Genomic DNA, 111,912 nt, shown 5'->3' with positions numbered 1-111,912 from the left:
ACGCTGAGGCCCCGCTGGGGACCGACCCGCAGCGATCGGGGCACGAGCACGTGCACGTCGTCGGTGAAGCTCGCGGCGTGGTGGACGCCGTGCAGGTAGGCGGCCGACGGGCCGCCGACCACCACTGCCTGCGGTAGACGGAGGAGGGCGGCCCGACACGCCAGGGCGTGGTCCCGGTCCAGCCGTGCGTCGGCGTAGATGTCGTGGCGCAACCGCACCCAGGCGGAGCTGCGCAGCTGATGTTCGGTGAGCAGGCCGTCCCGGACAGCGTCGGAGCCGCGGAAGACCTGCCAGGTCAGGGCATCGGGGCGATGCGGACGTGGTGGCATACCGAGCAGACTGCCGACCACCGAGCGGCCATCGAAACCCCTGTGGACAACCCGGCCTGCACCCGCCGCCGGACCTGTGGACAACGGCGGCTCCGCCCGCCGATCGTGCTATGGCAACCGGCCATATCCACCGATAGAGGAGGCACCGACTATCCACCGACCGAGGAGGCACCGGCCGGATTTCACCGACCGATGAGGCACCCGGGCCGCTGGCGGGCGATGATCCACTCGCGTTCCTGAAAGTCGGGCGGTAGCTGGCTCTGGGATACCGCGACTTCCGTGAACCCGAGTCGATCACGCCCGAGGCCGGGCGACCCTGGCCGGCGACCCTGGCCGGGTGATCCTGGCCGGGTAGAGCCGGGGTCAGCTGAGGGCGGTGGTGATGGCTCGGGCGGCGGCCAGCACCTGAGGGCCGATCGTGTCGACGTCCAGTGGGGCGAGCGCGACCACGCCGACGCTGGCCTCCAGCCCGGGTACGTCGAGCACCGGTGCGGCCACCCCGTACGCCCCGGCCTGCAACTCTCCGCTGCTGCTGACCGCCTCTGTCATCCCGGCTCGCCCGGCCAGGATCGCCCGGCCCGCCGCCCCCCGGTCCAGTGGATGCCGCGCCCCAGCCCGGTACGCGACGTGGAACGACGTCCAGCTCGGCTCCACCACGGCCAGGGCGACGCCCTCTCCACCCTCGACGACGGTCAGGTGCGCGGTGGCGCCGGCCTGCTCGGCGAGGCGACGCAGTGCGGGCAGCGCACCCTCGGCGAGCAGCGGCTGGGCCCTGCGGGCCAGGTGCAACAACCCGGCTCCCAGGCGCAGCCGGCCCTCATCGTCGCGGCGCAGCATGCCGTGCCCGGTCAACGCACTGACCAGCCGGTAGACGGCTGCCCGGCCGATGCCGAGCCGATTCGCGGCCTCGGTGACGGTCAGACCGCCGGGAGCGTCGGCGACCAGGTGCAGCAGGCGCAACCCCCGGTCCAGCGTCTGCGACGTCTCCCCGCCCCGCCCGGCAACCCCGTCGGCCCGCCCCAGGCCCGCGCCGGACGGCGGGGCAACCGCATCGGCCCGTCCCGCGCCCGTGCCCGCGTCGGCTCGTCCCGCGCCGGCAGGAGGCGGCCCCCCGACCGCGTCTGCCCGCCTTGCGCCCGCGTCGGCCTGCTTTGCGCCGGTGGGGGGTGGCCCCCCGACCGCGTCTGCCCGCCTTGCGCCCGCGTCGGCCTGCTTTGCGCCGGTGGGGGGTGGCCCCGCGGCCGCGTCTGCCCGCCTTGCGCCCGCGTCGGCCTGCTTTGCGCCGGTGGGGGGTGGCCCCGCGGCCGCGTCGGGCCGCCTCGCGTCGGCGTCAGCCGAATCGGGGGCGGGGGTGGTGGGGTCGGCTGGCGGGTCACCGGAGCCACCGGAGCGTGCGGTCGCATCCACGCCTGGCAGCGTACGACCCGGCACCGGCCGACTCGGACAGGCGCGGACAGCTACCCTTGTACGGTGACGCTACGCCTGTATGACACTGCCACCCGATCGGTGCGGGACTTCGTCCCGCGGGAAGCCGGCAAGGTGGGGGTTTACCTGTGTGGTCTCACGCTTCAGGCTCCGCCGCACATCGGTCACCTTCGTTCCGGTGTCAACTATGACGTGCTGCGTCGTTGGTTGATGGCCGCCGGCTACGAGGTCACCTTCATTCGCAATCTGACCGACATCGACGACAAGATCCTGGTCAAGGCAGGCGAGCAGGGGCGTCCGTTCTGGTCGATCGCGTACGCCAACGAGTTGCTGCTCGCCCAGTCGTACCGGTCGTTGAACGTGCTGGCGCCCACCTATGAGCCGCGTGCCACCGGGCACATCCCCGAGATGCACGAGCTGATCAGGAAGTTGATCGCCGACGGGCATGCGTACCCGGCGAGTGACGGCTCGGGCGACGTCTACTTCGACGTGGCGTCCTGGCCGGCGTACGGGTCGCTGTCGGGTCAGTCTCCGGACGCCATGCAGTCCGCGGGCGACGCCCCGGACCGGGGCAAGCGGGATCCGCGCGACTTCGCGCTGTGGAAGGGCGCAAAACCGGACGAGCCGGCGGACGCCTACTGGCCGTCGCCGTGGGGGCTGGGCCGTCCGGGTTGGCACATCGAGTGCTCGGCGATGTGCTGGCGCTATCTTGGCCCGGAGTTCGACATTCACGGCGGTGGCCTGGATCTGACGTTCCCGCACCACGAGAACGAGATCGCCCAGTCCAAGGCGGCCGGCTTGCCGTTCGCCCGCTACTGGGTGCACCACGGGCTGTTGAGCATCGGCGGGGCCAAGATGGGCAAGTCCGCCGGCAACGCGCTGGGCCTGGCGTACGTGGACTCGCTCGGGGTGCGGCCGGTGGAGCTGCGCTACTACTACGCCGCCGCGCACTACCGTTCGGTGATCGACTACTCGGAGGATTCGCTGCGGGACGCGGCCACCGCGTACCGACGGATCGAGGGTTTCGTGCAGCGGGCCGCCGAGCGGGTCGGTGCCGGGCAGCTCGGTGAGCTGCCGGCGGGCTTCGTCGCGGCGATGAACGACGACCTCAACACGTCCGCCGCGCTGGCCGTGCTGCAACAGCACATTCGGGACGGCAACACCGCGCTGAGCGCCGGCGACGATGTGACCGTCCGCACCACGCTGGCCGTGGTGCGGGCAATGCTGGATATCCTCGGGATCGACCCTCTCGACCCGGCCTGGACCGGCGGCGGCCCATCGGACGATCTTCGTGCGGTGGTGGACTCCCTGATCGCGCTGGCCCTGGAGCAGCGTGCGCAGGCGCGGGGCCGCAAGGACTGGGCCGCCGCGGACGCGGTGCGTGACCAGCTCAAGCTGGCCGGCGTGGTGGTCGAGGACACCCCCCAGGGCCCCCGTTGGACTATTGGAGAGCAGGACTGATGGCCGGCAACTCGCAGCGCCGTGGCCGGCGACTGACGTCGAAGGCGAGCGCCCCCAAGGGCTCCGGTGGCAAGAACAAGGACTCGTTGGCCGGGCGGGGTCGCACCCTGCCCGCAGACGAGCGGCCGTGGCACAAGGGCTACTCGGGCACCGAGAAGTTGCCGCAGCGCACCGCCTGGAAGCAGGACAAGGAGCGCCGCGCGGCGGCCGAGGAGGGGCGCGCCCCGAAGATCGGCCAGCCCGGCTCCAAGGACACCACCTGGGGCAGGGGCGGCGGTCGGGGCGTACCCGTCGGTCGGGGTGCCACCGGCGGACGGGGCGGCAAGCCCACCGGGCGGTCCGGCCCGCGGGTCGCGCCGGGGCGCAAGTCGAACCCGTCGAAGGACTCCCCGGAGCTGCTGGTCGGGCGTAACCCGGTGCTGGAGGCGTTGCGCGCCAACGTGCCGGCGACGGCGCTCTACACCGCCCAGGGCATCGACATGGACGACCGGGTCAACGAGATCATCCGGACCGCCGCCGACCGGGGCATCGCCAACCTGGAAATCAGCCGCGCCGAGTTGGACCGGATGACCGGCGGGGTGCTGCACCAGGGCGTCGGCCTGCAGGTGCCGCCCTTCGCGTACCAGCCGTTCGAGGACATGGTGGCCGCCGCCCTTGAGCAGCAGGCTCCGCTGCTGGTCGCGCTGGACGGTGTCACCGACCCGCGCAACCTGGGCGCCGTGATCCGGTCGGCTGCCGCGTTCGGCGCGCAGGGTGTCTTCGTACCCGAGCGTCGTGCCGCCGGGATCACCGCGACCGCCTGGCGGACCAGTGCCGGCGCGGCCGCGCGGGTGCCCGTGGCGCAGGTGACCAACCTGACCCGGTCGCTGAAGGCGTGCCGCGACGCCGGCTTCATGGTCGTCGGCCTGGACGCCGACGGCGACACCGACCTCTACAACCTGGAGGCTGCTGTCGGCCCGCTGGTGGTGGTTGTCGGTTCCGAGGGGCGCGGCCTGTCCCGCCTGGTCGGGGAGACCTGTGACCTGACCGTCAGCATCCCGATGATCTCCGAGGTCGAGTCGCTCAACGCCAGCGTGGCGGCGGCGGTCGCCCTGGCCGAGGTCGCCCGTCGGCGCTCCGTCGAGCTGTAGCACCAGCTCTAGCCCCTCCCCGTGCGGGAGGGGCTAGATCTGATGGGTCCACGCGACGAACAGCGCCGCCCCGGCAACCGCCATCAGCAGCACCGTCGGGAGCAACCAGAGCGGGCCTCGCTCGCCGTCCAGGTGTCGGGTCAGCCGCTGGTGCACGGCGGCGATGCCGATCAGGGCGGCCAGCACGGCGGCGGGCAACGGCAGGCCGACCAGGAAGTGCGCCAACCAGGCGCCGGCCCGGGTCGGACCACCCCAGGAATCGTCGTACGGCCCCGGGTCCACCACGCCGTACAGCACACCCCGCAGCACCAAGAGCAACTGCACGCCGAGCGGCAGCAGAGCCACCGCACCCACCAGCAGGCTGAGCAGCGCGTGGCCGAACACCGCGACGGTGCCGGGCCGCCGGCCGGCCACGGCCGTCGGTGGCATCCCGAGCAGTCCGGTACGCAGGGATCGCCAGCGTGCGACGGCGGCGCCGGCTCCGCCCAGCGGGGCGGTCACCAACGTGAGGACGGCGACCGGGACCAGCGTCGCGCAGTAGGCGAGGCTCCGGCCGCCATCGCCGGTACGACGAAAGGGGCGGCCCGCCGAAGCGGACCGCCCCTTCCGGTACGGCGTTACGTCAGATCCGGCTGCCGGTGGCGGCGTGGAAGACGTGGCTGCGACCGGCGACCGGCTTGACGAACACGGTGTCACCCATGTTCGGCATGTTGCGCCGGTCGGTGCGGACGACGAAGCGCTCCGAGTTGCCACCCAGAGCGGCGTGGCCGTAGACGTTGGCGTCCGAACCGAGGTCCTCGACCAACTCGACCACGACCGGCATGCCGCCCTCGGTCGGGCTGACCAGCTCGCAGTCCTCCGGGCGGAAGCCCACGGTGACCTTGCCGTCGCCACCCTCGGCGCGGGCCGCCTCAACCTGCTCCCGGGTCAGCGGGATGTTCAGCTCGGCGAACTCGGCGCCCCGCTCGTTCAGCGGAACGGTCTTGATGTTCATGGCGGGAGAGCCCATGAAGCCGGCGACGAACACGTTGGCCGGGGTGTCGTAGAGCGCCCGCGGGGTGTCCACCTGCTGCAGGACACCATCGAGCAGCACCGCGACCCGGTGACCCATGGTCATGGCCTCGACCTGGTCGTGCGTGACGTAGACGGTGGTGACGCCCAGCTTGGCCTGCAGGGACGCGATCTGGGTACGGGTCTGCACCCGGAGCTTGGCGTCGAGGTTCGACAGCGGCTCGTCCATGAGGAAGACCTGCGGCTCGCGGACGATCGCCCGGCCCATCGCGACACGCTGACGCTGACCACCGGAGAGCGCCTTCGGCTTACGGCTGAGGTACTCCTCCAGCTGGAGCAGCCCGGCCGCCTCCTTGACCCGCCGGTCGATCTCGGACTTGGAGGTCTTGCGCAGCTTCAGCGCGAACGCCATGTTCTCGTACACCGTCATGTGCGGGTAGAGGGCGTAGTTCTGGAAGACCATCGCGATGTCGCGGGCCTTCGGGGGAAGGTGGGTGACGTCACGCTGGTCGATGTAGATCGAACCGGCGTCCACGTCCTCCAGGCCGGCGAGCATCCGCAGGCTGGTGGACTTACCGCAACCGGAGGGACCGACCAGGACGAGGAACTCCCCGTCGCCGATCTCGAGGTCCAGCTCGTTGACGGCGGGACGCTCTTGGCCCGGGTAGATCCGGGACGCCTTGGAATAGGTGACCGTAGCCATGGTGAAGCGCTTCCTTTCACCGGCAGGAACGTGCCGGACGATCCGAGTGAAGGAGCAACCGGCACGTGTCCGTGCCGGTCAACGGACGGCGGCCCGGTCGCGGGGGCGCCCGGTCGTCGTCCGTGTGAGTGAACCGTAAACGCGTTTACCCGTGCTGCCAAGGTGGGGGGCCGCCGAGCCCACCAGGCGGGCTACGCATTCCGGTCACTCGGGCACGGTCAGACATCAATCGACGCGACGTCGAACGGGTGTGCGTCGGGTTGTTGACGATTCCCGTGGTCGGGAGGCCTCGCGATCGGGATATCCGGACGTCACTCGCTATGCTGACCTCGACGCACGCGCCCCTGTAGCTCAGCTGGCCAGAGCACTCGCCTTGTAAGCGAGATGTCGCCGGTTCGATCCCGGCCGGGGGCTCCAATTCCATCAGGCTTTCCCCGACGGGCAAAGCCGTGAGCCGACCCGAAGTCAGCACAGACACGCTTGAACGTCCGCCCGGTGCGCTAGCTCCTGGAGCCGCGGGATCGGGTGACGACGCCAGGCTCGCGGATCAGGTCCGCGTCGACTCCGGGGCGGCGGGGGACCAGCCACCAGCCCTGCGAGGTTTCCGGCTCGTAGTGGACGACCGCATCCTGCTCGGCCAGGTTGTCCAGCCAGCTCCGGAGCTTTCTCAGCCGGTCGGGCGCGACCTGCTGACCGCCGCGGTGGCGAGCCTCGGTGCGCAGCATCTGCAGCATGTAGTGGTAACGGTGCTCGGGCTTCACCGCCCACGGGATCAACCTGCTGTCGCGTATGGCGCGCTTCTCGATCCCGAGCTGGTGGCGCCAGTTGGAGATGGTTCCGCTGCCGATCTGCAGGCCGTACTTGCGCCGGTACTCGTCCATGATCCAGGAGTAGGTCTTCCCCTCCCCGTACCAGCGAATAAACTCGTCCGGGTCCACGAGCTTGCTTGCGGTCATGCCCACCTCTCAGCACCGAGCAGTGGGAGATGCTAGGAACAGATCAGACAGGGTTGCAAGTGCGGATCGAGATCAACGTATGCGACGTCTGCCGGAACCCTTCACTTCCCGTGCGGACCTACACCATCAGCGTCGGCGACCGCAGCGGCATCACCGACCGCTGCGCCGCGCACTCGGAGGAGTTCGAGGCGATCCTGACCCGGAACGTCCCCTACTCCGATGAATTGGAGGCGCTCCTGTCGCCCGACGAGCGCCCGTACACGCGTCGTCGGGGTAGGCGGAGTATGCAGGTGGTGGACATGGACGAGGTCGAGAAGGCCAAGGGACATCACTGACGGGCGGGGGCCGATGAGTCGCGCGGTGGAGCAGTCGAACCGGGCGATGCTGCGCGCCCGGGACGCGATGGACCGGGCGTACGCCGAACCTCTGGACATTCCCGCGTTGGCCCGGATCGCGCTCGTCTCCGAGGCGCACTTCATCCGTACCTTCCGGGCCACCTTCGGTGAGACCCCGCACCGCTACCTGCAACGCCGCCGGGTGGAGCGGGCGATGGCGTTGTTGGTGGAGACCGACCGGGACGTGACGGACATTTGTTACGCCGTCGGCTTCGGCAGCCTGGGCACGTTCAGCCGGACGTTCCGGCAGATCGTCGGCGAGTCGCCCTCGGATTTCCGGCGTCGGCGCGTCGCGCCGGCCAACGTGCCGTCGTGCTTCACCAAAGCCTGGACCCGACCCAGCAGTTTTGGATAAGCCGCAGGTCACGGCCGACCTCTAACGTCATGGGCATGACGATGAACGCGATCAGCCGCTCCCAGATCTACGTCCTCGACCAGGACGCCGCGCTTGACTTCTACGTCAACAAGCTCGGCATGGAGGTCAACACCGACCAGGACCTCGGTTTCATGCGGTGGTTGACGGTCAACCTGCCCGGCGACCCGGAGCGGGAGATCCTGTTGGAGAAGCCCGGCCCGCCCGCGCTGGACCCGGCCACCGCCGAGCAGGTCCGCGAGTTGCTCACCAAGGGTGCCCTCGGTGGATACCTCTTCATGACCACCGACGATGCCCGCAAGACGCACGAGGATCTGGTGGCGAAGGGCGTCGAGATCACCGACGAGCCGACCGAGCGCCCGTACGGGATCGACTTCGGCATCCGGGACCCGTTCGGAAACAAGATCCGCATCGGCCAGATGTTCCCGCGGGCGTAGGGGGCCGACGATGGGTCAGGTCGCGTCTCTTCCACTGGTCCGGCCGGCGGCTGTCGGCCGGGACCGGGCACTGCTGATCGGCGGGGTGCTCGCCGGCCCGATCTTCGCCGGCTCGGCGATCGCGCAGGCGTCGACCCGGGAGGGCTTCGATTTTCGCCGGCACCCGGTCAGCGTGTTGAGCACCGGCGAGCTGGGCTGGATCCAGATCGTCACGTTCCTGGTCAGCGGAGTGCTCTGCGTGCTGGCCGCCGGGGCGCTGCGCCGCGGTGCCGGCGACGGTGACGGGTCGGTCTGGCTGCCGCGACTGCTCGCGCTGTACGGCCTGGGCCTGGTCGGGGCGGCGATCTTCAGCGCCGATCCGGCCGACGGGTTCCCGGTCGGCACGCCCCGGGGCGCCGGTGAGATCAGTTGGCACGGGGGCCTGCACTTCCTGGTGGCGGCGGTCGCCTTCGGGTCGCTGATCGCGGCGACGGTGCTGACGGCCCGTCGGGCCGCGCGGCAGGGGGCGCGCGGTCGGGCCACGTACAGCCTGGTGACCGGGGTGTTCTTCGCGGTGGCCTGGGTGACGCTGATCGTCCGGCCGGCACCGGCCGTGATGGTGGCGTTCGGCCTGGCGGTGTCGGCCGGCTGGCTGTGGGTGTCGGTCACCTTCGCACGAGCGGCATCCGGCCGGCCCGACTGAGCCGACGTGTGCGGGGCCGGGAGGCACGGGGTCGCGACCGTGCCTCCCGGTGTGTTGAGGTGTCTGCCATGGTGACCCGCCTGCTGTACCTGACCAGACACGCTGAGCAGGACCTGTCCGGGCTGAACGGCTCAACCGCCGAGGAGCCCGACACCGGCCTGTCCGAGCGCGGCCGGCAGCAGGCCACCCTGCTCGGTGAACGCCTGCGCGGCCGCCGGTTCGCCGCCGTCCACCACGGGCCGCTGCGCCGGGCCGCGCAGACCGCCGAGCTGATCGCCAAGTCGCTGCCCGATGTTCCGGTGTACGAGACGGAGCTGGCCGGCGACCACCTTCCACACGACACGGACCCGACCGGCCTGCCGCCCGCGTACGCGACGTTCCTGGCCCAGTTCTCGGCGGCCCAGCGGGTCGACGGGCCGCAGGTGACGGCGGCGGCCGTGCGGCGGTTCGCCGGTCCGGCCACCGAGGCGACCGCCGGTGACGAGCCGGTCCGCGAGCTGGTAGTGACGCACACCTTCCTGATCGGCTGGCTGGTACGGCACGCCCTCGACGCGCCGGAGCAGCGGTGGCTGGGCTTGAACTTGCACAACGCGGGGCTGACCGTGATCCGGTACAGCCCCTCCGGCCCGCCGAATTTGATCGCCGTCAACGACGTCGCCCACCTTCCGGCGGAGTTGCGGGCGACCGGCCTGCCCCCGGACTACCTGGTGTAGGTGCCGGTGGCCCGCAGCAGCAGCTTGACCAGGGCCTGCGTAGCCGGCGGCGGGGGCCCCTCGGCCGGGCAGTCGGCGTACCCGGTTTCAGTGCTGCCCACGGTGAGGCGGTAGTGCATCACGTCCGCGCAGTTGGTAGCGGTGGTCGGTTGCCCCGCTTCGGCGGCGAGCCGGGGGTCGGCGGCCAGAATCGTCAGGCTGCCCAGGTCGGCGGGGCTGAGCCGACCGGTACGCCGGCTGCCGGCCCGGTCCACAGCGGTCCACCGACCGTCCGGCTCGACGGTCAGGACGTCGCCACGGCCCGCGAAGCCGCCCGAACTCCGCAACGTCACCTGGGCGGCGGCACCGACAGTCGGGGCGACCGTGGGGGTGACGTCGGGCGTTGGGATGCCGATGGCCGGGACGCTGGCCGTCGGGGCGGGGGTGTCCGGAGGAGGATCGCCGGCGGTGCCGGCCCGGTCGGTGCTGGTGCACCCGGCCAGCAGGGCGACCAGTAGCGCGACGGTGACGCCGGTTGTCGAGGTGGCTCTCATCTTCGTGGGACGCGCGGCCCGCAGCGTCGGTTCCCCGTCAAGGGCCTCCTCCAGAGAGCCGTCATCGATCCCGTGTCCCGCTCGGTTATGGCAATCTTGGACAGTTTCCGTTAGCGCGTAACGGAAACTGTCCAAGATTGCCAAGCACAACGCCTGCGGCGGGCCTGGCCGGTCGGTCACGGGCCGGCCCGGTTATGGTCGCCGGGCCCGGCGCGCGGCGTCGCGGCGCGGGTCGGGAGCGTCGCGGGTCGGTCGGCGTCGCGGGTCGGTCGGCGTCGTCGCGCACTGTCGCTCGGATGAGGAGGTGGGCGTGTCGGATGCGGAGTTGACAGTCGAGGTGACCGGACCGGTCGCGACTGTGGTGATCCACAACCCGGCTCGGCGTAACGCGATGACCGCCGCCATGTGGCGTCAGCTTCCCGAACTGCTCGACCGGTTGGAGCCCGACCCCGACGTACGGGCGTTGGTGCTCACCGGTGCCGGCGACGCCTTCTGCGCCGGTGCCGACCTCGGTGACCTGGCCGAACTGTTGGACGCCGGTGACACCAGCATCGCGGTGGCCGCCGAGGAACGGCTCGCCCGGTTCGCCAAGCCGACGGTCGCGGCCGTCCGGGGCGCCTGCGTCGGGGGTGGGGCTCAGCTCGCGGTCGCCTGCGACCTGCGGATCGCCGCCGACGACGCCCGTTTCGGCGTACCGCCGGCCCGGCTCGGGCTGGTCTATCCGGCGCCGACGACGCGCCGGCTGGCCCGCCTGATCGGTCCGTCCGCCGCCAAGCATCTGCTGTTCACCGCCGAGCTGATCGACGCCGAGCGGGCGCTGCGGATCGGCCTGGTCGACGAGATGCTGCCGGCCGGCCGACTCGCCGCGCGGGTGGACGAACTGACCGCGACCATCGCCCAACGCTCACCGGTGAGCATCGCCGCCGCCAAGGAGATCATCGACGATCGGGCCGAGCCCGCGCGGATCGCCTGGTGGCACCGGAAGGTGGTGACCACGGGCGAGGCCAGGGAGGGTGTCGCAGCTATCGCCGAACGCCGTACGCCCCGCTTCGCCTGGCAGCCACCGACCGCCGACTGACCGCGTTTGAGCTGTCGCCGTCGATGGGTAGTCCCGGTTCCACACGGGGATCGGAGGGCCATGGTGGACGCAGCGGAGACAACGCCGGACCAGGGCGATCGACGGCATCGCCGGGGCAGGCTGATCCTCGCCCTGGCACTGCCTATCGCCGTGGTCGTTGCGCTCGCGGTCGGTGTCGCGACGGGTGGCCAGAATTCCGGCATCTTCGACGGTGACCCACCGGCCTGGGCCAGCAACCTGGGACGAATCCTGATCCTCCTCGGAGTCGTCGTCGAGGTCGCAGCGGTCGTCTGGGCCGTGCGGACCGGGCGCCACCGGGCCTCTCGCCGGTCCCCGTTACTGACAATGAGCTGGTCGCATCGTCGACGGCTGCAGCGCCAGGTCCGACGCGGCACACCCGAGCTCGACGAGGATCCGACCCTCCTGGTGGAGACTGCTCGGCAGGCCGTCGGCCAGCGTTGGCTCGCGGTGCTGATCGCCGGATTGGCAGTGGTCAGCGTCGGTCAGGTGTTTCTCGGATTCGCGTCGTTCCACGCCGTGGTCGGTGTGGTGCTGGTGGTGGTCTGGGTCGTACTGATCGTGCTGGTCCTTCGGGGTGCCAGGCAGGGTGAGGCGTTCCTGCGGGCCAACCCGGATCTCGGCGGGCGGTAGTCACAGCCCGCTTCCAATCATCGCGATACCTCGATCCCGGGTGGCCCCTCGGACGGTCGGTACGGCAGGCTGTCCGTCGTGCAGCGTGATCAGTTGCTTGCGGGCCGCTACCGGCTCCTGGAGCGCCTCGGCAGTGGCGGCATGTCGGCGGTGCACCGGGCGTACGACGAGGTGCTCGAACGGGACGTGGCGGTGAAGGTGCTGGTCGCCTCGGACGGCAACGCCGGGCAGCGGATCCGGGGCGAGGCCAAGGCGGCGGCCCGGCTGTCGCATCCGCATGTCACCAGCGTCTACGACTACGGCGAGTCGACGCTGGACGGTGTCGAGGTCCCGTTCGTGGTGATGGAGTTGCTCGGTGGTCACACCCTCGAACACCGGTTGGTGGTCGGTCCGTTGCCGCCGCGCGCCGGGTTGCGGGTGTGCGCCGAGGTGGGCTCGGCGCTCGCCGCCGCGCATGAGCAGGGGTTGGTGCACCGCGACATCAAGCCGAGCAACGTGATGCTCACGCCGACCGGGGCGAAGGTCCTCGACTTCGGCATCGCGGCAGCCGCCGGCGCGCCTGAGATCGACTTCGAGGGGCGGCTGCTGGGCACACCGGCGTACCTGGCACCGGAGCGGTTGCTGGCCGGCGAGGTGCTGCCGGCCAGCGACGTCTACGCCCTCGGCCTGCTGCTGCACCGGGTGCTCACCGGCCGGCTGCCCTGGCCCGCCGACGCGCAGACCGGGATGCTGCGCGCGCACACCCACGTCGAGCCGGACCCGCTGCCCCCGATCGACGGCGTGCCGCCCGAGGTGCACCGGCTCTACCGCTGGTGCCTGGCCCGCGACCCCGCCGACCGGCCGTCGGCAGCCGACGCGGCCCGCATCCTGCTCGCCGCCGCCAGCCCGGCTGCACCCGCGGTGGCCACCGCCGAACCAACGGCGCCCAGCGCCGGTCCGCCCAGCGCCGGTCCGCCCGGCGCCGGGCCGGCGACCGCGACGTCGAGCAACGCCGGGAGGGCCAGCGCCGGGACGGGCAGCGTCAAGCCGAGTAGCGCCGGGCCGAGCAGCGATTCGGCGGTGCCGGTGCGGCGTCCTGCGTGGCGTCGGGGCCGCGCCGTCCTGACCGTCGGCGGGGCCGTGATCGCCGCGGTGGCGCTGGCCGGGTCGCTCGGCGACTCCAGCAACCGTCGGCCCGGACAGGGCGCCGCGCCGGCCGGCAGCGGCCCGGGAACCACCACGGTGGGGATGCCCAGCACCGAGGAGCCGACCGACCCGGTCGACATCGGGCCGTCCGCCGTACCGCGAACCAAAAGCACCGCCACCGCTACCCGGACCGGCCCCCCGACCGGTCCGGGCGGAACAGTGGCCCCAGGCCCGACCGCCACCACCGGAGGCCCGACCCCGACCCCGGTCGCGCCGACTCCCACGCCCGGCGCTGGCGCATCCGTCGCCGGACGCGGCGGGACGGTCACCGTCCGTTGCGTGGGAAAGACGGTCGAGGTGCTCGCTGTGACGCTCGCGCCGGACTTCCGGGCCGAGGCGTACGACCCGGGGCCGGCGAAGCAGATCGTTGTCGGGTTGACCTCCACCGAGCACCGCAGCGAGATCCGGGTGCATTGCCCCGGTGGCCACCTGAAGTCGTCGGTCAAGGAACGCGACGTCTGATCGGGGGCCGGCGGGTGCCGCGCCCGGGGCGTACCCGGGACGCGGCCCCCCGTTCCCGCCGGCCGGTCCGTCACCGCCCGGCCAGCACCCCCCAGCCCGGGTTCACGGGCTCCCGGCGCAGCGGCATGCCCGCCTCCGCTGGCGTCCGGTCACCCTTGCGCTGGTTGCAGGCGTAGCAGGCGGCGGTGGTGTTCCGCCAGGTGTTCCGGCCGCCGCGTGAGCGGGGCAGGACGTGGTCGATGGTGGAGGCCGGGCCACCGCAGTACGCGCAGCACCGGTCGTCGCGGCGCAGCACACCGGCGCGGGACCAGGCCGGCCCGGAGTTGAACCTCCACCGGGTGACCACGTAGCGGACCAGCCGCACCACCCGGGGCATCGGGAAGACCCCGATCACCCGGTCCGGCTCGGCCTCGTGGATCTCGGCCACCCGACGGCAGAGCATTCGGACGGCGTGTTGGACGGTGACCCGGTGCAGCGGGCCGAGGTCGGCGTTGATGACGAGGACGGCGTCCACCGGGACTCCTTTCCGGTTGGTGGGGGACAGCAAGAAGCCGCCCGGTCCAGTGGTCGGACGGGGCGGCTCGGCGCGTACGGGTACGCGTCAGTCGGGCCGGCCCGCCCGGGGGCCTTCCGCTCGGCAACCGTCACCGGGCAGCGTCGACGGCACGGTGGTGACGTGCGACATCGTCATGTGCTGCTCCCGCGGTGGTGGTTGACAGTGCGCGCTCACGGTAGGTCGGCGCGGGACACCCGGGCAACGTATTTCGATCGGCCGGTGTCGTCGGGCCGTCGCTGGCGGCGGGTGCGGGGTGCCGCTCTCACAGCGGCCCGGGCGGTGGTCAGCGGGCGGTTCAACCGCAGGGCCATCCGGGTGGTGAGTTCGCTGTCCAGTAGCGGCCGGTTGACCTCACCGGCGACGGCCAGGGCGGGCCCGGAGACCGAGCGCCAGATCGCGGCCAGCCCGGCGCCGAGGCCCACCAGGGCGACGGTGGCCCGGGTGGTCGGTGAGCCGGCGGCCGCGGCGGCGCTCACCCCGACGACCGCGAAGAGCACCAGCAGCAGGGGTACGAGCACCGGCCAGAAGATGCCCCGGGCGGCCTGCGCCACCAGCCGCCGGTCCCGGATGATCAGGTTCCTGGCGATCACCGCGTAGTCCTCCTCGTCGAGCAGGTCGCGCGGGTGCAGGCCGCCGGTGAGCACGTCCCGCCAGAGGTCACCCTGGCCGCGTAGGGCCCGGCTCAGCGCGGCCGGCGTCGGCTCGGTCGGGTCGTCGTGGCCGGCGCGGTCGACGGCGCTCGCCCATTCGGTCAGCGACCGGCGCACCACCGCGGCCGAGTACGGCGGCAGCACGCTGGCCAGTTCGTCCAGCCACCGGCTGATCTGGACCTGCCGGCCGCCGAACTGTCGCAGCAGCTGCGCGACGTCGCCGGCCCGGACGGTGTCGGCCACTGAGCGGCCCAACCGGTAGGCCAGCCCGACCCGGTGGTTGGCGGCCATCGCCCAGCGCAACACCTCCACGTTGAGGTCGTCGAGGGCGAGCAGCAGCGGCACCGGGTCGGCGGGGTCCGGCTGGCCCGGGTCGGGTAGCAGGGTCCGGGCGGCCGAGGTGTCGGGCACCGGCCCGGTGTGCCGGGTGAGTTCGGCGATCTGGGCCACTGCGACGTCCACCCCGTCGAGGTACATCCGCATCCGCCGGCGCGTGGACATCTCGGTGAGGTTGGAGAGCTTGGCCGGCGGTACGGCGGGGCGGGTCTCGGCGAAGGCGCGGGGCTGTGCCTGCTGCCCGTGGTGGTAGGCGTCCGCCATCCACCAACCGAGCCGCAGCGCGGTGACGATGCAGGCGCGCTCGTCGCGGATCAGCGGGTACGTGTCGTCGTGGCCGATCTCGTCGATCGACGAGCCGTGGTCCGCGCCCGCGCGGTGCAGTGGTGACATCTCCCGCTGCCCTCCCGCCCGGCCGATCGACGGTTGATCATTCGAGCGTACGGCAGCGTACCGGGGCTTATGTGGTGTTTTGTCGATTCAGTCTGCCGGCCAGCAACCCACGTGGCCGGATCGAGCGCACCGGCTCCGCCGCGGCACCCACCGCCCGCAGGATGTGGTTCGCGGCGATGATCCCGGTCGCGGCCGAGCGTTCCATCAACGCGCTCGGGAAGTCCGTGGCGATGCCGTCCCCGGCCAGGTAGACGCCGGTCGCGTCGGTGCGTACCCCCGGCCGCCAGGAGTGGCTGCCCGGCGTGAACGCCGGTGCCTGCGCCTCCACCCGCGCCCGCAGCTCGCGGACCCGCAGGTCGCCAGCCTCCGGCCAGAGCGCGACCAGCTCGCGGCGCATCCGCTCGGCCAACTCCTCGGCCGGCACGCCGGGTTCGCAGGCGTACGCGTGCAGCTCGATGACCGACCCGCCGGTCTGCCGCGCCCAGCGGCGCGACTCGTTCTCCAACCGGTGGTAGAGCGTCACCGAGTCCAGAGTGGGCTGGCGGGACACCCCGTTGAACACCGCGCGCTCGGCGGCGACGTCCCCGTCACACCAGTACCGGGCCACCGCGTACGGCGGGCCCGGGGTGCCGAAGGCGGGCATCCGTGCCGCCAGCTCGGGTGCCCGCTCGGCCAGGTCCGGTGAGGCCGCTACCAGTGCGGCGAGCGCCGGTGGGTCGACGGCGAGCACCACGTGGTCGGTCGGGTGGCTGCCGCCGTCGCTGGTGGTCACCCGCCAGCCCTCGCCGTCGTGGTGCACCCCGGTGGCGGCGCAGTCGGTGAGGATCCGACCACCGTGCTTCTCCACGTACCGGGTCAGCGGCTGCCAGATAGCAGTGGCGTAGTCCTCGTCAGGGCAGTCGAAGGCCAACCCCTCCGGGTTGCCGAGCAGGTAGAAGTGGAACTGGGCGACCATCTCGGCGGCCGACATCTCCGCCTCGTGGTTGAAGAACGAGTGCGAGAAGACCTCGAACAGCATCGCCCGCGCCCGGTCCGGCAGTCGCAGCGACGCCAGCAGCTCGTCGGCGGTGGTGTCGTCCAGGTCGGCGTAGGTGCGCACCGGGTCGTAGCTGAGCAGCGGCAGCGCGGCGTCCCGATCCATCACCCGCAGGTCGGCCAGGCGCAGGCTGGGGCTGCGCAACAGCAACGCGAGCAGGTTCGCCGGTGGTGCGGGCGGCAACTTGCCGAACTCCTCGGTCGGCCACTGCTCGCTGAGAATCGGGTAGCCCGGAATGGCCTTGAGGAAGCCCAGGTCACCGTCGACCCGGCGGAGGATGGACCGCCAGTTGTAGTACTGCCGGAAGAACGCGTGGAAGCCGTGCTCGTTCTGCTGGCTGCCGTCAGCGAGCGCCTCCGGCCAGGCACCCAGTCGACCGCCCAGCGTGGGCGCCGCCTCCAGCACGGTGACCGCCACACCCCGTTCGGCGAGCACCACCGCCGCTGACATGCCGGCGATGCCGCCACCCACCACCAGCGCCGTGGTGGGTCGCGCCACCCGGTCGGCGCCACCGCCGCCCGGGTCCACCACATGCTGCCGTACGCCGATCAGCCGACCCACCACTTGCGACAGCGCCATGGGCCCAGTCTGCCCCACCTGCGGCTCAACGGCCTGTTCAGAGCCCTAGTCGGTCGGCAGGCACCGTCGGGGGCGGTCGGAGGCGGGCCAGACGTACTCCAGATCCGCCGGCACGTCGTCGCCGAACAGCGGGCGGTAGTGCGCCGGATCCTTGCGCAGCAGCGACGAACGGTGACTCAGGTGCAGGTCGTCGCGGCCCAGCCAGGGTGGCAGCTCACCGGCCTCGGCCAACTCGTCCTGGGTCCGGATGACACCGGCCCCGCAGGCGGCCGCGAGGTCGACGGTCATTGTGGTGGCACAGGTGTCGGACCGCCCCGGCTCGGTCCAGACCGCGCACATGTCCAGCCCGTAGCGGACGAGCGCCTCCTCGTACCCGGCCCACATCTTCACGGCCGGGTGGTTGCGCCAGCCGTACCCGGGTCGGGTGAGCCCGCGCAGCACCTGGATGGCCTCCACCCGCTGCTTGCCCAGCCGCTTCTGGTCCAGCGTGCGGGCGCTGGCCAGAAAGCCCGGGTACGGGAGGAACGTCTGCATGTCGCTGCTCTACCCGTCGCCGGGGCGGACATACCTGGTCACGGGATGATCCGGACGGGGTCGCCCACCGTGGCCGTGCTGATTACGATCCGGGCATGGCGGAGCCGTGGCGGGACCGGGCGCGACGGGCGGTCGAGTGGAACTGGCGGCTGCGGTCCGTCGGTGATCCGCGCCCGCACTACGTGATCTGCGGGAAGGACGCCCTCGCCTACTACGTGGCCCGGGCGATGCTCGAATCCGACCTGCCGGTGGGCGGGGCCCGGGTGACGGTCGTGGTGCCGGAGCGTTACCGCAGCAACGGGCCGGACGTGGCCGGGCTGCGTGGGGTCCGGGTGGTCCGTTCGGACCGGCTGGACGTGGACACCTTCGAGGCCGCCGGTCTGGCCGGGGCCACCGGGTTGGCCCTGCTGAACCAGGACGACGTGGGCAACCTGCACGCCGCGCTCTGCGCCCAGGCTGTCGACCAGCGGGTCCGCCAGGTGCTGCGGATGTTCAACGGCACCCTTGCCGACGGCGTACGCAAGCTGCTCAAGGCCCCGGTCGAGGTGCTCTCCGACGCCGAGATGGCCGCACCCGCCTTCGTGGCCGCCGCGCTCAACGAGGTCGACCCCAGTTCCTTCCAACATCGGGACAAGACGCTGCGGGTGGCGCGGCGGGCCGACGTCCGACCGCAGGACGTGGTCTGCGCGTTGGCGCACTTCACCGAGGCGCAGGGGGTGGAGCTGCTGCCGGCCGAGCAGGCCGGCGCGGACCTGGTGCTCGCCGAGGCGACCGGCCAGCCACCGGGCACCGAGGTCGCCGCCCGTCGGTTGGTCCGCGCGCGACGGCGGCGTCGTCCGGTCGCCGTGGTGGTGGGAGCGGTCCGCGGCTTCGCCACCCGCAAGATCGGCATCGCGGTGATGGCGGTGCTCGCGCTGATGGCGGTGCTGGGGGCGCTGATCTCCCGGGCCGAGGACGTCTCCCCGTTGGAGGCGCTGTACCTGACGCTGGTCACCACCCTCAGCGGCGCCGACCCGGACACCACCAAGGCGCCGGACGCGCAGATCATGCAGGTGGTGCTCAACCTGGCCGGGTTGGCGCTGATCCCGCTGATCACCGCCGTCGTGGTGGACGGGATCGTCAACGCCCGGCTGGCCCTGCACACCGGCCGGCTGCAACCGGCGCGGGTCGGGCACGTGGTGGTGATCGGCCTGGGCAACGTCGGCACCCGGGTGATGGCGCAGCTGCGCGAGTACGACGTCGAGGTGGTGGCGATCGACAAGGCCCCTGAGCCGCGCGGTGCGGCACTGGCCCGCCAACTGGAGGTGCCGCTCATCGTCGGCGACGCCGCGCTGCCGGAGACGCTGGTGGCCGCCTCGGTGGCGGACTGTCAGGCGCTGGTGGTGGCGTCCACCGACGACGTGGCGAACCTGGAGGCGGCGCTCGCCGCCCGCGACCTCCGCGCCGATCTGCGCGTGGTGCTCCGGTTCTTCGACGGTGACTTCGCCGAACGGGTGGAGGAGACCTTCGCGCTCGGGGTGTCCCGGTCGGTCTCCTACCTGGCCGCCCCCGCCTTCATCGGGGCACTCACCGAACGCGCCGTGATCACCACCATCCCGGTCGACCGGCACGCGCTGCCGGTCGCCGAGGTGCCGGTCGCCCCCGGCTCCGAACTGGACGGTCGGCCGCTGGACGTGGTCAACCGGGACGGACAGGTCCGGTTGATCGCACGCACCCCGGCGGGCGGTGCCAAGACGATCTGGTGGAAGGACCTCGACCCCCGGCAGGTGATCTTCGCGGGTGACCGGCTGACCGTTGTCGCCCGGCGGCGCGGGTTGGACTGGCTGACCCGGCAGTGCGCCCCACCCGCCCCCGGCAGGACGCCGACGCCATCCGGTCACGTCGGATCGGTGCCCCGGCCCGTGCCGGCCGCACCCGGCGCCCCCCGATCCGCCGCGCCGGACTCCGTCCCTGCCGAGCACGTCTCGTCGGCCGGGCCGACCGATCAGGAGGTCGCGGCCTCGGCCCCGGGCGCGGCCCACCCGGTGGCACCGTCCCGCTTGCCGGTCGTCGGGGCTGTGCCGCCAGCTCAGAATGCAGGCGACCCCGTGTGGCCCGGCCAGCCGACCGAAGGTGGCCGCATCAGGGACGAGCCCGATTCCCGTACGACTCGATCGGGCTGACGTTCTGAAGTAGGCGTCGCATGGTGGCGTACGTTGTGCGTACAATCGGTCGGTGAGTGCTAAGGCTGAGCGACTGCATCTGCGGATAGATGAGCAGCAGAAGGCGTTGTTGGAGGCGGCGAGTGAAGCCGCCGGAGACAGCGTGTCGACGTTCGTTTTGAAGGCTGCGACCGAGGCTGCGGCTGACGTTTTGGCCGACCGGCGGGCGTTCCTGCTGGACGAAGAGGCATGGCAGGTCTTCGACGAGGCCCTGCAAGGGCCGGCGCAGGACGTCGCCGGGCTGCGGGAGTTGTTGACCGGCCCAACGGTGCTCGACCCGCCGATCGATGGCCAGTCCCAGTGAGTTCCCGCTTCTCGGCTGTCGAGCCGCTGTCGGCTGGGTTCGCGGTGAACGGGTTCGACTGCGGGTCACGCGCACAGTCGGTGTGGCTGGTCGAGCATGCCCTGCAAGCTCATCGGGCGGGCCTGTCGCGGGTGTACGTGGTACGCGACGACGAGCACCCGGATCAGCGAGTGGTCGGCTACTACGCCCTGGCCGCCGGTAGCGTCGCCCCGGCAGATGCCTCACCGCGGCTACAGCAGGGAGCTGGGCGCTACCACCAGCCGGTGGTGATCCTGACCCGGCTCGGGGTCGACCGCAGCGCCCAGCGCATCGGTCTCGGTCGGGCGCTGGTGGTCGACGCCCTGCGGCGAATCGCGGCCGCCGCCGAGGTCATCGGCGTGCGCGCGGTGCTCATCCACTGCGAGACGGACGCCGCCCGCGACTTCTACCAGCGGCTGGCGAAGTTCGAAGCCAGCCCCACCGACCCGATGCACCTGCTGTTGTTGATGAAGGATCTCCGCCACGCGCTCAGCGGCTGATGCGTTGCACCGCCGAATGCTGATGGCAGCGGTCGGCCGATCGAGGTCGCTGAGCGACAATCCATGCATGCGTTTCCGCATCCTGGGGCCGACCCAGGTGCTGCTGGCCGACGGGCGCGAGGTTCCCGTTGGCGGCCCTCGGCTGCGCGCGCTGCTGGCGCTCCTTCTGCTCGACGCGGGACGCGTCGTCTCCGCCGAGCGGCTGATCGACGGCCTGTACGGCGAGCAACCGCCCCGGGGCGCGGCGAACGCGCTGCAGTCCCAGGTGTCGCGCCTGCGGCAGGCTCTGCCCGTCGGGCACGACCCGGTCGAGTTCCACCCGGCCGGCTACCGCCTCGCCGTGGATCCCGACGACGTCGACGCGTACCGGTTCGAACGGCTCGCCGAGGCCGGGCGGCGCGCGCTCGTCGGTGGTGACTGGCCCCGAGCGGCGACCGTGTTGCGCGAGGCGCTGGAGCTGTGGCGTGGCCCCGCACTGGCCGATGTGCCGGGCGCACCCGCACAGGCCGCCCGGTTGGACGAGCTGCGGTTGGCCGCCATCGAGGACCGGGTCGAGGCGGACCTGGCGTTGGGCACGGACGGCGCGCTGATCGCGGAGCTACGGGAGTTTGTGGTCGCGCATCCGCTGCGGGAGCGGGCGCGCGGTCAGCTCATGCGGGCCCTGGCAGCCCTGGGTCGGCCGGCGGAGGCGCTGGCCGAGTTCGAGGACGCCCGGCAGACCCTGGCCGAGCAGCTCGGCGTCGACCCGTCGGCGGAGCTGGCCGCGATCCACCTGGCGGTGCTGCGCGGTGCGGAACGCGGATCCGTCCAACCGGTGCTACCAGGTCAACTCACCACCTTCGTCGGGCGGGAGGAGGAGCTCAAGCGCGTCGGCGAACTGCTCGGTGAGCGCCGGCTCGTCACTCTCACCGGCCCCGGAGGCGCGGGTAAGACGCGCCTGGCGATCGAGGCCGCCGGCCACGTCAACGGGGAGGTCCGTTTCGTCGAACTGGCCGGGCTGGCCGACGGTGCGGACGTGCCGCAGGCGGTGCTGAGCGCGCTCGGCCTGCGCGACGCGGGTCTGCGCGCCTCCGCCGAGCCGGGCCGGCACCCCACCGACCGGCTGGTCGAGGCGCTCGCCGAGCGGCGGCTGCTGCTGGTGCTCGACAACTGCGAGCACGTCATCGCCGACGCCGCCCGGCTGGTCGCCCGGTTGCTGGGCGCCTGCCCGACGTTGCGGGTGCTGGCCACCAGTCGTGAACCGCTCGGGCTGGCCGGGGAGGCGTTGTGCCCGATCTCCGGGCTCACCGTGCCACCGCCGGGCGCGTCCGCGCTGGACGCCGACGAGTACGCCGCCGTCCGCCTTTTCGCTCAGCGGGCCACCGACGTCGCACCCGACTTCACCGTCACGGCTGCCAATGTCGACACGGTGCTGCGGATCTGCCGCACCCTCGACGGCCTGCCGTTGGCGATCGAGCTGGCCGCCGCCCGGCTGCGCGCGCTGCCCGTCGCCGAGGTGGCCGCCCGCCTCGACGACCGGTTCCGGCTGCTGTCGATGGGCAGCCGGGCGGCGTCGCCCCGACACCGCACGCTGCGGGCCGTGGTCGAGTGGAGCTGGGACCTGCTCGGCGATTCCGAACGCCGACTGGCCCGCCGGCTGACCGTCTTCGCCGGCGGCGCGACGCTGGAAGCGGCCGAACGGGTCTGCGGCCTGCCCGGCGGGGAGTTCGTCGACGCGTTGACCGGCCTGGTCGACAAGTCCTTCGTGGAGATGTCCGGTGGTCGGTACCGGATGCTGGAGACGGTGCGGGCCTTCTGCGCCGAGCGTCTCGCCGAGGCCGGCGAGGCCGACGACCTGCGCCGGGCGCACACCGCGTACTTCCTGGAGTTCGCCTGGACCGCCAGCGACCACCTGCGGCGTGCCGAACAGCTGCACTGGTTGCGACTGCTCGACGCCGAACGGGACAACCTGCACGCGGCGTTGCGCCGGGCCACGGCCGCCGGTGACGCGTCCGATGCGGCCGGGATGGTCGCCGCCCTGTCGTTCTACTGGTGGCTGCGCGGCATGCGCGGGGAAGGGGCCCGGCTGGCGGCCGACGTCCTCGGTGTGCTCGGCCCCGAAGCGCCCGCGGGGCTGCGCGAGGAGCACACGCTCTGCGTCTACAACGCCTCGCTCGGTGGATCCGGGCCTCTGGACTCGCTGACGACGCAGCGTTCCGTCATCAGCAGTCTCGACCGGCCGCCCCGGCAACCCTTCCTGCTGTATCTGTCGGGGATCTCGGCCGGACCGCCGTCCGGTGGGTCCGAGCACGTCAACGAAATGATGCGGGAGCTGCGGCGACTGGTCGGCTCAGACGTGTGGATCAACGCGTTGGGCGCGATGGGCAGTGGCTCGGCGCAGATGTGGAGTGGCCGGTGGGACCAGGCCGCGACGGCACTGGACACCGCGCTCGACGGCTTCCGGCAGGCCGGGGACCGCTGGGGGTCCATGATCACGCTGGGCGTGCTCGGCGAACTCGCCGCCTGGCGCGACGATCCGGAAGCGGCGGGCGCCCACATGGACCAGGCCATGAGACTGGCCGAGGAACTCGAATCGACAGTCGACCAGGCCGACATGCTGCGTACCCGGGGCGAGATCAGGTTGCGCGCCGGTGACCTCGGTGCGGCGCGCGACGACTTCGCCGCCGCCCTGCTCCTCGCGCAGCGCAGCGGCGCACCGGAGTTCGTCTCCGGCGCCCGGCTCGGCCTCGCCCAGGTGGCCCGCCTGCGCGGTGACCTGGTCGAGGCGAGGCGGTTCTGCGAAGCGGCGCTGACCGGCGGACTCACCGGCTGGTACGTCGGCGACGCCACCCGTACGGAGATCATGTTCGTTCTCGGTCAGATCACCGAGGCGGAGAAGACCGGCCCTGGTGCGCCGCCGTCAGCGGAGCGTGCGTGACCCGTCAGCGAGCCACCGCACGGTGGGGGCATGACGACATTCGACGTGGTGGCCGAAGGGCTGGGTAAGCGCTACGGCCCCACCCGCGCGCTGGACACCTTCCACCTGGCCGTGCCGGCCGGCACCGTGTACGGGCTGCTCGGTCCCAACGGCGCGGGCAAGACGACGGCGGTACGGATCCTCACCACGCTGCTGCGCTTCGACACCGGCACCGCCAGCGTGGCCGGGTACGACGTGCTGCGCCAGCCCGACGAGGTGCGCGCCCGGATCGGCCTGACCGGGCAGTACGCCGCGGTCGACGAGACCCTCAGTGGTCGGCAGAACCTGGAACTGTTCGGCCGGTTGTTCCGGCTCGGCCGACGGGCAGCCAGCCGACGCGCCGACGAACTGCTGGATCGGTTCGGGCTGAGCGGGGCGGCGAATCGGTCCGCGGGCGAGTTCTCGGGCGGGATGCGCCGACGGCTGGACCTGGCCGCCAGCCTGATCCGTACCCCCCGGGTGCTCTTCCTCGACGAGCCGACGACCGGGCTGGACCCGCGCAGCCGCAACCAGGTGTGGGACCTGGTTCGCGGCCTGGTCACGGACGGGACCACGGTGCTGCTCACCACGCAGTACCTGGAGGAGGCCGACCAGCTCGCCAACCGGATCTCGGTCATCGACGCCGGGCGGGTGGTCGCCGAGGGGACGCCGGACGAGCTGAAGTCGATGACCGGCGGCGACCGGATCGAGGTGGTGGTCCGCGACCCCGCCGCCCTGACCCGGGCCGCCGGTGTCGTCGCGCCGATCTGCGGTGTCGAGCCCGCTGTCGATCCGGAGATCCGGCGGCTCAGCGTCCCGGTGGCCGACCGGGTCGCCGGGCTGGTCGACGTGGTGCGGGCGTTGGACGACGCCGGGATCGCTGTCGAGGACATCGGTCTGCGGCGCGCCACGCTGGACGAGGCGTTCCTGTACCTGACCGGGCACCGGCCCGACGAGACCGGCGAGCCGCTCAGCGCTGGACGAAAGGCGGGAGTGGCATGACCACGGCGATCACCGACGGTTGGACGATGACCCGGCGGAACATGCTCCACGTGGTCCGCGCGCCGGAGGAGCTGATCCTCTACTTCTCCCTGCCGATCATGTTCGTACTGGTCTTCGGGTACGTGTTCGGCAGCGGCATGCAGGTGGCCGGCGGTGGCAACTACCGCGAGTTCCTGCTGCCCGGCGTCTTCGTGATGACGATGCTGTACGGACTCGGCGCCACCGCGACGGGCGTGGCGCTGGACCTCAGCCGGGGCGTCGTGGACCGGTTCCGGTCGATGCCGATGGCCCGGTCCGCCCTGATGACCGGTCGCAGCGCGGCCGACCTGCTGCGCGCGTTGCTGGAGATGTCCACTCTGCTGGTCTGTGGCCTGCTCGTCGGATGGCAGTGGCGACTCGGGGTGGGCAAGGCGTTGCTCGCCGTCGGGCTGCTCCTGCTGCTCCGGGTCGCGATCACCTGGGTCGGGATCTACCTGGCGTTGCTGGTCCGCAACCCGGACACGGTCGGCGTGATCGTCTTCCCGGCCGCGTTTCCACTCACCGCGGTATCGAACGTCTTCGTGTCGCCCGAGCTGATGCCGTCGGTCATCGGTGCGATCTCGGAGTGGAACCCGCTGTCGGCCACCGTCGCGGCGATCCGCGAACTGTTCGGCAACCCGGGCCTGGGCGGCGACTCCTGGCCGGCGGAGCACGCCATGCTGTTGGCGGTGCTGTGGCCGTTGCTGCTGATCGCGATCTTCGCCCCGCTGGCGGTGCGCCGCTACCGGCGGTTGAGTCGCTGACCAGGCCGCCAGTGGCCCGTCCGTAGCGCGTACCAGGCGGCACCGACGGCGAGCACACCGAATCCGGCGAGGACGCTGCTGAGCGGCAGGTTGACAGCGAGCAGCAGGCAGCCGACCAGACCCAGAGCGGCGAGGACCTGGACCGGCAGCCGCCGGTCCGGGTCCCGGCCGAGGGTGAGCGCCGCCGCGTTGGTGATCGCGTAGTAGACCAGCACCGTGCAGCTGGAGAAGCCGATCGCGCCGCGTACGTCGCCGAGCAGCACCACCACGATCACCACGGCGGCGACCGCCAGCTCGGCCCGGCGCGGCACCTGGTGCACCCGGTGCACGGCGGCCAGCGCACCGGGCAGGTCGTGCCGGCGGGCCATCGCGAGGGTGGTTCGGCCGACCCCGGCGACCAGGGACAGCAGCACCCCGACGACGGCGATGGTCGCACCGGCGCGGACCACCCACGCCAGGCCGGGCAGCCCGGCGGCGGTCACCACGTCGACCAGGGGCGCGGCGGAAGCGGCCAACCGGTCGGCGCCGAGCACGCCCAGCGCCACCACGGCCAGCACCAGGTAGATCGCGAGCACCACCCCGAGCGCCAGCGGCACCGCACGTGGGATGGTCCTTTGCGGGTCGCGGACCTCCTCGCCGAGCGTGGCGATCCGGGCGTACCCGGCGAAGGCGAAGAACAGCAACCCGGCGGCGGTGAGCACACCCCGCGCCGACCCGCCGCTCTCACCGAGCCGGTCCAGGTGCACCGGCCCGCCCAGCAGGCCGACGACGGTGACGAGGGCCAGCACCGCAAGCACCAGCGCGACCAACGCCCTGGTCACGGCGGCGGTCTTGCCGATGCCGCGCAGGTTCACCGCGGTCACCGCGAGCACCGCGGCGGCGGCTACCAGCCGGGCCTGGCCCGGCCACAGGTACGCCCCGATGGTCAACGCCATCGCCGCGCAGCTCGCCGTCTTGCCGACCACGAAGCCCCAGCCGGCCAGGAACCCGGCGAACGGCCCGAGGCGTTCCCGACCGTAGACGTAGGTGCCGCCGGACTCGGGGTACCGGGCCGCCAGCCGCGCCGAACTGGTCGCGTTGCAGAAGGCGACGAAGCCGGCCAGCACCAGCGCCGGCAGCAGGCCGACGCCGCCGGCCGCCGCCGCGGCCGGGCCGAAGACCACGAAGACGCCCGCGCCGAGCATCGAGCCCAACCCGATGACAACCGCATCGGGTACGCCCAGTCGCCGCGCCAGTTGATCCACAGGCCAAACCTAGGGGTACGAGGTGAACGGTCGGTCCCATTCGCGTAGCCGGCCGGGGAGCGGCAGTTCGTCCCAGGGCACCCGGTGCAGCAGCCGGTCCAGGAAGAGCCCCAGCAGCAGCCCGGCCACCGAGTCGGTCAGCCAGTGCCAGCCCAGGTAGGTGGTGGTGGTCAGGACGACCAGTGGCGGCACGATGCGGATCACGGTGACCAGCCGGCTGGGGAGTTGCCGGCCGAAGCTGCGAACCAGCGGAGCGAGCAGCAGCGCGATCACGCCGTACCAGACGATGGCGTTGGCGACGTGCCCCGACGGGTAGGACTGGGCGAATCGCACCGGCAGGTCGTCGTGGAACAGCGGCAGGGTCTGCTCGGGCGACAGGAAGGGCTCCTTGACGCTGGCGCTCGGCGCCGCCCGCGCGGTCCAGACCTTGAGCGGACCGATCGTGAAGGTGGTGATCACGAATCCGACGACCGGCAGCAGGATGGGCCGCACCGACCGCAGCCGAACGGCCAGCAGCACTCCCAGCCCGACGCCTATCAGGGTCAGCGGGGTGCCCTGGCCGAGGAAGTTCAGCACCCGGGCGACCCAGTACGCGGCGGCCGGCCGGTGCCCGTCGGCCCAGTCGGCGACCGCCCGGTCCAACCCGAAGAGTTGGTCGGCGGCGAGCGCCACCGTCAACCCGACCAGACCGACGAGCAGGAGCGCGTCGAACCACCAGCCGGCCGGGCGGACGGGCCGTAGCCGCAGGTCACGTCGTACCGCTGTGGGTTTGAGCACGCGACCACGCTACCGGCCCGGTGCGAGGCCGGGATGCGCGGCGCTGTGGGCCCAACCACGATCAGGAGCGGATACCGGGGGTGAGGCGTCATGCTTGTGGCCGTGCGGATCACGTCTGCCCTCGTGGACCCGGCGCTGCTCGACCTGCCCTGGTCGACGCCGCTGGAGGAGTGGCCTGACCAACACCTGGTCGCGCTGCCGCAGGGTATCTCCCGGCACATCGTCCGGTTTGTCCGGTTGGGCGATTATGTGTACGCGTTCAAGGAGACCCGCGAGCGGATCGCCGAGCGGGAGTACGACCTGCTCCGGGCCCTGGAGCGGATCGACTTTCCGTCGGTCGAGGCGGTGGCGGTCGTCGCCGACCGGCAGACCGAGGACGGGGAGCCGCTCGAATCGGTGCTGATCACTCGGCACCTGCAGTTCTCGCTGCCGTACCGGGCGCTGTTCTCGCACACCCTTCGGCCGGAGACGATGAGCCGGCTGCTCGACGCGCTCGCCGCCCTGATCGTGCGGATGCACCTGACCGGCTTCTTCTGGGGTGACTGCTCGCTGTCGAACACGCTGTTCCGGCGGGACGCTGGCGCTTTCGCCGCCTACCTGGTGGACGCGGAGACGGGCGCCCTGCACAACTCGCTCTCCAACGGGCAGCGCGGTGAGGACCTGGAGATCGCCCGGGTGAACATCTTCGGTGAGGCGCTGGACCTGCAGGCCGCCGGCCTGCTGCACGAGTCCATCGACCCGGAGGTGGTCTGCGAGGAGGTCGTGCAGCGCTACGAGCGGCTCTGGCACGAGATCACCTACGAGCAGGCGATCGAGCGGGAGGCCCGGCACGACATCGAGGGTCGGATCCGCCGCCTCAACGAGCTGGGCTTCGACGTCGCCGAGGTGGCCATGTCGTCCATCGACGGTGGGCGTTTCCTGGTCCGGCCGAAGGTCGTCGACGCCGGCTACCACACCCGGCGGCTGCTGCGGCTGACCGGGCTGGACGCCGAGGAGAACCAGGCCCGCAAGCTGCTCAACGACCTGGACGCCTACCGCGCGGAGAGCGACCTGGTCGACGAACAGCAGGCCGCGCACCGCTGGCTCACCGAGGTCTTCGAGCCGGTGGTACGGGCCGTCCCCACGCACCTGCGCCGCAAGCTGGAGCCGCAGGAGCTGTTCGCCCAGATCATCGAGCACAAGTGGCTGCTCTCCGAGCAGGCCGGCCGTGATGTCGGGATGCGCCACGCGGTCCAGTCATACCTGTCCGACGTGCTGGTGCACCGCCCCGACGAGCAGGCCGTCCTCGGCGTGGAAGTCGCCAGCCTGAACTGATGCCCGGCCCTGTTGTCGGGGCCTGGTGGTCCGGGGCTTGTTGTCCGGGGCATGGGGTTCCGGCTTGCTCATACGGTCGGCGCGGCGACGGGACTTGTCCGGGGCGCTGCCTTTGGAGCTGATGTCGCAGACGATTCAGCTCCAAAGGCTCTTCAGGTGCACTGTCGTCTGCCCCGGCGGGCAGGGCGCGACCATGCGCCGACGCCGGTCAGGCTGTGGCCACGTGCTGACACCGGTCAGGCTGCGGACCATGTGCCGACGCCGAGCGTGCGGAGTGCGCCCGGGCAGCTCGACAGCCGCGCAACAGGCAGGGCCGGTCACTCCACCCAGGAGCCGCCGCGCAGTACCCGCACCACGTTGAGGTCGTCGTCCAGCACCACCAGGTCGGCGCGCAGGCCCACCTGAAGGGCGCCCACCCGGTCGCCCAGACCGATGGCCCGCGCCGGGGTGGTGGCCACCATCCGGGCGGCGTCGGCGATCGGGATTCCGGCGTTCACCGCGTGCCGCAGTGCGGCGTCCATGGTCAGGGTGCTGCCGGCGATCGCGCCGTCGCGGGCGAGTCGGGCCACCCCGTCGGCGACGGTGACAGCCTGGCCGCCCAACTCGTACTCACCGTCGGACATGCCGGCGGCGGCCATCGCGTCGGTGATCAGCGCGGTGCGATCCGGCCCGGCAGTCGCGGTGACGAAGGTCAGCATGCCGTCGTGCAGGTGCACCCCGTCGGCGACCAGTTCGCAGATCACTGTGGGCGCGTCGAGCAACGCCACCACCGGCCCTGGCTCGCGGTGGTGCACCGGCCGCATCCCGTTGAACAGGTGGGTGCCGACACTGGCGCCGGCGGCGACCGCGGCGCGGGTCTGCTCGTACGTGGCGTCGGTGTGGCCCACCGCGGCCACCACCCGCTGCGCGGTGAGCAGCTTGATCGCCTCCAGCGCGCCGTCGCGCTCCGGGGCGAGGGTGACCATCCGGACCGCGCCCCGGCCCAGCTCGATCAGCTCGGACAGCTCGTCGGTCGACGGGTCGCGCAGGTACTCGGGGTTCTGCGCGCCGCAGCGGGCGGCCGACAGGTACGGCCCCTCGAAGTGGACGCCCGCCAACACGCCCTCCTCGACCAACGGGGCGAACGCCTCGGTGGCCGAACGCATCAGCGCAAAGGGTGCGCTGACCAGGCTGGCCAGCAGGGTGGTGGTGCCGTGGCTCAGGTGGAAGCCGGCCGCCGCGCGGGCCTCGTCGGCGTCCCCGGTGGTGAAGGTGTGGCCGCCCCCGCCGTGCGTGTGCATGTCGACGAAGCCGGGCAGGATCCAGTGCCCGTCGCGCACCGACGGATACTCGGCCACCGCCGTGATCCGATCCCCGTCCCACTCGACGCAGCCCTGTCGGATGACTCCGGTCGGGGTCACCACTCGGCCGTTCACCCGTACGGTCATCGCTTCTCCTGATGGTCACGGACACCCACGGCGTCCAGGGCGAGCAGAGCGGCACCGAGGCAACCGGCCTCGTCGCCGAGGGCTGCCGCGACCAGTTGCGGCTCCCGGTGGAAGGTCATTCGGTCCCGCATGGCCGCCCGCAGCGGGGTGAGCAGCCGATCCCCGGCCTGGGCCAGGCCGCCGCCCAGCACGATCGTCGCCACGTCGAACAGCGCCTGCCCGCTGGCGAGACCGTCGGCGAGCGCATCGATCGCCTCCTGCCAGACCTGGCCGGCGAGCGGTTCGCCGGTCGCGGCCCGTTGGGCCACCTCGGCCGCCGTTACCGGCGGTTCAGCCACCTCCGCCGCCGTCACCGAAGCGTCGGCGGCCTGCCCGGCGAGTTCGGCGTAGCGGCGGCCGATCGCGGCGGCCGACGCGACCGCCTCCAGGCAGCCGGGACGACCGCAGCCGCAGCGCGGACCGTCGGGCCGGACCAGGATGTGGCCGATCTCCCCGGCGGCGCCGTGGGCACCGACGGCGGCCATGCCGTCGACGACGTGCGCGGCGGCGATACCAGTGCCGATCGCCACGAACAACACGTGCCCGCTGCCGCGCCCGGCGCCGAGCCGGGCCTCGGCGAGACCACCGGCCCGCACGTCGTGGCCGAGCGCCGTCGGCAGGCCGAGCCGCGTCACCGCCAGGTCCCGCACTGGTACGTCCCGGAAGCCCACGTTCGCCGACCAGACCGCGACGCCGCGCGCCTCGTCCACCACCCCGGGCACGGCGATGCCCACGGCGATCGGGGTGAGTCCATCGGCGCGGGCCTTGTCGGCCAGCCCTTCGGCCACGTCGAGGATGGTGCCGACCACGGCGGCCGGGCCGCGAGCGGCGTCGGTGGGATGCCGCTCGGCGCGTACCACGACGCCGTCCGGTCGGACCACTGCGCATTTCATGCCGGTGCCGCCGACGTCCAGCGCAACGACCACGCGGTCATCGGTCATGGCGCGAGAACCACTGACCGGGTCAGGTGGCGGGGCGCGTCCGGGTCGAGGCCCCGGCTGGTCGCCAGCGCGACCGCGAAGCGTTGGGCGAGGATCAGGTCGGCCATCGGGTCGACCGGGGTGCGGCCGGCGGACCAGCTGCCCAGCACCGTGCGCCACCCGTGCGTGCGGCTGTGCACGAAGGCCGCGCCGGTGGCGGCCACATCCTCGGGCAGCCCGTCGGGTAGCTCACCGAACGCCCACACCAGCCGGCCCGGCGCGGCGACCGAGATGGGCCCGTGCCGGTAGTCCATCGCCGGGTACGCCTCGGCCCAGAAGGTGGCCGCCTCGCGGCACTTCAGCGCCGCCTCCTGCGCGAGCCCGATCGTCCAACCCCGACCGAGGAAGGTGGCCTGCTCGATGGTGGCCGGGTCGATCGGCAACGGGGATCGCACCGCCACCTCGGCGTCGGCGGCGAGCGCGGTCACCGGGTCGCCGAGCTGGGCCCGCAGCAGGGCCAACGCGGTGGTGGCGAAGCGGGTCTGCACCACCGACCGCTCGTCGGCGAAGGGCATGGTCACGGTGGCGGTGGCCAGGTCGACCGCCGGGGAGGCCGGGTCACCGACGATGACGGTGGTGGGTGTGTGCCCGCGCAGCGCGGCGAGCAGGTCCAGCACTTCGGTGGTGGTGCCGGAGCGGGTGATCGCGATCAACCGGTCGTAGTGGCGGCCGGCGGGGAACTCGGACGCCTGGAACGCGTCGGTCTCACCCTGTCCGGCCTGCTCGCGGCGGGCCGCGTACGCCATCGCCATGAACCACGACGTGCCGCAACCGACGACGGCGACCCGCTCACCGGGGCGCGGCAGGTCACCGCGTACGACCTCGGCCAGCCGGGCCGCCTCCCGCCAGCAGTCGGGTTGGCTCGCGATCTCCGCGTCCACGTACGCCATGGGAAACTCCTCGCAGGGCCGATCGGTGCGCAATACGGCTCGTTACACCCGCATTTCGCGCGTTATTCTGCGCGAACGCAGGTGACCATGGCAACCGACCAGTCGATCGCGCAGGTCAGTCTTTTGCGCCAGCCTAGTTTCGCGCACTAGTGTGCACGCAATCAATCACCGTCCGTGCAGTTGCTGGGAGGGCCCCCGCGGTGGACCGGTACGCCAGATGGAACGCCCTGCTCGAAATGCTGACCGACAACGGCCGGGTCAGCGTCGAGGCGGCGGCCGAGCGGCTTGACGTCTCCCAGGCCACCATCCGGCGTGACTTCGACCAGCTCGCGCAACAGCAGATGATCACGCGGACCCGGGGCGGCGCGGTCGCCAACGGCGTGTCGTACGACCTGCCGCTGCGGTACAAGACGGCCAAGCACTCGGCCGAGAAGCAGCGGATCGGGGCGGCTGCCGCGGCGCTCGTCACGCCGGGCACCGTGGTCGGCCTGAACGGCGGCACCACCAGCACCGAGGTGGCGCGGGCGCTCGCCGTGCGCCCGGATCTGAACACCAGCGCCGAGGGTGCCCAGCTCACCGTGGTGACCAACGCGCTGAACATCGCCAACGAGCTGCTGGTCCGCTCCCGGATGAAGGTGGTGGTGGCCGGCGGCGTGGTGCGTCCGAAGTCGTTCGAGCTGGTCGGCCCACTGGGTGGGGCGTTGCTGCGCGAGGTCACCCTGGACGTCGCCCTGCTCGGTGTGGACGCGATCGACCCGCAGCTCGGCGCCGCCGCCCACCACGAGGGGGAGGCGGCGATGAACAACCTGATGGTGGCCCGCGCCAAGCGGGTGGTGATCATCGCGGACTCGTCCAAGCTGGGGGGTCACGCCTTCGCTCGGATCTGCCCGGTCGAGCGGGTGGAGACGCTGGTGACCGACTCCGGTGCCGCCCCGGAGGTCGTGGACGCGTTCCGCACTGCCGGAGTGCAGGTCATCTGCGCCTGAGTGGTCACGCTCCGTCGATGAATTGACCTGATCGGCGCGTCGATACATACCGCGTATTGCGCGGCCCTGCATACCGCGTATGGTGTCGGCTGTCACGCCCACCCATCGGGGGAGGTGCAGCTTGCAGGCTGTCCTGGAGATCGAAGGTCTACGTAAGACGTACAAGAGTCGTCGACGCGGCACCCGCAACGCGCTCGACGGCTTCGACATGCGGGTCGACGCGGGGCAGGTGCACGGCTTCCTGGGTCCCAACGGGTCCGGCAAGACCACCACGCTGCGTACCCTGCTCGGCCTGATCCGACCCGACGGCGGCCGGATGGTGCTGCTCGGGCACGAGGTCCCCGACGCGCTGCCCACCGTCGCCGGCCAGGTCGGCGCGATCGTGGAGAGCCCGCAGTTCTTCCCGCACTTCAGCGCACGGGACACGCTGTCCCTGCTGGCCGGTGCCGGCGAAGTGCCCGCGACCCGCGTCGACGAGGTGCTGGAGCTCGTCGGGCTGCGCGACCGGGCCGGCGAGCGGGTCAAGACGTACTCGCTGGGCATGAAGCAGCGGCTCGCGGTGGCCTCGGCCCTGTTGAAGAACCCGAAGCTGCTCATCCTCGACGAGCCGGCCAACGGCCTCGACCCGGGGGGCATCCGGGAGATGCGCACGCTGATGCGCAACCTCGCCGAATCCGGAATGACAGTGGTGCTGTCCAGCCACATCCTCGGCGAGATCCAGCTGATCTGTGACTCGGTCACCATCATCTCGCTGGGCCGACGGGTCGCGTTCGGCCCGGTCGACGAGGTGCTCGCGCAGCACTCGTCCGGTGCGGTGCGGATCCGGCTGGAGGCGGTCAGCGACCTGCCGGTGGCCACCGAGGCGCTCACCCAGGCGGGGATCCGGGTGACCGGTCATCCGGACCACCTCATGCTGGCTGGCGTCGACAAGCCGGCGTCGGTGACCCGGCTGCTCGCCGAGAAGAACCTCTACGTCAGTGAGTTGGCGCCGATCGCCGTCGACCTGGAGAGCGTCTTCCTCGAACTGACCGCCACCGCGCCGGTCCCCGGTCAGCACCGGCAGGTCGACGAGTCCATGAAGGTCGGTGGGACGGGTCAGCCCGGCCCCGCCGGGGGAGGGTGGGGCGCGTGAGCCTCTTTCGTACCGAACTGCGCCGGCTTACCAAGCGGCGCTTCACCCGTTACTCGACGCTGCTCGGCCTGCTGGTGCTGGCCGCGGTCGTGGTCGGCGTGTTCTTCACCAACCAGAAGATCGACGCCGGTCAGCTCGCCAAGGCCGAGCGTCAGGCCGACCAGCAGTACCAGGAGCAGGTGCGCTGGAGCGAGCAGGAGCGCGTCAACTGCGAGCAGGCAAAAACGGCCGGTACAGCGGATGCCGGCCGTTACCCCGAGGACTGTTCGGTAATCACGGGGCCGCCGCGGGAGGAGATCAAGGCCGAGTGGTTCCTGCCCTCGACGTTCAACTTCAAAGAGACGTTCGACGAGACGCTGATCCCGTTCGCGGCGATCCTCGCCCTGGTCGGGTTCGTCATCGGCGCGTCCTTCGTCGGCGCCGAGTGGAGCACCGGCGGCATGATGAACCTGCTGCTCTGGCGGCCGAAGCGGCTCACCGTGCTGCTCACCAAGCTGGCCGCGCTGCTCACCGGCATCCTGGCGGTGACGCTTCCGGCCGCGGTGCTGTGGTTCGCCGGGTTCTGGGCGGTCGCCACGTTCCGGGGCAGCACCGAGAAGATGACCTCGGGGGTCTGGCAGTCGTTCGTGCTCACCGGCGTACGCGGCGTGGCGCTGGTGGTGGTGTTCACCACCATCGGCTTCGCCCTCGCCTCGCTGGGTCGGCACACCGCGATGGCCCTCGGCGGCGTGGTGGCGGTGATGGTGGTCGGCCAGTTCGGTCTGGGCATCCTGCTGGACATGGCAGGAGTGCGGTTCGCCGAGGCCTGGCTGCTGCCCACCTACGCGCTGGCCTGGATGACGAAGAAGATCACGTTGGAGGACTGGAACGCCTGCAACGCGACCTACTACGGGGAGTGCAAACCCGCCACGATGGACATCACCTGGCAGCAGTCCTCCGTGCTGCTCTCGGTCGCAGTGGTGGTGATCCTCGGGGCGGCGCTCTGGTCGATGCGCCGCCGCGACATCTCCTGACGTCCGGCCCCGAAGGCCCCCGGCGCGCGCCGGGGGCCTTCGGGCGTGCGGGCACCGCCGCGCCGGCTGCTGCGACCCGGGCCCAGGCTGGCTAGGCTGAGCGAATGTCCGCCGACGCCACCACCCCGGAGCCGTCCACCGACGCTCGTCCGGGTGGCGTCGGCCAGACCGTTCCGACTCCCCGGCCCGCTCCTGCGATCGAGACCGCAGACGAACCGGCGCTGCCGGTCGAGGCCGCTGACGATTCGGCGCGGCCGGCCGACCCGGTGGACGTCCAGCCCGTCGACCCGGCCGCGGCGTTGACCGAGCGGGAGCGGGCGATCCTCGCCTTCGAGCAGCAGTGGTGGCGGCACGCCGGCGCCAAGGAGCAGGCCGTCCGGGACACGTTCGGGCTCTCGTCGACCCGCTACTACCAACTGCTCAACGGTCTGCTGGACAATCCGGCCGCCCTCGCCGCCGACCCCGTGCTGATCAGCCGACTCCGCCGGTTGCGCTCGTCGCGCGCCCGCAACCGTCGCCGTTGACCTCCGCCCGTCTGGGCAGGAATGTCACCAGGCCCAAGGGGTACGCGGGGAGTGCTCCGGGGCCGCTGGCGGGTGGCCGGAGGCGACGGAGGGAGCGACCAATGACGGGCACCAACCCCAGGTGGGAGCAACCGTGATGCGGGTACGCTCCGCGTCCGCGCCGGCCCCGGGCCGGCCGGTCAACGAGGATCTGGTCTTCCGGTTCGGCCCGCTGGTCGGTGTCCTGGACGGCGCGACGGTGCCGGACGGCTTCGACACCGGGTGCGTGCACGGGCCCGAGTGGTACGTCCGGCACCTGGCCGCCCGGATCGGCGTCGCCGAGGCGGTACGCCCGGCGGCCCGGCTGACCAGCAACCTGGCCGCGGCCATCCTCGCGGTGCGCGCCGACCATGGCGGTCAGTGCGACCTCGACCATCCGGGCACCCCGTCCAGCACTGTCTGCCTCCTGCGCGACTGCGGCGATCAGGTCGACTACCTGGTGCTCTGCGACAGCCCGCTGGTCCTCGACGTCGGCGGGCAGGTCAGCGTGGTCACCGACAACCGGCTGGACGCGGCGATGACGGAGCTGCGGGAGACCGTGGCGATCGTGCCGGGCGGCGCGGCGGACCCGGTCACCCGGTTCCGGCACGCCGTGAGCGTCCAGCGGGAGCGGATGAACCGCACCCACGGCTACTGGGTGGCCGCCGCCGACCCGGACGCGGCCTTCCACGCGGTGACCGGCACCCTGCCCCGGTACGGTCCGGGGGCACTGCGGCGGGCGGCGCTGCTCAGCGACGGCGCGTCCAGCGCGGTGGAGCAGTTCGGTCTGACCGACTGGGCCGGTCTGCTGGACCTGCTGAGCGTCGACGGTCCGGGCGCGTTGATCGACCGGGTGCGGGACGCCGAGCGCGACCACCCGGACCGACTGCGCCGGCACAAGTCCACCGACGACGCGTCGGTGGTGTTCTGCGAGTTCGGGTCGGCGGTTCGCGCGTTCGACACCCGGTCGGGTGACAACAGAGCGTGATGTGGAACACCCATACCGCCCGACCGGCCGGTACCGCTGTCCGGACCGCCAGTGGATGGCCAATGGGGTGGACTTCGGCCGATGAGGGCGGCAGACTGCGGCACGTGGCGGGTGCGGTCCGGCTGGAGCCGGTGGACGAGCGAAACCTGGAGCCGTTGCTCTCCGTAGCGGCGGCCGAGGCGGAGCCCGGCGACGTCATGCCCCCGGTCGAGGCACCGGCAGGCTGGTCACTCGCCCGTCGTGAGGCGTTCCGGGAGTTCCACCGGGCGAGCTTCGGCGGGCTGGACGGCCCGACCCGTTCGCAGATGTACGCCATCCTCGTCGGCGGCGAGGTGATGGGCATGGTGCGGATGACGCGCTGTGACGAGCCCGGCACCGTGGAGACCGGGATGTGGCTCGGCCGCTCGGCACGGGGGCAGGGGATCGGCGCGGCAGCCCTGCGGGAGTTGCTGAACGCCGCCGCTCGGGCCGGCATGCGGGTGGTGGTCGCCGAGACCACCCCGGACAACATCGGTGCGGTCGCCGTCCTGGAGAAGTGCGGCGCGAAACTGCACGAGGACGACGGCAAGATACGCGCCGAGATCTGCCTCGACTCGACGCCGCCCACCTTCTGAGCTGCGTGGGCCGGCGGCGACCGCAGGGCCGCCGCCGACCGCCTCGGCTCAGGCCAGCAGCCGGACGATGTCGTAGTCGGTGCTCGGCGTCGGCTCCACATCGAATCGGCCGTTCACCACGTACAACGCCGAACCGAGCAGGTCGCCGGTGGCCGGTGACCGCAGCTGTGGGCCGGTGATCTCCCGCTGCACCACCCCGGCGGTGTACCCGGCGTTCAGCCGGACCACCGCGACGACGTTGGACAGGTTGCGGATCACGTGCAGGGTGCGTCCGCGCAGCACCAGCCCGTCGGCCCGGTCCACCGAGTAGCCGCCGAGGTCGAACAGGGCGCTGCCGCCGGTACGCGGGTCGACGCGGACCAACTGCCCGGTCAGCATCTGCGCGACCAGCAGGTCACCGTTCGGCAGTGCCACGATCCCGTTGTTGAACGCGTCCGGCGTCGCGGCCGGACCGGTGAGTGGCAGCACCCGGAACGTGTCCGAGGCCGGCAGTCGACCACCCGGGCCCAGGGGCACCACGTACAGCGCCGGGCGGACGGAGTCGGTGAAGTAGATGGCCCGCTTCGTGATCACCAGGTCGTTGACCAGGGTGTTGGGGTCGGTGGTGAACTGGTAGTGGGCCAACCGGGCACCGGTGCCCGGGTCGTACACGCTGGCCCCACCGCCGAAGAAGTCGGCGGTCCAGAGCCGCCCCTTCGCGTCGAGCTTGATGCCGGCCTTGGCGGTGCCCGGGGTGCCGGGGATGAGCACCGAGCCGCGCCCGGTGCGTAAGTCACCCCGCCAGACGGCACCATCCAGGACGGAACCCACGTAGACGGTGGTGCCCCGGCCGATCGTCAACCCTTCCGGGGTGAACCCGTCCGGCAGCGCGATCCGGGCGGGGAACGGCTTCGCCGGATGAGCCGTCGCCGGTGCGCCGACCGGAACCAGTGTCGCCGCCGCCACGAGGGGGACGAGGAGAAGAGAGAGCCGCTTGCGCACTGAACACCACCTGACGTCGCAGTGGATGACTCCACTGAGGAATGTGACGTACTAGGAACGTTCGGGGTGCGACAAAAGGTTGTGCTGGTCTGATCACTCCCGGTTGGCGGCGTACGCGGCCAGCCAGGCCACCTGGGCCGGGTCGAGCGACGGGCGTACCCGGGCCCGGGCTGCCGACACGTGCTCGGCGGTGACGGTGGCCGCGGCGAGCGACTCGCGCATCGCGGCCAGCGCCGCCTCGCGGACCAGCGCCGCGCAGTCCGCTGCCGAGAAACCGGTCAGCTCGTCGCCGAGGGCGGCCAGGTCGACGTCCGGTGCCAGCGGCACCTGTCGGGACGCGGCCCGCAGAATCTCCGCCCGGGCCGGCCCGTCCGGCGGTGGCACGTAGACCAGCCGCTCCAACCGGCCCGGCCGCAGCAGCGCCGGGTCGACCAGGTCCGGCCGGTTCGTCGCGCCGACCACCACCACGTTGCGCAGCGTCTCGATCCCGTCCAACTCGGTGAGCAGGGCGGCGACCACCCGGTCGGTGGTGCCACCGTCGGTGGCCTGACCGCGTACCGGGGCCAGCGCGTCCACCTCGTCCAGGAAGATCAGGGTGGGAGCCGCCTCCCGGGCCCGACCGAACAGCTCCCGGACCGCGCGTTCGCTCTCACCGACCCACTTGGAGAGCAGTTCGGCGCCCTTGACCGACAGCACGTTGGCCCGCCCCGACCCGGCCAGCGCGGTGACCAGGTAGGTCTTGCCGCAGCCCGGCGGCCCGTAGAGCAGCACACCGCGCGGCGGCTGCACACCGAGCCGGGCGAAGGTGTCCGGGTAGGTCAACGGCCAGAGCACCGATTCGGTGAGCGTCTGCTTGACCTCGTCCAGCCCACCCACGTCGTCCAGGGTCACCGACGCCAGGTCCAGGGTGGACGCCGCCATCGTGGTCGGCCGCACCACCTCCCGGGCGGCGGTGAAGTCCGCCATCGACACCGTCGGCGTCTCGGCGGACTTCTGCCGCAGCGCCGCGCGTACCCCGGCCTCCCGGACCAGTGCGGCCAGGTCCGCCGCGACGAACCCGGGGGTACGCGCGGCCACGTCGTCCAGCCGGACGTCGTCGGCCAACGGCACCTGCCGGGTCAGCACGGTGAGCTGTTCGCGGCGCAGCGCCTGATCCGGAAGCGGGACGCTGATCCGCAGCGACAGCAGGTCGGGCGCGCGCAGTACCGGGTCGACCGCCTCCGGCCGGCTGGTGGTGCAGACCACTGCGACGCCCGCGCGGACACTCTCGGCGAGCACCTGACGGAACACCGTCGCCACCGGGCCGGGATCGTCAGCCGGTGCGAGCGCCTCGACGTCGGTGACCAGCAGTACCGCCGGGCCGCCGGTGCGGGCCGCCGTCGCCGCGGCACGCAACCGCTCGGCGGCGGACTGACTGGCCAGCGCCGCCACCTCCGGGGCCCAGAGCGGGTGCACCCGGGCACCGACCCGGGCGGCCACGGCCCGGACCAGCGCCGCCTTCCCGGAACCCGCCGGGCCGACCAGCAACACCCCCAGCGAGACGGTGGTGCCGAGGCGGCCCAACACCTCCCGGTGGTGGAAGCCGAGGTCCAGCAGCTCGGTCAGCTCCTCGGCCTGGGTCCGCAGCCCGGGCAACTCGTCCACGTCCGGGGCGTCGTCCGTCGCAACGGCCTCGGCGCTCACACCCGGCTGGGCCGGCGTCGCGCCGCCCGGAGCAGGCCCGCCGTGGGTGGTGGCGCCGTGCTGCCAACCGACCACGGTGCCCATGGTGACCAGCGCGCCGGCCGCCGGCTCGACAGCGACCACGGTGAGCAGGGTGCTGGTCCAGGCGAAGCCCACGGTGTTGGCGAGGCTGTGCCGCGCCGCCTCGACCAGGCTGCGGACCGAGGCGTCCGGCAGCACGTCCTGCGGCAGCAGCGACACGTCATCCCCGGCGGTGAGCACCTTGCCCAGCAGCGCGAGCCGGAGCATCTCCGGGCTGACCGCCGCGACGACCCCCACCGGCCCGGCCAGGACGACCCGGCTCGCCGGAATCAACGGCACCGGGCCCACCCGCACCTGGCCGCCGTCGCGCAGACCCAGGTTGCCCAACGTCAGGTCGTCGGCGTACAGCAGGGCGCTGCTCGCGCCCGGCCCGGCAGCCGCCGCGATGCCGGCCGTCTCCCGGCGGCCGGCGAGGCGGACCGGGTCGCCGGGGCGCAGCCCCAGCGCGGTCAGCGCCTCCGGGTGCAGCCGCACGATGCCCCGTCGGGCGTCCAGCGCCGCCGGCCGCAGGCTCGCCGTCAGGGTCAGGTCGGGTTGCGCCACCGCCCGACCGTAGCCGCCCGCGGCCAACCCCGTCGGTCAGCGCCGCGGATCCAGCTCGTCCAGCAGCGTCGGATCGCGTCGGATCAGCTCGGCCAACCGGGCCGCCGGGTCCGGGCTCAACCCGTCCGGGCCGGGCGCCCAGGCGGGCACCGTCCGCCCGGAGAGCGGCCAGGCCGGCGGAGGTTCCACCGGGGTCGGTGCGGGCACCGGTCCGACCGTGACCGCCGGCCCGTTCCAGGAGACCCGCATCGGGTACGCCCGCCCGCCGTGCTCCACCTGCACTGTCACCGCCAGCCCGGGGTAGGCCCCGACGACCTGACGGACCGCCTCGGCCACCTCCTCGACCGGTCCCCATCCGGCCACGTCGCTCGCGGCCTCCACCCCCGCGTGCCGCGGATCGTGCCGACCCGACCCCTTGCGGGTGCCGCTGCCGGGGCCGGGCGGGCTCGACGGTGCGGTGGTGTCGTCACGGTCGGCGGCCCGACGGCGCGACGCCTCCTCACGTCGGGCCAGCCGGGCCAGCGTCTCGTCCAGGTCGCCCCTCACCAGATCACCTCTTCCCGCCACGGCCTGAGCCGGCCAGCTCAGGCCTTCCTGTCCCGGGTAGCACGGTCCAGCGCGCGGTCCAGGACGACCAGCAGGGCGTCCCGCACCGAGAGTCGGTCGCGGGCATCGAACTGCACCAGAGGTACATGATCGCCGATGGCCAACGCCCAACGGATCTCACCCAGCTCCAGGGCCAGCCGCCCGTCGAAGGCGTTGACCCCGACGACGAACGGCAGCCCGGCCCGCTCGAAGAAGTCGATGGCCGGGTAACAGTCGTCCAGCCGTGCGCTGTCCACCACCACCAGCGCGCCGAGCGCTCCCCGGGCCAGGTCGTCCCACATGAAACCGAACCGGGTCTGCCCCGGCGTGCCGAACAGGTAGAGCTTCAGGCTGCGGTCGATCGTCACGCAGCCGAAGTCCATCGCCACCGTGGTGGTGGTCTTGCTGGACCGGACACCCGGGTCGTCCACGCCGATCCCGGCGCTCGTCATCTCGGCCTCGGTGGTCAGGGGCGCGATCTCCGAGATGGCCCCCACGGTGGTGGTCTTACCCACCCCGAAGCCACCGGCGATCAGGATCTTGACCGGGATCGGCGGTGCGGCCGGCTTACCCACCGCAGGCGGCACCGACCCCTGCTCCGACGAGGGCCGGTACGGCGGCGGTGCGGTCGGCGGTGGCCCGGCCCGGCCGACTATCGGCCCGGTGCCCGAAGACATGCCGTAACGCGCGGCGGCGCTGTTCGCGGCGACCCCGCCGAGCGGGGCGGCCGGCCATTCAGGAGATCGCACGGAGTCCATCAATCACTCGCAGGATGAGATCGGGGTCGACAGCGTCGTCGGTGTCGGTGACGTGCACGTCCAGGTGCCCGGCGGCGCGCAGGTCGCCGACCAGGACCCGGACCACGCCGAAGTGCAGCCGGGCGCGGGCCGAGATCTCGGCCACCGAGATCGGCTCGACGCACAGCGCGATGATCGTCTGCAGTTCCGGTGCCAGCAGGGCCCCGGTCGGGCCGCCCCACACCGGGCTGTCCACGCGAATGGTCACCTGGGTCTCCAGCCCGATCGCCGGGTCGGCACCCGCCACCCGCCCGGCGGTGAGCACGAACGGCCGAGGGCCGGCCGGCTGGTCCCCGGCCGGCTCCGGCCGCGCCGGTGTCGCCGCCGCGCCGTCGCCGAGCGATGGTGGCGTGCGCAGGTACGGGCGGATCCGAACCCTGGGTTCCGGATCCGGATCCTCGCCGGCGACGTCGGGGGTCACTGCTGAACGGCGTTCTTCAACTCGACGATCAGTCGCGGGGTCAGGGCGCCACCGGCCCGCCCGGCGAAGAGCGTCATCTCGTACGCGACGGTGCCCAGGTTCGCCGACCGGTCGGCGACCACCCCGAGCACGGAACCGCTGCTGATCGCGCTGATCAACAGATAGCCGTCGGCCATGTCGACGATCACCCGGTTCAAGCCGCCGAGCGCGTACCAACTGGCGGCCCCACCGGCGAGGCTGGTCATTCCGGACACGACGGCGGCCAACCGTTCCGCGTTGGACCGGTCCTTGATGGCCGACATGGCCATCAGCAGGCCGTCCGAGGAGACCGCGATCGCCTCCAGGACCCCGGCGGTGCTGGAGGTGAAGGAGTCCAGCAGCCAGTTGAACGTCCGGGCCTCCGGGCTGAGGTCGCCACTGGCGCTGGGTTGGGTCTGGTCGACGTTTTCGTGCAGGAAGGGGCTGGTCACCGTGATGATCCTTCTTCGTTCCGGTGGTCGGGGCTGACTTCGCGGAGAGCGCGGGCGACGCCCGCCTCGAACTCGCTGATGAGGTCGCGGACCTCGGCCGGGTCACCGAGGTGGGTACTGGGCGGTTGGCAGGCCGGGACGGCCGTGAGGTTCGCCCCCGGTACCCGTCGGCTCAACCGGGGCCGCTCCGCGGCGGCGGCTGTCGAACCGCCGCCACCGGGCAGCGTGGGCCCGGCGCCTCCCGGTGTGCTGGGCAGGTCCGCTGTCGTGTCCGGGTCCACCACGGCAGCCCCGGCCCGGGCCGACGGGTCGCTGGTCGTCCGCGCCGACGCACCGTCGGCGGCCGGTGCCCCGTGCAGTTCCGCACGGCGTACACCGGCTTGGAAGGCCTCGACCAGCGCGCGGGCGGCGGCCGGGTCCGCCCCGGTGGCGTCCACCGGCCGGCTCGTCGCGGCGGTGGTGTGCAGAGTGGCCCCCGGCACCCGCTGCCGTACCCGAGGCGTGGCCGGCTTGTCCGCCTGCTCCGCGCTCTGGGGTTCGGGAACGGTCTCCTCCGGCTGGCCCCGACCGAACGCGTTCCAGGACGGGCCGGCGTCCAGGCTGCGGGTGGCCCGACTGAGCAGGTCCGAGTCGAAACGGGCCGGTACGGCGACGGCCGCCGTGCGGGGCTTCTCGGGATCGCGGGTCGCAGTGGTACGCCGATCCCGATTCGGCACCGCGGCGCGGGCCACGGCGGCCCCGGCACGGTCGGCGCGGCGCAGCACCAGCGACGCCGATGGGATCTCCAGCTGTGCTGTCACCCCACCGCCGCCCGTGGCGGCCAGGGCGACCTGCCAGCCGTGCCGACGGGCCAACCGGCCCACCACGAAGAGGCCGAGCACCTCGGTCGGGGCCAGGTCGAGCCGCTCCCGGCGGGTGAACCGGGCGTTCTCCTCAGCCAGCCGTTGCTCGCTCATGCCGATGCCGTGGTCCACCACTGTGAGCCGCGCACCGAGGCCGGACGTCTCGGCGCTCACCAGCACCCGGGTGTGCGGCGGGGAGAAGACGGTGGCGTTCTCCATCAGCTCGGCCAGCGCCAGGACGAGGTCACCGACCACTGCCGGCGCGGCCGAGACGCCCGCCGGCACCTGCACATCCACCCGGGTGTAGTCCTCGATCTCGCCGAGCGCCAACCGGACCACGTCGGCCAGCGGCACCGGCGCGGTGTGCGCGTCGGCCCCGGCCGAGCCGGAGAGCACCACGAGGCTGCCGGCGTTGCGCCGCAACCGGCTGGAGATGTGGTCGAGTCGGTACAGGTGCTCCAGGCGGCCGGGGTCGGCCTCCTGCTGCTCCAGCCGGTCGATCAGTGCGATCTGCCGACCCACCAGGTTCTGGGTACGCCTCCCCACGTGGCCGAACATCTGCGCCACGTTGCGTCGGCCGGCGACCTGCCGTTCGACCAGCTGCGCCGCGGTGTTCTGCACCCGGTCGAAGGCCCGCGCCAGGTCGCCGATCTCGTCGTTGGCGCGGATGTCCACCGGCTCCAGCCGGACCGACTGAGGTTTCTCCGTCTCGTCGTCGGTGACCCGGACCAGCTCCTCCTCGGCGACCCGGGCGACCCGGTCGGCCGAGCGGGTGAGTCGGGTCAGCGGCCGGGCGACCGTCCGCGCCACCGCCACGCTGAGCAGCACCACCAGCGTGAGGATCAACGCCGCCAGGGCGCCGACCAGGTAAGCGGCGGTCAGCGCCCGCCGCTGCTCGGCGGTCACCTCGGCGAGCACGTCGGCGACCAGCTTCTTCTCGACGAACTGACCGAGCCGGATCATCGTGCGGACGGCCGGGAAGAGCGCCTCCATCGGCACGTCGCGGACCGCGGCGGCCGGATCCCGGGCACTTCTGACCAGGAAGTCGGGGCTGGTACGCGCGGCCACCGCGGCGTCGTTGAGCTGGGACACCGTGAGCTGCTCGGGCGTGATCAGGCTGCGGAAGCGCGAGTTGTCGACCTGGAGCGCGGCGATGCACGCCACGTACCCGGCGGTGGTGTCCGGGGTGCCGATCGCCTTCACCAGCAGGCTCAGGGTGGCGCAGGCGCCCAGCCCTTCGTCGGCGCGGAGCAGCCCGTCGAGGGCGAGCACCTGCCGGCCCGGCAACGTTTCGGTGTCCACCCCGAACACGAGCCGCAGTGACTCGATGATGCCTTTGTTGACCGGGCCGAACGTGTCCATCACCTGACCGGGGTTGGCGGCCCTGGCCAGGACGGCGGTCCGCAGGTCGATGAGGCTGGACACCCGGTCGAGGGCGCTGTCGACCTCGTCGGTCAGCGCGTCGCTCCGCGCCGCCCGGAGGTCGGCCACCCGGTCGTCCACGTCGGCGGACTTACGGACCAGCTCGCTGCGTTCGACCCGGCCGAGCAGGAGACCGACGGAGAGGACGCGTTCCTGCTGGAGATCCTGGACCAGGCTGCCGACCCGGCTGGCGAGCCGGACCCGTTCGGCGGTGTCTCCGGCCCGCTGCGCCGTGGCGACCCGGTCGAGCATCACCGGCACGGCCAGGCCGACCATGCTGAGCAGCGGAATCACCACGAGTAGTGCGAGCTTGCCGCGGATCCGGAGCCTACTGAGCATCGAACGCCCCCCACTGTGTGCTCTCCGGATCACGGGCCGCCCCGACCGGTTGCAGCGCCCGCGGCTCGTCGGCCGGCGGTTGCCAGGGGTCGCGGTGCGGCGGGGTGTCGGTGCCTTCCGCGTGGGTCGCGGCCAGCGCGGCCCGACGCCGGGCCCGGCGGCCGGCGGCGACCTGCAACGCGGCGAGCCAGCCCAGCAACAGCGCGGCGACGACCGCCGCCCCGGCGGTCAGCCAGCGGTCCCGGTTGAGCCGGTCGATGCGCTCGACCAGCAGGGCGTCCAGCTCGGTGAGGATGACCGGCTGAAGTTGGCGGGCCGAGCGGTGTGAGTTGAGCGCGGCGGCACTCAACTGGCCCGGGCTGACCACACCGCTGTCCTTGTCCGGCAGGGAGTACCCGGCAAGCGCCTCCACCGACCGCTGGTAGGTGTCCAACGGGGTGAGCACGTTGGCGCCGAGGTCGGTGCTCTCCGAGCCGTCCACGGCCGAGCGCAGGTTGTCGACGAGGTCGGTGGCGGGTGTCAGGGCGGACACCCGTACGCCGCTGAGCTCCATCAGGCCGCGCGGCTGCTGGGCGGCCGGCCGGCGGGAGACCAGCACGCCGAGATCGGCGAGCCGGCCGGCAGCGACCACCGCCTCGGGCAACTCCTCGCCGGCACTGTCCTGGAGGAAGAACGAGTCCGCCTCGGGGTCGCGGACCAGCCCCGAGCTTTCCCGGACCTTCCGGTGCAGGGCCAGCAGCAGGTCGGCGACCTCGCCGTAAGCGGTGTAGGCGGCCTCCGGGTCGGTGGAGCTGCGGCCGCGCAGCGCCTCCAGCTTGGCCCGTACGCCGGCCCAACGTTCCTGGCTGCGCAGTTCCCCACCGATCCGGGCGTCCACCGCGGCGGCCTCCTCGACCGCGTTGTCCAACGCCTCCCGTGGCGCGGGGCGGCCGTTGACCGCGTTGGACTGGGCCTCCACGAGGGCGTCGGTGACCGCCGCCAGCGCGGTGAGGTACTGCACGCCGAGCCGTTCCCGGGCGGCGAAGTTCCGATCGTCGGTGGCCTGCCCCCAGTTCGACGTGGCGAGCAGGCCCAACGGTGCCAACAGCGCTCCGATGAGCAGCAGGGGCAACAGGCGGCCCAGCATGGACGGCCGTCGACGGGCCCGCGGCGCGGGGACTGTCATGTGTGTCTCCTCCGGCGTGGGCGCGAATCGGCGCGGCGTCGGGCGAGCCGACAAGTCCCGTCCACCGGACCGGAAAACTAATCGAACCCCCGACTGGTCAGACCTGACTGAACGAGTCAGGTTCGCGTCAGTTCGAGTCATGTCACCATTTGTCCGCGTTGCCAGCACGCTCTGTGTCAGCTGTGTGTGTGACATGGAGGGATCGAGGTGGATATCCGCGGAAGATCGGAATTCACGAAATCCGAACTCAACTCGCTGTGCCGCGTCGGAGGTTGCGCGCTCGCACCCCACCCGGCACCGATCGGGGCAACCGGACGGACGTACGGCGGATCTCAGCCAACGCTCAGGCTGCGAGCCGTACCGTGTGCCGCATGACATCGCCGTCGCCGGCCGCGTGGATCCGGCGTGCCCTGCCCACCCGTCGCCGCGCGACCGCCGCCGCGGTGGTCGTCGTGCTGTTGGCCGCCGCCGTGACCTGGGCGGTGTGGCCACAGGGGTCGGGCGTACGCGCCGAGAGCGCGATGGTCACCGTCCGCTCCGGACCGTCCGGCGACGAGCCGGTGAACCTGGACACCACTTTCTACCTGCCGGACGACGCCTCGTCCGCCCGGAAGGTGCCGGCGGTGCTGTTGGCGCACGGGTTCGGCGGCACCAAGGAATCGGTGCGCTCCGACGCGGAGGAGTTCGCCGGCCGCGGCTACGCGGTGCTCACCTGGACCGCGCGGGGCTTCGGTCGGAGCGGTGGCGAGATCCACCTGGACAACCCGGACTACGAGGTCCGCGACGCCGAGCGGCTGCTGGACTGGCTGGCCGCCCGACCGGAGGTGCGCACCGACGCCGCCGGCGACCCGAAGGTCGGTGTGGTCGGTGGCTCGTACGGCGGCGGTTTGGCGTTGCTGCTGGCCGCCCAGGACCGACGGGTCGACGCGATCGTCCCCATGATCACCTGGAACGACCTGTCCCGGGCGTTCCTGCCGGAGAGCACCGGCGGGGCGCCGACCGAGGGCGTGTTCAAGAAAGGTTGGGCCGGCCTCTTCTTCGGCGGTGGCGGCAACGTGGGCTCCGGCCCGGCGGGGCTCTCCGGCGGGACCGCCGCCGCGCCGCAGGGCGCACCGGCGTCGGCCGGCCCGCCCAGTCCCGGGCCGGGCGCGGGCCCGGGTACCGCCCCCGGTGGTGCCCCGGCCGGTGCCGCCGACCCGTCCTGCGGTCGGTTCGCCGCCGACGTGTGCGCCGCGTACCTGCGGATCGCCACCACCGGTCAGGCCGACCAGGCCGCCGTGGACCTGCTGCGCCGCTCCAGCCCGGCCGGCGTGCTGGACCGGATCAAGGCCCCCACCCTGCTGGTGCAGGGCGAGGCGGACACGCTCTTCCCGCTCGGCGAGGCCGACGCGAACGCGAAGGGCATCGCCGCCGCCGGCACCCCGGTGCGGGTCGCCTGGTTCACCGGCGGCCACGACGGCGGAAGTGGGCCCCGCTCGGACGAAGACCGGGTGAAGTTCCTGACCGTCCAGTGGCTCGACCACTACGTCAAGGGCGAGGGCGACGCGCCCGGCGACGACTTCACCTGGTCGCGCATCGCCGGCTTCGACGCGCTCGACCGGGGCCTCGTCGCCACCGGTTTCCGCCGCGCCGACTACCCGGGCCTGGCCGGCACCGCCCGCCGGGAGGTAACTGTCACCGGCCCGGCGCAGCCGATCGCGAACCCGCCGAACGGCAACCCGGCCGCCATCTCCTCGATCCCCTTCGCGGGCGGGCTCACCTCGCTGCTGGACGGGGTGGCCAGCGACGTGCCCGGCCAGCACGCCCGGTTCGAGTCGGCCCCGCTGACCGAGGCGGTCGACGTGGCCGGTGCGCCCACCGTCACGGTGCGGGCGGCGTCGCCCACCGGCGAGGCGGTGCTCTTCGTGAAGCTCTACGACGTGGACAAGGACGGCGCGGCCACCCTGCCGAACGGCCTGGTCGCCCCGATCCGGCTGACCGGCCTGCCGCAGCGGGTGCAGGACGCCCGCCCGGTCACCGTCACGCTGCCCGCGATCGTCCGCCGAGTGGAGGCCGGGCACCGGCTGCGGCTGGTGGTGGCCAGCTCCGACCAGGCGTACACCACCCCCGCCGAACCCACCGTCTACACGGTGGCCGCGGACGGCCCCGTCAGCCTGCCCACTGTCGCCGGTGAGCCGATCCCCACCGCGGCCACGGTCTGGCGGTGGGTGCTCGCCGGCCTGCTTGCCGCCATCGTGATCGGGCTCGTCGTGGTCGTCGCCGTGGTCCGCCGCCGGCACCGCCGGCAGGACCGCTCGGTGCATCCGGAGTACGCGGACACCCCGCTGGCCGTGCGCGCACTGCGCAAGGAGTACGCGGACGGCTTCGTCGCGGTGTCGAACGTGGACTTCGAGGTGCACCCGGGCCAGGTGGTGGGTCTGCTCGGGCCCAACGGTGCCGGCAAGACCACCACCCTGCGGGTGCTGATGGGGTTGACCCAGCCGACCGCCGGGGAGATCTACGTCTTCGGCCGGCGGTTGGTGCCCGGCTCGCCGGTGCTGTCCCGGATCGGGGCGCTGGTGGAGGGGCCGGGCTTCCTGCCGCACCTGTCGGGCCTGGACAACCTGAAGGCGTACTGGCGGGCCACCGGACGGCCGTGGGAGGACGCGCACTTCGACGCGGCCCTGGAGATCGCCGGGCTGGGCGACTCGGTGCACCGGAAGATCAAGAACTACAGCCACGGCATGCGGCAGCGGTTGGCCATCGCGCAGGCCATGCTCGGTCTCCCCGAGTTGCTGGTGCTGGACGAGCCGACCGACGGCCTCGACCCGCCGCAGATCGCCGAGATGCGCCGGGTGCTCCAGCGGTACGCCACGGACGGCCGGGCGGTGCTGGTCTCCAGCCACCTGCTGGCCGAGGTGGAGCAGACGTGTACCCACGCGGTGGTGGTGAACAAGGGCCGGATCGTGGCGTCCGGGCCGGTGGAGGAGATCGTGGGCGAGTCGCCGAGCGTGCTCTTCGACGTCACCGACCCGGTGGCGGCGCGGGCGGTGCTGGACCGGCTGCACGGCGTGCGGGTGTTGCCGGAGGGCGACGGCCAGTTGGTGGTCGACACCAACGGCACGGCCCGCAGCGAGGTGGTGGCCGAGCTGGTACGCGCCGGCATCGGGGTGGACCGGGTGGTGCCCCGGCGGCGCCTGGAGGACGCGTTCCTCGCCCTGGTGGGCGACAACTCTCGGGGAAGCGGTGACCGGTGATGGCAGTTGTCGACGCGGGTGAGGCACGCGGCTACCGGCCGTCGGCCACCATGCCGTTCAAGGCGGAGTTCCGCCGGCAGGCGTCCCGACGGCGGACCCAGCTGGCGCTCGGGTTCATGGTGCTGCTGCCGCTGATCATCCTGATCGCGTTCCAGTTCAACTCCGGTGGCGACGACGACAACGGGCGCAACGAGTTCTCCAGCCTGGTCGACCTGGCCACCACCGGTGGGCTCAACTTCACCCTGTTCTCGATCTTCGTGTCGGCGTCGTTCCTGCTCGTGGTGGTCGTCGCGCTGTTCTGCGGCGACACGGTGGCCAGCGAGGCGAGCTGGGGCAGCCTGCGGTATCTGTTGGCGATCCCGGTGCCCCGGGCGCGGTTGTTGACGGTGAAGCTGGTGGTCGCGCTCGCGTACTCGGGACTTGCCCTGCTGCTGTTGGCCGGCACCGCGTTGCTGGCCGGCACCCTGCGCTACGGGTGGTCGCCGCTGCGCAGCACCGTCGCCGCCGAGCTGGAACCCACCGAGGGGTTGCTCCGGTTGCTGGCCGTGCTGGGTTACCTGGCGATCGTCCTGCTGGTGGTGGCCGGCCTGGCGTTCCTGCTGTCGGTGACCACCGACGCCGCGCTGGGCGCGGTGGGTGGCGCGGTACTGCTCTGGATCCTGTCCAGCATCCTGGACCAGATCACCGCCCTGGGCGCGTTGCGCGACTTCCTGCCCACCCATTTCAGCACCGCCTGGCTGGGGCTGCTCTCGACTCCGGTGCAGACCGACGACGTGGTACGCGGCTGCATCTCGGCGATCAGCTACGCGACGCTGTTCTGGGGGTTGGCGTTCTGGCGGTTCACCCGAAAGGACATCACGTCGTAGCGGGGCGGTTCACAGTCGGCTGTCGGGTGGGCTCACCGACGACGGCACCGCGCTCGGCGCCGGCGGTGGGGCCGGCCGGGTCGGTACCGGCGTGGACGGGTCGGCCTTCTTCCAGGCGCTGACGCCGATCCGGCCGGTGTTGCCGAGGTCGATCGGCCCGTCCGGGTCGACCTCTTCGGCCGGCTGCCCGGCGGCGGGCGCCACTGTCAGGAACTCGCCGTTGGTAGCCACCACTGTCGAGTCGGTGACCAGGTTGCGCCAGAGCACCACTGCGGTGGCCCGCTCACCGGAAGCGAGGGTGATCTTCCGGGGCGGTTGGTCGAAGCCCAGGGTGATCTCCTTGGCGCCGTTGACCACCCGCAGCATGATCGGCTCGCGTTCCTCGTCGAACACGTGCAGCACCGGGTAGCCGTTGAGCTGGTAGGGACGCTCTCCGCAGTTGACCAGCTCGATGCCGAGGGCGCGCAGGCCCGAGGCGGCGTCCCCGCCGGTCGCCCGGATCCGGACGCCGGAGGCCGGACACTCGGCCACCGGAGCGACGCTGGGCGACCGGGCGGGGCTCGACGGGGTCGGTGGTGGGCCCGTCGGGTCCCCACCCTGGCCGCGATGGTCACCGGGGGTGCAGGCGGCGAGTGCGAGAGGCACCGCGACCGCTGCGCCGAACCATCGCCGTGCTGCCGTCCAGGTGAGGATCATGACTCGATCCTCACCCATCGAGGTGCCCCACCGCCGCCTGGCCCCCGCAGCAGCGCTGGTGTTGTACACCTGCCGTCTGCTGGTCCGGGCCTCCAGAGCTGCCCGCCCCGGATCCGGGGTGGTGACACTGCCTCGGGCCGGCTGGCGTGCCGTCCCGGTACGCCTTTCGAGCTGAATCGTTGAGGGCATCGCCCGGGACGGCCTGTTCGGAGGTGGCGTAGCCGGTCGTACCCACACTGTGGGAGCGTGCCCACGGCGGCCGGGATGACGCGAAATTGATTGTTTTCGCAGCTCAGGGGCTCGGGTGGCCCGTTCTGTGCGGCGGCGAGCGCTCGACGCGAGCCCTGGACGTCGGTACATTCCAGCCGGGGACTTTCCCACTAACAAGGAATCTATAACCTTCGATACTTTCATGCCTCACATTGAGGGGGTCCAATCCCTTCGATGGAGGTACCGATGAACGTTTCTCGGCTCGGCGGGCCGACCCTGTCCCTGTTCCGCATCGTGATCGGCCTGCTGTTCACATTGCATGGCCTGACCTCGATCTTCGGGTTGTTCGGCGGCAACCCGGTGACCGGCAAGGCGGTACCGCTCGGCACCTGGCCGGGCTGGTGGGCCGCGCTGATCCAGCTGGTCTGCGGCGCCCTGGTGCTGGCCGGCCTCTTCACCCGACCCGCCGCTCTGCTCGCATCCGGCTCGATGGCGTACGCCTACTTCGTCGTGCACCAGCCGGACCATCTGCTGCCACTGCACAACGGTGGTGAGCTGTCGGCGCTCTTCTGCTGGTCGTTCCTGTTGATCGCGGCTCTCGGTCCGGGTTCCTGGGCGCTCGACACGCTGCTCGCGCGTCGCCGCGACGGTGAGTCCGCGCCGGTGACGCCGGTGGCTGAGAGCAGCTCGATCGTCGTCTGACCGCACCCGTACGGCGTCGCCGGGGCCTCGACGAGGCGGCCCCGGCGACGCGCCGGTCACGGCCGCCTCGCAGGCCCGGCTCTGCGTCCCGCGCGCCGGATTCCAGCTGGTCGCTGATGTCGTAAACGATCAAGCTCCAAAGCGTGCGCGAATGATAGGTGTCACCCGCTCCGCAGCCGCGACCGCCAGCGACACGTGCGGGAGGGCTCGAAGCGGGAGCGTCAGGCCGGCGGGCGTTGGGCGAGGACCGCGTCCAGCAGGCCGGGGTAGAGCTTGTCCAGTTCGTCCCGGCGCAGTCGGACCAGCCGGCTCGTGCCGGCGGCGCGGGTCCGGGTCAGGCCCGCCTCGCGCAGCACCTTGAGGTGATGGCTGCGGGTCGCCTTGGAAACGCCGAAGTCGAAGCTGCCGCAGGGGGACTCGCCGCCCTCGGCGAGTGCCCGGACGATCTGTAGCCGCACGTCGTCGGCGAGTGCGGCCAGCACGCTGGTGACCGGTACGGCGGTCAGGTCGGGCTCGTGCGGCTCCATGTGACCAGTGTAACCCTTGTTCGACAACTATCGAACAACGCCCTATGGTCGGTGTCGTTGGTTCGACGATACTCGAACATTGGAGTTGCCGATGCGATCCCGCGCCACCGTGTACCCACTGGTCGCCGTGCTCGGCTGGGGCGTGATGTTCCCGATCCTGGCCAGCGCGCTCGACCGGGTCGACCCGCTCAACCTGACCACCGCGCGCTACCTGCTGGCCGCCGTCGTCCTGGTCGCCATCCTGCTGCTCCGCGAGGGTGCCGGCGCGCTGCGGCACGGTGCAAGGGCGCTGGAGGTGGTGGTGCTCGGCGTGGTCGGCTTCGCGGGCTTCAACCTGCTCACCAGCCTGGCGCTCGAACACGCCGCCCCGCAGCAGGTCTCCCTCTTCGTGGCCACCACCCCGGTGATCACCCAGCTCGTCCGCTGGGCTCGCGACGGCGTACGCCCTAAGCCGCTCCTGCTGGCCCTCTCCCTGGCGGCGCTCGTCGGAGTCGGCCTGGTGATCACGCGCGGCAGCCTGGCCGGTCTCGGCCAGTTCGGCCTCGGCGGGTTGATGATGATCGGCGCGGTGCTGGGCTGGGCCATCTACACCCACGGCGCCAGCCGGTTCGGCGAGTGGACGCCGCTGCGCTTCACCACACTGACCGCGCTCGCCGGCACGGCCGCCATGCTCGTCCTGAGCATCGGCGCCGACGCCGTCGGCTGGCAGCACGCGCCAGGCGCCGCCGACCTCGTGGCGGTCACCCCGCAGCTGGCGTACGCCGTCCTGGCGGGCGCCGTCATCGCGGTCCTGGCCTGGAACACAGGCGTGCAGCGACTCGGTGCCGCCAACGCCGCGCTGTTCATGAACCTGGTTCCGGTGACCACCTTCGCGGTGCAGATCGCCCGTGGCTACCGCCCGGAACCCGTCGAACTGGTCGGGGCCGCCATCACGATCGCCGCCCTGATCGCCGCGAATCTCGCCGCCCGCCCCCGGACCACGCCCCTGCCCCGGTCGGGTGCGGTGACGGACCCGATCGCGGTGACCGACCCGGTGGCCGTGAACGCCCGCTGACCCACTCCCTGGGATTCGCCCTGGAGGCCACGGCCAGCTTTGCCTAGACTCGGCAGCACAACTGAATACCTCATCCAGAGGGGCTGAGGGATACGGCCCGACGACGCCCCGGCAACCACCCCGCGCGCTCACCGCTGAGCGACCCGTGGGGCAGGTGCCAATTCCGTCCCCGCCGCACCGTGCGATGCGGGGAAAGATGAGAGGACTCTCGACATGACGTCGACGCTCGTCAGCTCCGGCATCGACACCTCCGCCAGCCCGGCCCGCGCCCTGGTCTGCCGCGCCTGTTCGGCCCGCTACCCGCTCGCAGCCCAGCACGCCTGTTACGAGTGTTTCGGCCCACTGGAGGTCGACTACGACACCTCCGCGCTGGCCACCGTCACCCGCGAACAGATCGAAGCCGGCCCGGACAACATCTGGCGGTACGCCGCACTGCTGCCCGCCGGTCAGGACCCGGGCAGCCGGGTCACCCTCGATCCGGGGCTGACCCCACTGGTGGCGGCCCCGCACCTCGCCGCCGAGTTGGGCATCACCGCGCCGCTCTGGGTCAAGGACGACAGCGCCAACCCCACCCACTCGTTCAAGGACCGGGTCGTCTCGGTAGCGCTCACCGCCGCCAAGGCGCTCGGCTTCACCCGGTTCGCCTGCGCGTCGACCGGCAACCTGGCCAACTCGGTGGCCGCCCACGCCGCCCGCGCCGGGGTGCCCTCGGTGGTCTTCATCCCCAGTGACCTGGAGCAGGGCAAGGTCATCACCACCGCCGTCTACGGTGGCGAGCTGGTCGCCATCGACGGCTCGTACGACGATGTCAACCGGCTCTGCGGTGAGCTGGTGGAGACCGACGAATTCGAGGACACCGCGTTCGTCAACGTGAACGTCCGGCCGTACTACGCGGAGGGTTCCAAGACCCTCGGCTACGAGGTGGCCGAGCAGCTCGGCTGGCGGATCCCCGCGCAGGTGGTCATTCCGATGGCCAGCGGCGAGCTGCTCACCAAGATTGACAAGGCATTCTCCGAGCTGGTCGAGATCGGCCTGGTCGAGGCGCCGGCCGGCGGCTGGAAGGTCTTCGGTGCGCAGTCCGCAGGCTGCAACCCGATCGCCGCCGCCCTGCACGGCGGGACCGACACGATCATCCCGGTCAAGCCGACCGGCATCGCCAAGTCGCTCAACATCGGCGACCCGGCAGCCGGCCTCTACGCCCTGGAGGCGGTCCGCCGCACCGGCGGCTGGATGGAGTACGTCGACGACGACGAGATCCGGGCGGGCATCCGCGACCTGGCCCGCACGACCGGGGTCTTCGCCGAGACCGCGGGCGGGGTGACAGTGGCCGTGCTGCGCAAGCTGGTCGAGTCCGGTCGGCTGGACCCGACGGCCGAGACCGTCGTGTTCAACACCGGCGAGGGTCTGAAGACCATCGACGCGGTGGCCGGCCAGGTTGGCCCGACCCACCACATCAAGCCCTCGCTGCGGGCCGCCCGCGACGCCGGCCTCCTCGGCTGAGCGGCCGAGTGGATCAGCCAGTAACTGAGTTTTCGCTGTGAGTGTGGAAAACCCGCCGCTACGGACTTGACGGCAGGAACCGGACGGCGCAAGATGCTCCGTGCGGGAGGGCATTTCGCCGAAGACTTTTGAAGTTCTTGCGACCCAACGCCGGAGGCGTTGTGCGAGTGTCCCTCCCGACCACGTTCGATCGGGCCAGCGATTAATTCGCTGGCCCGATCGCTTTTGCCTGGTGCACCCTCAGCGGAATGAGCATCACGATCGCGTCGTTCGACGGCGCCGACCGGAGCGCGGTCGACGAGGCGTACCGGATCGGGTCGGCGGCCAACGACGCCGACCTGCCGGACTTCCCGCCCTACTGCCGGCGCCGCTTCGACGCGCTGTTCCACACGCCGATGCCCGGCACCCGGTCCCTCTTCGCGCTGGCCCGACTGGATGGTGTGCCGGCCGGTTACCTCCAGCTGGACCTCCCGCAGCTCGACAACACCGACAACGCCTCCGCCGAGCTGACGGTGCATCCGGAGCTGCGGCGTCGCGGTGTCGGCCGGGCACTGCACGAGTACGGGGTGCGCCTGCTCCGCGAGCACAACCGCAAGCGGGTCGTGGCGATGGCCGTCTCCGCGCTGCCCGGCGGGCCGGCCCGCAGCGTGGCCGGTGACGCGTTCGCCGCCGGGACCGGCGCTGAACCCGCCCTCGCCGAGGTGCGCCGCCGGCTCGACGTCGGCAAGATCGACCGGGTGGCGCTGCGGGCGGCGCTCGCCGAGGCCCGACCGCGGGCCGAGGGCTACCAGTCGGTCTGCTGGCAGGGGGCCACCCCGCAGGAGTACGTCGCCGACATCGCCTACCTCGACGGCCGGCTGCTGATGGACGCACCCATGGGCGACGTGCAGTGGGAGCCGGAGCAGGTGGACGCCGAGCGCATCCGCGGCAACGAACGGGCGCTGGACGCCCGGGGCCGGCGGCGCTACCACCTCGGGATGCGCCACGAGGCGTCCGGCCGACTTGTCGCCTGGACGCTGCTGGACGTGGGCGCCTCCGCCGACTGGCACGCCTACCAGCAGATCACCATCGTCGACCCGGCCCACCGTGGGCACCGGCTCGGCCTCATCGCCAAGGCGGAGAACCTGCACCACCTGCTCACCCACGAGCCCGCGGTGCAGGTGATCGACACCTGGAACGCGGCGAGCAACAGCTACATGGTGGCGATCAACGAGCAGCTCGGCTTCCGCCCGGTGGACTCCTGGACCGACTGGCAGCTCACCCTCTGACAGGTATCGGCGCTACTGCTCGCGGACCTGACTCAGGCGTGCGCCGCTGCCGGGCATTCGCGCTACTGCTCGCGGACCTGACTCAGGCGTGCGCCGCTGCCGGGCATTCGCGCTACTGCTCGCGGACCTGACTCAGGCATGATGGCGGGCATGACGGAGACCCCGCATCCCCTGTACGACAGGCACGCCGACACCCTCAACCGTGCGCTGACCGCGATCACGGAGCGGGGCTACTGGTCCGCCTATCCCGAATCCCCCAGCCCCCGGGTGTACGGCGAGACCGCCGCCGCCGACGGCAAGGCCGCCTTCGAGGCGTACCTCGGTGGTGATTTCCCGCTCGACCAGCCCGGCAGTGGCGGTCGGGTCGCCACCGAGACGAGCCCGTTCGGGGTGGAGTTGGCGGTGCGGTACCCGCACGCCGGCACCGGCGAACTGGTCGACGCCGCCTCCGCCGCGCTGCCGGCGTGGCGTGACGCCGGCCCGCAGGCCCGGGTGGGCGTCTGCCTGGAGATCCTCGACCGGCTGCACAAGAACATCTTCGAGCTGGCCAACGCGGTGCAGTTCACCAGCGGGCAGGCGTTCGTGATGGCCTTCCAGGCCGGTGGCGCGCACGCGCTGGACCGGGCGCTGGAGGCCCTGGCGTACGCGTACGCCGAGATGACCCGGCACCCGGGCACGGCGGGCTGGGAGAAGGCCGCCGGCAAAGGTGACCCGCTGCGGATGACCAAGACGTTCCACGTGGTGCCGCGTGGCGTGGCGCTGGTGATCGGCTGCAACACCTTCCCGACCTGGAACTCGTACCCCGGGCTGTTCGCCTCGCTGGCCACCGGCAACCCGGTGATCGTCAAGCCGCACCCGCGCGCCGTGCTGCCGCTGGCCATCACCGTGAAGTACGCCCGGGAGGTGCTCGCCGAGGCCGGCTTCGACCCGAACCTGATCATGTTGGCGGCGGAGGCGCCCGGTGAGAAGCTCGCCAGCGACCTGGCCCTGCACCGGGCCGTGAAGATCGTCGACTTCACCGGCTCCACCGAGTACGGCGACTGGCTGGAGACGCACGCGCGGCAGGCCTCGGTCTACACCGAGAAGGCCGGGCTGAACACCGTCGTCATCGACTCCACCGCCGACTTCGCCGGCATGTGCCGCAACCTCGGTTTCACGCTGACCCTCTACAGCGGTCAGATGTGCACCACCTCGCAGAACATCCTCATCCCGGCCGGCGGCATCGAGACCGACCAGGGACACAAGAGTTTCGACGAGGTGGCCGGCGGGATCGCCGCCGCCGTCGGGAAGCTCACCGCGGACCCGGCCCGGGGTGTCGAACTCACCGGCGCCATCGTCAACGACGGGGTGCTGGAGCGGCTGGCCGAGGTGACCAAGGTCGGCGAGCCGGTGCTGGAGTCGCGTGCCGTGGACCATCCGTCGTACGCCGACGCGGTGGTGCGTACCCCGACGATCGTGAAGCTGACCGCTGACGACGCGGAGACGTACGGCCGGGAGTGGTTCGGTCCGATCTCGTTCGCCATCGCCACCGACTCCACGGCGCACAGCCTGGAGCTGCTGCGCCGGACGGTGGGGGAGAAGGGCGCGCTCACCGCCGGGGTCTACTCCACCGACGAGGCGGTGCTGGACGCGGCCGAGGCGGTGGCGGTCGAGGTCGGGGTGCACCTGTCCTGCAACCTCACCGGAGGGGTCTTCGTCAACCAGTCGGCGGCGTTCTCCGACTTCCACGGCAGTGGGGCCAACGCGGCGGCCAACTCGGCGCTGACGGACGGGGCCTACGTGGCGAACCGGTTCCGGATCGTGCAGTCTCGGCGGCACGTCTAATTTTTGATCTTGGTCGCGGTTGGGGGTTTCCGGGGCAGCCCGCCCCGCTCCGGGCGGTCAGGCTTGATCCCTGCGCGGGTCGGGCTGCCCCGGAAACCCTGACTCGGGCACGGTTGTCGCTGACGCGTCCGGCGGCCTTGGGGACATCTCGGTGGCTCTGCCTTGGGTTGAGTTCTTGGATTTAGGCTGTTCGGCGCATGTGCAGTTCGGTGAGGGCTGGGATGGTGGGGTGGGGGACGCGTACCCCGGTGTCCTGGAAGCCCAGGCGCTGGTAGGCCCGGTAGGCGCGGTCGTTGCCGACCACCACCTCCAGCAGCAGCTCCGGTCGGCCGCAGGCTCGCGACCAGGCGGCCACCCCGTCGATCAGCTCGCCGAGCAGCCCGCTGCCGCGCCAGGTCGGCGTGACGTACACGGCGTAGATCACGGTCACGCCGGGTTCGTTCGGGGCGGTGGTGCCGCCGGCGTGCCCGACCAACCGGCTACCCGGGTCGGCGATGAACTGCGCGTTACTGGAACCCGCTGAGGTGTACGCGACCCGGGCGGCGAACTCGTTGTGCGGCCGGGCCGCCGCGTCCGCCAGGGTCTCCAGGAAGGCCAACGGCGCGTCGGCCAGCATCTCCAGGCGCAGTGCCCGCATCCGGGCGGCGTCCTCCGGCCGGACCCGACGGATCTCCGCGAGCCGCACTGCCGGCGAGCCCATGTCGGTGGTCATGTCCGCATGCCTACCACAGGGGACGGCCGCCTCCTCGTGAGCTGTGCCCGCTCGCCGCCATCTCGGCGCGGCCCCGCAGTGTGTCCGATTTGTGGCCGTGCGCGGCCGTCACTCCTCGTGTAGCGTGCGATTTCGGTCACCTCACTCAATGGCGGTCATCGATCGCTGAGTCGGTGGTCGGGGGCGCCCGGCTGCGCCGTGCGCCGGGTCAGGCAAGGCCGCGCAGAGTAAGGGAAGTGCACCGTGGCACAGGGCACCGTGAAGTGGTTCAACGCCGAAAAGGGCTACGGCTTCATTGCCGTCGACGGCGGTCAGGACGTGTTCGTCCACTTCTCCGCTATCGAGATGGACGGTTACAAGGCGCTGGACGACGGTCAGCGGGTCGAGTTCGAGATCGCCCAGGGCCAGAAGGGTCCGCAGGCCGAGCACGTACGCGTCACCGGCTGATTTTCCGGATCGTCGGCCCCGGTGGGTCGGGGCTGCGGCAGGGGCACCTAGCCGGGAAGATCGTGACCGTTCCAGCCGATGCCGAGGAGCGCTCATGACCGACCAGCCGCCCCCGCCCACGTCGTCCGCCGGGTCCGGGGAGCCGGATCCGTCCTCGCCCGCCGGCAGCCCCGGCCACTCCGGTCCGCCGCCCGGCTGGAATCCCGTACAGGGTGCAGGTCCGCCGCCGCAGGGTTGGACGTTCCCGCCCACCGGGGGTTACCCGCCCGGGTCGGGCCCCTACGGTGGGCAGCCGTGGTACCCGGGGCCGCCGGCTGGCTGGCATCCGCCGGGTTACGGGTTCGACCCGAACGACGCACTGGTCACACCGCCGGGCGCCGGCCTCGGCGGTTGGTTCGACAGGTGTGGCGCAGCGTTGCGCCGGGGCTGGCGGCAGTTGGTGCCGATCGCGCTGCTCACCCAGGTGCTGCCGGCGGCGGTGCTCTCGGTGATCTCGCTGGGGCTGGACCCGTCGGCGAAGTGGGCCGCCCAGGCCGAGTCGAGTCCGAATCCGGCACTTCCGGACAACTTCCTCGTTGAGCTGCTGAACCTTCTGGTCCTGCTGGTCGGCGGCAGCCTGCTGGTCGGGTTGGTGCAGGCCGTCGGTTGGGCCGCCGGCACCTGGGTGATCACCAAGCAGGCGGCCGGTCAACCGGTCAGCCTGGAGTCGGCGCTGCGCTACGGCCTGCGGCGGGCCCTCGGGCTGTGGGGCTGGACCCTGCTGATCGGCCTGCTGATCGGTGTGGGCCTCTGCTTCTGTGTGCTGCCGGGCATCTACCTGGCCTTCGCGCTGAGCATGGCCGGCCCGGTCTATCTCTTCGAGCGGCACAACCCGATCGGTCGATCGTTCCGGATGTTCCACGACCGGCTGGGCCTGCTGCTCGGTCGGGTCGCCCTGGTGGCCGCGGCGGTGATCGTCGGCACGGTGATCCCCGGCGTGCTGGAAGGGGTGGGCACCTCCCCGCTCGGAACGGACCCGTTCGCCTCGGCGGGCACCGCGGTCGGCGCGGTGGTCGTGATCGGGATCACCGCAGTGCTGGCCCTGCCCGCTCACCTGGCCCAACTCATCGGTCTGCTGGTGACGTACGCCGAGCAGCGGGCCCATGAGGCGCCGGTGAACACCGCCGTACTGGCTGCGGAACTCGGCTGAGCGGCGGCATCGTGCTTGCACTCGGCATGGGAGAGTGCTAAACAAGTCATTGGCACTCGCATACCGTGAGTGCCAATGGTCGGGACGGTGGGGCCAGGTTGCACCGGCGTGGAGACGCCGGGGCGACACATGGCCGGTCGTCGCGGGCTATCCGGCCCGGCCGAAGGACGTCGTCGTCGCCAGGTGGCGACGTCCCAAGGTGCGTACACCAGGCGGCCCATCCGGGGCACACATCTCGGGTGGCCCGTGAGTGTCCAGGAGGACAACGCCGTATGGCCAAGATGATCGCGTTCGACGAAGAGGCGCGCCGCGGCCTCGAGCGGGGCATGAACCAGCTCGCCGACGCCGTAAAGGTGACCCTCGGCCCCAAGGGCCGCAACGTCGTGCTCGAGAAGAAGTGGGGTGCCCCCACCATCACCAACGATGGTGTGAGCATCGCCAAGGAGATCGAGCTCGAGGACCCGTACGAGAAGATCGGCGCTGAGCTGGTCAAGGAGGTCGCCAAGAAGACCGACGACGTTGCCGGTGACGGCACGACGACGGCGACCGTCCTGGCCCAGGCCCTGGTTCGCGAGGGCCTGCGCAACGTGGCTGCCGGCGCCAACCCGATGGCCCTGAAGCGGGGCATCGAGGCCGCTGTCGCGAGCGTCTCGGAGGAGCTGTCCAAGCTCGCCAAGGACGTCGAGACCAAGGAGCAGATCGCCTCCACCGCCTCCATCTCCGCTGGCGACAGCACCGTCGGCGAGATCATCGCCGAGGCGATGGACAAGGTCGGCAAGGAAGGCGTCATCACCGTCGAGGAGAGCAACACCTTCGGGCTGGAGCTGGAGCTCACCGAGGGTATGCGCTTCGACAAGGGCTACATCTCGGCCTACTTCATGACCGACCCGGAGCGTATGGAGGCCGTCTTCGACGACCCGTACATCCTGATCGCCAACAGCAAGATCTCGTCGGTGAAGGACCTGCTCCCGATCCTGGAGAAGGTCATGCAGTCGGGTAAGCCGCTGCTGATCATCGCCGAGGACCTGGAGGGCGAGGCCCTCGCCACCCTGGTGGTCAACAAGGTCCGTGGCACCTTCAAGTCGGTCGCCGTCAAGGCGCCGGGCTTCGGTGACCGCCGCAAGGCCATGCTGACCGACATCGCCATCCTCGCCGGTGGTCAGGTCATCAGCGAGGAGGTCGGCCTCAAGCTCGACGCCGCCAGCCTCGACATGCTGGGCCGCGCCCGCAAGGTCGTGGTGACCAAGGACGAGACCACCATCGTCGACGGTGCCGGTGACGCCGAGCAGATCCAGGGCCGGGTCAACCAGATCCGGGCCGAGATCGACAAGAGCGACTCCGACTACGACCGGGAGAAGCTGCAGGAGCGGCTGGCCAAGCTGGCCGGCGGCGTTGCGGTCATCAAGGTCGGCGCGGCCACCGAGGTCGAGCTCAAGGAGCGCAAGCACCGCATCGAGGACGCCGTTCGCAACGCGAAGGCCGCCGTCGAGGAGGGCATCGTCCCGGGTGGTGGCGTCGCGCTGGTGCAGGCCGGCAAGACCGCCTTCGACAAGCTCGACCTGGTCGGCGACGAGGCGACCGGTGCGAACATCGTCAAGGTCGCGCTGGACGCCCCGCTGCGGCAGATCGCCGTCAACGCCGGCCTCGAGGGCGGCGTCGTGGTGGAGAAGGTCCGTAACCTCGAAGCGGGTCACGGCCTCAACGCCGCCAACGGCGAGTACGTCGACCTGCTGGCCGCGGGCATCATCGACCCGGCCAAGGTGACGCGCTCGGCGCTGCAGAACGCCGCTTCCATCGCGGCGCTCTTCCTCACCACCGAGGCTGTTGTCGCGGACAAGCCGGAGAAGACCCCGGCTGCCCCGGCTGGCCCGGGTGGCGGGGAAATGGACTTCTGAGTCCAGTTCCGACACACCGAACGGGGCGGGCCGCTGACGCGGTCCGCCCCGTTCGTCGTCAGGTCGGTAGGGGGCGCTGGTTGCGCCGTTTCTGTGCCCTGCTGTACGGCGGAAGCAGCTGGATCGGCGCGTCCACCATCTCCTGAGGTTCCTCGGCCATCGACGGCTCACCGTCGGTGGTCATCTCGGCCAGTTGCTCGGCGTCGCCGTAGTCGAGCCGGTCGAACGGCAGTTGACCGGGGAGTTCACCCACCGGTTTCCAGGTGATCGGCGGGCCGTCCTCGGTCTGGTTGTCATCCGTGGTCATGGCTGCCTCCTCTACCGAAACGGTAGGGGGCGTCGATGGCCGACGCGGGCGAACGGATCTACGTCCTGTTTGCCCCAGTTATGTGGTCGGTAGGGCTCTCCGGTACAGGAAGAAGACCCGCTCGATCCGCGCGCCGGCGCTGCCCGAATAGAACGGCACCGGGCCCACCCAGCCAATCTGTGCCCGGTCCAGCCCCGCCGCCCGCAGGTCGCGCAGGCAGCGCCGCAACAACACCCCACCGATGCCCGACCCCTCGGCGGCCGGCGCGGTGCCCATCGGCCCGAACCAACTCGGCCGCGACGACCCGTACGCGGCGAAGCCCAGCAGCTCGCCGTCCCGCTCCGCCAGGTGGCAACCGGCGTCCGCGCGCCCCACCGACCCGGCCAACTCGCCGTCCCAGGTACCGCCGAAGGTGGACCTGGCGAACGCCGTCAACGCCGGCAGGTCCACCGGCTCCGCCCGCCGTACGGTGACGCCCTGGTCGGCCAGCCGCCGCTGGGCAGCCTCGGTGGACCGCAGTGCCGGCGACCCGTCGTACGACAGGTCCGCTGTCATGTTCCAGGCGGTCCGGTCCTGCTGGTAGCCGAGCGCGAGGGCGGCGCAGACCGCCGGCGTGTAGCGGACGTCGACGCCCGGCCACGCGTAGTACGGCGGATTCCCGGCCAGCAGCACCTCGGTGGCCCCCCGCTCGGCGAGCACCCGCTCGGCCCGCTGGAGCAGGGCCCGGCCGACGCCCCGACGCCGCTGATCAGGGTGGACCGCGACCAGGTCCACATGCCCGATCCCCGGATCGGCCGACGACACCGAGCAGATCAGCGCCCCCACCAGGTCCGAGCCCCGGTACGCGCCGAGCCCGACCACCGGCCGGTCGGCGGAGGCCCGCGGCCAGAGCACGTCCACGATGGAAGCCGCCTCGGCGGCGTCCTCGGGCAGGTCGAGAGCCTGCTGGCAGAGGCGTACCACGGTGGGGGCCAGGTCGGCGGTCAGCTCGGTGACGGTGATCTCGGCGTCCATGGTCGCCGACCCTAGATCACCGGGTGCCGGGTCGCACCCCCCTACTACCGCTGGGCGGCGCGCACGGCGGCGTACGCGTCGACCTGGCCGGCGCCGGTCACGTTCGACGGCCCATCGCAGGCGTCGGAGGGGCTGTCGGAGCGGTACGTGGGCGTCGCCGCCGTGGCGGTGTCCCGAAGGATCTGCCGGGTCCGGTCCACGTCACCGACCAGCGCCGGGTTCGCCGACCACATCAACGCGACCACCCCGGCCACCTGCGGCGTCGCCATCGACGTGCCGTCCAGCGCGGCGTACGTGCCGCCCGGCATGGCCGACACCACACCCACCCCCGGGGCCAGCACGTCCGGCTTGCCCGAGCCGCCCGGCACCGGCCCGCGCGAGGAGAACTCCGCCACCCGCCGCTGGGCGTCCACCGCGCCGACGGTCAGCACGTCCGGGTACGGGGCGGGCGGGTCGTCGATCGAGGCGCACCAGGGGCCGGTGTTGCCGGCCGCGGCGACCACGAAGATCCCGGCTGCGTCCAGGGCGGCGGTGGCCGGCCGCAGGACCCGCTGGTCGCAACCCTCGATGGGTGGGCAGCCCCACGAGTTGGTCAGCACCTGCGGGGCGCGCTCCGGACGGCCGTCGGTGAACGGGTCGCCACCTGCCGGGAACGGCGCCAACATGAACTGGAGGCAGTCCAGGTAGTGCGCGGGGCTGCCGAGGTTGCGGTCCAGGTTGACGCAGCCCACCCACTTCGCGTCCGGTGCCACGCCGATGCCGTCCCGCCCGACCGCGCTGCCCACCGTGTGGGTGCCGTGCCCGCCCTGGTCGGTCGGGCTCCGGGTGTCGTCCCACGGGTCGTACCAGGAGTCGTCTCCACCACGGAACCCGGCGCTCAGCGCCGGATGGCTGCCGTCCACCCCCGAGTCGGAGCTGCCCACCACGATGCCCGTGCCGGTGACCCCGAGCTGGGACCAGACCCGGTCGGCGCCGATCTGGCGGATGTTCCACTCCGGGGCGGTGGGTCGGGGCACGTCGCCCCGGCTCTGCCGGGCCGGGGCCGGCAGCGGGCGTAGGCGCTGGCTGACCAGCACCCGGGCCACCTCCGGCCGGCCGGCCAGCCAGGCCCGCACCGCCGGGCCGCCGTCCACCTCCACCGCGTTGACCAGGTAGTACGACACCGGGTCGAGGCGCAGCCGGTTCACCTCCCGCAGCAGGTCGCCCTGGCTCTGTTCGGCGGTCGTCACGAGCCGCCGGTAGACCTCCGCCGCGCGGGCGTCCCGCCCGGCCTGACCCGGCGCACCGGCCGGAAGATCGCTCAGGTCGGCTTGGGCGCGCAGCACCACGAACAGTCGCTCGCCGTACAGGCCCGGCTGGCCGGGGCCGAGGTCGACCACCCCGAACGCCACCAGCAGCACCACCGCCGCCACCGCGGCGACCCGCCGGTTCGGGGTGCGTGCCGTCGGCCGGGCGAGCAGCACCGCGTACCCGATGGCGACCAGTACCGCGACGGCGAGCCCGACGCCGGCCGCGGCCGCCACCCAGAACGGGATGTCCCGGGTGCCAACCAGCAGCAGGGTGATCTCTTCCGGGTCGGTGAAGGCCAGCGGGCCGAGCGCGGCCAGGCCCACGAGCCAGCCGGTCGCCGCCCGGCCCGCCCGCCTGGCCTCGGCCGGGTCGGCCGCGGACCGCCAGGCCGCCGCCCAGAGCGCGGCCAGCGCGAAACCCACCGGCGGCACTGTCAGCAGCCCGGGAAGCTGTCCGCCGGACTGGCCGGCCCCGCCCGCGAGCAGCAGCAACGCCACCCCGGCGACCAGGCCGCCGACCAGCACCAGTCGAGCCGGCCGGGGCGGTCGACCAACCGCGAACACGGACCAGAAGGGGGCATCCAGCAGGGTCGCGGCGAGCACCCCCAGCGCGGCGGCCGCCAGCAACGCGAGCGCGGTCTCCAGGAGGCCGCCGAGCGCACCCAACCACGCCCACGGCAGCAGCAGCGCCAACCCGGCGGCGACCGCGAGCAGCGGCACCGGGCCGGGCCGGCGCAGACGTCTTCCGATCAGCGCCAGCTCTCCGACACCCTCAGGCCGGGTGGCGTCGCCGTGTCCGGCGGTCTCGGTCCGGGTGGCATCGCGGTGTGCGGTGGCGTCGGGCCGGGTGGCATCGCGGTGTGCGACGGTCTCGGGCCACGTGGCGTCGCCGTTCGCGGCGGTCTCGGGCCACGAGGGGTCGCCGTTCCCGGCGGGTGCCGGGCCGCCGACCGAGCCAACCGGCCCGGGGTACGACGACCGGCGCGCCGACCAGCGTACGGCGAGCGTGCCGAGCACCGCCGCGCCGGCCAGCGCGGCGAGGTACGCCTCGTGGTGCACCGGCGGCACGACCCGCAGCAGCGTGAGCACGCCGAGAGCGAGTGCCCCGATCAACCAGGCCCGCCCGGTGGCCCGGACCGCGAGCGACCGGGGCAGGACGGCCAGCAACAGGGCGGGCGTGCCGACCAGTACGACGGTGACCAGGCCGAGAACCGGCCAGAGCCAGCCGAGCCGGTCGCGCCCGAAGCTCAGCAGCACCTGGTCGGTGAGCCAGCCACCGGTCTGGGTGCCCACGGTGACCGCTACCGTCCAGCAGCCAACCAGCACGGCAGCGACCGCCGGCCAGGGGGACGTTCGAGCGCTGACTGGAGGGTACGCGGGTTGACCGTGCATCCGAGAACCTTACGACCACGGTGAACGGTTGCGGACCGAGTGCCACCTCGAAGAACCGTCGAGACCTTGGACAGTTTCCGTTAGCTCCTAACGGAAACTGTCCAAGGTCTCTGCCGGGCGGTGGTCGCGAAATGGGCATTTGGGGCCGTGCGGGGCGGGCGGCGAAATGTCGACGCGTCGGCCCGGCGGTTACGGTGGACGGGTGCGCGACCCCAATATCTCCCGATCCGTCGCCGGTCAGCTCTCACCGGTCCGCCGTGCGTCCGACCTGCGTCGACTACGTGCCGAGCGCTTCGATGTGCTGGTCATCGGCGGTGGGGTGACCGGTGCCGGTGCCGCCCTGGACGCGGCGTCCCGGGGCCTGAAGGTGGCGCTGGTCGAGGCGCGTGACCTTGCGGCGGGCACCTCCAGCCGGTCCAGCAAACTCATCCACGGTGGCCTGCGTTACCTGGAGCAGTTGGAGTTCCACCTGGTCCACGAGGCGCTCACCGAGCGCGGCCTGCTGGCCACCCGGCTCGCGCCGCACCTGGTCCGCCCGGTGCCGATCATGGTGCCGCTGCCGGCGGGGCGGGGTCTGCGGGACCTACCGGCCCGAGTCTTCCGCCGCTCGTACTACGGCGCGGGCGTGGCCGCGTACGACGCCTTCGCGGGGGTCTTCGGCGGTGGCCGGGGTATGCCGCTGCACCGTCACCTGACCCGGGAGGGTGCCCGGCGGATCTTCCCGAGCCTGCGGGCCGACGCGTTGGCCGGGGCCATCCGCTACTACGACGGGCAGGTCGACGACGCCCGGTTGGTGGTCACCCTGGCCCGCACCGCGGCCAGCCTGGGCGCCACAGTGGTGAGCAGTGCCCGCGCCGTCGGGCTGATCCGGCAGGCGCGCGAGGTGACCGGCGTCCGGGTCCGGGACCTGGAGGTTCCGCCCGGGTCACCGGACGCGGAGTTCGAGGTGCAGGCCCGCACCGTCATCGCCGCCACCGGTGTGTGGAGTGACGACATGTCCCGGATGCTCAACGACGTGGGCCTGCGGCCCGGCGTCCGGGTGCGCGCCTCCAAGGGGGTGCACCTGGTGGTGCCCCGCTCGGCGATCACCGGCGAGACGGGGCTCATCCTGCGGACGGCGAGTTCGGTGCTCTTCGTCATCCCGTGGGGCGGGCACTGGATCATCGGCACGACGGACACCGACTGGCGGCTGGACCGCTCCCACCCGGCCGCCTCGGCCCGTGACATCGACTACCTCCTCCAGCAGGTCAACACGGTGCTGGACCGGCCGCTGACCACCGCCGACATCGAGGGGGTGTACGCCGGGCTGCGGCCGCTGCTGGCCGGCGAGGCCGACTCGACCTCGAAGCTCTCCCGGGAGCACGCGGTCTTCGAGCCGATGCTCGGGCTGTTGCTGGTCGCGGGCGGCAAGTACACGACGTACCGGGTGATGGCGTCGGACGTGGTCGACCGGGCCGCTCGCCGCCTCGGTGGGGCCCGCGCGTCGCGCACCGCCGACCTGCCGCTGCTCGGCGCCGACGGGTACCCGGCGATGTGGCGGGACCGGGCCGACCTGGCCCGCCGGCACGGCGTGCCGGTGGGGGTGGTGGAGCACCTGCTGGAGCGGTACGGCACCCTCACCCTGGACCTGCTGGCGCTGGTGGACGCCGATCCACTGCTGGCGTCTCCGCTGGCCGGTGCTCCGGAGTACCTGGCGGCGGAGGTCGCCTACGCGGCGCGGGCGGAGGGTGCGCTGCACCTGGAGGACGTGCTGACCCGACGGACCCGGATCTCGTTCGAGACCAGCCACCGGGGGTTGGAGTCGGCGGAGCACACCGCCGAGCTGATGGGGGCGGTGCTCGGCTGGGATGCGGCCACCCGGGCCCGCGAGGTCGAGCACTACCGCGCCCGCGTGGAGGCGGAGCGGCAGTCCCAGTTGATGCCGGACGACGCGGCGGCGGACGCCGCCCGGCTGGGTGCTCCGGACGTCCGGGGTTATGCGGCCGACCGGGGCGGCGACGACGATCAGGCGGAGCTGCGACAGTCCGCTCGATGACGAATTGCGACGTTACCAATGGGTAACTATCGATACCGACCCGGATGGTGGTTTCGGACGCTACCTACGGTGGGGTAGGTTTCCGCGCGTGCAACACCGCGCCCGCCCTCGTCTGCTCGGACCCCTGCTCGCCGTCGCGCTCGCCAGCGCCCTGACCGGGTGCTCGCTCTTCGACCGGGACAAGCCGAGCAGCCCGGTGGAGCAGCCGACCGGCACGGCGGGCGGATCGCAGCTGGAGATCCCCACCACGGTCGCCGCCGGCCAGGTCAGCCTGCTCCAGCGGCTCGGTGAGGACGGGCCGATGCGCACCCTGAGCGTCGAGCGCAACGGCGCGTGGCAGTGCGTCGACTGCGCCGGCGACGGCGTGACCTCCCGGGGCACCCTCGCACCGGAGCTGACCGAGCGGCTCCAGGTGCTGCTGGCCAACCCGGCGCTGGCCGACGAGACCGATCAGGCCCGGCGGTACCGGACCACCTGCATCGACGCGCTGACGTCCAGCCTCATCACCTCGACCGGGCTGATCACCTCACAGGACTGCCCCGGTGAGGAGCTCACGCCGGTCGCCGGGGAGATCCTGCTGCTGCTGACCCAGGCCACCCCGGCCGAGGTCAAGGGCTGACCGCAGCCGGTCAGAGCACCTTGCCCGGGTTGAGCAGGCCGGCCGGGTCGAGCGCCGACTTGATCGCCTGATGCACCCGGACGCCGACCGGCCCGACCTCCTGGGCCAGCCAGTCCCGCTTGAGCAGCCCCACCCCGTGCTCGCCGGTGCACGTGCCGCCCAGGTCCAGGCCGAGCCGCATGATCTCGTCGAAGGCCCGTCGGCCCCGCGCCACACTCGCCGGATCGGCCCGGTCGACCACGATGTTTGGGTGCATGTTGCCGTCCCCGGCGTGCCCCACCACGCCGATCGGCACCTCGCACTCGGCGGCGATCCGGGCGACCCCGTCCAGGAGCGCGGCGAGTGCGCCGCGCGGCACCGCCACATCGTCGATCACCAGGCCGCCGTTGCCGCCCGGGTAGGTGTCCGCCGCGAACTTCTCCATCGCCGGGTGGGCCAACCGGCGGGCCTGTAGCAGTGCCGCCGCCTCCACCGCGTCGGTGGCCGCGTAGACCTCGTCGGCACCGACGGCCTCGCACACCTCGGCCAGCACCGCCAGGTCGTCCGCCGCCCGGGTGCCGGTGTCCGCGGCGGCCAGCAACAGGGCCTGCGCGTCGGTCCGCAACCCCATCGGCTGGTACGCCTCGATCGCCCGCAGGTGGGTCTGGTCCAGCAACTCCAGCAGGCTGGGGGTGAGCCCGCGAGCCGCGATCTCGGCCACCGCCGCACCGGCAGTGGCAACGGACGGGAAGACCGCCACCAGGGTCAGCGAGTCGGCCGGGGCGGGCCGCAGCGCCACGGTCACCTCGGTGATCACGCCGAGGGTGCCCTCCGAACCGACGAACAGCCGGGTCAGGTCGTAACCGGCCACCCCCTTGGCCGTACGCCGCCCGGTGCGCAGCACCTCGCCGGAGGCGAGCACCACCTCCAGGCCGAGCACGTACTCGGTGGTCACGCCGTACTTGACGCAGCACATGCCGCCGGCGTTGGTGGCCACGTTGCCGCCGATCGTGGACGACTCCCACGAGCCGGGGTCGGGTGGGTACCAGAGGCCCTGCTTGGCCACCGCCCCGGCCAGCGCCGCGTTGACCACCCCCGGTTGGACCACAGCGATCCGGCTCACCGGATCGATCTCCCGGATCTCGTTCATCGCGACGGTGCTGAGCACCACCGCGCCGTCCACCGCGTTCGCCGCGCCGGCCAGCCCGGTCCGCGCGCCCTGCGGCACCACCGGTACGCAGTGTCGCGCCGCGGCCCGGACCACGGCGACCACCTGATCGGTGTCGCGTGGCCGGGTCACCACCAACGGGAGCCCGGCGGCGCACAGGTCGGCCTCGTCGCGCTGGTGCATCAGCAGCAGGTCCGGGTCGGTGAGCACGGCGTCGTCACCGAGCGCGGCGCGCAGGTCGTCGAGGAGCGCGGTGGGGGCCATGCAGCCGAGGCTAGGCCGCCGACCGGCGATCAACAACATGATCGACTCGACGGGATAGCTTGGACCTCATGCTCTACCTGGACCGGCCGGCCTGGCCGTGGCGCGGCCGGCTCTGGTCGCACCTGATCAGTGACGTCTCCTACGCCGAGCTGCACGCCTTCGCGGAGACGCTGGGTGCGCCGAGGCGCGGCTTCGACCGGGACCACTACGACATCCCGGCCGACCGGTTCGCGGCGGCGGTGTGGCTCGGTGCGCAGGTCGTGCCGAGCCGCGAGCTGGTCCAGTTGCTCCGCAGCACCGGCCTGCGTCGCCCGAAACACCTGGTCAGCCCGCGTTCTGCGGCTCCCCGCTGAGCGTGGCGAGTTCCCGGCGCACGTTGGCCCGGGCGGGCTCTTCCCACCGGCTGGCCAGCGGCGGCAGCCGGAACAGCGCGGGCAGCGCCAGCAGTCCGGTCAACACCGCCGCCCGTCCAGCCCGGAAGGCCGGCTCGGGCACGTGGGCGTACTCCCGGCGGATCGCCGCCGCGTACCGCTCGTAGCGGGCCGGCGGTGCGGCCAGCACGGCCAGGTCCGCGTCGCAGAGCAGCGCACCGTCCCGGTCATCCGGGGTCACCGAGTGCCCGGCGGTGAGCAGCACCAGCCGGCGCACCTCGGCCACCGTGGACATCGGCACCCCGAGCCCGGCGAGCACGTTCCCGGCCAGTGTCGCGCTGTCCCGTTCGTTGGCGTCGCCAGCGGCCCGGGGGTCGTAGACCACGTCGTGGAACCAGGCCGCCAACCGGACCACGTCGACCCGTTCGGCCAGGTCGGCGTGCTGGTCCACCACATCGAGCGCCGCCGTCAGGTGGGCCAGCGTGTGATAGTGCCGGTGCGGCTCCCGCCACCGGGCGATCACCATCTCCCCGGCCCGGGTCGTGTCCGGGTCGGGCCCCGCGCCGGCATCCCGGGCCGCCGCCCGCCACCGGTCCAGCAGATCAGCCACCGCCCGAGTCTGCCGCATCCGCCTGCGACGCGCGGGACGGGAGGATTCAGCGAGCCCACCACGGGTAGTCGCGCCCATGGCCGTGGCCCGGGACAAGCGACCTCCGGTGGTGCGACGTACCGCGCTGCGTGAAGGGTTGGTGGACATCGACGGCGCGCGAATCGCCGAAGCCACCCAACAGCTGCGCCACCGCGGTCGTGCCACCCTGCACGACCGGCTGCACCGGGTACGGATGGCTGGCGGGCTCGCCGTGCAGGCCGGGCTGGCGGCGGGGCTCGCGTACCTGATCTCGCACAAGGTGCTCGGCAACCCGCAACCGGTCTTCGCGCCGATCTCCGCGGTCGGCACGCTGGCCGCCTCGGTCGGTCAGCGGTTCCGCCGGACGGTGGAGCTGATCGTCGGGGTGGGCGTCGGGGTGGCAGTCGGTGACCTGCTGATCTACTTCCTCGGCACTGGCGCGTGGCAGCTCGGCCTGGTGGTCACCGTGGCGATCCTGCTGACCATCTTCGCCGGGGCGAGCGTGGCGATCGTCATCCAGGCGGCGGCCACTGCGGTGCTGATCGTGACGCTGAGCCCGTCGACCCAGAACCTGGAGATCCCCCGCTTCGTCGACGCGTTCCTCGGCGGTGGGATCGCCCTGCTGGTCACGGCGGTGCTGCTGCCACTCAACCCGCTCCGAGTGATCAACCGAGCCGCCCGACCCGCCCTGGACCTGCTCGCCACCCAGCTCGACGCCACCGCCGACGGGCTGCGCAACCGGGACCGCGCCACCATCCAGGGCGCACTGGAGAGGCTGCGTAACAACAAGGAGGAGTTGGCCACGCTGGGCGAGGCGATCGAGGGGGCGAAGGAGACCGCCACCCTCTCCCCGGCCCGTTGGCACCGCCGCGACGAACTGACCCACTACGCGGAGGCCGCTGACCCGATCGACCGGGCGATGCGCAACAGCGGCACGCTGATCCGCCGGTCCGTCACGCTGGTCGAGGACGAGGAGCCGGTGCCCGATCCGATGCCGGACGCGATCGGGCACCTCGCCGAGTCGGTCCGGCTGCTCAAGCACGAGTTCGCCGCCGGTGAGGAGCCGGAGAAGGCCCGGGAACGGTCACTGCGCGCCGTCAGCGAGGCCGGCCGGGCGTACGGGGCCGGTGTCGGTTTCTCCGGCAGCGTCGTCGTGGCCCAGATCCGCACCACCGCGAGTGATCTGCTGGTCGCCTCCGGAATCGAGCAGGAGGAGGCGAACCGGTGGATCCGTACCGCCTTCGGGGAGCAGGAACGCCCGGTCGGTGAGCCCGCCGAGCCCGGCGAAACGCCGAAGCCACCCACCGCCCCGCCGGTCGGCTGAGCGCGGGTCACGCCGGCTGGGCCTCAGCCCAGCTCGGCCAGCGCCGCGAGCAGCCGGTCCACCTGGGCGGCCGTGCTGCCCAGCCCGATGCTGGCGCGCAGCGCGGTGGGTGGCAGGTCCCGCCGGCCGGTACGCCCCGCCGCCTCACTGAGCAGCCGTCGGGCCAGTGGGTGGGCACAGAACAACCCGTCCCGTACGCCGATGTGGTGCTCGGCGGCCAGCCGGGTGGCCACCTCGGCGGAGTCCCTACCGGCGACCACGAACGAGACGATGCCGACCCGGGGCGCGTCCGGGCCGAAGGTGCGCAGCTCCACGACGTGCGGCAGGGCTGCGAGGCCGGTCCGTAGCCGGGCCAGCAGGGCCTGCTCGTGGGCGGCCAGCGCGGCCCGGTCCGCGTCGTCGAGCGCCGCGCACACCGCCGCCAGCGCCACCGCGCCGAGCAGGTTCGGGGTGCCGCCCTCGTGTCGGGCCGGACCGGTCGCCCAGGTCACGTCGTGGGTGGCCGGTCCGACGTGACTGGTGGCCCCACCGCCGGCCAGGTACGGCGACGCGGCGTCCAGCCAGTCCGCCCGGCCGATCAGCACGCCCGCGCCGAACGGCGCGTACAGCTTGTGGCCGGACACGGCCAGATAGTCGACGTCCAGCGTGAGCAGGTCGACCGGGGCGTGCGGGGCGAGTTGCGCGCCGTCGAGCACGATCCGGGCACCGTGCCGGTGGGCCACCCGCGCCAGCTCGGCGACCGGCCACCGCTCCCCGGTCACGTTGCTCGCACCGGTCACCGCGACCAGCACCGGCAGCGCCGGGTTGCTGCCCCGACGCAGCTCGGTCAGGGCGGCGGCGAGATCGCGTACCGCCCCGTCGGGGTCGGTGGGCACCGGGAGCCGCACCGATCCGCGCGGCCAGGGCAGCAGGTTGGCGTGGTGCTCGCCGGCGAACGTGACGACAGTCGTGCCGGCCGGCACGGCCCGCGCCAGCAGGTTGAGCGCATCCGTGGTGTTACGGGTGAAGATCACGTGATCGTCGGCGCGAGCGCCGAAGTGGTCCCCGATCGTCTGCCGGGCCTGCTCGTAGGCGAGGGTGCAGCGTCGCGACAGCGCTCCCGCGCCGCGATGCACGCTGGCGTACCAGGGCAGCAGCTCGGCCACCGCGTCGGCGGCGGCTCGCGCGCACGGCGCGCTGGCCGCGTAGTCCAGGTTGATCTCGCCGGGCACACCGAGGACGTCGAGCGGTGCGGACGGCCCGGCGGGCACTGTGGGCAGCGCGGGAACGAGAGTGACGGACACGCCGGAACCTCCGGGGTCAGGGACCCCGGGTGCGACATCGGGACGGGGTCCGCGCTTGCCCAGCACACCGATCGGGCTGGGCCCGGTCATCACCCGGGGCACCCCACCGCGAACTCGACGAGGGTTGCCGGCCAGCAAACCGGGGTTTGACGCTGGCGCTCGTGACCTGCCGGCAGCATAGCGGCTACCGATGCGGCCGAACCAGCCGGCGGCGGATGGCTACGCTGACCGCATGGCCGACACCCCGCCCGGTTCACCGCTGCCGCCGTCGCCCGCCGGCCCGCCCGCGCCCGCAGCCCCGCCCGTGGACGAGACGCCCCGGATGCCGCTGCGCCGACTGGGCTGGCGGCGGTTCCTGGTGCTGGCCGGGGTGGTGCTGTTCATCGCGGCGTGCGCGGTGTTCATGGTGTTCACGCTCGGCCAGTCGCTCGGTGCGCAGGCCCTGCTGATCGGGGTGGTGGCCGCCATCCTGCCGGTGCCGGTGCTGGTCGGCTGCTTCCTCTGGTTGGACCGGTACGAACCCGAGCCGCTGAAGTATCTGATCTTCTGCTTCGCCTGGGGTGCGTTCGTCTCCACCGCAGCCTCGCTCACCGTGAACGACTTCGCGGCCAACCGGTTCGCCGACTGGGGCCTGCCGTCCGCGCTCACCGGGGTGCTGGTGGCGCCGTTCATCGAGGAGTTGACCAAGGCGCTGGGCCCGATCCTGCTGCTGGTGTTCCGCCGTCGCGAGTGGTCCGGGATCACCGACGGCCTGGTCTACTGCGGGCTCTCCGCGGTCGGCTTCGCGATGGTGGAGAACATCCTCTACCTGGGCGGGTTGGGCTACGCCTCCGGTGCCGACCGCTACGGTCCGGCGACCGGCATCCAGCAGGTCATCGCGATCTTCATCCTGCGGATCCTGCTGTTCGGGTTCGCCCATCCCCTTTTCACCTCGATGACCGGTGTCGGGCTGGGAATCGCCTCCCGGACGGCCGACCGGCGCATCCGGGTGCTCGCCCCGATCGCCGGCCTGCTGCTGGCGATGATGCTGCACGGCACGTGGAACCTGCTGCCCACGCTCACCCAGGCCACCGGTGAGGCCGTGATCATGCTGTACGGCTTCCTGGGCCTGATGGTGCCGGTCTTCTTCGGCACCGTGGGGCTGGCGCTGTGGCTGCGCGCCTGGGAGGGGCGGCTCACCGAACGGGTCCTGCCCGACTACGTACGCGCCGGCTGGCTCAGCCCGCCCGAGGTGGCCGCCCTGAGCAGCCTCGGCAGGCGGCACGCCGCCCGCAGCTGGGCGCGGCGGGTGGCCGGCGACGCCGGGCTGCGGGCGATGCGGGGTTACCAGTCCGCCGCGACCCGCCTGGCCCTGCTGCGCGACGGGACGCTGCGGGGTCTGGACCGCAAGCCCGCCGACCAGGAGCGGACCGCACGTGAGGAGCGGGAGTTGCTGGACGCGATCAGCGCGTACCGGACGTTCTTCGTCGGTCGGGACCCGCAGGCCCCGGCGGGGGTCTGGGACGGCAGCCGCTACCACCTGCGCTTCCCGGACGGCACCCAGCGCCCGGTGGACGCGCCGCACGAGCCGGTGGTGCCGATCCCGGTGGTGCTGGCGCCCGCCCCGGCTCCGGTGGGGTACGCAGCGCCCGGCTGGCCGGGGCCGCGGTCGGCGCCGCCCTGGCCGCCGACGCACCCCTGAGCGCTGCCGGCAGACGGCTCAGGTCGGTGAAGCGGCTCAGGTCGGCAGGGCGGCTCAGGTCATCAGCGAGGTGAGGAAGTCACCGAGGCCCTGGAACATCGCGATCAGCGCGGCCCCGATCGCCCGGAACATCTGCGCGGCACCGTCCGGCCGGAAGGCCATGAAGTAGATCAGGAACGCGACACTGCCCCAGGTCAAGAGCTTCTTCACGAATACCGGCATCGTCCCTCCCCAGGGCCACGGTCGCCGGATGGCTTCCCGTCGTGCGGCCGGGCAAACGGTGCGCGACGGGCCCTGGTGGCCGGGGGAGGTGCGTCAGAGGTAGAGGCCGGTCGAGTCGTTCTCGATCCGCTCGGCGGCGACGGCGTGCACGTCCCGCTCCCGCAGCAGCACGTAACCGCGGCCGTGCAGCTCGACCTCGGAGCGGTCGTCCGGGTCGAAGAGCACCCGGTCGCCGGAGACGATGGCACGCACGTTCGGCCCCACCCCGACGGCGGTGGCCCAGGCGAGGCGCTTGCCGACCGCCGCCGTCGCCGGAATGACGATGCCGGCGGTGGAGCGGCGTTCGCCCTCGCTGCCCTCCATGCGTACGAGCACGCGGTCGTGCAGCAGGCGGATCGGCAGGCCGGCGTCCAGATCGTTGTCGGCGGTCACGCCGCAGACGCTACCGTGTGGGCCGACGGCTCCCGCCGGTGGTTAGGCCGGAGGCGGTCGGGGCATTGTGTGGCGGAACCCCCTACGGTGTCGGGAACGGACGTATGCTGTCCGACCTGTCACCGTGGGCGGGCCGGGTTTTCTGCCAGGAGGTGCGCTTGAGCCGCTTCGAGCGGGTACGCGGGCGGCTTCGCCGCGCCTACCAGTCACGACAGGCGTCGACGCGCGCCGACGAGGGCGCGGCGAATGACGCGCTGAACGACGCGTCGCCGGCCGCCCGGGTGGCGTCGCCGGCCGTACCGGGGCCGACCGCGCCGACGAGCGCCACCGTCTACGGCGCGGAACCACCGGTGGACCTGCACAGCTCCACGTCGAGCCGGGACGACGCCGACGTTCCGCACGGGCTGCGGATCGCCGCCGCGTGGTGTTGGCGACTGATCGTGATCGGCGTGGTGGCGTGGGCCCTGCTGCGGATAGTCGGCACGATCAAGATCGTGATCATTCCGCTGGCCATCGCGCTGCTGCTCTCGGCGCTGCTCGCGCCGGCGGTGGGCTGGTTGCTGCGGATCCGGTTCCCCCGGTCGCTGGCGACCGCGGTGGTGCTGGTCGGCGGCCTGGCGGCGGTGATCGGCACGCTGACGCTGGTGGTCAACGAGTTCATTCGCGGCGTACCGGAGCTGAGCGCGAAGTCGTCGGAAGGTGTCCGGCAGATCCAGAACTGGCTGAAGACGGGCCCTCTGCACCTCTCCGACACCCAACTCGACCGGTACATCGACGAGGCGCAGGCCTGGATCAACAACAACACCTCACGGTTCACCAGCGGCGCGCTGAGCACCGCCGCGACGCTCGCCGAGGTGCTCACCGGCACGCTGCTCGTGCTGTTCGCGACGTTCTTCTTCCTGCGTGACGGCAACCGGATCTGGCGTTTCCTGGTGCGGCTGCTGCCGGTGGCCGCCCGGTGGAAGGTCGACGACGCCGGCCGCGCCTCCTGGCAGACGCTTGTCGCCTACGTCCGCGCGACAGTGCTCGTCGCCTTCATCGACGCGGTCGGCATCGGCATCTTCCTTGTCGCCTTCGACATCCCGTTCGCCTTCCCGCTGGCCGCGCTGGTCTTCCTCGGCGCGTTCATCCCGATCGTCGGTGCGGCGCTCTCCGGCGGCGTGGCGGTGCTGGTGGCGCTCGTCGACAGCGGCCCGGTCACCGCGTTGATCATCCTCGGTGCGGTGATCGGCGTGCAGCAGATCGAGGGGCACGTGCTCCAGCCATTGATCATGGGCCGGGCGGTCGCCCTCCACCCGCTCGCGGTGATCATCGGCATCGCCGCCGGTGTGGTGCTCGCCGGCATCACCGGCGCGCTGGTCTCCGTGCCGCTCATTGCGGTGCTGAACACCGCCGTCCGCCGGCTCGCCGCCCGGAGGGTCCCGGACACCCCGCCCGACGCCGTGGTGGTCGCCGCCCAGGCCCCCTAGGCGGCGCGGTGGGGGTCAGGACTTCGCGAGGCGCTCCAGGGCGCCGCGGGCCACCTCGGGCCGGGTCGTGTACCAGAACGGTGGCAGCGAGCGCCGCAGGAACGGCCCGTAGCCCCGCGCCGTCTCCAGCCGGGAGTCGAGCACCGCGACCACACCCTTGTCGCCGGTCGCCCGGATCAGCCGGCCGACGCCCTGCGCCAACCGGACGGCCGCGATCGGCACGCTGACCGCCGCGAAGCCCGAACCGCCGCCCGCGTCCACCGCCGCCGCGCGGGCCGCCGCCAGTGGTTCGTCCGGGCGGGGGAAGGGCAGCCGGTCGATGACCACGAGCTGGCAGGCGTCACCCGGCACGTCCACCCCCTGCCAGAGCGACATCACCCCGAACAGGCAGCTGGCGCGCTCCTCACGGAAGCGACGCACCAGCAGCGGCAACGCCTCCTCGCCCTGGAGCAGCACCGGCAGGTCGGTCCGCGCGCGCAACAGCTCCGCCGCCTGCTGCGCGGCCCGCCGTGAGGAGAAGAGCCCGAGAGTACGACCACCGAGCGCCTCGACCAGCCCGAGCAGCTCCTCCCCGGCAGCCTCGGGCAGCCCGGAGACGCTGGGGCGGGGAAGGTGCGCGGCGACGTACAGGATGCCCTGCCGGGCGTAGTCGAACGGCGAACCGACGTCGAGCGACCGCCACCCGGGGCCCTCGGTGGCCGGTACGACGGCGTTCGGGGTGACGTCGCCAGCGAGGCGGCGGCCCGGCGTCTCGGCGGCCGGACGACCCGGGCCGGTGCGGGCGGCCTGCGCGGCAGCGGCGGGGGTCGGCGGGGCGGGCGGTGGCGCGTCCAGCCCGAGGGCGCGGGCGACGGTGTCGAACCGGCCGCCCAGTGCCAGGGTCGCCGAGGTGGCGACGACGGTGCGTTCGTCGTACAGGTGGGTGGCGAGGGTGCCGGCCACCGACAGCGGCGCGACCACCAGCGCGCGGCGCGTGCCGCTGTCGTTCTTCTCCACCCAGGCCACGTCGTGGTCGGCCTCCTCCAGCAGCCGCTGCGCGGTCGTGGAGAGCTCGTCCAGGGCGGCCTTGGCCTGCTGCTTGCGTACCGGGTCGGGGTCGTCGGCCTTGATGTCGCCGATCGCGTCCAGGGCGGTGCGGGTCGCCGCGTCGAGCAGCGTGCACGCCTCCCGCAGCGGCGTCGGCAACCCTGCGGTGATCCGCCCGGCCGGCGCCTCGGCCAGGCCGACGGCGAGGGCGTCGCCGGCGGCGGTGAGCGCCTCGGCCGTCTCCGGCCGCAGCAGCGTACGGGCCCGCCGGGTGGTCCGGTCGATCAGCTCCGGCACCAGTTCCGCCTGGGCCGCTGACGAGACGCGGTCGGCCAGCTCGTGCGCCTCGTCGACGATGAGCAGCTTGTGCGGTGGCACGATGTGCCGGTCGGCGAGCATGTCGACAGCGAGCAGGCTGTGGTTGGTCACCACGATGTCCGCCTCGCGGGCACGGGCCCGCGACGCCTCGGCGAAGCACTCCTGCCCGAACGGGCAACGGGTAGCGCCGACGCACTCGCGGGCCGGCATCGACACCAGCCGCCAGGCCTGGTCGTCGACGCCCGGGTCCAGTTCGTCCCGGTCGCCGGTGGCGGTCTTCTCGGCCCAGTCCCGCAGCCGCTCGATCTGCTTGCCCAACCGCCCCGCCTCACCGAGCCACTTCGTGCCGCCGCCGGGACGTGCCGCAGGAGCGTCGAAGAGGGTGTCCTCCGGCTCCTCCTCGGTGGAGTTGTCCAGTCGGGCCAGGCACAGGTAGTGGTGGCGGCCCTTGAGCACCGCGAAGGTGGGCCGCCGGCCGAGCACCGGCTCGACCGCGTCGGCGAGCCGGGGCAGGTCGTGGTCGACCAGCTGGGACTGCAACGCCAAAGTGGCGGTGGAGACCACCACCGGGCCGTCCACAGTGAGCGCCGGTGCGAGGTACGCCAGCGACTTGCCGGTGCCGGTGCCGGCCTGGACGAGCAGATGCTCGCCGTCGGCCACGCACGCCTCGATCGCCGTGGTCATCTGCAACTGGCCGGGGCGTTCCGCGCCGCCGGGCACCGCGCCGACCGCCGCCGCCAGCAGCTCGGTGCCACTGGGCCGGGCACCCCGCCGCCGGCCCTTTGCACGGGCCGACGGGGTGGCGGAACCGGTGGCGGTGCGGGGCGGAGTCACCGTGCGACGGTACCCGGCGCCGCCGACACCGGTAGCGCCCATCCGCCGCGTGGCGTGCCGCCGACCGGGCCGGGCGGTGCGGGCGACGCCGTCCGGTTACGGCCGCGCTACGACGCGTGGGCAGTATCGGTTAGGGTGCGAATCATGCCGAGCGACATGGTCCGAGTGATCTACCGCAAGTACGACGGCAGCGCCCACCGCGACTACCCGGCCCGCCGGCTCACGGAGGACGATCTCGGCATCTGGCTCGGCGTGCCCGAGGGCACCCAGTCGGTCTACCACGGCCGCCCATCGGTGGAGAAGATCCCGTTCGTGCTGCTGGTGCCGCACCGCGCCTGGTGGACGGTCATGTTCAACCCCCCGCCGCGCACCAGCGAGGTCTACTGCGACATCACGACCCCGGCCCGCTGGGAGTCCGACGACACCGTCCACCTGATCGACCTCGACCTGGACGTCGTCCGGCGTCGGGCCACCGGCCTGGTGGAGCTGCTCGACGAGGACGAGTTCGCCGAGCACCGGGCCCGGTTCGGCTACCCGGACGACGTGGTGGTCGAGGCGGAGGCGGCAGCGCAGCGGCTGTTCGGGGCCCTGGGCGACGGCACCGAGCCGTTCGCCACCGCGTACCGCAAGTGGTTGGCCCTGGTGGTCTGACCGGGCCGGCTCACCACCGTGGTGGCCAGCCGTCGTCGGCGTCCAGCGGCGGCAGGTCGGTCAGCTTCTCCGGGTTGAGCTGGTTGTAGATGGCGGTGATCCGGCCCCGGTCCACAGCGAACGCGGTGACCAGTCGGATCGGTCGCCCGTCGCTGTGCGTGGTCTCCATCTGCAGGCCGAGCGCGCCGTCGACGAGCACCGGCCGGGCCAGCACCCGGTCGGCGTACCGGCCGGTCCGGCCGAACAGGCCGAGGGTGAGGCGACCCACGGCGTCGGCGCCGAGCACCGGCCGACGGGCCGCGGGGAAGTGCCCGCCCGAGTCGCCGACGAAGACCACGTCCGGCGCGAGCACCTGGAGGAGTTGGTCCAGCTCGCCGGACTCGGTCGCGGCGACGAACGCCTTGAGCACCCGGCGCTGCTCGGCCGGGTCCGCGGTGTGCCGGGGTACGTCCGGCGCGCTGACCGCCCGACGGGCCCGCGAGGCGAGCTGCCGGGCAGCCGCCTCGGTGGTGCCGAGCACCCCCGCGACCCGCGCGAACGGCAACGCGAACACGTCGTGCAGCACCAGCGCGACCCGTTGCTCCGGTGCGAGCCGCTCCAGCACCACCAGCAGCGCCGTGCCGACCTGGTCGGTGCGGACCGCCCGCTCCGCCGGGTCGGGCGCGTAACCGTCGGCCGGCGATCTGCCGTCCACCGGGCTCACCACCGGCTCCGGCAGCCACTGCCCGGGGTACGCCTCCCGGCGGACCCGGGCCGAGCGGAGCACGTCCAGGCAGATCCGGGCACAGGTGGTGGTCAGCCACGCGGACAGGTCACGGATCTCGGCGCGGGCCGCCGGGTCGGCCAGCGCCCCGGCGTAGCGCAGCCAGGTCTCCTGGACCGCGTCCTCCGCCTCGCTACGGCTGCCCAGCATCCGATGGCCCACCGCGAGGAGGCGGCCCCGCTCGGCCTCGAACTCCGTCGCCAGTTCCCGCACGACCCACCACCCCTTCCGGTCGGTGTCCCGGCCCCCATCCTCCCGCCTGGCGGAAAGTGCCGGCAGCCCCGTAACGCCCCGGCAGCGCCGTGATGCCCGGTCGGTCGGTGCTTGCGGTGGGCGGAGGTCGAGGGGTGTCGGTCACCGGGCCGGGGTCCGCCGACGGCTCTCGGCGGGCGGATCGGCGGCGGTTGGGTGATGATCCGTGCATGAGCGCACCCCAGCAAGGGCAGATCGTGGGGCCGGACGGCGGTTCGATGCGGGAACTGCTGCGGGTCACCGCGCCGGTGGATCTTGGAGCGATCGACCCGCGGTCCATGCCCGGCCTACCGCTGCCGGCGGACCGCGCCGAGCACCGTAAGACCTGGGCGCGGGAGCAGGTGGAGCTGGTCGGTGCGGAGTTGGGCCGGCAGCAGGAGATGCTCTTCGCGATGGCCAAGACCGGGTCGGAGCGGCCGGCCCGCCGGGTGCTGCTGGTGTTGCAGGCCATGGACTGCGGCGGCAAGGACGGCACGATCAAGCGGGTGGCCGGCGCGATGAACCCGCTGGGCCTGCACATCCGCTCGTTCGGGCCGCCGACGCGTCAGGAGCTGCGGCACGACTTCCTCTGGCGGATCCGCCGGGAGCTGCCGCCGCCGGGGTACGTGGGGATGTTCAACAGGTCGCACTACGAGGACGTGTTGATCGCCCGGGTCGGCTCGCTGGTGCCGGAGGCGACCTGGCGGGCCCGCTATGACGAGATCAACGCGTTCGAGCGGGAACTGACCGAGGACGGCGTGACGCTGATCAAGGTGATGTTGCACATCTCGTACGCCGAGCAGGGCAAGCGCCTGCTGGACCGGCTCACCGACCCGCGCAAGCACTGGAAGTACAACCCCTCCGACATCGACTCGCGGGGGCACTGGGACGACTACCAGGCCGCGTACGCCGAGGCACTGAGCCGGTGCGGCACGGACGCCGCGCCCTGGTTCGTGGTGCCGGCGGACCGCAAGTGGTACCGGGACTGGGCGGTGGCCCACCTGCTGCGTGAGACGTTCGACACGCTTGATCTGGGGTATCCGGCTGCCGATTTCGACGTGGCCCGGGAGCGGAGGCGCCTGTTGGCTGGGGGAGCGGGTGCCGGTGGGACGGTCGAGGTGAACGGCAGGTGAACGAGCGGTGAATGGTGCCTGGCCAGGGGTGGGCCGGCGAATTCCCGGTTCTGCCGTTTCCTAGCATTCACCGAGCGGGCGCTCTCGGGTGCCGCCACCCTTCCACCGACGCGACGAGGTCTGTGCTGTGAAGTTTTCCTTCCGCCCCACCGAGGGCGCCTTCTACGAGCTCTTCACCAGGGCCGCGCAGAACCTGGTCCGGGGCACGACGCTGCTCAACGAGCTGGCCCTGCCCGGCGTGGACGTGCAGTCCGTCAGCGAGCGGCTGACCGAGGTCGAGCACGACAGCGACCAGATCACCCACGAGCTGTACAAGAAGATCAACTCGACCTTCATCACCCCGTTCGACCGGGAGGACATCTACCGGCTCGGCTCGCTGCTGGACGACGTGATGGACCACCTGGAAGCGGTCGGCGACCTGCTCTACCTGTACGGGCTGACCGAGCTTCCGGCGCTGCCGCGCGAGCTGCACGAGATGGTCAACGTGCTCGACCAGCAGGCGAAGCTGACCGCCGACGCGATGCCCCGGCTGAAGTCGATGAAGGATCTTGAGGACTACTGGATCGAGTGCAACCGGCTGGAGAACGAGGGCGACCGGATCAACCGGCAGTTGCTCGTCCGCCTCTTCTCCGGCGAGTACGACGCGCTCACCGTGCTGAAGATGAAGGAGGTCGCCGACGAGCTGGAGGCTGCCTGCGACGCCTTCGAGCACGTGGCGAACACCGTCGAGACCATCGCCGTCAAGGAGTCCTGAGCCGGTGTCTCCCGAACTCATCGCCGTCCTGGCGGTGATCGCGGTAGCCCTGGCGTTCGACTACACCAACGGCTTCCACGACGCTGCCAACGCGATCGCGACAAGCGTCTCGACCCGAGCGTTGACCCCCCGGATCGCGCTGGGGCTCGCCGCGGTCGGCAACTTCGTCGGCGCGCACTTCGGCGCCGGAGTGGCCAAGACCGTCGGCGACGGCCTGGTCACCCTGCCCACCGGCATCAGCAGCCTGGGGGTGGTCTTCGCCGGGGTGCTCGGCGCCATCGCCTGGAACCTGATCACCTGGTACTTCGGTCTGCCGTCGTCCTCCTCGCACGCGCTCTTCGGTGGTCTGGTCGGCGCGACGCTGCTGTCCAGCGGCGGCATCGTGCAGTGGGTCAACATCGGCGAGAAGGTCATCCTGCCGATGGTGCTCTCGCCGATCGTCGGTCTCACCCTCGGCTACCTGCTGATGCTGGCCATCCTCTGGCTGTTCCGGAAGGGGCAGCCGGGCAAGCTCAACCGGGGCTTCCGGTGGGCGCAGACCGCCTCGGCCGCCGCCATGTCGGTCGGTCACGGCATGCAGGATGCCGCCAAGACCATGGGCATCGTGGTGCTGGCGCTCTACACCGGCGGTTTCCAGGAGAGCAAGACGCACATCCCGGGCTGGGTGTTCTGGACCTCGGCGACGATGCTGGCCCTCGGCACGTACGCCGGTGGTTGGCGGATCATCCGCACCCTCGGCCGCAAGATCATCGACTTGGGGCCGCCGGAGGGCTTCGCCGCCGAGACCGTCGCCAGCGCGGTGCTCTACTTCAACGCCCTGGTGCTGAAGGCACCGATCTCCACCACCCACACCATCACCTCGGCGATCATGGGTGTCGGCGCGACCAAGCGACTCTCCGCGGTTCGCTGGAACGTCGCCGGCAACATCGTGCTCGCCTGGATCATCACGTTCCCGGCCGCCGCACTCATCGCGTGCGTCATGTACCTGCTGGTCCGGCCGCTCTTCGGCTGACCGTCTCGGGCGAGGGCCCCGCTGCCACGTTCCGGCGGCGGGGCCCTTCCCGTTCAGACGTACCGCACGCCGATCTGCTCGCGGACCGTGTCCAGCAGGGCCATCACCTCAAGGGTGGTGGCATGCGGCACCACCGGGCTCTCGGTCAGGCCGGCGGCCAGGCAGCGCTGTACCTCGATCGCCTCGTACTGGTAGCCGTTGCCAGCCCCGTCCGCCGTGAACGTCTCCGGCTCGGCGCCGGCCCGGTGCAGGGTGAACGAACCCGGTCGGAAAAACGGCTCCGGCACGTCGATCCGCCCCAGGGTGCCGGTGATCGAGGCGGTCTGCCCGCTCAGCCCGACCATGCCGCAGCTCAACGTCGCCAGTGCTCCGGTGTCGTAGCCGAACAGCATGCCGGTGTTCTCGTCCGTCCCCTCCGGGCCGAGCTGCGCCCAGGACCGGATGTGCTGCGGTACGCCGAGCAGCAGGTGGGCCAGGCTGATCGGGTATATCCCCAGGTCCAGCAGGGCGCCTCCGCCCAGCGCCGGGTTGCGCATCCGGTGCTCCGGTGGAAATGGCCCGGCCACCCCGAAGTCGGCCCGGACGCCGCTCACCGTGCCGATCGCCCCGTCCGCGATCAGCTCGACCATCCGCAGGATCATCGGGTTCAACCGCATCCACATGGCCTCCATCAGGAAGACCCCGGCGGCGCGGGCGGTGTCCACCAGCTCGGTGCTGGTGGCCAGGTCGAGGGTGAACGGCTTCTCCAGCAGCACGGCCCGTCCGGCGGTCAGGCAGGTCATCGCCGCCTCGTAGTGCGCGGAGTGCGGGGTCGCCACGTAGATCGCGTCCAGCTCCGGGTCGGCGGCCAACTCCACCCAGGAGCCGTAGGCGCGCTTCGCGCCGTACGTGTCAGCGAAGCGCTGTGCGCTCTGCACGGCGCGGGAACCGACCGCTACCAACTCGGCGTCCGGCACCAGCCGGAGGTCTTCGGCGAAACGGCTGGCGATGTGGCCGGTGGCCAGGATGCCCCAACGAGTCATGCCGGAACGCTAACCGAGCCAGCTGAACGCCCAGTTGCCCGGCCCGCTCCCGGCCCGCCGCCCGGCCCGCCGCCCGGCCCGCGGCCTGCTCCACACCCCGACCCGACGCCTCGGGCCTGACGCCCTGATGAGCGTGATGACTCTGAGGCATCTTGATGCCTGAGGGGCATCATGCTCAATCGTCGACCGAGCCACCGCTCATCGCCCCCGCGCGCGGCCGGCGTTCCGCTGTCGGGAACTAGGCTCGCGGCATGACGATCGACAGTGCCGGCTTCGCCGCCCCGGCAGCCCTGGTCGAGCACGCCCGCCGGTTCCAGGCCGAGGGTGGCACCCCGGCCACACCGCGGGTCGCGGCCACCGTGCTGCTGCTGCGCCCGACCGACGCCGACTTCGAGGTGTACGTCATCCGCCGGGTCGCCGCGATGACGTTCGGCGGGATGTACGCCTTTCCCGGCGGCGGGGTGGACCGCTCCGACTCGGAGGCGCACCTGGACTGGGCGGGGCCGGCGCCGGGCGAGTGGGCGGGCCGGCTCGGCGTGGCCCCGGACGCCGCGCAGGCGGTGGTCTGCGCGGCCGCGCGGGAGGTCTTCGAGGAGGCGGGTGTGCTGCTCGCCGGCCCGAACCGGGAGACCGTGGTGGGCGACGTCAGCGGCGACGACTGGGAGGCGGCTCGGCAGGACCTGGAGGGTCGCCGGCTGGGCTTCGCCGCGCTGCTCGCCGACCGGCAGCTCACCCTCCGGTCGGACCTGCTGCTGCCGTGGAGTCGGTGGATCACTCCGGAGTTCGAGCCGCGGCGCTTCGACACGTACTTCTTCGTGGCCCTGCTGCCGGCGGGGCAGCGGACCCGCGACGTCTCCGGCGAGGCCGACCACACCCTGTGGATCCGGCCGGCGGACGCGCTGGCCCGCGCCCAGGCCGGCGAGCTGACCATGCTGCCACCGACACTGGTCACGCTGGCCCAGGTGGCGGCGGCCGGCGACCTGGCCGGTGTGGCACGGGTGGCGGCGGACCGGGACGCCGCCACCCCGATCACCCCGCGCCTGGACCTCCCACCGAACGGCGAACCCCGCTTCGTCCTCGCCTGACTGCGGGTGGCCCCCCGGACACGCGAAGAGGGGCACCGGTCTCGTCGACCGACGCCCCTCGCGGACCGGGAACCGGCGGCTCAGCCGAAGCGGCCGGTGATGTAGTCCTCGGTCTTCTTCACGCTCGGGTTGCTGAAGATCTTCTGGGTGTTGTCGTACTCGATCAGCCGGCCCGGGTCGCCGGTCTTCTCGATCGAGAAGAAGGCGGTCCGGTCCGACACCCGCGCGGCCTGCTGCATGTTGTGCGTCACGATGATGATCGTGAACTTGTCCTTGAGCTGGAACATCAGGTCCTCGATCGCCAGCGTGGAGATCGGGTCCAGGGCGGAGCACGGCTCGTCCATCAGCACGACCTGCGGCTCGACAGCGATGGTCCGGGCGATGCAGAGCCGCTGCTGCTGACCACCGGAGAGGCCCGCGCCGGGCTTGCCCAGCCGGTCCTTGACCTCGCCCCACAGGTTCGCGGCGCGCAGGGCCTTCTCGGCCGCGTCCTCCAGGATCGACTTCTTGCGGACACCGTTGAGCTTCAGCCCGGCCACCACGTTCTCGAAGATGCTCATGGTGGGGAACGGGTTCGGCCGCTGGAAGACCATGCCGATCGTGCGCCGGACCGCCGTGACGTCCACGTCCCGGTCGTAGATGTCCTGGTCGTCGATGGTGAGGCTGCCCTCGACCCGGGCACCCGGCAGCACCTCGTGCATCCGGTTGATCGACCGCAGGAACGTCGACTTGCCGCAGCCGGACGGCCCGATGAGGGCGGTTACCGTCTTCGGCTCGACCGTCAGGTTGATGTTCTCGATCGCCTTGAAGCCCCCGTAGTACGCGGTGACGTTCGTGGCGGAGACGCGCTTGGCCATGGTGGTACCTCCGGGGTTCATCGGCTGAGCCTGTTGCGACGGGCCAGCAGCTTCGCCGCGATCGTCAGGATGAGCACGAGGGCGACCAGGGTGAGTGCCGCGGTCCACGCCCGTGCCGGGGCGTACTTCGACGCGTCGCCGGCCTGCTGGTAGACGAAGAGGGACAGCGACGACTGGTTGTTCTCGAAGGGGTTGGTGTTGATCGCCGCGCCACCGCCAGCGACCAGCAGCACCGGCGCGGTCTCACCGGCCGCGCGGGCGATGGCGAGCATGACGCCGGTGACGATGCCGGGCAGCGCCGTCGGCAGCACCACCCGCAGGATCGTCTTCCACTTGGGTACGCCGAGCGCGTACGCGCCCTCGCGCAGCGGCGCTGGCACGAGGCGGAGCATCTCCTCGGTGGACCGGACGATGGTGGGCAGCATGAGCACGCTCAGCGCGAGCGCGGCGGCGAAGCCGGAGAAGCTGGGCCGACCGTCGTTGAACCACGGCGACACGATCAGCACCCAGAACGCCAGCACGAAGAGGCCGGAGACGATCGACGGGATGCCGGTCATCACGTCCACGAAGAACCGGATCGCAAAGGCGAACTTGCCCCGCCCGTACTCGACGATGTAGATCGCGCAGAGCACGCCGAGCGGGACGGTGATCAGGGTGGCGATACCGACCTGCTCCAGGGTGCCGACGATCGCGTGGTACGCGCCGCCGTTGGCGTCCCGGGCCCCGATGTTGTTCATCGAGGTCTGGAAGAAGGTGGCATCCAACCGGCTGGCACCCTTGCTGACCAGCGTCCAGACCACCGACACGAGCGGCAGCACCGCCAACACGAAGGCGGAGTGGATCAGTGCGCTCCAGGTGCGGTTGCGGGCCGAGCGGCGTCCCTCGACCGCGTTCGCGGCGGCGAAGAGCCCGACCAGGTAGAGGATCGCGCCGAGGACGACCACGAGGACCGGGCCGCCCACGGCGGCGCCGTAGACGATCACGGCGGAGAGCGCCAGGGCCGCCACGGCGATGGCCGGCGCGGCGTACCAGGGCAGCCGCTTGGCCCGCAGCGAGTCGGGCTGGGCCGGCGGCCGGGTGCGGTGGGAGGTGGCGGTTGTGGTCATGCGGCCGACTCCGTGAACTCCCGGCGGCGGTAGATGATCGCCCGCGCCGTGATGTTGACGATCAGCGTGATGGCGAACAGCACCAGGCCGGAGGCGATCAGAGCGCCCCGGCCGGTCGCGTTCGCCTCGCCGAACGTGTTGGCGATGTTGGCGGCGATGCTGTTGCCGCCGTTCTCAATCAGGTTGAACGAGATGCCGAAGGTGATGCCGAGGGTCATCGCCAGCGCGATGGTCTCGCCGAGCGCCCGCCCGAGGCCGAGCATCGTGGCGGCGATGATGCCGGGCCGTCCGTAGGGGAGCACCGCGGTGCGGAGCATCTCCCAGCGGGTGGCGCCCAGGGCGAGGGCGGCCTCCTCGTTCGCGGTAGGCGTCTGGAGGAACACCTCGCGGGAGAGCGAGGTGATGATCGGCAACACCATGATCGCTAACACCAGCGAGCCGAGCAGAATCGACTTTCCGAATGGACCGTCGCCCCCGAAAATCGGGATCCAGCTGAAGTACTTGTTCAGCCAGACGGAGAGATCCTGCACCGGCTTGAGGAAGACCTCCCGGCCCCACAGACCGAAGACCACGCTGGGGACGGCGGCGAGCAAATCGATCAGGAAGCCGAGCGTGGTGCCGACCCGTCGGGGCGCGTAATGGGAGAGGTAGAGCGCGATGCCGAGGGCGATCGGAACCGCCACCAGCAGCGCGAGGGTGGCGGTGAGCACCGTACCGAAGGCGAGCGCGCCGATGCCGAACTTTGGTTGAGCATCGTTGGGAAACCAACCCTCGAAGGTCCAGAAATTTTCGGTGTTGGCGCGTAGGGCCGGCACCGCCTTGGCGATCAAGAAGATCGCGATGGCGGCGATGATGACCAGAACCGTTGTGCCGGCGGCCAGTGTGAGACCGCGGAAGGCCCGCTCGGCGCCGAACTTCCGGCTCCGCGGCAGCGCGCTGCCGCCGCCCAGCCCGGCGCCGCCCGGGGAACGGGTGCTTACTGGTGCCTCGGCCACACGCGCCGAGGCACCGGCGGGCCACTCGTGACTCTGAGTCACGCGCGTCCCGCCGGTGCCGGCGTCGGCCGAGCGGTGGGGGGTGTCACCCATCTGCTCGCTCGATTCGATTGCGGAGTGGTGTCGGTCAGGAGATGTTCTTGACTGCGGCCTCGACCTTGGTGCGGACGCTCTCCGGCAGCGGGGCGTAGCCCAGCTCGGTCATGGCAGCCTGGCCCTCGGCGCTGGCCGCGTAGCCCAGCAGACCCTTGACCAGCGGGAGCTTGTCGGCCGGAAGGCCCTTGCTGCAGACGATCTCGTACGTCGCCAGGACGATCGGGTAGGCCCCGGCCTCCTTGGTGTTGTAGTCGATCTTCAGCTTGAGGTCGTCGCCCTCACCCGAGATGGCAGCACCGGCAATAGTCTTGCCGGCGGCCTCGGCGGTCAGCGCGGCAAACTCACCGTTGCCGTTGCCAACCTTGGCCATCTTCAGTCCGCCGTTCTCGGCGTACGACCACTCGACGTAGCCGATGGTGCCCGGCTGACCCTTGATCGCGCTCGCCACACCGTCGGACTTGGCGGCACCGGTGCCACCCGGGGCCTTCCACTCCTTGGCCTTGCCGAAGGTCCAGTCAGCCTCAGCGGTCTTGCTGAGGTAGTCGGTGAAGTTGTCGGTGGTGCCCGAGGAGTCCGAGCGGTGCACCGCGTTGATTGCGATCGACGGCAGCGTGGCGCCTGGGTTGTCGGCCTTGATCGCCGCGTCGTCCCACTTGGTGACCTTGCCAGCGAAGACCTTCGCCAGGGTGGCCGGCTTGAGCTGGAGGTTGTCCACGCCGTCGAGGTTGTAGGCGATGGCCACCGGGCCGATCACCATCGGCAGGTGGATGGCCTTGCCGCCGGCACACTTGGCGTCGGCCTGCGGCTGCTCCTCCGGCTTGAGCGCGGAGTCGGAGCCGGCGAAGTCCGCCGTGCCGGCGATGAAGGCCTGGATGCCAGCGCCGGAGCCGGAAGGCTCGTAATTAATCTTGGCACCGGTGCACTTCTGCTGGTAGGCCTTGATCCACTCGTCCATGGCGTTCTTCTGCGCCGACGAGCCCTGGGCGTTCACCGTGCCGGTGGCGCAGTCGACCGCGGCGGCCGAGCCCGAAGCGCTGGCGCCGGGGGTGGGCTCGTTGTTGTCCGAGCCGCATGCGCTGAGACCGAGCGTCGCAGCAAGAGCGAGGCCGGCAATCGCGCCGTACCGCTGGAGCTTCACCTGAGGGGTTTCCCTTCGCGTCTGACTTGGCGCCCCGATACCGGGGCCCCGAGGACCGGCAGTGACCGGCTGACACGAAAGTTAGAAGTGCCAGGTAGCCGGTTCGCCGGTCGCAAGTGAACGCAAGGTGAACACGTACGGCCGCCCAGGTGACCGCTTACTGAGGGCGAGTTGTCCGTTAAGTGAACGCGCCGCCCCGTGTCAGGGTATATGTGTATTTTTCATGCCCAGGGTGGCCTCTTGCCAACGGTGTGGTCTTGGTCGGTGCTTCCTGCATCGTGAGCGCGGCGGCCCGTCTCCGTGATCTTGGTTGAGCCCTCGGCAGGTTCTGTGCTGATGTGGGTGACAACGTTGCGGACTGTCCCACCGCACGGTGCCGGCGGCTCAGGGTCGCCAGCACCGTGCGGCACGGTGGCGTCGTCAGTCGCAGTAGGTGTTCACGTTTCCTGTGTTGTCGCCGTTCAGGTAAATGGCGTGCACGTATCCGCGCTTGCCGTTCGACAGTTGAAGCTGAACCCAGTGGTCGTGCTCGATGCCATAGTCGTATACGAGTTCGCCGTTCAGCCAGCAGTTCGCCGGGTAGCGGCCGCCTGCGGCGACAGAGCTCACGATTGCGGAAGAAGTGTCAGGTAGCGCACGCACATTTGCCCGAGTCCATGCAGTGACCGTGTAGGCGGCAGCGCTTGCGGGGCCGGCCGGGACCAATGCCAGTGTTGCGCCCAGGCCGGCCATGGCTACTCCGGAGATAGCGACTCGGAGGCTTTTCATTACGATTGAGAGTCCTTCCATTCGAACGTTTTCCGGGTGGGGCGTCTATTGCGCCCCCGTGCTTTTGCTCTCAGGTCAGCATCCGCCGCCGGTGTGGTTCAGGTGCACGACGTACGAGCCGTTGCCGGGCCGCTGGATGTAATGGTTGGTCACGCAGCGAGTGCCGTAGCCCCGGATCTCGGCGAAGTCGGCGCTCCAGGCGATCGGCGTGGTCTTCCGTACACCGTTGGAGTCCTTGTAGTCGATGCTGACTCCATAACGGCACCAGCTGGGCCCGGCGTACTTCTTGGTGGCTACGCTGAACGGAGACGGCGTAATGGTGGCGTCGAGGTAGTTGAAGACGCCGTCAGCTGTGCAATCGGCGGTCTTAAAGGTGATCAGGGTGTTGTTGTTGTTGAAAAGGACTGCGTCGCCGGTAGCCGCCGCAGCAGGATTGGCCACAGCGAGTACGGCAGTTGCCGCGACCGCGAGGGTGGCCAGGATTTTCGCCTTCAATTTGGCTCCATTCCCCGAATATCGTCGGACTGTCCGACCGATGACGTAATCCTGCTTTTCGATGCGGCAGCGGTCAATGGCCATTGTTTCTCTTGAGCGAAACTTGAGGAAGTGGCGGCTGTTCCGCTTCTATTCAACGAGATTTCAGCCTTCGGCTAACTCGCGCAACATGGCGGCGACTAATAGCCGTAGCTATTCGCGGTGATTGCGCCTGTCGGTGCCTTTGCAGGACAGACGGATCGGCACGGGTGAAAGCGGATGCCGACGCGGTGAGCCCGGTGTCGGGTCGTCAGCCCAGGTGGTAGTTGATGTGCGCGGACCAGCGGGCGAAGCCCAGCCGCTCGTAGAGCGCGACGGCCCCGGTGTTCGAGTCGTCCACGTAGAGCATCACCCGGTCCAGGCCGCGCCTGTCCCGCAGGTACGCCAGCCCGGCGGTGGTCAGCGCCCGGCCGAGCCCGCCGCCGTGCGCGGTCGGCTCCACCCCCAGCACGTACACCTCGCCGATCCGGGCCGACCCCGGCCGCTCGTGCACCTTGGTCCAGTGGAAACCGAGCAACCGGCCGGTGGCTGTCTCCTCGGCGAGCAGGAAGCCCGCCGGGTCGAACCACGGCTCGGCGAGGCGTACCCGCAGGTCGTCCGACGTCCACCGGCCCTGCTCGGGGTGCTCGGCGAAGGCCCGCGCGTTGAGGGCCAGCCAGGCAGCGTCGTCCGCCCCGGGTCGGAACGCGCGCAATGTCACCCCGTCGGGCAGGCGCGGCTCACCCAGCGGGGCGGCCAACGGTCGGCGCAACTGCCAGAGCACCCGGGCCCGGGTGAAGCCGAGGTCGACGGCGAGCGCGGCAGCCGACGGGTGGTCGCCGTGCGCCCACGCCCGCAGCGGCCCGGTGGCCGAGGCGAGTACGCCCCGGGCCAGCGCCCGGCCGGTGCCCCGTCGCCGGTACGCGGGGTGCACCACCAGCTCGACCCCGATCCCGTCGACCGGGTTGGTGGTGTCCAGGTGCGCGTACCCGGTGAGGGTGCCGTCGTCGGCGCGGGCGATCAGGTGCACGGCGGCGGCGTCGGAGTCGCGCAGCCGGAGCAGGACGTGTTCGTCGAGCGGGTCCGCCCCGTCGGTGTCACCCGCTGAACTGGCGAGGGCCAGTACGTCGGCGATCTCCGCCGCCGCCAGTCGGTCGGTCCGGGTCACCTGGTCGCTGGTCGGCTCCGCGCTGCTCATTCCGCCACCGTATCCGCTACGTGTCGTGACGCCCGGACCGTCGCCGCAAAGCCCTGTCTCAGGTCGGGTCGGTGGGGAGGGCCTCCAGCTCGAAGCGGGCGGTCAGGTCGGGCAAAATCTGGCGTAGCGCGTCCACCGTGCCCTGCCGGTCGCCACCGGCGTCGTGCAGCAGCACCACCGAACCCGGTTCGGCCTGGCTCAGCACCGTCGCGGTGATCTTGCTGGCCCCGGGCAGGTCCCAGTCCGACGGGTCCACCGACCAGTGCAGCGGGGTCATGCCGAGCTGCCGCGCCACCGACACCACCGGGTACGTCCAGGCCCCGCCCGGCTGGCGGTACCAGACGATCGGGGCGTTCGGCACCGCCGCCCGGATCGCGGCGTTGGTGCGCAGCAGATCGGAGCGGATCGCGTCGGCCGACCGGGCGCCCAGACCGACGTCGTGGTGCCAGGAGTGATTACACAGCGTGTGCCCGTCGTCCACTATCGACTGGACCAGGTCGGGGTGGTTCTGCGCGTTCTCGCCGACCACGCAGAACGTGGCGCGCACGTCGTATTCGCGCAGCAGGGCGAGGACCTGCGGGGTGTAGCGCGGGTCCGGCCCGTCGTCGAAGGTCAGCGCGAGCCGTGGCGTGCCGGTTGTGGAGTGCGCGCCGAACAGTTTGTCGCCTCCGGCGTCTCGCCCGGACCCGTCCTGGCCGGTCTCGACGGGGCCGGCGCTGCTGCTGGCGCCCGGTGCCGCACCCAGCTCACCGACGCTGGGTTGGTCGGCGTAGTGCGGCCCGTCGGCGTTCGTGGTTGCGCCGGCGGAGCGTGGCGGCGTCTGGTCGGGGACGAGGCTACGGCCGAGCACGTACGCCGAGCCGAGCAGGCCCGCCACCACCAGCGTCACTATCCCCGCCGCCCGAGCGGTGGAGTTGCCCCCCGTCACGACTTCCGCCCGGCCCGCCGGTCACGCCGGCCCGTCGCCCCCGTGTTCAGTGCGCGCACCATCGCCCCTTTCTCCGACAAACCCGGCAGTCAGAATAGAGCCGCCAAGCTGCGCAAAAAGGGCATATGGGAAATCGCCCGGGATGGTCTGCGAATCAGACCGGCACGGGGGCGTGCTCCGCCTCGGGAAGCGACCGTGACGGCGGAACGACGAACTTGTAGCCGACCTGGCGGACGGTGCCGATCATCGACTCGTACTCCGAGCCGAGCTTGGCGCGCAGTCGCCGGACGTGCACGTCCACCGTGCGGGTGCCGCCGAAGTAGTCGTAGCCCCAGACCTCGCGCAGGAGCTGGTCCCGGGTGAACACCCGGCCCGGGTGCTGGGCCAGGAACTTCAGCAGCTCGAACTCCTTGTAGGTGAGGTCGAGCGGGCGACCCTTGAGCTTCGCCGCGTAGGTGTCCGGATCGATGGTCAACTCGCCGGCCCGGATCGAGCCGCCGGCGCCGGCGGTCGCGTTGCTGAGCCGGCCCACAGCCAGCCGCAGCCGCGCCTCGACCTCGGCGGGGCCGGCCGAGGCGAGGATGACGTCGTCCACGCCCCAGTCCGCGTTGAGCGCGATCAGACCGGCCTCGGTCACCACCGCGACCAACGGCACGCCGAGCCCGGTGGCGTGCAGCATCCGGCAGGTCGCCCGGGCCTCGCTCAACTCCGATCGGGCGTCCACCATCACCGCGTCCGGGCTGGGGCCCGCGACCAGGGTGCGAACGTCGCGCGGCGCGGTGCGGACCGAGTGCGGCAGCAGGTCGAGTGCCGGCAGCACAGCCGACGGTTCCCCTGCGCGTGCGGTCACCAGCAGCAGGATCTCCACGATCACCTCCGTCCCGGCGGCCCGAGGCCGCACGCGACCAGTCGCACTCGTCAGGGAGTGCGCTGAGAAATTGCGTGGTCCCGGCGTCGCTGACGGGCGGGTAACGCGTTGAGCTTAACTGATCGCCTCGGCCGCACCGTCAGGCCAAATCCTGTTTGTCTATCTTGCCCCTGATCGTGGCCTGGTTTTTAACGTCGCTGAAACCCGTGACCACCGCGGCGGGCGGTCGGTCTGGCACGATCGGGTCGTGTTTCCCTCCACCTCGCCCGAGGCCGGCCGCGAATCGTGGCCCGCTGGGTCCCGCCCGGGCCCGGCCGCCGCACCGACGCGTGGCCAACCGCCCGCGCCGCGTACCGGTCCGGCCACCACCGACGGCGATCGCCGCGAACGGGGTGGGCCCCGCCGGGCCCGTCGCTCCGGTGAGCCGGCCCGCCGATCCGAAGACGAGATCGACGAGCCGGAAGAGGAGGTCATCCCCCCGGTCGAGGTGCATCGCCAACTGGCGCTGACCATCGCCGGCTTCGCCGCGCTGCTCGGCGTCGGCCTGGTGCTCGGCGCGCAGACGTCGGGTCCCGGCCACCGGCTGCCGTTCGCGGCCATCGTCTTCGGCGTCCAACTGCTGTTCGTGCTCGCCTGGACGATGGCCATGCGCCCACCCGCGTTGCTGGTGGTCGCCGGGATCAGCGCCGCGGTCGCGGCGCTGGCCGACACCGCCGCGGTGCAGACCGACGTCGCCGGCCTGGCACCGCTGGGCTACCTGGCCGTTGGCGGGTTCCTCGCCGCGGTGCTCGGCCAGTTGGTCCGTCGGGTCGACCGGGTCCGGGTCACCGACTCGCTCGGGGCCACCCTGCTCATCGTGGTCGGGGTGGTGGCCCTCGGCACCCTGATCGTGCTCAGCCGCATCCCGGCCGGCACCCAGGCGATCACCGTCTGCCTGACCGCGAGCGGTGTCGCGCTCACCGTCGCCCGGCTCACCGACGCCGTCCTGCCGTGGCCGCGGCTGGCCCCGCAGGTGCCCCGGGGCGCCGCCGGCGTGGTGGCCGGCGCGATGGTCGGCACGCTGACCAGCGCCCTCCTCGGCAGCTATCTGGTAACCCCGTTCACACCAACCCGGGCCGCCGTGATCGGCCTGGTCGCGGCCGTCACCGCCGTCCTCTCCGACCTCGCCGTGGGGTACGCGGAGGCGGGCCGGTTGATGGCCGGTGAACCGCCCACGATGTGGGTGGCCCGGCACATGCAGGGTCCACTCGGTGGCTTCGCTCTGGCGGCACCCGCCGCGTACGCCATGTGCATGCTCTTCCTCTGAGTCACGGTTGAGCGCGGAGCCGGTCGGGTACCTACGGGTGCGCCGCCCTGCGGCGTTCGGTACGAACGCCCCGTCGCGGCGCGACGGGCGGAGACAGGAGGCGGCGTGGCGCGGGACTATCCGGTGGACGAGGCGCGACCCCGACGGCGTGGCCGCAAGCTGCTCATCGGGCTGTTCGTTCTGCTCCTGCTGGTGGCGGGGTTGCTGGTGGTCGCCGACCGGGTGGCGGTCGGGGTTGCCGAGCGGACCATCGCCGACCGGGTGCAGCAGGAGATCGCCAAGCAGGGCGCGCAATCCGCCGCCCCCGAGGTGGAGGTGGGCGGAGTTCCGTTCCTCACCCAGGTGCTCGATGGGCGTTACCAGCGGATCACCATCAACCTGCGGGACGTGCAGGCCTCGGTCGAGGGCGACGCCGTCCGGCTGCCGGTGCTGGACGTGACCGCCCGTGACGTGCGGGCCTCGCTGGACACCCTGCGCACCGGCCAGGGTGACATCGTGGCGGACACCGTCAACGGCGCCGGCACGATCAGCTACGAGAGTCTGGCCGCGTTGCTGAACCGCCCGGGGCTCACCCTCGGCGAGCAGAACGGCAAGCTCACCGTCACGGCCCCGGCCGACATCCTCGGTCAGCGGCTCACCATCAGCGGCACCGCCGACGTCACCGTCGCCGACAACGGCGCGGTCGCCCTGCGCTTCAACGACTTGGACGCCGCGGGTCTGCCGAACCTGCCGCTGGCCCGTGCCTTCCTGAGCAACTACGCCAAGAGCATCTCCATCGACGTGCCGCTTCCGGAACTGCCGTTCCAACTCGCAGTCCGGGAGGTCCGTCCGCTGCCGGAAGGGCTGGCGGTCACCGCCGATGCGAAGAACGTGCCGATCAACTCGGTCGGCTGACGCCGAAGGCGCGGTGGGACGCCGAAATCCTTGGCAGGCCCGTCGATTCCCGGATGGTGGTCGGCTGAGTGGCAGCTCGGTCACTGGCTGGTAGGCTCCCTGGCCATGGGGACCCACCTCACCAAACGGCGCGCGGTCGACCTGTGCCGCGTGGCCACCTGCCTGTGTCGCCCCGTCATCTGACGGCGGGGCTGTCTCCGGCCGCCTGACGGCGGCCACCGGCACAGGGTTCTCGCACCCTCCGGTTATCCCACCGAACGCCCGGCAGCGGCGCCGTCGCACGAACCCGTGATCCCGTCCTTCCGCTGGGTCCCGCGCGTGGTGCGACAGATACGTCAATCGATTCGCGCGCGTTGGCTCACCATCCATCCTCACCAGGGAGTGATTCGATGAGTCGCGACACCGCACTCGTTTCGGCCGAGTGGGCCGAGAAGAACCTCGACGCCCCGGGCGTCGTCTTCGTCGAGGTCGACGAGGACACCTCGGCCTACGACACCGGCCACATCGCCGGCGCCATCAAGATCGACTGGAAGACCGACCTTCAGGATCAGGTCCGCCGGGACTTCGTCAACAAGACGCAGTTCGAGGCGCTGCTCTCCGAGCGGGGCATCAGCAACGACGACGTCGTGGTGCTCTACGGCGGCAACAACAACTGGTTCGCCGCGTACGCGTACTGGTACTTCAAGCTCTACGGCCACCGCGACGTGAAGCTGCTCGACGGCGGCCGCAAGAAGTGGGAGCTGGATGCCCGCCCGCTCGTCACCGACCAGGTCTCCCGCCCGGCGACGCAGTACGTCGCGCAGGAGCCGGACACCTCCATCCGGGCCTTCCGGGACGAGGTCGTCGCCGCGATCGGCACCAAGAACCTGGTCGACGTGCGCAGCCCCGACGAGTTCGCGGGTCGCCTGCTCGCCCCCGCCCACCTGCCGCAGGAGCAGGCGCAGCGGGCCGGCCACATCCCCACCGCGATCAGCGTGCCGTGGTCCAAGGCGGCCAACGAGGACGGCACCTTCCGGTCCGACGACGAGCTGCGCAAGATCTACGGCGACGCGGGGCTCAACGACGGCAAGGAGACCATCGCATACTGCCGGATCGGTGAGCGCTCGTCGCACACCTGGTTCGTGCTCCAGGAGCTGTTGGGTCACCGCAACGTCAAGAACTACGACGGCTCCTGGACCGAGTACGGCTCGCTGGTCGGTGTGCCGGTGGCGCTCGGCGACGAACCCGGGGAGGCCTGATCATGACTCTTCCCACCGCTGCAAGCTGCGCCGCACCGGACCAGGCCGCGCCGCTGCCGGCCAGCCTGGACCTGGAGAAGGAAACCGTCATCACCGGTGTCGTCCGCTCCGCCGAGGCCGAACCGGTGCCGGGGGCGTACGTCCGGCTGCTCGACTCGACGGGTGAGTTCACCGCCGAGGTGGTCACCTCGGCCGCTGGGCAGTTCCGGTTCTTCGCCGCGCCGGGCTCCTGGACCCTGCGGGCGTTGTCCCGGCACGGCAACGGCGACACCGCGGTCACCGCCGGCCGGGGTGTCAACGAGGTTGCCGTCACCGTCGCCTGACCCACTGCTCTGATCGACCGGGGCCGGTCACCCTCCCGGGGTGGCCGGCCCCGGTCGTGTCGGTTCCCCGTGGACGCGCCGGGGCGGGTGCCGAAATCCATCGGCATGCGTCACTATCTTCTGGTGGAATTCAGGGATGAAAGTGGCGTGTCCGACGAAGGGGGCCCCATCGTCGTCTGCGTGGGCGCCGACAGGTCGATGCGGCAGCGGGTGCTGAGCCAACTCGACGGGCTCGCCCGGGTGCACAGCTGCGCCGACCTGGCCGAGCTGCGTGAGCTGCTGTCGTCACCGACGGGCCTGGTGCCGGTCGATCCGAGGGCCGACCCGCGCGCCCAGGCGCGGGGCCCGGTCGAATGGGATGGGCTCGTCGTCGACCGGGCCGGACACCGGGTGACCTGGCGCGGCGAGCCGGTCCCGCTGACCCCGGCCGAACGCGAGCTGCTCGCCCTGCTCATCGGCCCGCCGCTGGTGGTGTGGAGCTACGAACAGCTCTGTGCCGCCGCGCTGGGTGGCGCTGACACCACGGCGCTGCGGTCCACGATCAAACGGCTCCGTCGCCGGTTGCGGGGCCTGCCGGACGGACCGCAGGTGCACACCGTACGAGGGGTCGGCTACCGGCTCGACCGTCCGCCGCGACGCAACGACCACTGACCCGCCGTCGCCCAGCAGCCGTCGACCGGCTCCGCCGCCGGCCCGGCGGCGGGCCCGTGACACCATGACCGGGTGAGCGGTGCTGTCCAGACGGGTTGGGCCTCCTCGGCCGGCCCCGCCGCGCCGGCACCAGCCCGGTCGCGGCGGCGGCGGTGGTTGGTGGCCGGGACGGTGGCCTGGGCGGTGTTGCTGGCCGGGCTCACCTGGGTGTCGGTGCGGGACGACCCGCCAACAGTGCGCGAACAGCGCTCCCTCGACCAGGCCGGCCCGGTGGTCGACCGGGCGGTCGGCGAGCTGGCCCGCGCGGCCGGTGCCGCGGGTCTGCTGGAGCTGGGCCCGGCGCGGATCGCGTCCGGTTGCCGGGTCACCCCGTTCGCCGACGGGGCGAGGCTGCGACGCGAGGTCGGTGTGCTCGCGGCCATCGGCGACGAGCGGGCCGTGCTGACCGGCATCGCCGAACGGCTGCCGGCGAGCTGGCGGGCCGGGGTCTGGCCCGGGGTGGACGGCCACGAACTGCGCGCCGACGCCGGAGAGTTCGTGGCAGTCGAGGGGCGGCCGACAGGTGACGGCCGGGTGCGTCTGGTCGTCGACACCGGTTGCCGGCCGGTCGGCACCGGCTACTCGCCGGCCCCGGCCACCGCCGCCGGCCCGGAGACCGCCGCGCTGAGCGCCGCGCTGCTGGCACTCGACCGGCCGGGCGACACCGCGCCGGAGCTGGTCACCGCGCCCTGCGCCGGCGGCGGGTTCGCCCGTACCGCGCGGTCCGCTGACGGTCCCGGCCCGGCGGCCTCGACGGCCGCGCTCGCCCCGCTGGCCGGCAACGCCCCACTGGTGGACCAACCCCCGGTGTACGCGTACCGCACCGGTGCCGTCACCGTGCTTGCCGAGATCAGCCCGGACGCCACCCGGCTGGCCGCCACCGTCGGCTGCCCGGGCTGAGCCGGCAGCCGGGCCCGGTCAGCCCTGGCCCGACCGTTCCTCCGGGTCACGACTGCGGCCCAACGCGTCGACAGCGCCCCACCGACCGGGAATGTCCAACAGCTCGACGCGGCCCATCCCCGACGGCACGGCCGGGTCGATGATCAGGTGTTCGCCCTGCGGCTCCAACCCCAGCATCACCCGCAGCAGCAGCAGTGGGGTGCCCGTCGACCAGGCCTGCGGGCTGCACGCCGTCGGGTACTCCACCGGATAGTCGGTGAGGTCGCGGGCGTAGCCGGCGAACGCCTCCGGCAGCCGCCCCCCGAAGTACCGGGACGCCGCCAGCATCGTCTCGCAGATCAGCCCGGCCTCGTCCCGGAAGCCGTACCGCCACAACCCCCAGGCGATGATCGAGTTGTCGAACGGCCAGACCGTGCCCACGTGGTAGCCGATCGGGTTGTACCGCCCCTCGTCGGCGGCGAGCGTCCGCACCCCCCAGCCGGAGAACAGGCGCGGCCCGAGCAGGTGTTCGACCACCTTGCCGGCGCGCGACTCGTCCACGATGCCGCTCCACAGCAGGTGCCCGATGTTCGAGGTCAGCGCGTCCACCTGCCGGCCGTCGGCGTCCAGCGCGAGCGCGTAGTGCTCCCGTTCGGGGATCCAGAAGTCGCGGTCGAACCGCTGTTTCAGGTCGGCGGCCTCCCGCTCCAACCTGTCGGCGAACTCCGGGTCGTTCCAGAAATTCCGGGCCAGCCGGGCGGCCCGCATCTTCGCGTCGTACGCGTAGCCCTGCAGCTCGCAGGTGGCCCGGGGGAAGCCGGGCAGTTGGCCGTCGGCGTACGAGATGGCGTCCCAGGAGTCCTTCCAGCACTGGTTCTGCAGGCCGGTCTCCGGGTTGCGGGTCTGGTACCAGAGGTAGCCCGTGCCGAGCAGGTCACCGTAGGTGTCGATCCACTTCAGTGCCGCGCGGACCTGTGACTCCAGCTTGCGAACGAGGGCGGCGTCACCGGTCCACCGCTCGTACTCGTCGATCAGGATGATGAACAGCGGTGTCGAGTCGGCCGACCCGTAGTACGGCGAGTGGGGCTGCTCCTCGAAGCCGGCGGTCTCGCCGTAGCGCAGCTCGTGCAGGATCTTGCCGGGTTCCTCGTCCCGGAAGTCGTCCACCCGGTGACCCTGAAGCCCGGCGAGCATCAGGATGGTCGGCGGGACCAGCTCCGGCAGGAACGGCAACACCTGCAACGAGGTGATGATGCTGTCCCGGCCGAACAGGGTCATGAACCAGGGCAACCCCGCGGCGATCAGCCGCACGCCCAGCGCGATCGACTCGTAGCGCAGCGCGGCCAGGTCGTTGAGGCTGCGCCGGTACGCCCCGGCCAGCGGCTCGCAGTCGCAGCCGAGCTTCGGCGCCCGGTCGATCAGCTCCTGCTGTTCGGCCCGGATGGCGTCCGCGCTGCGGCTGCCGCCGTACGGGAGGGTGGCTCGGATGTCCTGGCCGCGGGCCCCGAAGACGATGCTGGACACGTGCAGCCGAGTGCTCCACCTGTCGTTGCGGGCGATCCGGATCCGGAAGGTCATCCCGGTCTCGTCGATCCGTGCCGGCGCGGTGGTCCGGAGCACCATCTCCCGGTGGAACGCCTCCCGTCGGTAGGTCAGCCGCAGCTCGTTCTCACCGACGTTGACAGTGGTCCGGCCCCGCTTCTGCCGAGCGTCCTTGATCTCGAAGAGGTCGGCGAAGTCGGCCCCGACCTCGATGCGGAGGGTGCACTCGACCTCCGCGCCGAGGTGGTTCAGCACGGTCAGCTCCTCCTCGAAGCTGCCCACTATCGCCCGGCTGCGGATCACCGACGCTTTCGCGTCCAGGTAGTGGGTGGGTTCGCCGGGGGCCAGGAAGAACGTGGTGCGGTACGACTCGGAGTCGTCGACGGAGAGGGCGTGCAGCCGTTCGCCGTCCAGGGTGAGCACCCAGGTGGACAGGAAGCGGGTGTCGAAGGAAAACAGCCCGGTGGGGAAGTCGTAGGACGGTTCGATGTCGCCACGTCGGTCGCTGACCAGGAAGGTGTTGCCGTCCAGGATGCTGACGAGGTCTCTCACCGTTGTCGCCCGGCTGCTCGACGGGCCGTTTCGCGGGGGTCGCGGGTCCCGGGCGGGTCCGGAAAGAACCGCCGGAAGGCGAGGAAGAGCACCACGTTTCCGCTGAACGTGCTCTCGTTACGCAGCACCGCCGCGACCCCCTGGGCCTCCCCGGCGATCAGCCGGTCGAAGAGGGCGGTGCTGCTGTACCAGATCGCGTCGGCCGGGCCACGCTCGCGGCTGACCTGCACGGACCCGGGCCGCATCCGGACCAGCCAGTGTTCGGTGCGGTGGTTGTCGCCGAGGTCGATCTGGAGGGTGCCTTCGGCCAGGCCGCCCAGGAGCTCCGGGGCACGCGACGGCAGCGCTTCGAAGAACCTCTCCGCCGCCTCGGTCACATCCGAATCGTAGGCAGCTGTCCGACATGTCGGGTCGGTATCGGCACTCCGCTCGGTTCGGCCCACCGCCGCCGTGCGATCAGTAGACGAGCGCCTGTGCGCCCTCGGCCAGCGCCTCCTCGACGAAGACCGCGGCACCGGCGATCCGGACCCCGGGGAGTACGTCGTCCGGGCCGATCTCCCGTCGCGCCGCGCACTGCGTGCAGGCGGTCACCCGGCCGCTGGTCAGGATGACGTGCAACAACTCGGCCAGCGGTGCGGAGTGCGGCAGGTCGAACTGCTGGGCGCGGCCGGGCACTGCGAACCAGGTCGCCTCACCGGTCAGCCAGAGTGAGACGTCCACCCCGGCCGCGACCGCCGTCGCGGCGACGGTGAATGCCTGCGCGCACCGCTCGGGGGCGTCAGCCCCCGCGGTGGCCTTGACGACGAGAGTGCGGGCCATGTGGCCCAGCATAGGATGGCCGGGATGGTTACCGAGATCGGGTTTGTCAGCCTGCTGGTCGCTGGCCTGGGCGGGCTCGCCGGTGGCCTGGTCTACCTTGCCGTACGCATGTCGAGAGGACGTTGGTGACGCTGGTGAGCGCGAGGAGTGAGCCGGGGTTGCGAGCCCCGCAGTCGCGAAGGAAGGTGGCTCCGTGAGCGAGAATCCGCTGCAGCCGCCGTGGCTGAACGCGCCGCCGGTCGAGGAGTACCCGTTCGAGGAGAGCCACGACCTGCGGGTCGGGCCGAAGCTGCACCCCGCGCTCGACGCCCTGTTGCCGTACATCGGGCTGTGGCGTGGTCGCGGCAAGGGCGGCTTCCCCACCATCGAGGATTTCGACTACGCGCAGGAGATCCGGATCAGCCACGACGGCCGGCCGTTCCTGCACTACGAGTCCCGTGCCTGGATCCTCGACGAGCAGAGCAGGCCGGTCCGTCCGGCCGGTCGTGAGGTCGGCTGGTGGCGTCCGGTGCTGGTGGACGGGCGGGCGACCGACGAGCTGGAGGCGCTGCTGACCACCCCGACCGGGGTGATGGAGCTGCACCTGGGCAAGCGCACCGGCACGCAGGTCGAGTTCGCCACCGACGCGGTGATCCGGACTCCGACCGCGAAGGAGGTCACCGGCGGCCACCGGCTCTTCGGCATCGTCGAGGGTGCGTTGCTCTACGCCCAGGAGATGGCCGCCATGGGCCACGGGCTCAGCCCGCATCTTTCCGCCCGGCTGGTCCGGGTCGGGGGCTGACGCTCAGTCGACGGGGAAACCGAGCAGGGCGTGCAGGGCGGGGGTGCGCGGGCAGTGCTCCCGGCGTACCCCGTCCAGCATCCGCACCTCGGCGAGCCCGCGCACCGATGAGCTGAACCAGACCCCGTCGGCGGCGTGCAGCTCGGCCGGTGTGACCATCCGTTCGGAACCGTTCAGGCCCAGCTCGTCGGCGTGGGCGAGCAGCCAGGCGACGGTGGTACCGGGCAGGATGCCGGTGGTGGCGGCGGGCACCGTGCAGAGCGTGTCGCCGGTGAGCCACACCACATTGGCGATGGGTCCCTCCAGCGCGTACCCGTCGGAGGAGACCCAGAGCACGTCGTCCACGCCGGCCCGGCGGGCCCAGCGGCGGGCGGCGCTGTTGACCGCGTACGAGGTGGATTTGATCCCGGCCGGTAGCCAGCCGAGCCCGGCGCGCGTGTCGGCGGGCACCCCCAGCGGCAGGACCGCCACGGTGATCCCGTTGCGCCGAGCCGCCTGGGAGGACGCCGGCACCGGGTTCAGGGTGGCGTAGACGGTCGGCGGGCCGCCGGCCTCCGAGCCCCGGGTGCAGACCAGCCGTAGCGCGCCCTCCACCGTCGCCGGCCAGCCCGCGCGCACGGTGTCGAGCAGGTCGATGAGCGCGTCGACGGGGGGTAGCTCAAGGTCGACGGCAGTTGCCGCCGTGGCCAGCCGGGCGAGATGCGCGTCGCGCAGCCACGGCCGGCCCTGGCGCAGGTGCATGGACTCGAAGAGGCCGTCGCCGTGCAGGACACCCAGGTCGTCGGCGCGCAGGACGGGTTCGTCGGTCGGGACGAGGCCCCGGCCGAGAACGGCGATCCGGGCACTCGCTGTGGTCGGGTCCGTGCCGACGGGTGGCGTCACCATGACCGTCGAGCGTAGTGGCGGGCCGTCGCAGGCAGGAGCGGCCGCGATTGCCGAACTATGATCGGACGGTGTCCGAATCCTCCCTCGCGGAAATGCTGCGGTCCCGTGGGCTGCGGCTGACGGCCCAGCGGCAGCTCGTCCTCCAGGCGGTGCTCGATCTGGGCCACGCCACCCCGGAGCAGGTGCACACCGCGGTGCGGGAGGTCGCCGCCGGCGTCAACATCACCACCATCTACCGCACGCTTGAGCTGCTGGAACGGCTCGGCCTGGTCACCCACACGCACCTGTCGCACGGCTCGCCGACCTATCACGCGGCCGGTGAGCACCAACACGTCCATCTGGTCTGCCGGGAGTGTGGCGCGATCGACGAGATCGATCCGGAGCTGCTGCGCCCCCTCGCCGACCAGTTGGCCGCGCAGCGGGGGTTCCGGGTGGACATTGGGCACGTGTCACTCTTCGGTGTCTGCGTACGCTGCGAGAACGGGGACGACAAATGATCGACATCGCGGGCGCGGTGGCCGTCGAGAGCATCGACGAGGCCAGCCGCGACCAGCCGGATCCGGCGCACGTCGCGGCCGGCGTGCGGGGGGTGGCCGCGCACTACGGTGACCCGCTGCGTGAGCAGCGCACCCTCGACACCGCTGTCGGTCTGGTCGACCGGTCGCATCGAGGGGTCATCGCGGTGCCCGGGGAGGACCGGGCCGGTTGGCTGCACACGATCACCTCGCAGCACCTGAGCGCCCTCTCCGCCGGTGAGGGCACCGAGTTGCTCGTGCTGTCGCCGCACGGCCACGTCGAGCAGCACGCCATGGTCGCCGAGGACGGCGAGACCACCTGGCTGGACACCGAGCCCGGCGCGACCGAGGGCCTGCTGACCTACCTGGAGAAGATGCGGTTCTTCAGCAAGGTCGAACCACGCGACGCGACGGCCGAGCGGGCGCTGTTGTCGCTGGTCGGGCCGGCGGCCATGGAGGCGCTCGGCACGCTGGGCGTGACCGGGTTGGCCGCGCCGGATGTGGTCGCGGTGCCGGGTCCGAAGTTCCCGCACGGTGCGGTGCCACAGCGGGCGAGCGTCCGGTACGACGTGCAGCCCCTGCCGATCGGCGGCTGGGCCCGACGTGGTCCGCTCGGGGTGGACCTGCTGGTGCCCCGGTCGGCGATGGACCAGGTGGTGGCGGAGTTGCGCGGCGCCGGCGTGCCGGTCGCGGGGCTCTGGGCGTACGAGGCGATCCGCGTGGCCGCCCGGCAGCCGCGGGTCGGGGTGGACACCGACCATCGGACCATCCCGGCCGAGGTCGACCTGATCGCCCCGGCGGTGCACCTGGACAAGGGTTGCTACCGGGGGCAGGAGACGGTGGCGCGGGTGCACAACCTGGGTCGGCCGCCGCGTCGCCTCGTACTGCTGCATCTGGACGGAGTGACCACCGATCAGCCGCCGGCGGCCGGTACGCCGGTGACCCTCGACGGCCGGGCCGTCGGCTTTGTCGGCACCGCCGTGCTGCACCACGAGCTGGGCCAGGTCGCCCTGGCGGTGCTGAAGCGCAACGTGCCGGACGACGCCGCGTTGCTGATCGGCGAGACGGCGGCGGCGATCGACCCGTCCTGACCGGGCCGTCTAGGATCGCCGGCATGACAACAGGGACGTTGATCACGGTGGCCCCGACCGGCGCTGAGTCGGCCAAGGCGGAGGTGCCGGCGCTGCCGGTGACCCTCGACGAGTTGCTGCTCACCGCCAAGGAGTGCGAGGCGCTCGGCGCCGCCGTGATCCACGTCCACATCCGCGACGACGAGGCCCGGCCGACGCTGGACCCGGTGCGGCTGGCCGACACGGTGGCGGCGCTGCGGGAGGGCACCGACCTGATCGTGCAGCTCTCCAGCGGCGGCGCGGTGACCGACCCGGAGGCCGCCCGGCTCGCCGTCCTCGACGCCCGTCCGGACATGGCCTCCTGCACCATGGGCACCGTCAACTTCGGCGACGACGTCTTCCTCAACCGCTGGGAGTTCATCGTCGACCTGCACACCCGGATGCAGGAACGCGGGATCGTGCCGGAGTACGAGATCTTCGACCTCGGCCACCTGTCGGCGTTGCAGCGGCTGCTCGGGAAGTACGGGCTGCCGGCCGGCGGGCACGTGCACGTCGACTTCGTGATGGGTGTGCCGGGTGGCATGCCGGGCACCACGGAAACGCTGGTCGCCGCCCACCGGATGCTGCGGGACCTGCCCGAGGGCACCACGTTCTCGGCCACCGGTGTCGGCCGGAGCACCATTCCGGTCCTGCTGGCCTCGCTGTCGACGGGCGGGCACCTGCGGGTCGGTATGGAGGACACCGTGACGTACGCGAAGGGCCGCCCGGTGGAATCCAACATGCAGCTGGTCGCCCGCGCGGTGGGTTTCGCCCAGCTCGCCCAGCGTCCGCCGTTGACCACCACCGAGGCCCGCGAGCTGCTCGGGCTGTAAGGCCGGGTCTGTCCCGCACCCCTGTCACCCGGGCGGTGGATGTCCTGGTCACCCCGGTGCCGGGCACCCCCGGACCGTCGGTACCGTCCACCGCGTGACGAAGACGTACGAGGGCGGCGCGCCGCTCGCCGAGGTGGTCCGGTCCGGGTTCGTGGAGGGTGCGCACCGCGGCTCGGTGGTGGTGCTGGACGCCGCCGGTGTCGCGGTGGCGTCCGCCGGGGACGTGGCCTCGCCGATCTTTCCCCGTTCGGCCAGCAAGCCGATGCAGGCGATCGGGATGCTCCGGGCCGGCCTGGCGTTGAGCGACCCGGCCGACGTGGCGCTGGTCTCGGCGAGTCACGCGGGCGAGGAATTCCACCTGGCCCGGGTCGGTGCACTGTTGGAGCGCGCGGGGCTGGAGGAGTCGGCGCTGCACTGCCCGCCCGACCTGCCGGTGGGTGCCGCGGCCCGGGAGGCGGTGCTGCGCGCCGGTGGCGGCCCGAGTCGGGTGCAGATGAACTGCTCCGGCAAGCACAGCGGGATGCTGCTGACCTGCGAGGCGGCCGGTTGGCCGCAGGAGGGCTACTGGCGGCCGGAGCACCCGTTGCAGCAGCGGCTGCGGGCCGCCATCGAGGAGTTCACCGGCGAGCAGGCGGCGGCGGTGGGGGTCGACGGCTGCGGCGCCCCGGTGCTCGCGGTGTCGCTGACCGGCCTGGCCGGGGCGTACCTGCGGCTGGTCGAAGCCGAGCCGGGCTCGGTGCCGCGCACCGTGGCCGACGCGATGCGGGCGTACCCGGAGATCGTCGGTGGCACCCGGGCCGACGACACCCGGCTGATGCGTGGTGTTCCGGGACTGCTGGCCAAGGTCGGCGCGGAGGGTGTGATCGCCGTGGCGCTGCCGGGTGTCGGCGCCGTCGCGTTGAAGATCGACGACGGCGCGGACCGGGCGCGGATGCCGGTGCTGGTCTCCGCGCTGCGCCGACTCGGCGTGGACGCCCCGGTGCTGGCCGAGTACGAAGAGGTGCCGCTCTTCGGCGGCGGGGTGCCGGTCGGGGCGGTCCGCCCGCTCTGGTGAGCGGCGCTCCGGCATCGGTGGGGATGGCCGGCGTGGCTCACCGTCGGTGACCGTGCCGGCTGGCGGTGGTCCGCCCGCTCTGGTGAGCGGCGCTCCGGCATCGGTGGGGATGGCCGGCGTGGCTCACCGTCGGTGACCGTGCCGGCCGGCGGTGGCCCGAACATCGTGATGCCACAGCGGCATCAAGATGCCGCTGTGGCATCACGCTCATTCGCGGTTCGGGCTCCGAACGCCCGGCGTGCGTGCGGCCCGGCGTGCGTGCGGCCCGGCCTGCGTGCGGGGTTGGTCAGCTCAGGAAGTCGAGCAGCGCGGCGTTGACCGGCTCCGGACGCTCCAGCGGCAGCAGGTGCGCGGCGTCCGGCACGTCGGGCAGGCGCACCGCGCCGGGGACCTCGGCGGCGATCCGGTCGGCGAGTCGGCTGATGTCCGGCACGTCCGCGGCACCGGCGGTGACCAGGACGGGGATCGCCAGCTCGCTGAGACGGTCGATCGCCGGGGGGCTCAGCTCGCCCACCTCGACCGCGCCGAGTGCCAGCTCGGCGGCGAGGGCCCGCTGGTCCATCTCCTGCGCGAACGCGACCAGCTCGCTGTCGACGTCCTCCGGCTGCCGTCCCGGGCCGACCACCCAGAAGCGCACCTCACCGGCCGCGCCCGCGACGAAGTCGTCGGGGTCGACCTCGCCGACCAGGTTGTCCCACAGGTCGTTCGCCTCGTCGGACCACTCGTTGCCGGAGACCGCCGTGTCGAACAACGCGAGCGCGCTCACCCGGTCGGGGTGGGCCAGCGCGGTGTCGATGGCGACCGCTCCGCCGAACGAGCAGCCGACCAGGGCGGCCCGGGGCAGGCCGAGCGCGTCCAGCAGCCCGGCCACGTCGTCGTGGTGCGTGAACGGGGCCGGGGGGAGCTCCGAGTCGCCGTAGCCGCGCAGGTCAGGGACGATCACCCGGTGTCGGGTGGCGAGCGCGGACACCTGCCCCCGCCACATCCGCCGGTCGGCGATGCCGGCGTGCAGCAGGACGACGGGTGAACCGGTGCCGGCCTCGTCGTACGCGATGCTTGCTCCATTGACTGTGATCTTGTGCACGGACGGACCGTACGGATCGACGGAGCGGCGCGCAAACGGGATGCTGAGACCTTGCTAACTATGGTTAGCGTTTTGCTTGCAGGAGCTAGCGCCAGCGATTAGCGTCGCGGTCATGGCCACACCCAAGGACCTTCCCGACGTCGGCGGGTTCATCCGCGATCTGCGGCGCAACGCCAAGATCTCGCTACGGCAGCTCGCCGAGCAGGCCGGGGTCAGCAACCCCTACCTCAGCCAGATCGAGCGCGGCCTGCGCAAGCCCAGCGCCGAGGTGCTCCAGCAACTGGCGAGCGCGCTGCGGGTCTCCACGCCGGCGATGTACCTGCGCGCCGGTCTGCTCGACGACAAGGAAGGCCACGGGGTGCTCGCCGCCATCGCCGTGGACGCAGACCTGACGATGGCGCAGAAGCAGTCGCTCAGTCAGATCTACGAGACGTTCCGCCGGGAGAACACCCGGCTGGCCGAGGCCGAAGCCGATGCGGCTCAGGCCGGAGCCGGCGCGGCCCAGCCCGCCAGCCAGGCCGCCGACCTGGCCAATGTGGCCGCCACCGGCCCCACCACCGTGGGCGGCACCCCGACCGAGGCCGTGCTCGAGTCGGTCGCCGTCACCGAGGCGGGCACCGCCCCCGCCCCGGGCAGCACCAGCATCCCCCAGAAGAAGAAGGCCGCCGAGGCGGCCGAAGAGGAGACGTCATGAGCGAGCCGAAGACCAACCGCATCCCCGCCCCGATCTACGCCGCAGCCGGTGCCGGCGAGCTGGCCATCGAGCAACTGCGCAAGCTGCCGGCCGTGGTCGGCGTGCTCAGCACCCGGGTCGTCGCCGACCTGGGTGGTCGGGCCGTGCTGACCGGTTTCGAGCTGAAGCAGAAGGCCACCGAGACGCTGCGTACCGCCAACGAGAGCGCCGACCTGGCGAAGCTGCGCGAGGTGGCCGACATCGACAAGCTGCGCGCCGCCGCGACCCGCAACGCCGCCCTGGTGGTCGCGAGCGCCCAGGTCGCCCAGGAGCGCGCGTTCGCCGCGTACGGCGCGCTGGTCGCCCGGGGCGAGCGGGTCGTCGGTGCCGGCGTGCTGGAGGCCGCCGAGACTGTCAACGCCGACATCGAGGCCACCGAGGCGGTGACGCCGGCCACCACCGCTACCGCAACCACCACCCCGACCGCCCCGGCCGCGGCCCCCGTCGACACGCCGACCCCGGCCGACGTGGCCGAGATCGCCGAGGCCAAGCCGGCCGCGGTCAAGAAGGTCGCCCGCGCCCCGAAGGCCGCCAAGCAGGCCGAGACCCCGTCGGCGAAGCTGCCCCGGGCCACCAAGCGGACCCGTCCGGCGGCCGAGTAGCTCATCGGGTCGGCGACCCCGGCGGCGTCCTTGTCGGACGTAGCCGGGGTCGTGGACATAAACTTGCCGACATGGCCAACGCCGCGCCGATCTTCGCGTTCGAAGTCCGCTACGTGATCGAGCTGATTCTGCTCGTCTTCGCGCTGATCATCCAGGGTGTCGCGCTGGTGCACGCCGTCACGCAGCGCTCCGACGCGTTCCCCGCTATCGGCACGCTGCCCAAGGGCGGCTGGATCGCCATCCTGGCGGTCTGCCTCGTGCTCACCCTGCTCGGCTTCGGTCCGATCAGCCTTTTCGGACTGATCGGCATCGCCGCCGCGCTCATCTACCTGCTCGACGTCCGGGTCGGTCTGCGCGACCTGAGCGACGGCAAAGGGTTCTGGTGAGAGGTTTTCGCTGGCCGCCCCCACCCGACAGCGGTCCCCGCACCTGGGGGCCCGGCCCGGGTGGGCCGCGTACCGGCCGGCCGGCGCTGCCGGAGCCGGAGACCGAGCTGGTCACCACCCCGCACGGGGTACGGCTGGAGCGGCTGGTCACCGGCAGCGGTGA

The 111,912-nt window shown here is 72.0% G+C and carries 112 protein-coding genes, 1 tRNA gene and 2 riboswitches (2 of these 115 only partly in view); of the genes, 63 read left to right on the top strand and 50 right to left on the bottom strand.

The window, feature by feature from the left end; translation table 11 throughout:
• A protein-coding gene (locus tag QSK15_RS27590; protein WP_285796986.1) for a hypothetical protein crosses the window boundary here: on the top strand, positions 1–137 show its 3' portion. Its footprint begins 4 nt before the window's first position; only the last 137 of its 141 coding nucleotides appear in the window; its start codon lies beyond the left edge, outside the window; its stop codon occupies positions 135–137.
• A 555-nt stretch (positions 138–692) separates the two neighbouring features.
• On the opposite strand, the gene QSK15_RS27585 is transcribed toward QSK15_RS27590, so the two are convergent.
• Positions 693–1,352, bottom strand: coding sequence for an IclR family transcriptional regulator (locus QSK15_RS27585; protein ID WP_285797153.1), 660 nt, complete (start codon positions 1,350–1,352; stop codon positions 693–695).
• A 447-nt stretch (positions 1,353–1,799) separates the two neighbouring features.
• Between QSK15_RS27585 and cysS the strand changes: the two genes are divergently transcribed.
• The gene (cysS, locus tag QSK15_RS27580; RefSeq protein ID WP_285796985.1) at positions 1,800–3,215 is read left to right on the top strand and encodes a cysteine--tRNA ligase; all 1,416 of its coding nucleotides are present in this window, start codon (positions 1,800–1,802) and stop codon (positions 3,213–3,215) included.
• A complete protein-coding gene (rlmB, locus tag QSK15_RS27575) occupies positions 3,215–4,345 on the top strand; it encodes a 23S rRNA (guanosine(2251)-2'-O)-methyltransferase RlmB (protein WP_285796984.1) in 1,131 nt (376 codons plus the stop codon). The genes cysS and rlmB overlap by 1 nt, the downstream gene beginning before the upstream one ends.
• Before the next feature lie 33 nt (positions 4,346–4,378).
• Here rlmB and QSK15_RS27570 read toward each other — a convergent pair whose 3' ends face one another.
• Positions 4,379–4,846: a hypothetical protein gene (locus QSK15_RS27570; protein WP_285796983.1), complete on the bottom strand. Its 468-nt coding sequence runs from the start codon at positions 4,844–4,846 to the stop codon at positions 4,379–4,381.
• Between the two features lie 121 nt (positions 4,847–4,967).
• Positions 4,968–6,059: an ABC transporter ATP-binding protein gene (locus tag QSK15_RS27565; protein WP_285796982.1), complete on the bottom strand. Its 1,092-nt coding sequence runs from the start codon at positions 6,057–6,059 to the stop codon at positions 4,968–4,970.
• 340 nt (positions 6,060–6,399) lie between these two features.
• Between QSK15_RS27565 and QSK15_RS27560 the strand changes: the two genes are divergently transcribed.
• A tRNA-Thr gene (locus QSK15_RS27560) sits at positions 6,400–6,476 on the top strand.
• A gap of 83 nt (positions 6,477–6,559) precedes the next feature.
• On the opposite strand, the gene QSK15_RS27555 is transcribed toward QSK15_RS27560, so the two are convergent.
• Positions 6,560–7,015, bottom strand: a complete 456-nt coding sequence (locus QSK15_RS27555) for a hypothetical protein (protein ID WP_285796981.1) — start codon at positions 7,013–7,015, stop codon at positions 6,560–6,562.
• A gap of 110 nt (positions 7,016–7,125) precedes the next feature.
• Between QSK15_RS27555 and QSK15_RS27550 the strand changes: the two genes are divergently transcribed.
• The 5 genes from QSK15_RS27550 to QSK15_RS27530 all read left to right on the top strand — a co-directional run bounded on the left by QSK15_RS27550 (position 7,126) and on the right by QSK15_RS27530 (position 9,615).
• Entirely contained in the window at positions 7,126–7,350 is a 225-nt protein-coding gene (locus QSK15_RS27550; protein ID WP_285796980.1) for a hypothetical protein, read from the top strand.
• A gap of 13 nt (positions 7,351–7,363) precedes the next feature.
• Complete coding sequence (locus QSK15_RS27545; protein ID WP_285796979.1) at positions 7,364–7,765, top strand: helix-turn-helix domain-containing protein; 402 nt, start codon at positions 7,364–7,366, stop codon at positions 7,763–7,765.
• 35 nt (positions 7,766–7,800) lie between these two features.
• Positions 7,801–8,220 (top strand): VOC family protein, encoded by a 420-nt coding sequence (locus QSK15_RS27540; protein ID WP_030327852.1) that lies wholly within the window; start codon positions 7,801–7,803, stop codon positions 8,218–8,220.
• A gap of 10 nt (positions 8,221–8,230) precedes the next feature.
• Positions 8,231–8,902: a DUF998 domain-containing protein gene (locus tag QSK15_RS27535; RefSeq protein WP_285796978.1), complete on the top strand. Its 672-nt coding sequence runs from the start codon at positions 8,231–8,233 to the stop codon at positions 8,900–8,902.
• Positions 8,903–8,970: 68 nt separating this feature from the next.
• Positions 8,971–9,615 (top strand): histidine phosphatase family protein, encoded by a 645-nt coding sequence (locus tag QSK15_RS27530; RefSeq protein ID WP_285796977.1) that lies wholly within the window; start codon positions 8,971–8,973, stop codon positions 9,613–9,615.
• Here the strand turns inward: QSK15_RS27530 and QSK15_RS27525 are convergent.
• Positions 9,603–10,148: a hypothetical protein gene (locus tag QSK15_RS27525; protein WP_285796976.1), complete on the bottom strand. Its 546-nt coding sequence runs from the start codon at positions 10,146–10,148 to the stop codon at positions 9,603–9,605. The genes QSK15_RS27530 and QSK15_RS27525 overlap by 13 nt on opposite strands.
• A 304-nt stretch (positions 10,149–10,452) precedes the next feature.
• On the opposite strand from QSK15_RS27525, the gene QSK15_RS27520 reads away from it, so the two are divergent.
• The 3 genes from QSK15_RS27520 to QSK15_RS27510 all read left to right on the top strand — a co-directional run bounded on the left by QSK15_RS27520 (position 10,453) and on the right by QSK15_RS27510 (position 13,524).
• Positions 10,453–11,226 (top strand): enoyl-CoA hydratase/isomerase family protein, encoded by a 774-nt coding sequence (locus QSK15_RS27520; protein WP_285796975.1) that lies wholly within the window; start codon positions 10,453–10,455, stop codon positions 11,224–11,226.
• 60 nt (positions 11,227–11,286) lie between these two features.
• Positions 11,287–11,877: a hypothetical protein gene (locus QSK15_RS27515; protein ID WP_285796974.1), complete on the top strand. Its 591-nt coding sequence runs from the start codon at positions 11,287–11,289 to the stop codon at positions 11,875–11,877.
• Positions 11,878–11,955: 78 nt separating this feature from the next.
• Complete coding sequence (locus QSK15_RS27510) at positions 11,956–13,524, top strand: serine/threonine-protein kinase (RefSeq protein WP_285796973.1); 1,569 nt, start codon at positions 11,956–11,958, stop codon at positions 13,522–13,524.
• A gap of 70 nt (positions 13,525–13,594) precedes the next feature.
• On the opposite strand, the gene QSK15_RS27505 is transcribed toward QSK15_RS27510, so the two are convergent.
• From QSK15_RS27505 to QSK15_RS27490, 4 genes are all read right to left on the bottom strand, one after another.
• Positions 13,595–14,038 carry an HNH endonuclease gene (locus tag QSK15_RS27505; RefSeq protein ID WP_210863624.1) on the bottom strand — a complete coding sequence of 148 codons (444 nt, stop codon included), beginning with the start codon at positions 14,036–14,038 and terminating at the stop codon, positions 13,595–13,597.
• 212 nt (positions 14,039–14,250) lie between these two features.
• Positions 14,251–15,459, bottom strand: coding sequence for a hypothetical protein (locus tag QSK15_RS27500; RefSeq protein WP_285796972.1), 1,209 nt, complete (start codon positions 15,457–15,459; stop codon positions 14,251–14,253).
• A 67-nt stretch (positions 15,460–15,526) separates the two neighbouring features.
• Positions 15,527–17,074 carry an FAD-dependent oxidoreductase gene (locus QSK15_RS27495; protein WP_285796971.1) on the bottom strand — a complete coding sequence of 516 codons (1,548 nt, stop codon included), beginning with the start codon at positions 17,072–17,074 and terminating at the stop codon, positions 15,527–15,529.
• Positions 17,075–17,119: 45 nt separating this feature from the next.
• Positions 17,120–17,608: an MSMEG_6728 family protein gene (locus QSK15_RS27490; RefSeq protein WP_285796970.1), complete on the bottom strand. Its 489-nt coding sequence runs from the start codon at positions 17,606–17,608 to the stop codon at positions 17,120–17,122.
• Positions 17,609–17,703: 95 nt separating this feature from the next.
• Between QSK15_RS27490 and QSK15_RS27485 the strand changes: the two genes are divergently transcribed.
• The 6 genes from QSK15_RS27485 (at position 17,704) to QSK15_RS27460 (ending at position 25,350) form a co-directional block, all read left to right on the top strand.
• On the top strand, positions 17,704–19,770 hold the full coding sequence (locus QSK15_RS27485) for an NAD-binding protein (protein ID WP_285796969.1): 2,067 nt from the start codon (positions 17,704–17,706) through the stop codon (positions 19,768–19,770).
• A gap of 52 nt (positions 19,771–19,822) precedes the next feature.
• Positions 19,823–20,113 carry a type II toxin-antitoxin system TacA family antitoxin gene (locus tag QSK15_RS27480; RefSeq protein ID WP_282264167.1) on the top strand — a complete coding sequence of 97 codons (291 nt, stop codon included), beginning with the start codon at positions 19,823–19,825 and terminating at the stop codon, positions 20,111–20,113.
• A gap of 44 nt (positions 20,114–20,157) precedes the next feature.
• A complete protein-coding gene (locus QSK15_RS27475) occupies positions 20,158–20,631 on the top strand; it encodes a GNAT family N-acetyltransferase (RefSeq protein ID WP_285796968.1) in 474 nt (157 codons plus the stop codon).
• A 67-nt stretch (positions 20,632–20,698) separates the two neighbouring features.
• Positions 20,699–23,548: an AfsR/SARP family transcriptional regulator gene (locus QSK15_RS27470; RefSeq protein WP_285796967.1), complete on the top strand. Its 2,850-nt coding sequence runs from the start codon at positions 20,699–20,701 to the stop codon at positions 23,546–23,548.
• 30 nt (positions 23,549–23,578) lie between these two features.
• The gene (locus tag QSK15_RS27465; protein ID WP_285796966.1) at positions 23,579–24,568 is read left to right on the top strand and encodes an ATP-binding cassette domain-containing protein; all 990 of its coding nucleotides are present in this window, start codon (positions 23,579–23,581) and stop codon (positions 24,566–24,568) included.
• Positions 24,565–25,350: an ABC transporter permease gene (locus tag QSK15_RS27460; RefSeq protein ID WP_285796965.1), complete on the top strand. Its 786-nt coding sequence runs from the start codon at positions 24,565–24,567 to the stop codon at positions 25,348–25,350. The genes QSK15_RS27465 and QSK15_RS27460 overlap by 4 nt, the downstream gene beginning before the upstream one ends.
• Here the strand turns inward: QSK15_RS27460 and QSK15_RS27455 are convergent.
• Both QSK15_RS27455 and QSK15_RS27450 read right to left on the bottom strand, forming a co-directional pair.
• A complete protein-coding gene (locus QSK15_RS27455) occupies positions 25,329–26,594 on the bottom strand; it encodes an APC family permease (RefSeq protein WP_285796964.1) in 1,266 nt (421 codons plus the stop codon). The genes QSK15_RS27460 and QSK15_RS27455 overlap by 22 nt on opposite strands.
• A 9-nt stretch (positions 26,595–26,603) precedes the next feature.
• The gene (locus QSK15_RS27450) at positions 26,604–27,341 is read right to left on the bottom strand and encodes a phosphatase PAP2 family protein (protein WP_285797152.1); all 738 of its coding nucleotides are present in this window, start codon (positions 27,339–27,341) and stop codon (positions 26,604–26,606) included.
• A 132-nt stretch (positions 27,342–27,473) separates the two neighbouring features.
• Here QSK15_RS27450 and QSK15_RS27445 point away from each other — a divergent pair, with 132 nt between their 5' ends.
• A complete protein-coding gene (locus tag QSK15_RS27445; protein WP_285796963.1) occupies positions 27,474–28,685 on the top strand; it encodes a DUF4032 domain-containing protein in 1,212 nt (403 codons plus the stop codon).
• Between the two features lie 317 nt (positions 28,686–29,002).
• On the opposite strand, the gene nagA is transcribed toward QSK15_RS27445, so the two are convergent.
• From nagA to QSK15_RS27430, 3 genes are read right to left on the bottom strand one after another with little or no spacing between them, the layout of a single operon-like run.
• Positions 29,003–30,112 (bottom strand): N-acetylglucosamine-6-phosphate deacetylase, encoded by a 1,110-nt coding sequence (nagA, locus tag QSK15_RS27440; protein WP_285796962.1) that lies wholly within the window; start codon positions 30,110–30,112, stop codon positions 29,003–29,005.
• Complete coding sequence (locus QSK15_RS27435; protein ID WP_285796961.1) at positions 30,109–31,092, bottom strand: ROK family protein; 984 nt, start codon at positions 31,090–31,092, stop codon at positions 30,109–30,111. The genes nagA and QSK15_RS27435 overlap by 4 nt, the downstream gene beginning before the upstream one ends.
• The gene (locus tag QSK15_RS27430; RefSeq protein WP_285796960.1) at positions 31,089–32,021 is read right to left on the bottom strand and encodes an SIS domain-containing protein; all 933 of its coding nucleotides are present in this window, start codon (positions 32,019–32,021) and stop codon (positions 31,089–31,091) included. Before QSK15_RS27430 ends, QSK15_RS27435 begins: the two co-directional genes overlap by 4 nt.
• Positions 32,022–32,221: 200 nt before the next feature.
• Between QSK15_RS27430 and QSK15_RS27425 the strand changes: the two genes are divergently transcribed.
• The 6 genes from QSK15_RS27425 (at position 32,222) to QSK15_RS27400 (ending at position 37,296) form a co-directional block, all read left to right on the top strand.
• Complete coding sequence (locus QSK15_RS27425; RefSeq protein WP_285796959.1) at positions 32,222–33,007, top strand: DeoR/GlpR family DNA-binding transcription regulator; 786 nt, start codon at positions 32,222–32,224, stop codon at positions 33,005–33,007.
• Between the two features lie 121 nt (positions 33,008–33,128).
• Positions 33,129–34,139 carry an ATP-binding cassette domain-containing protein gene (locus tag QSK15_RS27420; RefSeq protein WP_285796958.1) on the top strand — a complete coding sequence of 337 codons (1,011 nt, stop codon included), beginning with the start codon at positions 33,129–33,131 and terminating at the stop codon, positions 34,137–34,139.
• Entirely contained in the window at positions 34,136–35,152 is a 1,017-nt protein-coding gene (locus tag QSK15_RS27415; protein WP_285796957.1) for an ABC transporter permease subunit, read from the top strand. Before QSK15_RS27420 ends, QSK15_RS27415 begins: the two co-directional genes overlap by 4 nt.
• Positions 35,153–35,256: 104 nt before the next feature.
• Positions 35,257–35,676, top strand: a complete 420-nt coding sequence (locus QSK15_RS27410) for a DUF3263 domain-containing protein (RefSeq protein WP_285796956.1) — start codon at positions 35,257–35,259, stop codon at positions 35,674–35,676.
• 136 nt (positions 35,677–35,812) lie between these two features.
• Complete coding sequence (locus tag QSK15_RS27405) at positions 35,813–36,682, top strand: hypothetical protein (protein WP_285796955.1); 870 nt, start codon at positions 35,813–35,815, stop codon at positions 36,680–36,682.
• A gap of 104 nt (positions 36,683–36,786) precedes the next feature.
• The gene (locus QSK15_RS27400; protein ID WP_285796954.1) at positions 36,787–37,296 is read left to right on the top strand and encodes a GNAT family N-acetyltransferase; all 510 of its coding nucleotides are present in this window, start codon (positions 36,787–36,789) and stop codon (positions 37,294–37,296) included.
• 48 nt (positions 37,297–37,344) lie between these two features.
• On the opposite strand, the gene QSK15_RS27395 is transcribed toward QSK15_RS27400, so the two are convergent.
• The 8 genes from QSK15_RS27395 to QSK15_RS27360 all read right to left on the bottom strand — a co-directional run bounded on the left by QSK15_RS27395 (position 37,345) and on the right by QSK15_RS27360 (position 46,625).
• Positions 37,345–38,277: an NHL repeat-containing protein gene (locus QSK15_RS27395; RefSeq protein ID WP_285796953.1), complete on the bottom strand. Its 933-nt coding sequence runs from the start codon at positions 38,275–38,277 to the stop codon at positions 37,345–37,347.
• A gap of 93 nt (positions 38,278–38,370) precedes the next feature.
• Positions 38,371–40,584, bottom strand: coding sequence for an AAA family ATPase (locus QSK15_RS27390; RefSeq protein WP_285796952.1), 2,214 nt, complete (start codon positions 40,582–40,584; stop codon positions 38,371–38,373).
• Between the two features lie 36 nt (positions 40,585–40,620).
• A complete protein-coding gene (locus QSK15_RS27385) occupies positions 40,621–41,130 on the bottom strand; it encodes a hypothetical protein (RefSeq protein WP_285796951.1) in 510 nt (169 codons plus the stop codon).
• 38 nt (positions 41,131–41,168) lie between these two features.
• Entirely contained in the window at positions 41,169–41,927 is a 759-nt protein-coding gene (locus QSK15_RS27380) for a GTP-binding protein (protein WP_285796950.1), read from the bottom strand.
• Entirely contained in the window at positions 41,905–42,387 is a 483-nt protein-coding gene (locus QSK15_RS27375; protein WP_285796949.1) for a DUF742 domain-containing protein, read from the bottom strand. The genes QSK15_RS27380 and QSK15_RS27375 overlap by 23 nt, the downstream gene beginning before the upstream one ends.
• Complete coding sequence (locus QSK15_RS27370; protein WP_030327817.1) at positions 42,384–42,857, bottom strand: roadblock/LC7 domain-containing protein; 474 nt, start codon at positions 42,855–42,857, stop codon at positions 42,384–42,386. Before QSK15_RS27370 ends, QSK15_RS27375 begins: the two co-directional genes overlap by 4 nt.
• Complete coding sequence (locus tag QSK15_RS27365; protein WP_285796948.1) at positions 42,854–45,460, bottom strand: nitrate- and nitrite sensing domain-containing protein; 2,607 nt, start codon at positions 45,458–45,460, stop codon at positions 42,854–42,856. The genes QSK15_RS27370 and QSK15_RS27365 overlap by 4 nt, the downstream gene beginning before the upstream one ends.
• Positions 45,450–46,625 (bottom strand): hypothetical protein, encoded by a 1,176-nt coding sequence (locus QSK15_RS27360; RefSeq protein ID WP_285796947.1) that lies wholly within the window; start codon positions 46,623–46,625, stop codon positions 45,450–45,452. Before QSK15_RS27360 ends, QSK15_RS27365 begins: the two co-directional genes overlap by 11 nt.
• Positions 46,626–46,996: 371 nt before the next feature.
• On the opposite strand from QSK15_RS27360, the gene QSK15_RS27355 reads away from it, so the two are divergent.
• On the top strand, positions 46,997–49,861 hold the full coding sequence (locus tag QSK15_RS27355; protein WP_285796946.1) for an alpha/beta fold hydrolase: 2,865 nt from the start codon (positions 46,997–46,999) through the stop codon (positions 49,859–49,861).
• Positions 49,861–50,727, top strand: a complete 867-nt coding sequence (locus QSK15_RS27350) for an ABC transporter permease (protein ID WP_051708110.1) — start codon at positions 49,861–49,863, stop codon at positions 50,725–50,727. The genes QSK15_RS27355 and QSK15_RS27350 overlap by 1 nt, the downstream gene beginning before the upstream one ends.
• A gap of 9 nt (positions 50,728–50,736) precedes the next feature.
• On the opposite strand, the gene QSK15_RS27345 is transcribed toward QSK15_RS27350, so the two are convergent.
• Positions 50,737–51,423, bottom strand: coding sequence for a DUF4232 domain-containing protein (locus QSK15_RS27345; RefSeq protein WP_285796945.1), 687 nt, complete (start codon positions 51,421–51,423; stop codon positions 50,737–50,739).
• A 456-nt stretch (positions 51,424–51,879) separates the two neighbouring features.
• Here QSK15_RS27345 and QSK15_RS27340 point away from each other — a divergent pair, with 456 nt between their 5' ends.
• Positions 51,880–52,335 carry a DoxX family protein gene (locus tag QSK15_RS27340; RefSeq protein ID WP_285796944.1) on the top strand — a complete coding sequence of 152 codons (456 nt, stop codon included), beginning with the start codon at positions 51,880–51,882 and terminating at the stop codon, positions 52,333–52,335.
• Positions 52,336–52,556: 221 nt separating this feature from the next.
• Here the strand turns inward: QSK15_RS27340 and QSK15_RS27335 are convergent, their stop codons facing one another.
• A complete protein-coding gene (locus tag QSK15_RS27335) occupies positions 52,557–52,862 on the bottom strand; it encodes an ArsR/SmtB family transcription factor (protein ID WP_285796943.1) in 306 nt (101 codons plus the stop codon).
• Between the two features lie 91 nt (positions 52,863–52,953).
• Between QSK15_RS27335 and QSK15_RS27330 the strand changes: the two genes are divergently transcribed.
• From QSK15_RS27330 to paaN, 4 genes are all read left to right on the top strand, one after another.
• Positions 52,954–53,916 (top strand): DMT family transporter, encoded by a 963-nt coding sequence (locus QSK15_RS27330; protein WP_285796942.1) that lies wholly within the window; start codon positions 52,954–52,956, stop codon positions 53,914–53,916.
• 67 nt (positions 53,917–53,983) lie between these two features.
• A riboswitch (SAM riboswitch) is annotated at positions 53,984–54,119 on the top strand.
• 10 nt (positions 54,120–54,129) lie between these two features.
• Positions 54,130–55,416 (top strand): threonine synthase, encoded by a 1,287-nt coding sequence (gene thrC, locus QSK15_RS27325; RefSeq protein ID WP_285796941.1) that lies wholly within the window; start codon positions 54,130–54,132, stop codon positions 55,414–55,416.
• A gap of 248 nt (positions 55,417–55,664) precedes the next feature.
• Positions 55,665–56,684: a GNAT family N-acetyltransferase gene (locus tag QSK15_RS27320; protein WP_285796940.1), complete on the top strand. Its 1,020-nt coding sequence runs from the start codon at positions 55,665–55,667 to the stop codon at positions 56,682–56,684.
• Between the two features lie 150 nt (positions 56,685–56,834).
• A complete protein-coding gene (paaN, locus tag QSK15_RS27315) occupies positions 56,835–58,508 on the top strand; it encodes a phenylacetic acid degradation protein PaaN (protein ID WP_285796939.1) in 1,674 nt (557 codons plus the stop codon).
• Between the two features lie 181 nt (positions 58,509–58,689).
• Here the strand turns inward: paaN and QSK15_RS27310 are convergent, their stop codons facing one another.
• On the bottom strand, positions 58,690–59,220 hold the full coding sequence (locus QSK15_RS27310) for a GNAT family N-acetyltransferase (RefSeq protein WP_285796938.1): 531 nt from the start codon (positions 59,218–59,220) through the stop codon (positions 58,690–58,692).
• A gap of 243 nt (positions 59,221–59,463) precedes the next feature.
• Between QSK15_RS27310 and QSK15_RS27305 the strand changes: the two genes are divergently transcribed.
• From QSK15_RS27305 to groL, 3 genes are all read left to right on the top strand, one after another.
• Complete coding sequence (locus QSK15_RS27305) at positions 59,464–59,667, top strand: cold-shock protein (RefSeq protein WP_030327804.1); 204 nt, start codon at positions 59,464–59,466, stop codon at positions 59,665–59,667.
• 94 nt (positions 59,668–59,761) lie between these two features.
• Positions 59,762–60,856: a hypothetical protein gene (locus tag QSK15_RS27300; RefSeq protein WP_285796937.1), complete on the top strand. Its 1,095-nt coding sequence runs from the start codon at positions 59,762–59,764 to the stop codon at positions 60,854–60,856.
• Positions 60,857–61,128: 272 nt separating this feature from the next.
• Positions 61,129–62,751, top strand: coding sequence for a chaperonin GroEL (groL, locus tag QSK15_RS27295; RefSeq protein WP_030327802.1), 1,623 nt, complete (start codon positions 61,129–61,131; stop codon positions 62,749–62,751).
• A 58-nt stretch (positions 62,752–62,809) separates the two neighbouring features.
• Here groL and QSK15_RS27290 read toward each other — a convergent pair whose 3' ends face one another.
• The 3 genes from QSK15_RS27290 to QSK15_RS27280 all read right to left on the bottom strand — a co-directional run bounded on the left by QSK15_RS27290 (position 62,810) and on the right by QSK15_RS27280 (position 66,753).
• The gene (locus QSK15_RS27290) at positions 62,810–63,058 is read right to left on the bottom strand and encodes a hypothetical protein (protein WP_030327801.1); all 249 of its coding nucleotides are present in this window, start codon (positions 63,056–63,058) and stop codon (positions 62,810–62,812) included.
• Positions 63,059–63,136: 78 nt separating this feature from the next.
• Positions 63,137–64,072 carry a GNAT family N-acetyltransferase gene (locus QSK15_RS27285; protein ID WP_285796936.1) on the bottom strand — a complete coding sequence of 312 codons (936 nt, stop codon included), beginning with the start codon at positions 64,070–64,072 and terminating at the stop codon, positions 63,137–63,139.
• 44 nt (positions 64,073–64,116) lie between these two features.
• Entirely contained in the window at positions 64,117–66,753 is a 2,637-nt protein-coding gene (locus QSK15_RS27280; protein ID WP_285796935.1) for a S8 family serine peptidase, read from the bottom strand.
• Between the two features lie 217 nt (positions 66,754–66,970).
• Here QSK15_RS27280 and QSK15_RS27275 point away from each other — a divergent pair, with 217 nt between their 5' ends.
• A complete protein-coding gene (locus tag QSK15_RS27275) occupies positions 66,971–68,788 on the top strand; it encodes a glycerol-3-phosphate dehydrogenase/oxidase (protein WP_285797151.1) in 1,818 nt (605 codons plus the stop codon).
• A gap of 88 nt (positions 68,789–68,876) precedes the next feature.
• On the top strand, positions 68,877–69,407 hold the full coding sequence (locus QSK15_RS27270) for a hypothetical protein (RefSeq protein WP_285796934.1): 531 nt from the start codon (positions 68,877–68,879) through the stop codon (positions 69,405–69,407).
• A 10-nt stretch (positions 69,408–69,417) separates the two neighbouring features.
• On the opposite strand, the gene QSK15_RS27265 is transcribed toward QSK15_RS27270, so the two are convergent.
• On the bottom strand, positions 69,418–70,818 hold the full coding sequence (locus tag QSK15_RS27265; RefSeq protein ID WP_285796933.1) for an FAD-binding oxidoreductase: 1,401 nt from the start codon (positions 70,816–70,818) through the stop codon (positions 69,418–69,420).
• Positions 70,819–70,886: 68 nt separating this feature from the next.
• Between QSK15_RS27265 and QSK15_RS27260 the strand changes: the two genes are divergently transcribed.
• Complete coding sequence (locus tag QSK15_RS27260) at positions 70,887–71,171, top strand: DUF4031 domain-containing protein (protein ID WP_030327795.1); 285 nt, start codon at positions 70,887–70,889, stop codon at positions 71,169–71,171.
• Here the strand turns inward: QSK15_RS27260 and QSK15_RS27255 are convergent.
• Positions 71,143–71,799 carry an HD domain-containing protein gene (locus QSK15_RS27255; protein ID WP_285796932.1) on the bottom strand — a complete coding sequence of 219 codons (657 nt, stop codon included), beginning with the start codon at positions 71,797–71,799 and terminating at the stop codon, positions 71,143–71,145. The genes QSK15_RS27260 and QSK15_RS27255 overlap by 29 nt on opposite strands.
• 139 nt (positions 71,800–71,938) lie before the next feature.
• On the opposite strand from QSK15_RS27255, the gene QSK15_RS27250 reads away from it, so the two are divergent.
• On the top strand, positions 71,939–73,141 hold the full coding sequence (locus QSK15_RS27250; RefSeq protein ID WP_285797150.1) for an FUSC family protein: 1,203 nt from the start codon (positions 71,939–71,941) through the stop codon (positions 73,139–73,141).
• A 23-nt stretch (positions 73,142–73,164) separates the two neighbouring features.
• Here the strand turns inward: QSK15_RS27250 and QSK15_RS27245 are convergent, their stop codons facing one another.
• Positions 73,165–74,424 (bottom strand): aminotransferase class V-fold PLP-dependent enzyme, encoded by a 1,260-nt coding sequence (locus QSK15_RS27245; protein WP_285796931.1) that lies wholly within the window; start codon positions 74,422–74,424, stop codon positions 73,165–73,167.
• A gap of 46 nt (positions 74,425–74,470) precedes the next feature.
• Positions 74,471–74,591: riboswitch (SAM riboswitch) on the bottom strand.
• A gap of 23 nt (positions 74,592–74,614) precedes the next feature.
• On the opposite strand from QSK15_RS27245, the gene QSK15_RS27240 reads away from it, so the two are divergent.
• Positions 74,615–76,105 carry a PrsW family intramembrane metalloprotease gene (locus tag QSK15_RS27240; protein WP_285796930.1) on the top strand — a complete coding sequence of 497 codons (1,491 nt, stop codon included), beginning with the start codon at positions 74,615–74,617 and terminating at the stop codon, positions 76,103–76,105.
• Between the two features lie 54 nt (positions 76,106–76,159).
• Here QSK15_RS27240 and QSK15_RS27235 read toward each other — a convergent pair whose 3' ends face one another.
• Together QSK15_RS27235 and QSK15_RS27230 are read right to left on the bottom strand one after the other, a co-directional pair.
• A complete protein-coding gene (locus tag QSK15_RS27235) occupies positions 76,160–76,327 on the bottom strand; it encodes a hypothetical protein (protein WP_167337262.1) in 168 nt (55 codons plus the stop codon).
• 93 nt (positions 76,328–76,420) lie between these two features.
• A complete protein-coding gene (locus QSK15_RS27230; RefSeq protein ID WP_030327790.1) occupies positions 76,421–76,759 on the bottom strand; it encodes a GroES family chaperonin in 339 nt (112 codons plus the stop codon).
• A 158-nt stretch (positions 76,760–76,917) separates the two neighbouring features.
• Here QSK15_RS27230 and QSK15_RS27225 point away from each other — a divergent pair, with 158 nt between their 5' ends.
• Positions 76,918–78,228 carry an AI-2E family transporter gene (locus QSK15_RS27225; protein ID WP_377617575.1) on the top strand — a complete coding sequence of 437 codons (1,311 nt, stop codon included), beginning with the start codon at positions 76,918–76,920 and terminating at the stop codon, positions 78,226–78,228.
• Between the two features lie 15 nt (positions 78,229–78,243).
• Here the strand turns inward: QSK15_RS27225 and QSK15_RS27220 are convergent, their stop codons facing one another.
• Complete coding sequence (locus QSK15_RS27220; protein WP_285796928.1) at positions 78,244–80,448, bottom strand: ATP-dependent DNA helicase; 2,205 nt, start codon at positions 80,446–80,448, stop codon at positions 78,244–78,246.
• Positions 80,449–80,550: 102 nt separating this feature from the next.
• Here QSK15_RS27220 and QSK15_RS27215 point away from each other — a divergent pair, with 102 nt between their 5' ends.
• The gene (locus QSK15_RS27215; protein ID WP_279515520.1) at positions 80,551–81,057 is read left to right on the top strand and encodes a DUF402 domain-containing protein; all 507 of its coding nucleotides are present in this window, start codon (positions 80,551–80,553) and stop codon (positions 81,055–81,057) included.
• Positions 81,058–81,067: 10 nt separating this feature from the next.
• Here QSK15_RS27215 and sigJ read toward each other — a convergent pair whose 3' ends face one another.
• Entirely contained in the window at positions 81,068–82,033 is a 966-nt protein-coding gene (sigJ, locus tag QSK15_RS27210; protein WP_285796927.1) for an RNA polymerase sigma factor SigJ, read from the bottom strand.
• Between the two features lie 209 nt (positions 82,034–82,242).
• Between sigJ and QSK15_RS27205 the strand changes: the two genes are divergently transcribed.
• From QSK15_RS27205 to QSK15_RS27195, 3 genes are all read left to right on the top strand, one after another.
• A complete protein-coding gene (locus QSK15_RS27205; RefSeq protein ID WP_285796926.1) occupies positions 82,243–83,184 on the top strand; it encodes a PPK2 family polyphosphate kinase in 942 nt (313 codons plus the stop codon).
• A 127-nt stretch (positions 83,185–83,311) separates the two neighbouring features.
• On the top strand, positions 83,312–83,938 hold the full coding sequence (locus QSK15_RS27200) for a DUF47 domain-containing protein (RefSeq protein ID WP_278141922.1): 627 nt from the start codon (positions 83,312–83,314) through the stop codon (positions 83,936–83,938).
• Positions 83,939–83,942: 4 nt separating this feature from the next.
• Positions 83,943–84,950 (top strand): inorganic phosphate transporter, encoded by a 1,008-nt coding sequence (locus tag QSK15_RS27195; RefSeq protein WP_285796925.1) that lies wholly within the window; start codon positions 83,943–83,945, stop codon positions 84,948–84,950.
• A gap of 53 nt (positions 84,951–85,003) precedes the next feature.
• Here QSK15_RS27195 and QSK15_RS27190 read toward each other — a convergent pair whose 3' ends face one another.
• The gene (locus QSK15_RS27190; RefSeq protein ID WP_285796924.1) at positions 85,004–85,972 is read right to left on the bottom strand and encodes a Gfo/Idh/MocA family protein; all 969 of its coding nucleotides are present in this window, start codon (positions 85,970–85,972) and stop codon (positions 85,004–85,006) included.
• Between the two features lie 251 nt (positions 85,973–86,223).
• Here QSK15_RS27190 and QSK15_RS27185 point away from each other — a divergent pair, with 251 nt between their 5' ends.
• A complete protein-coding gene (locus QSK15_RS27185) occupies positions 86,224–87,057 on the top strand; it encodes an NUDIX hydrolase (RefSeq protein WP_285796923.1) in 834 nt (277 codons plus the stop codon).
• Positions 87,058–87,137: 80 nt separating this feature from the next.
• Here the strand turns inward: QSK15_RS27185 and pstB are convergent, their stop codons facing one another.
• From pstB to QSK15_RS27140, 9 genes are all read right to left on the bottom strand, one after another.
• A complete protein-coding gene (pstB, locus tag QSK15_RS27180) occupies positions 87,138–87,914 on the bottom strand; it encodes a phosphate ABC transporter ATP-binding protein PstB (protein WP_030327780.1) in 777 nt (258 codons plus the stop codon).
• A gap of 17 nt (positions 87,915–87,931) precedes the next feature.
• Positions 87,932–89,020, bottom strand: a complete 1,089-nt coding sequence (pstA, locus tag QSK15_RS27175; protein ID WP_285796922.1) for a phosphate ABC transporter permease PstA — start codon at positions 89,018–89,020, stop codon at positions 87,932–87,934.
• Entirely contained in the window at positions 89,017–90,108 is a 1,092-nt protein-coding gene (gene pstC, locus QSK15_RS27170; RefSeq protein WP_285796921.1) for a phosphate ABC transporter permease subunit PstC, read from the bottom strand. Before pstC ends, pstA begins: the two co-directional genes overlap by 4 nt.
• Positions 90,109–90,142: 34 nt before the next feature.
• A complete protein-coding gene (gene pstS, locus QSK15_RS27165; RefSeq protein WP_285796920.1) occupies positions 90,143–91,249 on the bottom strand; it encodes a phosphate ABC transporter substrate-binding protein PstS in 1,107 nt (368 codons plus the stop codon).
• Between the two features lie 420 nt (positions 91,250–91,669).
• A complete protein-coding gene (locus QSK15_RS27160; RefSeq protein WP_285796919.1) occupies positions 91,670–91,981 on the bottom strand; it encodes an SH3 domain-containing protein in 312 nt (103 codons plus the stop codon).
• A 111-nt stretch (positions 91,982–92,092) separates the two neighbouring features.
• Positions 92,093–92,596, bottom strand: coding sequence for a hypothetical protein (locus QSK15_RS27155; RefSeq protein WP_285796918.1), 504 nt, complete (start codon positions 92,594–92,596; stop codon positions 92,093–92,095).
• Between the two features lie 205 nt (positions 92,597–92,801).
• The gene (gene mshD, locus QSK15_RS27150) at positions 92,802–93,728 is read right to left on the bottom strand and encodes a mycothiol synthase (RefSeq protein ID WP_285796917.1); all 927 of its coding nucleotides are present in this window, start codon (positions 93,726–93,728) and stop codon (positions 92,802–92,804) included.
• A gap of 58 nt (positions 93,729–93,786) precedes the next feature.
• On the bottom strand, positions 93,787–94,656 hold the full coding sequence (locus tag QSK15_RS27145; RefSeq protein WP_285796916.1) for a polysaccharide deacetylase family protein: 870 nt from the start codon (positions 94,654–94,656) through the stop codon (positions 93,787–93,789).
• Between the two features lie 154 nt (positions 94,657–94,810).
• Positions 94,811–95,530, bottom strand: coding sequence for a winged helix-turn-helix transcriptional regulator (locus QSK15_RS27140; protein WP_209444464.1), 720 nt, complete (start codon positions 95,528–95,530; stop codon positions 94,811–94,813).
• A gap of 241 nt (positions 95,531–95,771) precedes the next feature.
• Between QSK15_RS27140 and QSK15_RS27135 the strand changes: the two genes are divergently transcribed.
• The 7 genes from QSK15_RS27135 (at position 95,772) to QSK15_RS27110 (ending at position 100,875) form a co-directional block, all read left to right on the top strand.
• The gene (locus QSK15_RS27135; RefSeq protein ID WP_285796915.1) at positions 95,772–96,830 is read left to right on the top strand and encodes a hypothetical protein; all 1,059 of its coding nucleotides are present in this window, start codon (positions 95,772–95,774) and stop codon (positions 96,828–96,830) included.
• Between the two features lie 105 nt (positions 96,831–96,935).
• Positions 96,936–97,724 (top strand): LmeA family phospholipid-binding protein, encoded by a 789-nt coding sequence (locus QSK15_RS27130; RefSeq protein WP_285796914.1) that lies wholly within the window; start codon positions 96,936–96,938, stop codon positions 97,722–97,724.
• 105 nt (positions 97,725–97,829) lie between these two features.
• A complete protein-coding gene (locus QSK15_RS32560; protein WP_310503780.1) occupies positions 97,830–97,907 on the top strand; it encodes an Ms5788A family Cys-rich leader peptide in 78 nt (25 codons plus the stop codon).
• Positions 97,908–98,113: 206 nt separating this feature from the next.
• Positions 98,114–98,962 (top strand): sulfurtransferase, encoded by an 849-nt coding sequence (locus QSK15_RS27125; protein ID WP_285796913.1) that lies wholly within the window; start codon positions 98,114–98,116, stop codon positions 98,960–98,962.
• Between the two features lie 2 nt (positions 98,963–98,964).
• Positions 98,965–99,285 (top strand): DUF1416 domain-containing protein, encoded by a 321-nt coding sequence (locus QSK15_RS27120; protein ID WP_279515534.1) that lies wholly within the window; start codon positions 98,965–98,967, stop codon positions 99,283–99,285.
• Between the two features lie 147 nt (positions 99,286–99,432).
• Positions 99,433–99,936, top strand: a complete 504-nt coding sequence (locus QSK15_RS27115) for a winged helix-turn-helix domain-containing protein (RefSeq protein ID WP_285796912.1) — start codon at positions 99,433–99,435, stop codon at positions 99,934–99,936.
• A 72-nt stretch (positions 99,937–100,008) separates the two neighbouring features.
• The gene (locus QSK15_RS27110) at positions 100,009–100,875 is read left to right on the top strand and encodes a hypothetical protein (protein ID WP_285796911.1); all 867 of its coding nucleotides are present in this window, start codon (positions 100,009–100,011) and stop codon (positions 100,873–100,875) included.
• An 18-nt stretch (positions 100,876–100,893) separates the two neighbouring features.
• On the opposite strand, the gene QSK15_RS27105 is transcribed toward QSK15_RS27110, so the two are convergent.
• The 3 genes from QSK15_RS27105 to QSK15_RS27095 all read right to left on the bottom strand — a co-directional run bounded on the left by QSK15_RS27105 (position 100,894) and on the right by QSK15_RS27095 (position 103,779).
• Positions 100,894–102,948 (bottom strand): amylo-alpha-1,6-glucosidase, encoded by a 2,055-nt coding sequence (locus QSK15_RS27105; protein WP_285796910.1) that lies wholly within the window; start codon positions 102,946–102,948, stop codon positions 100,894–100,896.
• Complete coding sequence (locus QSK15_RS27100; protein ID WP_285796909.1) at positions 102,945–103,325, bottom strand: SCP2 sterol-binding domain-containing protein; 381 nt, start codon at positions 103,323–103,325, stop codon at positions 102,945–102,947. The genes QSK15_RS27105 and QSK15_RS27100 overlap by 4 nt, the downstream gene beginning before the upstream one ends.
• A 79-nt stretch (positions 103,326–103,404) precedes the next feature.
• Positions 103,405–103,779: a DsrE family protein gene (locus tag QSK15_RS27095; RefSeq protein ID WP_285796908.1), complete on the bottom strand. Its 375-nt coding sequence runs from the start codon at positions 103,777–103,779 to the stop codon at positions 103,405–103,407.
• A 12-nt stretch (positions 103,780–103,791) separates the two neighbouring features.
• Between QSK15_RS27095 and mtfM the strand changes: the two genes are divergently transcribed.
• A complete protein-coding gene (gene mtfM / locus QSK15_RS27090; protein ID WP_282264268.1) occupies positions 103,792–103,896 on the top strand; it encodes a small membrane protein MtfM in 105 nt (34 codons plus the stop codon).
• Between the two features lie 64 nt (positions 103,897–103,960).
• Positions 103,961–104,548 carry a heme-binding beta-barrel domain-containing protein gene (locus QSK15_RS27085; protein ID WP_279515539.1) on the top strand — a complete coding sequence of 196 codons (588 nt, stop codon included), beginning with the start codon at positions 103,961–103,963 and terminating at the stop codon, positions 104,546–104,548.
• 3 nt (positions 104,549–104,551) lie between these two features.
• Here the strand turns inward: QSK15_RS27085 and QSK15_RS27080 are convergent, their stop codons facing one another.
• Positions 104,552–105,433 carry an aminotransferase class IV gene (locus QSK15_RS27080; RefSeq protein ID WP_285796907.1) on the bottom strand — a complete coding sequence of 294 codons (882 nt, stop codon included), beginning with the start codon at positions 105,431–105,433 and terminating at the stop codon, positions 104,552–104,554.
• A gap of 68 nt (positions 105,434–105,501) precedes the next feature.
• On the opposite strand from QSK15_RS27080, the gene QSK15_RS27075 reads away from it, so the two are divergent.
• The 4 genes from QSK15_RS27075 (at position 105,502) to QSK15_RS27060 (ending at position 108,944) form a co-directional block, all read left to right on the top strand.
• Positions 105,502–105,930, top strand: coding sequence for a Fur family transcriptional regulator (locus QSK15_RS27075; protein ID WP_030327761.1), 429 nt, complete (start codon positions 105,502–105,504; stop codon positions 105,928–105,930).
• A complete protein-coding gene (gene ygfZ, locus QSK15_RS27070) occupies positions 105,927–107,039 on the top strand; it encodes a CAF17-like 4Fe-4S cluster assembly/insertion protein YgfZ (protein ID WP_285796906.1) in 1,113 nt (370 codons plus the stop codon). Before QSK15_RS27075 ends, ygfZ begins: the two co-directional genes overlap by 4 nt.
• Before the next feature lie 23 nt (positions 107,040–107,062).
• A complete protein-coding gene (locus QSK15_RS27065) occupies positions 107,063–107,890 on the top strand; it encodes a beta-keto acid cleavage family enzyme (protein WP_285796905.1) in 828 nt (275 codons plus the stop codon).
• A 94-nt stretch (positions 107,891–107,984) separates the two neighbouring features.
• Positions 107,985–108,944: an asparaginase gene (locus QSK15_RS27060; protein ID WP_285796904.1), complete on the top strand. Its 960-nt coding sequence runs from the start codon at positions 107,985–107,987 to the stop codon at positions 108,942–108,944.
• Between the two features lie 286 nt (positions 108,945–109,230).
• Here QSK15_RS27060 and QSK15_RS27055 read toward each other — a convergent pair whose 3' ends face one another.
• The gene (locus QSK15_RS27055) at positions 109,231–110,028 is read right to left on the bottom strand and encodes an alpha/beta fold hydrolase (protein ID WP_285796903.1); all 798 of its coding nucleotides are present in this window, start codon (positions 110,026–110,028) and stop codon (positions 109,231–109,233) included.
• Between the two features lie 112 nt (positions 110,029–110,140).
• On the opposite strand from QSK15_RS27055, the gene QSK15_RS27050 reads away from it, so the two are divergent.
• The 4 genes from QSK15_RS27050 to QSK15_RS27035 form a co-directional block, all read left to right on the top strand.
• Positions 110,141–110,722: a helix-turn-helix domain-containing protein gene (locus QSK15_RS27050; protein ID WP_285796902.1), complete on the top strand. Its 582-nt coding sequence runs from the start codon at positions 110,141–110,143 to the stop codon at positions 110,720–110,722.
• Complete coding sequence (locus tag QSK15_RS27045; RefSeq protein ID WP_285796901.1) at positions 110,719–111,363, top strand: hypothetical protein; 645 nt, start codon at positions 110,719–110,721, stop codon at positions 111,361–111,363. Before QSK15_RS27050 ends, QSK15_RS27045 begins: the two co-directional genes overlap by 4 nt.
• Before the next feature lie 71 nt (positions 111,364–111,434).
• Positions 111,435–111,749, top strand: coding sequence for a DUF2516 family protein (locus tag QSK15_RS27040; RefSeq protein ID WP_030327754.1), 315 nt, complete (start codon positions 111,435–111,437; stop codon positions 111,747–111,749).
• Positions 111,746–111,912: the beginning of an alpha/beta fold hydrolase gene (locus QSK15_RS27035; RefSeq protein WP_285796900.1), read on the top strand. 721 nt of this gene lie beyond the right edge of the window; the window shows 167 of its 888 coding nt (coding positions 1–167); it begins with the start codon at positions 111,746–111,748; the stop codon falls past the right edge of the window. Before QSK15_RS27040 ends, QSK15_RS27035 begins: the two co-directional genes overlap by 4 nt.

Origin of the sequence: Micromonospora sp. NBRC 107095, assembly GCF_030269705.1 — a bacterium.
In the GTDB taxonomy this organism is placed as follows: Bacteria; Actinomycetota; Actinomycetes; order Mycobacteriales; family Micromonosporaceae; genus Micromonospora; species Micromonospora parva.
The sequence above is the reverse complement of the archived record's forward strand: the minus strand, read 5'-3'. Positions and strand labels throughout refer to the sequence as shown.

Bases quoted from the DNA above. Each gene is read 5' to 3' on its own strand.
- rlmB (WP_285796984.1), top strand. From the start codon at position 3,215: ATGGCCGGCAACTCGCAGCGCCGTGGCCGGCGACTGACGTCGAAGGCG.
- QSK15_RS27565 (WP_285796982.1), bottom strand. From the start codon at position 6,059: ATGGCTACGGTCACCTATTCCAAGGCGTCCCGGATCTACCCGGGCCAA.
- QSK15_RS27555 (WP_285796981.1), bottom strand. From the start codon at position 7,015: ATGACCGCAAGCAAGCTCGTGGACCCGGACGAGTTTATTCGCTGGTAC.
- QSK15_RS27545 (WP_285796979.1), top strand. From the start codon at position 7,364: ATGAGTCGCGCGGTGGAGCAGTCGAACCGGGCGATGCTGCGCGCCCGG.
- QSK15_RS27540 (WP_030327852.1), top strand. From the start codon at position 7,801: ATGACGATGAACGCGATCAGCCGCTCCCAGATCTACGTCCTCGACCAG.
- QSK15_RS27535 (WP_285796978.1), top strand. From the start codon at position 8,231: ATGGGTCAGGTCGCGTCTCTTCCACTGGTCCGGCCGGCGGCTGTCGGC.
- QSK15_RS27530 (WP_285796977.1), top strand. From the start codon at position 8,971: ATGGTGACCCGCCTGCTGTACCTGACCAGACACGCTGAGCAGGACCTG.
- QSK15_RS27525 (WP_285796976.1), bottom strand. From the start codon at position 10,148: ATGAGAGCCACCTCGACAACCGGCGTCACCGTCGCGCTACTGGTCGCC.
- QSK15_RS27515 (WP_285796974.1), top strand. From the start codon at position 11,287: ATGGTGGACGCAGCGGAGACAACGCCGGACCAGGGCGATCGACGGCAT.
- QSK15_RS27500 (WP_285796972.1), bottom strand. From the start codon at position 15,459: ATGTCACCACTGCACCGCGCGGGCGCGGACCACGGCTCGTCGATCGAC.
- QSK15_RS27495 (WP_285796971.1), bottom strand. From the start codon at position 17,074: ATGGCGCTGTCGCAAGTGGTGGGTCGGCTGATCGGCGTACGGCAGCAT.
- QSK15_RS27490 (WP_285796970.1), bottom strand. From the start codon at position 17,608: ATGCAGACGTTCCTCCCGTACCCGGGCTTTCTGGCCAGCGCCCGCACG.
- QSK15_RS27485 (WP_285796969.1), top strand. From the start codon at position 17,704: ATGGCGGAGCCGTGGCGGGACCGGGCGCGACGGGCGGTCGAGTGGAAC.
- QSK15_RS27470 (WP_285796967.1), top strand. From the start codon at position 20,699: ATGCGTTTCCGCATCCTGGGGCCGACCCAGGTGCTGCTGGCCGACGGG.
- QSK15_RS27465 (WP_285796966.1), top strand. From the start codon at position 23,579: ATGACGACATTCGACGTGGTGGCCGAAGGGCTGGGTAAGCGCTACGGC.
- QSK15_RS27460 (WP_285796965.1), top strand. From the start codon at position 24,565: ATGACCACGGCGATCACCGACGGTTGGACGATGACCCGGCGGAACATG.
- nagA (WP_285796962.1), bottom strand. From the start codon at position 30,112: ATGACCGTACGGGTGAACGGCCGAGTGGTGACCCCGACCGGAGTCATC.
- QSK15_RS27435 (WP_285796961.1), bottom strand. From the start codon at position 31,092: ATGACCGATGACCGCGTGGTCGTTGCGCTGGACGTCGGCGGCACCGGC.
- QSK15_RS27430 (WP_285796960.1), bottom strand. From the start codon at position 32,021: ATGGCGTACGTGGACGCGGAGATCGCGAGCCAACCCGACTGCTGGCGG.
- QSK15_RS27410 (WP_285796956.1), top strand. From the start codon at position 35,257: ATGTCCGCCGACGCCACCACCCCGGAGCCGTCCACCGACGCTCGTCCG.
- QSK15_RS27405 (WP_285796955.1), top strand. From the start codon at position 35,813: ATGCGGGTACGCTCCGCGTCCGCGCCGGCCCCGGGCCGGCCGGTCAAC.
- QSK15_RS27380 (WP_285796950.1), bottom strand. From the start codon at position 41,927: ATGGACTCCGTGCGATCTCCTGAATGGCCGGCCGCCCCGCTCGGCGGG.
- QSK15_RS27365 (WP_285796948.1), bottom strand. From the start codon at position 45,460: ATGCTCAGTAGGCTCCGGATCCGCGGCAAGCTCGCACTACTCGTGGTG.
- QSK15_RS27360 (WP_285796947.1), bottom strand. From the start codon at position 46,625: ATGACAGTCCCCGCGCCGCGGGCCCGTCGACGGCCGTCCATGCTGGGC.
- QSK15_RS27355 (WP_285796946.1), top strand. From the start codon at position 46,997: ATGACATCGCCGTCGCCGGCCGCGTGGATCCGGCGTGCCCTGCCCACC.
- QSK15_RS27350 (WP_051708110.1), top strand. From the start codon at position 49,861: ATGGCAGTTGTCGACGCGGGTGAGGCACGCGGCTACCGGCCGTCGGCC.
- QSK15_RS27345 (WP_285796945.1), bottom strand. From the start codon at position 51,423: ATGATCCTCACCTGGACGGCAGCACGGCGATGGTTCGGCGCAGCGGTC.
- QSK15_RS27340 (WP_285796944.1), top strand. From the start codon at position 51,880: ATGAACGTTTCTCGGCTCGGCGGGCCGACCCTGTCCCTGTTCCGCATC.
- QSK15_RS27335 (WP_285796943.1), bottom strand. From the start codon at position 52,862: ATGGAGCCGCACGAGCCCGACCTGACCGCCGTACCGGTCACCAGCGTG.
- QSK15_RS27330 (WP_285796942.1), top strand. From the start codon at position 52,954: ATGCGATCCCGCGCCACCGTGTACCCACTGGTCGCCGTGCTCGGCTGG.
- thrC (WP_285796941.1), top strand. From the start codon at position 54,130: ATGACGTCGACGCTCGTCAGCTCCGGCATCGACACCTCCGCCAGCCCG.
- QSK15_RS27320 (WP_285796940.1), top strand. From the start codon at position 55,665: ATGAGCATCACGATCGCGTCGTTCGACGGCGCCGACCGGAGCGCGGTC.
- paaN (WP_285796939.1), top strand. From the start codon at position 56,835: ATGACGGAGACCCCGCATCCCCTGTACGACAGGCACGCCGACACCCTC.
- QSK15_RS27310 (WP_285796938.1), bottom strand. From the start codon at position 59,220: ATGACCACCGACATGGGCTCGCCGGCAGTGCGGCTCGCGGAGATCCGT.
- QSK15_RS27300 (WP_285796937.1), top strand. From the start codon at position 59,762: ATGACCGACCAGCCGCCCCCGCCCACGTCGTCCGCCGGGTCCGGGGAG.
- groL (WP_030327802.1), top strand. From the start codon at position 61,129: ATGGCCAAGATGATCGCGTTCGACGAAGAGGCGCGCCGCGGCCTCGAG.
- QSK15_RS27290 (WP_030327801.1), bottom strand. From the start codon at position 63,058: ATGACCACGGATGACAACCAGACCGAGGACGGCCCGCCGATCACCTGG.
- QSK15_RS27285 (WP_285796936.1), bottom strand. From the start codon at position 64,072: ATGGACGCCGAGATCACCGTCACCGAGCTGACCGCCGACCTGGCCCCC.
- QSK15_RS27280 (WP_285796935.1), bottom strand. From the start codon at position 66,753: ATGCACGGTCAACCCGCGTACCCTCCAGTCAGCGCTCGAACGTCCCCC.
- QSK15_RS27265 (WP_285796933.1), bottom strand. From the start codon at position 70,818: ATGGCCCCCACCGCGCTCCTCGACGACCTGCGCGCCGCGCTCGGTGAC.
- QSK15_RS27260 (WP_030327795.1), top strand. From the start codon at position 70,887: ATGCTCTACCTGGACCGGCCGGCCTGGCCGTGGCGCGGCCGGCTCTGG.
- QSK15_RS27240 (WP_285796930.1), top strand. From the start codon at position 74,615: ATGCGGCCGAACCAGCCGGCGGCGGATGGCTACGCTGACCGCATGGCC.
- QSK15_RS27235 (WP_167337262.1), bottom strand. From the start codon at position 76,327: ATGCCGGTATTCGTGAAGAAGCTCTTGACCTGGGGCAGTGTCGCGTTC.
- QSK15_RS27220 (WP_285796928.1), bottom strand. From the start codon at position 80,448: ATGGGCGCTACCGGTGTCGGCGGCGCCGGGTACCGTCGCACGGTGACT.
- QSK15_RS27215 (WP_279515520.1), top strand. From the start codon at position 80,551: ATGCCGAGCGACATGGTCCGAGTGATCTACCGCAAGTACGACGGCAGC.
- QSK15_RS27205 (WP_285796926.1), top strand. From the start codon at position 82,243: ATGAGCGCACCCCAGCAAGGGCAGATCGTGGGGCCGGACGGCGGTTCG.
- QSK15_RS27190 (WP_285796924.1), bottom strand. From the start codon at position 85,972: ATGACTCGTTGGGGCATCCTGGCCACCGGCCACATCGCCAGCCGTTTC.
- QSK15_RS27185 (WP_285796923.1), top strand. From the start codon at position 86,224: ATGACGATCGACAGTGCCGGCTTCGCCGCCCCGGCAGCCCTGGTCGAG.
- pstB (WP_030327780.1), bottom strand. From the start codon at position 87,914: ATGGCCAAGCGCGTCTCCGCCACGAACGTCACCGCGTACTACGGGGGC.
- pstA (WP_285796922.1), bottom strand. From the start codon at position 89,020: ATGACCACAACCGCCACCTCCCACCGCACCCGGCCGCCGGCCCAGCCC.
- pstC (WP_285796921.1), bottom strand. From the start codon at position 90,108: ATGGGTGACACCCCCCACCGCTCGGCCGACGCCGGCACCGGCGGGACG.
- QSK15_RS27160 (WP_285796919.1), bottom strand. From the start codon at position 91,981: ATGGCCGGCCTGGGCGCAACACTGGCATTGGTCCCGGCCGGCCCCGCA.
- QSK15_RS27155 (WP_285796918.1), bottom strand. From the start codon at position 92,596: ATGGCCATTGACCGCTGCCGCATCGAAAAGCAGGATTACGTCATCGGT.
- mshD (WP_285796917.1), bottom strand. From the start codon at position 93,728: ATGAGCAGCGCGGAGCCGACCAGCGACCAGGTGACCCGGACCGACCGA.
- QSK15_RS32560 (WP_310503780.1), top strand. From the start codon at position 97,830: ATGGGGACCCACCTCACCAAACGGCGCGCGGTCGACCTGTGCCGCGTG.
- QSK15_RS27125 (WP_285796913.1), top strand. From the start codon at position 98,114: ATGAGTCGCGACACCGCACTCGTTTCGGCCGAGTGGGCCGAGAAGAAC.
- QSK15_RS27120 (WP_279515534.1), top strand. From the start codon at position 98,965: ATGACTCTTCCCACCGCTGCAAGCTGCGCCGCACCGGACCAGGCCGCG.
- QSK15_RS27095 (WP_285796908.1), bottom strand. From the start codon at position 103,779: ATGCTGGGCCACATGGCCCGCACTCTCGTCGTCAAGGCCACCGCGGGG.
- mtfM (WP_282264268.1), top strand. From the start codon at position 103,792: ATGGTTACCGAGATCGGGTTTGTCAGCCTGCTGGTCGCTGGCCTGGGC.
- QSK15_RS27080 (WP_285796907.1), bottom strand. From the start codon at position 105,433: ATGGTGACGCCACCCGTCGGCACGGACCCGACCACAGCGAGTGCCCGG.
- ygfZ (WP_285796906.1), top strand. From the start codon at position 105,927: ATGATCGACATCGCGGGCGCGGTGGCCGTCGAGAGCATCGACGAGGCC.
- QSK15_RS27065 (WP_285796905.1), top strand. From the start codon at position 107,063: ATGACAACAGGGACGTTGATCACGGTGGCCCCGACCGGCGCTGAGTCG.
- QSK15_RS27050 (WP_285796902.1), top strand. From the start codon at position 110,141: ATGGCCACACCCAAGGACCTTCCCGACGTCGGCGGGTTCATCCGCGAT.
- QSK15_RS27045 (WP_285796901.1), top strand. From the start codon at position 110,719: ATGAGCGAGCCGAAGACCAACCGCATCCCCGCCCCGATCTACGCCGCA.
- QSK15_RS27040 (WP_030327754.1), top strand. From the start codon at position 111,435: ATGGCCAACGCCGCGCCGATCTTCGCGTTCGAAGTCCGCTACGTGATC.